The organism is Ochrobactrum vermis, from assembly GCF_002975205.1.
GTDB lineage: Bacteria > Pseudomonadota > Alphaproteobacteria > Rhizobiales > Rhizobiaceae > Brucella > Brucella vermis.
This window is the reverse complement of sequence record NZ_PCOC01000003.1, coordinates 113,515-228,857: the sequence shown is the minus strand read 5'-3', so window position 1 is coordinate 228,857 and position 115,343 is coordinate 113,515. Positions and strand designations below refer to the sequence as shown.

Genomic DNA, 115,343 nt, shown 5'->3' with positions numbered 1-115,343 from the left:
ATCTGAAAATGCCAGTCAAAGACATGTCACGCTGACGCTCTTAGGATGATATGAACGTACACAGAGCATTGTTCTCACCTCAATGCAAGCTCCGGTAGCGCCAAGCCAGTTCGTAGTCATAACGCACTAAAATCCGCCCGCCTTAGCATACCGACAGACAAAGGAATGCCAAATCGACGGCAGTCGGTCCCGCGACATCTGTCGCTCCTGCGGCTACCGTTGTTTCCGATTTCGCATGCGCGAATTCCCGCCGGGTACTGTCGGGGCGCTATGCTCCTGGCTCCGATATGCTCATCAACTCTTTCTGTGGTCTTCAATAGTAGGAAGTGAGGACTTCATGGACACCATGAAATCCCAATGCGATACAAGACGTCGAAAGTTCCCGTATTTCGAGAGATTCGATGTCCAGTGCATTTAAAGAACTGTTTGACCGCTATCGCACCGGCTCCAAGAGCGAACGGGAGAAAGGTACTTATTTTGAGAATCTCGCCAAGGTTTTCTTCGAGAATGATCCGCAGTATGCGCAGCGCTTTGACAAGGTCTGGACCTATGCGGAATTCGCGTCTGAGAGAAGCATAAGCGGTCAGGATAAAGGCATCGATCTGGTGGCCGGGGTGCGCGACGATGGCGGCTTCTGTACTATCCAGTGCCAGCAGACGCGACAGGGGGGGCAATGACGACCGAGAGACTGATCTACATAAACCACGCCTGGATGACCCAATACCGGGGACCGAAGGGAGACAAGGCCGAAGGGAATTTCGGTTTTCTAAAGACGAATGATATCGCCCACGAGTCTTGGAACTTTGATCCGATCAAGGGCAAGGTCTTTGGTTATGTGCCTCGTTCTGCCGAGATCAAGATTTCGAGACTTGGAGCGCAAAGAAGCGAAGCTGCGATCGACGGCGTCACTGTGGTCTGGATTGCCCGCAATCCTCGCACGAAGAAGACAGTCATCATCGGATGGTATCGGAACGCACGCATCCACCGGAACGCCGAGTATCGTCGTCTCGAACGCTCGTCGGGCTTCGAAGTCGGGTATCAGATAGAAGCGCCAGCTGCCGACGCGGTACTGCTGCCAATCGACGCGAGGTCATACGTCATTCCGACGGCGAAAGAGGCTGGTAACTTGGGGCAAAGCCCGGTCTGGTACGGCAAGGGAGAGGCCTTCAACAAGGACGTCGCTGAATATATCGCCCGAGGCGGGCGACGTGCCAAACGACCAGCCAAATCCCCAAGGCAGACAGACCCCGAGTTGCGCCGCAAGGTCGAGCAAGCCGCGATCAACCATGCGATCGCTTACTTCGAGTCAGACGAAGGTGGTGCTCATCGGGTGGATTCCGTCGAAAAAGACGGCGTCGGTTGGGACCTTGAAGCCTTCGCTGAAGGCGGAGGCTGCCTCAAAGTCGAGGTCAAAGGACTTTCTGGGAAAGACCTCATCGTCGAGCTGACGCCGAACGAGTACGCGAAAATGCGCTCGCCTGAACACCGGATGGACTACATTATCTACGTCGTTCCCGAGGCCCTGTCGATGAAGCCGAAGGCCTACATCTTTCGGCACGATGCAGTCCTGTCGAAGGGAAATGATCTGGTCTGGCTGACTGACGACGGGCAACGTCTACGAGTTGAGCCTATAGTCGCGGCCCGTCTTTCTATTGCCTGACAAAGACACACAGTACCGGGTAAAGAACTCGGGAGTGAGAAGGCCTAAATGAAAGACTTCGATTTGAACAAAGGCAAGTTCGGGAACGCCAAAACTGTTGACTCTATAGGTCGTTCGACCTGATCACGGAACCGGGGGGATGCCAAGTGACTGTTTGGGATTATTGGAATGAGACCGCGGCAGCGAAAGACAATCTCCGGCTACTGGTCCCCGGTAGGGGATGGGTTGCCTATAGAAATCACGAGGATAATGATGGAAAGGTCGTTGAACGCGGCAGCAAGGAAGGGATAGACAGCGCACTCATCAATGCCTTGTCTGCGTCAAATTTCTCCACGTTGACCGGAGCAGGTGCTTCTCTGTGCGCGCGCAACGCTGCCGGGCAGCCACAGGCTCCTTCGATGCGAGATTTGTGGAATGCAGTCGAGGCGGCGGTTGGACCGGCGGTGTTCGCCGCCGTCTGTGGGCGATTTCCGAATGCCACCATCGGTCAGAACATCGAGAAGCTCCTGAGCCTTTGCAAGGTGTATCTGGAACTCAATGATGCTGCGGACGAAGACAATCAGGACGTCACCGCAGTCAAGGACTTCGTTGCTCAAGCGGAATCTTGCATTCTCGCGAAAGTCGATTTCGTGAGCCAGAGCACCACGTTGGCAGCGCATGAAGCTTACGTTAGGAAGATCGGGCGTCGTGGCTTCCGCAAGACCCGAGCGAAGCTATTTACAACAAACTACGACCTGACAATTGAGGAGGCGGCGCGCCGGCTGCGCTTCACCGTGATCGACGGTTTCTCGCATTCAATGGACCAGGTCTATGATCGGCAGCACTTTGAACTGGACATTGTCCGGCGCGACGCGACTAAGGATGCCCCAGATTATATCCCCAACGTCTTCCAACTTTACAAGCTGCACGGTTCGACAGACTGGCGTCGCGTCGACGTCGAGGTTTTGCGATCCCGAGACAATACCAAAGGCAAGCCGGTCCTCATTTACCCGCGCTCCAGCAAATACCAAGAGGCATTCGAGCCGCCCTACCTCGACATGATGGGTGCCTTTCAGGCAGCGCTACGCGAACCCGACACCGCGCTCGTGGTCGCAGGCTTTGGTTTCAACGATGACCACATCAGCCGCCCCATTCTTTCCGCCCTCGAATCCAATCTGTCGATGCGACTGATCATTTGCGATCCTAGCTTCATTCTCTCTGAGAACGATCTGCGCGGGGTACCTCCCGAAGGCCCGACTCATGCCATTCCGACTGGTGATCCCCATACCAATTCGTTCTTGTCGAAGATCATGTCGCTTGCCGTCAGCGGCGACCCCCGCGTCCACCTCATCAACGGACGATTTGAAGACCTCGCGGTAGCGATGCCAGACCTGATTGGAGAGACCGATAGAGAGCGGCACGCAGAGCGCGTCAAGGCGCTACGCGATTCGGGGTTATGACAATGGTAACGAGGAGCCCAGTTGATCCTGACAAATACATAGGCACTGTCACTCTGGTAAATGCCAGCCAGCTCCAGGCCAATCTTCCCCTTGCAAGTGCCCAGCCGGAACGACGCGCTCTGTCGCGGGGAGCTGTCGGCGATTTCGTGTTCATCGATTGCGAACGCGTCAAACTAATGGGTCGGATTACGGAAGTAAGAATTCCGGACGCCGAGCGCCTGTCTGTCGAACCCCGCCTCGGGGCTCCAGTCACGCCAAACCCTATCGGACGCATTCAGTTGCTCTCAACTGTGACCGATGGCGATACAAAGCTTGCGCGCGGCATCAACACCTATCCCAAGATTGGAGACGGGGTCTTCCTCGCGAGTGCCGACATTCTCGCACAAATGATCGGTAAGAGCGCCACCAAAGCCGGTGAAATCAACGTTCCTGTCGGCATGATCGAGGCCGGTGGCCAAGGCGTCACAATCGAATTGCCACCGGAAAAACTATTCGGTCGTCACTGTGGCATCTTCGGTGCCACAGGCGGTGGAAAGAGTTGGACGATCGCCGGCCTTATAGAGCAGATTAAGGCACAGAGCGGGAAAGCGTTCATCTTTGATCCGACTGGCGAGTTTTGCGACATGGCGAGCGTAGACACGGTCTTCGCCTTCGAAGCTGATGTCCCGCATACGCAGCATGTTCATTTCCCCTATACCGAAACCACCGAGGACGACCTGTTTTCGTTATTTCGACCGTCAGGACAGAGCCAAGGGCCGAAGCTCCGCGACGCCATCAAGAGTCTGAAACTCGTACGTGCTGTCGAACATGCAATGCCCGCCGGATTGCACGTCCAGAATGGCGTTCTGGAGAAAGCCGGTCGGCAGCGTGGCCCATTCTTCGGCGCACTCCAGGCCAACGCCGCCGCTCTCCACACTACGAAATGCGATTTTGACATCACGAATTTGTCCGAGCAGATCAAGCAGGAGTGCGTGTGGGGCAATGCCACGAACAATCCGGCGAACTTTGGCGGGACAGACAACAACGCCGCCAGCTACTGTGAATCGCTTTCCTCTCGTATAGCGACGCTGATCAATTCTCGCGAGCTTGAATGCCTGTTCCAAACACATGGCACCTCACTTGTCGATGAAGTCGCTAGCTTTCTGGATGACAACGAACGCGATGTCGCCCTGATATCGTTTAAGGAAGTCAGGTTCGAGCACAGTACCCGCGAATTGCTGTTAAACATTATTGGGCGATATCTTCTCGGCCTCGCTCGCGAAGGCCGCTTTAGGGACACCCCGATCATCGTTTTTCTGGACGAAGCGCATCAATTCCTTGGCCGGACGATCGGCGATGAGTACGGGAGCGTCCGTCTCGATTCATTTGGCTTGATCGCCAAAGAGGGGCGTAAATATGGCCTGACAACCGTGCTGGCCACGCAGCGCCCGCGCGACATTCCCCAGGACGTATTGAGCCAGCTCGGCACGCTGATCGTTCATCGCCTGACGAACGAACAGGACCGCAGCACAGTCGAACATGCCTGTGGCGACCTCGACCGTGCCGCCACTCAGTTCATTCCAATGCTAGCTCCCGGCGAAGCGATCATCATCGGCCCGGACTTGCCCACACCTTTGCCATTGCGCATTCTACGCCCCAAATCACCGCCGGATTCGAAGGGACCCCAATTTCAGTCCCATTGGAAAGAGCGTCATCAGCAACGCCTCGCACAAGCGGGACCGGTGAATGCAGGTGATGATTTGTAGGCACCAACAAGCTGTCATGCGGCGTTACGATGTGATCGCTGAAATCTGCGACTATATGCTGGAATTGGGCTGGAAGCCCTATCAAAACGACCACGAAGACGCAATGGCCAGTTCGAAATGAACTGGGAATATGACGATGCATTAAAGACGGCCGACAAGCATTCATTCTGTTAGTGCTATTATATACCTAGGTTCCGTATTCACTCCGCCCCGCACCGCCTGCTTCCGGAAAGCGCATCATTATCATCGATCCTATTACCGGATTCCGGATTGACACTCCAATCAAAAGAGAACGGAATAGGAACATCATCCCATCAGCGGAATATGTTCCTAAGTGCCCGTGCACTTTCGGGCAGGTTTCGCTCGTCCCTTATGCTGGAGTAATCGCATGCGTCTGCTGGAGACGATAGAACGCTTATACCTTGATTTTGTTGGATTTTTCGCCTGCGTTCATCAACAGGTAGATCGCAAATTGCGGGGTCGCCCGATAGGCGTTGTGCCCTTTGCTGGAACTGACAGAACCGCAGTGATTGCCTGTTCGCGCGAGGCGAAAGCACGTGGCGTCAAGAACGTCATGCCGATCAAGGAAGCCAAAAGGCTTTGTCCCGATCTAATTTTGGTGCCGCAAGATCCTGATCTTTATCGCCGCGCCCATAATGCACTCCTTTGCGAGATCGAAACCGTCGTCGCAATCGACACCGCGAAAAGCATCGACGAGCTGACCTGCATTCTCGATGAGACAGGCAGACGTGATCCGGAACTGCTCGCAGCGCGCATCAAATCGACACTGGCCGAAAATATAGGCCCGTTCATTACCTGCTCCATTGGTTTCGCCGCCAATCGCCAGCTCGCGAAGATGGCGTGCAAGGCCGGCAAGGAAGAGAGCAAGCGGTTTGGCAGCTATGGCAACGGACTTGCGATCTGGTGGCCGTTGGCTTTACGGAAATATCGAGGCCTGCAAACAGTGACATGAAACGTTCCTTTCACAAGGGTTTAACGGTACTGCCATCTCACTCCATCCAAGGTGTGAACGCGAGGAGCAATCCGAATACCCCATCTGAGCTCCGCTCGTCCCCGCGCTTGCCTGGATCATGTCACTGAAGATTTGAGTGTGTCCGAGAGACGGGCATGCTGGGTTCCCGGCCAGTATCGTTCCGCTCAGCGCAAGATCTCCAAGACCCCGGATGATAAAGCGGCGTTGACCGCAGACATCAGTGCTCGCTTGTAAGTCAGACCGCTATGGCTATCGTCGTATAACGGCGATGCTGCATCGGACCGGCTGGGTCATGAACGTCAAGCGGGTCGAACGCATCTGGCGACAGAGGGGCTGAGAGTGCCTCAGAAGCAACCGAAGCGCGGTCAGCTGTGGTTGAACGACAGTTAGTGCATTCTATGGTTGCCTGGATGCTTTCGGAAGAAAACTCATACACCACAGCAGCAACGTCTGATCTTAGTGGTGGCCGAACCACCTATTGAGGCATTTCGCGCTCATATAAAACATGGATGGAGACCTCAACAAGATCAGTCCGTCCTATTCGACCGAATTATGTCGGCGTTCTTGACTGGCAATCAGAACCTTTAACGTCCACTTGGTAGCCAACCAGACGAAAGCATGAATTCGGCAGCGGATGGCTCGGACGCCCATTTGCAATTGCAATCAGAACACGGCCCGTACTGACGGTCAAGAATTAGTCCTTTAATGTACCGCTAAAGACCGATGAACGCATATCATGGTGCTCGTCACGCGAAATAGCGCTATTTAGCAGTGAACAGTTGATCACATCGATAGGAGAAGAACCGGAATGGCGGGCGATTATCCAGAATTTGAATAAGGTAAAACACTTCACGCACTACGTGGATCTAGGGAATTGATATCGTGTTCCGATCAATTATTATCTTTTCATGACTTTAGAATGGGCGGAGTACGATGGAAAAACATAAAGACCAAGTTGGCTCCGATCGGCTTTGTTCGACTTACGCTAAACATCGCATTTTGTTGTCGGTAACACCTGCTTCACAATCCCAACTCGGCGAAACCGATCTCGATCCACGGGATTGGCTCGCTGCAATTGTCGACGGTTCAGACGACGCCATCGTTAGCAAGGATCTGAATGGCATTATTAGAAGCTGGAATAGAGGTGCCGAGCGCTTATTCGTTTATCATGCGGAGGAAGTAATCGGAAAGCCGGTCACGATCTTGATACCAGAAGATCGGCTTGACGAAGAACCAGCTATTCTAAGCGAAATACGAAAGGGAAACAGAGTCGATCATTTCGAAACAGTTCGGAAGCGAAAAGATGGTACGCTGATTGATATTTCATTGACAATCTCACCTATTCGAAACGCAAACGGCGTTATTGTTGGTGCGTCAAAAATAGCACGCGACATCAGCGAGCGCTTGCAGGCTCAAAGCCAACAAAAGCTCCATATGGGAGAAATGCGTCACCGCGTAAAAAATTTGTTCGCTCTGGCCAACGGTATCGTTTCATTGAGCGCAAGATCGGCTACGCAGGTTGATGAGCTTCGTGAGGTGGTTCAGGCGAGATTGGCTGCACTTGCCAGGGCGCATGAACTGACGATGCCGACATGGGATGATGCCGATGCAGCAATTTCTCCGGTCCCGTTGCAGAACTTGTTACGTACCATTCTGGAACCTTATAGTGAGAACAATTTTCATATCACTGGCCATGATCCTGCTATCATCGGAAAGTCGCTGACAAATCTCTCGCTACTTTTGCACGAACTGACAACAAATGCTGCCAAGCACGGTGCATTAGCGAGTTCTGAACGCGAGCTTTCCATAGATATTCAAGAGTCGTCTGACACTATTTTCATTAGTTGGCTTGAAACAGGTAATGATCATCATGATGACCAATCGAACGAGGGATTCGGTACGAGGCTGGAAAGGGCACTGGTGTCGGCCTTGAACGCAGATCTTGATCGATTGTGGGTGGAGCAGACCCTCAAAATATCAATTTCACTTCCAAAAGCGTTTCCCGAATAGGGTGCGATATCGTGGCATCCTTGGCGGACAATCAATGCAAATCAACACGTAAGGCGCAACCGGCTTCCATTTCCCTCGGTCCAGATGTGAAAGGCTCGTAGTCTGTATCATCGCTTGATTTATGGATCAGCGATATCGGAAGAGTTCTGTGTCAGGAACTGTCTCGCCTGTTATGGCGGCTGTGATATTTTGAGCTGCAATCATCGCGAAGGTGATGCCGTTGCCACCGAAGCCCAAAGCGGTAAAAATGCGCTCGTAACCGGGAACTCGGTCGATGATCGGCAAACCGTCCTGTGTGACGCCGAATGGAGCCGACCAGACATAGTCCGGCCTATCAATCGTCATCCCGATGAGATCTTCCAGCTTACGAATGATGATTGCCGCCTTATCTCCGAGTTTCTTGGGATCCTCATTGCTATTTTTTGCCTGTTCGTCCTCGCCACCGGCGATAATACGTCCAAATTCATCGGTTCTCAGATAAAGGTAGGGATCTGCTGCCTCCCAGATGAGCATATCACATAGCCAAGATGGCACGTTTCGCGAAGGTTTCGCAGCTAACGCCCAGGTCGATGTGATACTGTGCGATTTCGCCTCCATTTGAGGCAGATATTCGTAGCCGGTGCAAAATACGGCATGTTCAGCAACCAGAACTTCTCCTCGACGAGTTGCCAAGGCGACGCCTGAAGGCAGCTCTGCCACATCCGTAATCTCGACGGGCGAAACGATCCGGGCATTGCGGGTTAGAACCCTGCGCAACAACCCTGCGGTAAGTTGCGCGGGATTGGCTGATGCAGAAATGTTCGACAAAATTGCTGCGGGGCGGTTCAATCCAAAGCGCTCTAAGAGGACTTTGTGACTGAGGTAACTGGCGCTAATACCAATTTTGTTGCGCGCAGCGGCCTCATTGGCAAGCGCTTTCGCTCCCATCTCATCGCCAGCCAGATAAAGCGCTGACTTTGCATGCATTTGGCAATTGAGCTCGAGCGCGCCCGACAAATCAATCAGGTCACGAACGGCCTGCGCTGATCTTAACCAGGCAGCATTAGCTTTGTTCTCACCAATCTTCCGGCATAGTCGGCTCAGGGGGACGTCGATCTCATGTTGGATCATTGCTGTCGAGGCTGATGTCGAGCCGCGTGCCGGAGGACGCCGATCAACAATCAACACGCTTTTTCCCCTGCGCGTCAACGCTTCTGCCGTCAGTGCTCCCGAGATACCTGCTCCGACGACGATTACATCAAAGGCCCTACGAGGAAGATGGGTTTCTGCATGAACGGTTGAATTTGGTGTTTTTATCCAGAATGGAATGCCAGTTCGAAGGTCGTCTTTTCGAGTTGCTGCATCATGATCGGGCATGAACAATTTCCTCCAAATTTATTCTACGATAAATTTTGGCCGAGAGCCTCTAGTATTCAAGGAAGCCCATAATTTTGTTCTGTCCTTAATGCTGTTCATTCAGTCGCTATGCCACACAAACATCTGGCGCAATGCAGAACAACCGGCCGGATGGAATGTCCGTTTTCTTAAAAATGAAAAAGGATTGCTCGATGAGGTGCGGCGATTTGATGCCAAACTTACGTGGCCAGCCTAAATGACGCCGTTCTCTTCCAAGGTCTGGAGGTGAACGAATGAAAGAGATCCGACCGTCCCTAAAATGAGCGTGCGCGCCCCGCTCAAGCTAGAGAGCTCTTCTGCGCGTAGCACGAGCACTAAAAACATTCATCCGCCAGTGAAGCAAGAATTGGACCAATGGTCTGTCCTATACCTTTACGCTTGAATATTAAGATCAGCGGCTTTTTCCCTGCATGCCCGACGTGTTTGCGTTTCGGGTTGTAAAACATTTCAAGGTAGTTGAACACGTCCTGGTGAACTTCATTGCGTGAACGGTAGACCTTTCGGCGTATCCGCTCTCGCGTCAGATGATTTGGGAACAGATGAGAAGAGTTAAGGTTGGGTAGCTTTCACAAGGGCAGCTACTATGAGCTCGAGAAAATGGAAAAATGGTATCCGAAAGGCAAAGGCAGGCACGGAACTCGAACAGGCCGCCGCACTTCCTTATCGTTTTGAAAATGGGCGGTTAGAAATCTTACTTCTTACAACCCGCAATACGAGGCGATTTACCCTGCCGAAGGGTTGGCCAATGAAAAGGAAAAGCCTGGCTGAATCAGCCCGTGTGGAAGCACTGGAAGAAGCGGGGCTTGAAGGTATTCTCGCGCCCGGCATTATAGGTCACTTTTTCTATTGGAAACGACTAAAGAGCGTATTTATCCCGGTCAAAGTAAGCGTCTTTCCTCTCTTTGTTCTCCAGGAATTACCTTGCTGGCGGGAGCAGGATGAGCGTTATCGTAAATGGCTATCTACAGACGAGGCCCAACTACTTGTCGATGAACCAGAACTTGTGAGCCTTATCGGGTTGCTAGATAGCAATCGCGCTCGAACGGGTTCCAGCTGGGAAATATGCGTAAGGACGGACAAATGGGTTGTTGGGGGCTTCTACTAGCGAAAGCTAAAGAGAGGCTGACATGCCGCTTTTCAACGAAGCGAGCCGCATTTACAATCCGCTGGAAGTCAATTTCATGCGTAGCTGCTTTAGCAATGCGGCCATTATGCTTGAGGAAAGTGATCGCAATTACTCTCCGTCGGAATTAGCATCAGGTATCATCATGCTGTACGAGAGTGGGCTGAGAGACCAATGGTATATCTGTGAGCTAGCCGCACGTCTGGCGCACCAGAGATATAACTGACGCCACGCGAACCAGTTGTCTCCAGCCGCAAACAATAACGGATCCGGTCGAGGTGATTCCTCAGCTCCCGCAGAATATGACCCATTTACTTGACGCGGAACAAAACGTCGTCGCGAGCGCAGTTTCTAACCTGGCAATGCACTGCCGCGCCAGCTCAGCTCGACCAGCACGACAGACGTCGCTGACGCTGCTCTGCCTTATATTCCAGAGGCAGGGCATTTTCCGTGACCGACACATCTATGGCTGCTCATTGTCTGTTCGAGAGTTGGCCGCACAAAGGCTGCCGCGAAAAGTACTGGAAAGCGGTCGCATCCTGTCTGGCCGACATCGATGGTAAACCCAGCCACCTTCGCGCCGCATTTCTCGCGACAGCAAAGAAAGCGGGACTACGAGCCCGTCGTCTCTTCACCAATCTATTCGCTCGGGAAGTAGGACACTCGAGTGATAGCGCGAGGCAAAGGCGTGCACCTCATTTGCTAAGCGCAGGCCGGCAGGTTGAGAGACCTGTCGGGCGCTGATATTGAGCACGGAACAAGTTCAGCTGCAATTGGTTCGTGCACAAACAAAATCTGACAGGCTAGGACCATGCCCGAACGAATAGACCTGAAAATTCCCGTTCGACGAGTTGCATCAAGGTTTCATGCGCCACACATGGAACCGTCCGATGCATTTGCAAACACATTGAGAAGGCAACTGAACACAACGTTCAGCAAAGAAAACACCGAGTTGTTCTCTGATCTTCTTGCACGATTGGAGTTTGCCGAGACAGCCGAATAGAAAGCCTATGCTCCTTGGAAATGTCCATCCTTTCAAAACATTTCTGTTGCCCAGAAGCTGGGACGCCCTAATATTTGTATTACACCAAGCCTCGATAACAACAACGGTGGACTGGTGTAAGAGCCTCGGCGTTCGGTTTAGGGAAGAGCGCCGAGGCTCCCTTAGCGGAATCCGGTTTTCTTAAACCAATGCATCGCGGAATTCCACTTCCCGTTGTTTGAGCTACTATTGAAGGCGACGGAGCTCACTTCTTAGTTCGTCTACCGACGTCTGAAGACTTTTTATCTCACCAACAAAGTGAATCAGTAACCTTCCTGTAGCAAGCCGCAGATTTGAATCGCGAATTTTCCCCAAAACCAGATCGACTTCTTTCTCGAGATTGCTCACAGCCATCTTTCTCTCCTTCTGTTGAAATATCGTTCTCAACGACGGTCATTAGCGCTATTACTTGGAATCGAACCATGCCTTATAAGCCCCTTACGCCGGACCAACTCCGTGTACTGAACGCACTATATCTCGCGTCTATTCCCCAACATTGGACGGGCGAGATAGCAGAAATGGCCAATATTCTGGTGAGACGCAACCTTTGCGGTAAAATCTGGCAAGCCGAAAGGGTACACAATTAGCGAGTGCGGAGGCGTTCGGCTTCCGAAACTTCAAAAGTGGCTCGGCAGCTCGTAAACTGCAATTGATTTCGCCCAGAAGACATCGTCAGTTTCAGGTCGTTCGGCCTCAAGTACATGAAAGGGGCTTTTTGCAACGAGGATGTATGCTTCGGTGGCGAAGGACGATTGATTAGCCTGAATGACGTATCAAGCGAAAAGCCCGCCTGATGTCCCAAAATTGCTGATTGGTTTCTCAGTCTCTTCCTCGGGAAGTGGAACAATTGCGGCTACCTGCTTGACAATTTACCATGCGATATCCAACGGCGGGGCTTCATCTGGACCGCCTTGTAATTGCTTTCGAGAAATCTCTTCACACCCGCGGCGCACCCTTGAAGTCAAAGCATGACCGCACGTCCAACCGCCGCAGGCTCAGACTAGCCGTGCTGCTACTATGGAATATGATCCGTTCGCATGATTCGGAACAAAATCTCGCGGACGCAGTTTCCTACGTGGCGATGACATCCGCCAAGCGCCAAAAACTCACTTAACACCGGGATATGGCGCATCCCTGCCTGCTCGTCCCTAGGCAGGGCAACTTTCCAATTATTCGCCGGGTCGTACGAAGCGCCCGGCAAGGACATGCACCTCATCTGTCGAGCGCGGCCCCGACGATTCCGGGAAGGGCGTCGGGGTTTTTTCTTTCCCATTAGAACGGTGTTCGAATGATTCGCTCCAAAGCCGGAACGAATCGGACTGTGATTCGTTCGGACTCGATTGCAAGAATACTAACCGCTGCGGTTGCGTTGGGAGTATGCGAGATGGTTGCGCCAAGGGCGAATTGGAAGGGTTTCATCAAGTTTGGAGAGGTGTCCTGCCCTGTGGCACTCTACACAGCCGCCTCGACATCCGAGCGAATCTCATTTCATACCATCAATCGAAAGACCGGAAACCGCGTGAGACGCGAATTCGTCGACAGCGAAACTGGCAAGCCAGTCGACAGAGACGATCAGGTTAAGGGATATGAGGTAGATGACCATCGCTATGTGGTTCTCGAACCTGAGGAAGTTGCAGCTGCGGTTCCAGATAGCGACAAAACCCTCCGCGTTGAAGCATTCATTCCTTGCGATCAGGTAGACACGGCATATTTCGACAAGCCTTACTATCTAGCTCCAGACAAAATGGGCACTGAGGCCTTTGTGCTTTTGCGCGACGGTATGAAAAAAGCCGAGGTTGCCGCCATAGCTCGCACCGTCCTGTTCCGCCGCATGCGCACCGTACTGATCCGAGCACATGGAAAAGGGCTGACTGCATCCACCCTGAACTTCGATTACGAAGTCCGCTCCGCCAAGAAAGCATTTGACGATGTTCCAGACATCAAGATCGAAGGCGAAATGCTGGAACTCGCCGAACACATCATCAACACCAAGGCGGGCGAATTCGATGCGAGCAAATTCGATGATCGATACGAGGATGCAGTTGCTGAACTGGTGAAAGCGAAGATCGAAGGCCGAAGCCTGCCTAAGAAGAAGGTTCCCGTTGCGTCCAAGCCGAGCGAACTCCTTCAGGCTCTTCGTGAAAGTGCAGGCGTTAGCACCAAGAAAGCGAAGCGTACCGCCGCAAATGCAGATCGTTCACCCGCTCGCCGAAAAACGGCCAAGGCGGGGTCGAAGTCCCCACAATCTGCTACGCCTACGCGGCGCGCAAGCTAACGGAGGCGTGGAATGGCTATTCGTCCTTATTGGAAGGGATACTTGAAACTCTCTCTTGTCACCTGCCCTGTCGAGATGATGCCAGCTACTTCGGATAGCGAGAAAGTGCGTTTTCACACCCTTAACCGGCAAACGCAGAATCGTGTCATCAGTCGTTATGTCGACGCTGTAACGGGAAAGGAAGTCAGGGAAGAAGACGAGGCCAAGGGCTATGAACGCGGAGAAGGCGAATACGTTCTTCTTGATGACGATGAACTTGAAAACGTTGCTCTCGACAGCACCAAGACCATTGATATTGAAATGTTCTCGCCCCGCGAGAGCATCGGCTGGATATGGCTGGACACCCCATATTATCTAACCCCGAGTGATCCAGTTGGGGAGGAAGCTTTCGCGGTCATCCGTGAGGCGATGAAAGCTGAGAACAAGGTGGGAATATCGCGACTGGTTCTTTCCCGTCGCGAACGAGCTGTCATGCTGGAACCGCGAGACAAGGGGATCGTTCTCTGGACTTTGCGTTATGGAGACGAAGTGCGCGATGAGGATTTATATTATGGGAGAATCGGCGACGATAAAGCGGACCCCGATGCCTTGCCGTTGATTGAAAGGCTAATCAAAAAACAAACACGAGACTGGAAGCCGGATCTGGTTACTGACCCGGTTCAGGAACAGTTGCTCGACATCATCGCAGACAAAAAGAAGTCCCTGAAGAAGGCTCCCAAGACTAAACGGAAAGCCAAAGAAGAACCATCCGGTGGGAATGTCATCAACATTATGGATGCGCTGCGGAATTCATTGAAGAAAGAAAACCGCAAGACGAATTAGCGCGTTGGAGGCAGAGGTACGGTACAAAAAAGAAGCCCATGGTCCGATGCGGCGTTGTTGCATGAAACGAATTGGTGGCGGATTCCGATCTTTGATGCTGGCTTATGTGGTTTCAACTTTGACGCGGACGGATTTCGGGCGTGGTGTCTGCAGCATGCGGTTACGGACGCCGCATCCAAGTTTAACTTCAGTCTTCTGGTTGGTGAATTTGCGTGATCTTAGCTTTGGCCCGTTTGTTGATTTATAATTGCCTATGGCGTTTTCTACTCTCGCTCGCTTCCCATACTCGGTAAGATTTTGCCACTCCATCCGACCGCGTTGAGCATTTGTGCGGCTATGCCAGTCACGCTGATCAGGTGGGCCATTTGACGCTTCTTGTAAGTCTCGTATTCGTGGCGGAATGATAATGCTCACACCGGGACTATGACTGCGTAAAGCTTGATAGGTTTGATCACTGTCATAAGCACCATCTGCCATGAAACAAGCGATGGGGCGATCAATCATATCAAGCAAATCAGGAACCTGGCTGAGGTCACTTGTATTTTGATCAGTCAGTGTTTCTGCAATGACCTGATTGCTATCTGCATCAATAGGAAGATGCAGCTTGAGCCATTTTCGGGCAGATTTAGCGCCATGCTTTTCTTCAAGCCATTGGCCAGCTTCATATATCTTCATACCAGTGCTATCGACGATCACATGAAGAGGTTCATCTGTTCCATCCCTCCTGGTGCACCGGGTTAAGCTGGAAACAACAAGATTGGCGCAGCGTCTGCTTAATGTTGTGTGATCTGGCACCGGCAGTTCAACATTGAGTAGCCGCAACAACGAGGCCATTAAGCCTTCTGTCTGACGCAGAGGCTGGTTAAACACTTTGCCACATATCAGCGTCGTCTCAATAGCCAGGTCAGAATAGCGACATTGACCACCGCGCGTCTTGCGCAGTGGTGCAATCCATCCGGCTATAGCTGCTTCACTGATCCAGAAAGTAACACTCCCGCGCTGACGCAAGCCTGCTTCGTACGCCGCCCAGTTCGTGACCTTGAACTTCTGCTTGGGTATCCGGTGACGACGGGCGGAATTGTGCTTGAAAGGCATTGGCTTGATCCAAATTCTCAACGAACCAAAACATTAAAAGCCAATGCTATAAAAACTCTGAAACTCACCGGCGATTGATGCACCAACGCCGAACTTCATATCACGTCTTTCGCAAAGTAGGCGGCGGCCTTTTTTAAGATATCACGCTCCGCCTTCAGCTTGGCAACTTCCTTACGCAGCCTCTCGATTTCAAGCTGCTCGGGCTTCATCTGTCCGTGGCCAGGAAAAGCCTGCGCGGGGTCGGAACCATATTCCCTGACCCATTTGCGCAGGACATTCTCATGAACATCCGGATCACGGGCGGCCTGCGCAACACTGACGCCGCGCTCTCGTATCAATTTCACCGCTTCAAGCTTGTATTCGCGGCTGAACTTCCTTCGTTGCATTCATGCGCTCCAGTTTCATCGGCAGCACCTTAACTCCGTGTCCACGAAACCGGCAGCAGGTCAGTGTTGATTTTCGCATGGACGAATGGGGTGTGGATATGGCAGCAGGCGGGTTGGATGCCGCAATTTCCGTGCTTTGTGGTGATTAATCATAATGGCATGGGCGCGTCTTAACGTTTGAATTGAAAATTGCGACGCTACCATTCAAAAAAATGATAGCGTCGCAGTTTTTATCAGCGCAGCATTGGCAGATTAAGGCTATTAGCGCGGGCATGGTTTTTGGCAATCTCATAGCCCGCATCGGCATGGCGCATCACACCTGTGGCCGGATCATTCCAGAAAACCTGGCGCAATTTGTCAGCAGCCATTGCAGTGCCATCGGCCACAACAGCAATGCCAGAATGCTGTGAATAACCAATACCCACACCGCCGCCATGATGGAAAGAAACCCATGTAGCGCCGCAGGCAGAATTGAGCAAAGCATTGAGGATCGGCCAGTCAGAAACGGCGTCTGAACCATCTTTCATCGCTTCTGTTTCACGATTAGGGGAGGCAACTGAGCCAGAATCCATATGATCGCGCCCGATCACTAAAGGGGCGCTCACCTCGCCATTGGCCACCATCTCATTCAAGGCAAGGGCGATTTTATCCCGTTCCCCAAGCCCCAACCAGCAGATACGGGATGGCAAACCCTGAAATTTTATGTTGTCGCGTGCTTTGTCCAGCCAGTTATGCAGAGCCGGATTATCCGGAATTAGCTCTTTAACTTTTGCATCAGTGCGATAAATATCTTCCGGATCGCCTGACAGAGCCACCCAGCGAAAAGGCCCTTTTCCTTCGCAGAAGAGCGGGCGCACATAGGCTTCAACAAAGCCTGGATAATCAAAGGCATTTTTAACGCCTGCATCTGTAGCCATGGCGCGAATATTATTGCCATAATCAAGGGCAACGGCACCTTTGGCCTGCAAGCGTAAAATGGAATTGACATGTTGCGCCATGGATGCTTTGGCGGCAGCAGCAGTGCCGGTCGGGTCGCTTTGTTGTTGTTCAAGCCATTCTTCTACAGTCCATTTAACGGGAAGATAGCCATGTACCGGATCATGGGCTGAGGTCTGGTCGGTGACGACATCGGGCACCAGCCCGCGTTTTTCCACTTCATGAAATACATCAACCACATTGCCAAGCAGACCAACGGAAACCGGTTTGCCTTCGGCTTTGGCTTTTGCCAGAATTGCCAAAGCTTCATCGAGACTGGTGGCGGATTGGTTAAGATAGCCGGTGCGCTTGCGAAATTCGATCCGGCTTGCTTGACATTCCACGACAATGATAGAGGCACCGGCCATGGTGGCACCCAGCGGCTGTGCGCCGCCCATGCCGCCCAAACCGCCGGTTAAAATCCAACGTCCGCTTAAATCACCGTTGAAATGGCGGCGGCCAATTTCGCTGAATGTTTCATACGTGCCCTGCACAATGCCCTGACTGCCGATATAAAGCCATGAACCTGCGGTCATCTGGCCATACATGGTCAGCCCTAAGCGATCCAACTCATTGAAATGCTCCCATGTTGCCCAGGCAGGCACCAGATTGCCATTGGCAATTAACACGCGCGGTGCATGGGGATTAGTTTTGAAAATACCAACCGGCTTGCCGCTTTGCACCAGCAGCGTTTCATCATCATGCAAGGTTTTGATGGAAGAAACCAGCTGATCATAAGCCTCCCAGTTGCGTGCCGCACGGCCAATGCCGCCATAGACAACCAGATCTTCGGGGCGTTCTGCCACTTCAGGGTCGAGATTGTTCATCAAAAGGCGTAAAGGCGCTTCTGTTTGCCATGAAAAAGCGTTGAGCGTATTACCGCGTGGTGCGCGGATGACGCGATGATTTTTTGCACTTGTCACAGTGACAGTTCCCTCTAAATTATTTTCTTATCGCGGAGCTGGTTAATTTCATTTTCTTGCAGACCTAAAATCTGGCCAAGAATTTGATGGGTATGTTCGCCAAGCATGGGCGAAAACCCTGTTGTTTGCGGTGCCATGCCGGAGAATTTAACCGGTTGCGGAACAAGCGGTATGTCGCCTTGGCGGCCATGGTGCCCGGCAATGCTTAAATTGCGATAATGCGCGTGCGGTGAGGACATCACCTGCTCAAGGTTCCAGATCGGGGCTGCGGGAATGCCTGTTTTAATGAGCTGATCAACCGCATCATCCAGCTTTAAAGTTGATGTCCATGCTTCAATGATCGTGCGTAATTCATCTTCATGCTGATTGCGGGCTTGATTGGTGGCAAAGCGTTCATCCGTGGCGATCTCTGGATGGCCGATCAGCTGGGCAAGGCGGATAAAAAGGTCTTGCGAAAAACAGACCAGCACCAAAGCACCATCAGCCGCGGCAAAACTATCCACCGGATAAGTGACCGGATGGCGGTTGCCGACAGGTTTGGGTGTATCATTAAAAAATAACTGGCGGCTTAAGCCCGTCAACTGCATGGAAACCATAGAATCGAGCATGGCAATATCAACATGTTTGCCTGCGCCGGTTTTCTCACGCGCATAAAGCGCTGCCGCAATACCCCATGCGGCAAAGATGCCTGCACAGACATCGGCCATGGATTCGCCCACCGCAGTAGGTGAGCCGTTTTTCTGTCCCGTCAGGCTCATCAAGCCGCTCATGGCCTGAATGACTAGATCAAAAGCGGGCAGGTTTTTCATCGGCCCTTCCTGACCAAAACCTGAAATACTGGCATAGACCAATCGCGGATTGATGTGGCGCACCGTCTCATAATCAAGCCCCAGCTTTTTCATTACACCGGGGCGAAAATTTTCAACCAGCACATCGCATTGCGCAATCATATCGCGCAAAATCTGTTGACCTTCTGGTGCTTTCAGATCAAGCGTGACGCTGTATTTATTGCGGTTCAGCAGCATAAAATAGGTGCTGTCCTGATCTTTATAGGGGCCGAAAGAACGGCCTTCATCGCCTCTATCCGGTATTTCGATTTTAATGACTTCTGCCCCTAAATCGGACAGCATTGAGGTGCAAAAAGGGCCGGACATAACACGTGTGAGATCAAGCACGCGCACACCATGAAAAATATCACTGTCACTCATTGAACTGGCTCATTTGATGAATTGTCAGAAGAGGTAATGCTGATAATAACTTTGCCCACGGTTTTGCGGGCTGCCATATCGGTTAAGGCCTGGGGCAGCTTTTCAAGCGGATAGGGGCCTGAGATCAGCGGGGTGATTTTGTTTTGTGCCAGCAAATCAAACATACGTTTGGAAACACGCATCAGCATTTCACCATCCTGGTCATGGTTCCAGTAAACGCCTTTTGCGGCACAACGCTTGAGCAATAAATAATTGGCGGGAAGTTTTGGGATTGTACCGCCTGAGAAGCCGACAATCAGCAAGGTCCCGTCGCGGGCAATGCAGCGCAGGCTTTGCAGCGCAATATCACCGCCAACGGAATCAAAAATAATATTAGGGCCCTTATTGCCGGTGATCTCTTTAACCGCAGCCACCCAATCATCTCTATTATAATCAATGGCATGATCGGCGCCTGATTTCAGGGCAAGTTTTACCTTTTCTTCACCCCCTGCGGTGGCAATAACCGTTGCACCATAAGCTTTAGCAACTTGCACGGCGGCAATGCCGACACCGCCTGCGGCGGCATGGACTAAAACCGTGTCACCGGCTTTCACTTGCACACATTCGCTTAAACCGACCAGTGCTGTTGTATAGGATACCGGCAAGGCGGCGGCTTGGGTAAAATCAATATCATCGGGAATAGCAATTGCCATATCAGCCCGCACAAGTGCGTTTTCAGAAAAAGCGCCCCAATTGACTTTGGAGGTGATCCGATCACCTGTTTTAAAGCCGGAATTGGCACCCGCCTTGACAACAATACCGGCCAGTTCTTGTCCTGGTGTAAAGGGGCGTGGCGGGCGTATTTGATATTGATCATCCAGCATTAAAATATCTGAAAAATTTAATGCCGCCGCATGAACCTGCACCAGAATTTCATGATCATCAGGCTCTGGTCTGTCGCCAGTTTCAAAATGAAGGTTTTCAACGCCTTTTTGCTCGCCGCTTATCCAGTGTTTCATTCTTCATCTCCGTAATTGGCATATCCATTTTTAAGGCGTGAAGTGATTTCTTCTGCTGCTGTCTGTAACAGCAAGCCGAATTCGTCCAGTTGCTCATCATCAATGCGATGAAGCGGAACCGCTATTGCAATGCTGCCGACCGGTGTGGTGCCCCAGCCAAAAAATGCACAACCAGCGCCGACAACGCCTGAATAAGTTTCCTCATGGGAAATGGAATAGCCTCTTGCTTTGGCTTGATTTAAATCGGCTTTTAAAATGTCGGGATCGGTGATTGTCATTGGGGTTTTGGCAATCAATGGTGTTTTAAGAACATGAGCCTGATCTTTCTGGCTCATGGCACACAATATTGCTTTGGGGGCGGCACCGGCATGAAGCGCCATAGTGGAGCCGATTTTTTCAAACACACGCAGGCCTTCAGCGCGGCTTACAATCTGGTCGATGCAGGTGGCTGAAGTACCGTTTTCATCCAGCATTGTCAGGATGACAGTTTCACCGGTTGATGCGCTCAATCTTTCTAAAATCGGACGGCACAGATTGCGAATATCCATTGTTCTTGAAGCGCGCCGGCCAAGATCAATCGCTGCTGGCCCCAACAAATATTGGCGGCTTTCCTCATTACGGATGAGATAACCTGTTTCGCAGAAATAGCGGACAAGCCTGCTCGCTGTAGAGCGGGGCAGACCTGCGGCTTCGACGATTTCGGTCTGTGACCATGCCGGTGTATCGTCTTGAAACAAGTCCAGCACCAGAAAAGCTTTTTGCAATAAACTGACACCGGTTTGAACTTCGCTCTTGACAGGAGTTTCCATTTATTCCCACTATATGATCAATAACTCTCAATATATGGGAACAATAAGAGAGCCAAGTCAAGTGGAGAATCCTTATGGATAGACAGGTTAAAATGGGAGGCGCGGTTGCTTTGGTTGTATTGGGAGTTACATTCCCGGTACTGGCTCAGGACAAACCCGCAAAAAAAATTGCAATTGCAACAATTGTTGAGGTGCCGCAATTGCTTGACACTCGTGACGGTGTTTTGGAAGGGCTGGCGGAAAATGGTTATAGTGTCGGGAGAAATCTGACCGTTGATTACCAGAATGCAAACGGCAACATTGCTACCATGCAGCAAATTGCGCGTAAATTTGTTGCTAATGAGCCGGATGCCATTGTGCCAATGACCACGCCTGCAACACAGGCGGCAGTCGCTGCCACCAAAACAATACCGGTTATTTTCGGCAGTGTTGTTGACCCGCTGAAAGCACGGGTTATTTCCAGTTATGAGAAGCCTAGTAAGAACGTCACTGGTGTTTCTGAAATCCCGCCGGTTGCACAGCAGATTGAGTTATTTAAGCAGATTATGCCAGAGATGAAACGGCTCGGATATATTTATAATACCGGTCTGGACAGCTCATTGGCGACCCTTGAATGGGTGGAAGAGGCGGCTAAAAAATATGGCATTACCATTGTGCAGGCAGCCGTACCAACCACCAATGAGGTGATTCCGGCAACCCAGAGCCTGATTGGCAAAGTGGATGCCATTTATCTGCCCAATGACACCACTGTGCTTGCCGCATTAGAAACGATTGTGCGCATTGGCTTCGATACGAAAACGCCGGTTTTTACTGGTGAAACCCGTGGTGTGGAACGTGGTGCTGTTGCTTCATTAGGGCTGAATTATTTTGAACTGGGCAAATTGGTTGGCGGTATGACAGCACAAGTTTTGGACGGCAAAGAGGTTGGTCAGATTGATGCTTTGATTGCTTCAAAAGTGATGACGGAATTTCCGATATTTATTAACAAAAAATCTGCTGACAAAATGCAGCTGACAATACCACAATCTGTTTTGGATAAAGCCAGCGAGATCATTGAATGACGGGCGGACGATCATTATGACATTGTATGAGTTATACGGCATTCTTGAAACCGGCCTTATTTTCAGTCTGGTGGCGCTGGGTGCATTTTTAACATTTCGTGTGTTAGATTTTCCTGATCTGACCGTTGAGGGCAGTTTTCCATTAGGGGCTGCTGTTGCTGCAGTCCTGATGGTCAATGGCCTGAATGCCTGGCTTGCTATTCTGGTCGCATCGGTAGCAGGGTTTATTGCCGGTGTGCTGACAGGCTGGTTTCATGTCCGTTTTAAGATCGTCAATATTCTCTCCGGTATTCTGGTGGCGGTTGCACTCTATTCCATCAATTTGCGCATCATGAACGGCCCCAATGTGCCGCTCATTGCAGTGGATACCGTATTCACTCCATTTGAGGCATTTTTTCCTTCCAGTTCGCTGGCGCAATTGACAATTTTAGCTGTCATTATTGCGGCTATCACAGTGGCATTGAATGTGTTTCTGGCAACCGGTTTTGGTATTTCTATGCGCTCAGCCGGTGCTAATCCGAGTATGGCGGCAGCCTTTGGCATTGACGTTGGACGGATGAAAATTATCGGACTTGGCATTGCCAATGCGATGACCGCGTTGGGTGGCGCATTATTTGCCCAATTATTTGGTGCCGCTGATGCTTATATGGGCATTGGTGTGATTATTGTGGGCTTGGCTGCGGTGATTGTCGGTACAACTCTGTTTCCGGCGCGCTCAATATTGCAATGTTTATTAGCCTGTATTGCGGGTGCCGTTTTATATCGTCTGGTGGTTGCTCTCTCCCTTAATGGCGGTTTTTTAGGGCTGAAAGCTTCTGATATGCAGCTTATTACCTCGGTTTTGGTGCTGGGAGCACTCATCTTGCAACGCAGCGGTGCTTTGAAGAAAGTTACAAAACGAGGTAAAGCATGATCGCGCTTGAGGATATTCATGTTACCTTTAACAAGGGCACACCGCTGGAGGCGCAAGCGCTGCGCGGGGTTAATCTCACGGTTGAAACCGGCCAATTTTTAACAGTCATTGGTTCAAACGGCGCCGGAAAATCCACCTCACTCAATGTGATGGCGGGTACCATACCGGTTGAAAGCGGCAGGGTAAAAGTCAACGATCTGGATATTACAAAATTACCGGTTCATAAGCGAGCCGGTGTTATATCCCGTGTTTTTCAGGATCCACGTCTTGGCACTTGTGAAGATTTAAGCATTTTGGAAAATTTTGCAGTCGCCTGTGGCAGAACGGCGCCCAGAGGTTTGCGTGCAGCGGTTAATGAGCAGATAAGGCTTGAGGCAGCAAAGCGTCTAAGTATTCTTGATCTTGGTCTGGAAAAGCGGCTTGACGATAAAGTCGGGCTTTTATCCGGCGGACAACGGCAGGCGGTGAGCCTGATCATGGCGACCACCGGCCCGACGCAGGTTCTGTTGCTTGATGAACATACCGCAGCCCTTGACCCCAAAACCGCTGATTTTGTGATGCATATTACCAGATCAATTGTCAGTGAGCTTAATCTAACTGCGATTATGGTGACCCATTCGATGGCGCAGGCGCTTGATACGGGAAACCGAACGGTTATGTTCCATCAGGGAAAAATTATCTTTGATGTGTCAGGTGATGAGAGGGCACAAATGCAGGTGCCTGATTTGATGGCATTATTTCGCAAGAACAGTCATTCAGAAATAACGGATGACGCTTTGCTCTTAGCGCATTAGGCGGGGATCAAGATAATATTTTGTGCGTTTAATTCGAGGAGAAAAATATCTCAGATAGAGGAGAATTTGTCTGGGATATTTTTAACTTGGCTTGTAATAATTCTGCTGACCGCAATTTTTCAAATTGAATAGTCCCTAGCAACTGTATCCGTCATGCTTTCGGAAGTACCCATTTTTGACGTTTTTTGCACGGGGCGTTAGCAAGGTTGATAAATTTTCGGGCAACGGCTGTGATGATGACCTTGTGCGGTTTCCGGTCCCAAACGCTGTTCCATATACCGTGCAGCCGAACGGCGTAGCTGAAGTAGTCAGACGAGTGGCTCTCACTGCCGATCTGGGTCACGAAGATGAGGCCGGCGATGAAGGGATGGTCGCGCAGAACCCCAAGGTCGGCGGGGCCGTCGAGGGAATCCCGAGTGTGGGCGACGAAGTGTTCCATGATTGTAGTGCGAGCAGTGTATGGCTGCTATACACCTTAGTGCTCTATGTCTCTCTGGTGACGGGCATTGTGTCCCACGACCAGCAAGGGTAAGTCAGAAAACGTGATGAGATTTCGCCCTGAAACGTTGCTAGATAGCTACCTCTAGTGAATGTCGGTATCGGTAGTTGCGTGCCCCCGCGACCACGCTACAGCACGCTACGATATCCAGAGCTACGATCCTGTGCGCCAGATAATTTGCTGCTTGCGGCTATGATCCAGTTTGAAATAATTATGTTCCGGTTTAAGAAACTGGAACAGCTGGCAGGTCCATTATCTTCAGCGTTCCTAAAACAACGTCAATCTGAACGACGGAACTGGGTGATGCGTTGCCAGCCTGAACGCTGTAGCGCTCTCCCATCTCTGAGTTATAGCTGCCTTTGATCTCCATCTTGTTATATTCGGTATCGTCCGTGTAGTCGGCATCGTCGGGTGCGGTCTGCTGTAACTGGGACGGATCGCCTTTGAACGCATCGATGGTGTGGTGAAGATTGTTACGCAACGTCTCAAGTTGCTTTGGCTCGATGCCGTTTATCCAGTCAACAAAGGCCGCTCTATGGTCGGCATTGTCCATATCGTAGCCCTTGGCTGCTGCATATTCGAGAAGGATCGGCACAGGACTATAGCCTTCTCCGCTCTGATCCACGAGGGCATCGGCTGCCTTCTCGCTCAAGCCTGAATGTTCCAGAAAATGCTGGGACAATTCATTATCGTATTTGTTGCTATCCTGAACCTTCGTCACCACCATGGATGCGAGCGTGCCAACGATAACTACACCGACGCCAATCGGCCCAAGAATAGTGCCCGGTGCAAGCGCCGCAGTCACGCCGCCTGCGGCGGTTAATCCATGGGTAATGCCCAGTTCCGGATTGCCATCGGCGAAAGCTTGATAGGAATTGACGCCGTCGAACACGGCGCCGATGACACCAAGCAGCTGGGTACCGTGCGCAAGGCTGCCGTTAAAATTCCTGACGGCGAAAGAGTCCGGGCCCATCATGCCGAGACCGCTGCGGATTTCGACCGAGCGCTGCCACAGACCGGCAGTATCGTAACTTACCTTCAGAATATTTTCGAGATTGGGTTCGGTACCTGCTGCGCGTGCCGAATTATAAAGGCTCATGGCAGCACCGGTCGCGCCGATCATGCGTAGCACCTGACCGGGGACGGTGGAGGTGGAGAAAGTGCGGATACCGCTTTGTTTGCTGCTGTCGAGTTCGCCAAGTGTCTCGTCAAGCTTGTCCATCTTGATCTTGATGGCAGCCTCGGATTCGCCCGGCGAAGGTATTGCAGCCTCAATGGCATCAATGGCCTTGTTCATATCCTTCTCGGTGACGCCGAGCAAAGCCGCATATTTGCTGTCGCGGAACTGGGCCAGACTATCGCGAATTTCACGCATCTTGTCGGCGTCCGCGCCCTTGATGTCTTCAAACTGGGGCAGCACATCGCGCTGCACGACCTGCGTAAACACTTCCTCGGCGAGCTTGCGTCCACGATCCGTCAACCGCCCTTCCTGACCAAGGAAATTCAGAACTTCCGGTCTGTCGAGAAGTTCGGGGTTGGTGCGCAACGCCGACTGGATCGCCAGATAGGAGCGGTCGTCATTGAGAATGTTTTCGATTTCCTTGTTGATGAGTTCCTTTTGCTCCGCCGGTTCGTCAGGGAAATCGCCAAGCTGCGTGATCTGGTCGAGAAGGCTTTCGCCCTTTTCGTTGACCGCCTTCTCAAGACGCTCGTTTTCAGCGTTCCACTCGTCACCCTTTTCCGTCTTATAATCGGCGATGGCCTGCTCAAGCTGCTCAGGCGTCATGGTGTCGCCGTGATTATCGATCAGCCAGCGCAGTTCTTCCATATGTACGGAATAGTCTTCTACTGCACTGTTGGTCGCGCTCTGGTTCTGGCGAACGCCGGATAGAATGTCCTGTTCGAGCAGATATGTGCTAGAGCCTTGCGTTTGAGAAAGCTCAAGCGGGTATTGCAGGCTGCCGCCATTTCCAATCGATTGCGGTATCTGGTTCTGGGCATAAAAGCCCATTTCCGCCCATCGCTCTATGACCTGATCGCCTTGCGATGTGCCTTCGATGCGTTCGGCAACCTTGAGCATGGATTCCACACCGCCAAAGCCCAGCATCGGGTAACCCGATTGTTCCTGATAAAGGATATTGACGCGTTCGATTTCCGGCATAGCGGCTGAGACGAGGTCGGCGGCCACTTTCTGTGGCGCGTTCTGCGTCATTGCCTCAAGGCGCAGAAAGGTTTGATACGGCTTTTGCTGCTCACTCGTGGCCGGATCGAAATCATGTATCGGTTCGGTAGCGTAATCGGCCATCGACGTCATGAATTCGTCGGCATAACCTTGCCGCAGAAGCGCCTGCTGCACCTCCGGGCTGGCCTTGCCATAACCGTCGATAAAGGCTGTGAACTGTGTTTCGGCTCCACCGAGCGTAGCCGAGGCATTATCGACAACGGCGCGCACTTCGCTTTCGATTTCAGGACCATTATGTCCGGTCGGTAAAAGCGCGATGCCGGACGACCGGGACGCTTCCTCGATGGCGATCTGCGCCGGACCTGCATCGGTCCAGTTGCGATCATAGAGATTTTGCAGCGCTTCTGTGCGTTCGCCTTCCGGCAGAGTGTTCAAAAAGCCTTCGATATCTTTGGAAAGGGCTGTCGTTTCGCGGCTATGATCCACATCTGCCGCAGGCTCGGCGTATTCAAGATCGTTGCCACGCGCGTAAAGATCGTCGGCGAACGCATCGACGGCATCGTCGTGCAAGCCCGCATCCTCGAGCGCATCGTCAATGGCGATACCCGCGGGTCCGGCATCGGTCCAGTCCTTTTCCGAAAGGCGAATGGCTGCATCCTGCCGTGCCTCAGGGGGTAGCGCGTCGAGATAGGTGGCAACGTCTTCCTGCATCGTCTGCGTTTCCGCCGCATGATCGATGCCATCTTCAGGCTTTGCATATTCGATCTGGTTGCCGCGCTCATAAAGCGATTGCACGAAGGCATCTTCGGCCTCAGGTTCGCCTCTAGCGTCGGGCTTTGATGCGGCTACCTGCTCGGGTGCGGGCGCTGGCAAGATGACGACATCGCCAGGATGAATGAGATCGCCGTTATGATTGGATTCATTGGCATTGATTGCCATTGTCTCGCCGAGATCGGCCTGATTTTCTCGTGCGATACCTTCAAGCGTATCGCCAGCCTCGACGACGAAAACGCGCTCGCCGGTATCAGGCTTTCCGTTATTGCCGCTGCCTTCTCTTTCGCGGCTGACGATTTCAATGTCGCGACGAAAGGATTCCGCCTGCGCAGCCGGTATCGGGGTTGCCTTTTCACCTGCTTCGTCAAAACGATTGCGGGCGTTTCCGTCAATCCGATAGGCCATGCTACGCTCTCCTCTGTCTGGTCAGGAAAAATCGTCAACTGCTAATGGGACAAATTAGACTTTAGGAAATTACCTTGGCTTCCCGATGACAGTTTCATGAAATCTGTCGGTTTTGGTCAAAAAACCCGCACCTTGCCGCCAATCCGCGCGCGTCGGTAAAGGTCGATGACATCGCTGTTGGTCATGCGAAAGCAGCCGGACGAGGCTGCCGTCCCGATGGTTTCCGGCTCATTGGAGCCGTGGATGCGGTAAAGCGTCTGGCCGAGATAAAGCGCCCTTGCGCCAAGCGGATTGTCGGGGCCGCCCGCCATATGGGCGGGCAGGTCGGGGCGCCGCGCGCGCATGGATGCGGGCGGGCGCCAGTCCGGCCATTCGCGTTTGGCGCTGATGCGTTCGGTGCCGTACCAGCCAAAACCCTCACGGCCAACGCCGACCGCATAGCTTTGCGCCGTGCCGTCCGCTTCGATGAGATAAAGACGGCGCGCAGTCGTATCAATCAGGATCGTTCCCGGTGCTTCATCGCTCGGGTAGCTGATGCGCTGGCGGGTGCTGATATCTGCCTTTTCCGCACGATGTGGCTGCGGGGGAAACCCGGCGCCGGGACGCGTGGGTGAGAACAGGAAATCCACATAGGAATCGTTGAAGGCCGGTGCGGCACCGGAAGATTGCGCAAAGGCGGGCAGCGCGCAGACGATCGCAAAGAGGAACATGAGGGGATGAAGAAAGTCTCTGAACATGGGGCTGTTCTCGTTGATGGTGGTCAGATGAGCCTTGCTGCGACAAGGAGATCGGCAACGCGCTGGAAACTTGTTTCGGGAACCGGTTCGCCGGTGCGCGCCGTGCGCGCAATCGTGGCGGCAAGGGATTGGTCGCGGATCACCGGAATATCGGTCAGAAGCGCTTCGGTGATCATGGTGCGTGATTGTTCGGGGCTGGCGCGGCAGACGATCATCGGCACCGGCGTTTCACCGCGCACATAGCGGATACCAACGGTCCAGCCATCGGGCACGCCCACCAGAAGTGAAGCATTGAGCAACCCCGTCTTGGTGGCGAAAGTCTGCATTTCACGGCGTTGTTTCTGGCGCTGCTGCAGAATGGCCGGGTCGCCTTCGGAATCTTTTCTTTCGCGCTTCTGTTCGCTTTTGGTCATTTTCATATCGCGCTTGAACAGCCATTGCTGCACCAGCACGTCAACCAGTCCGACCAGAAAGAAGGCAATGACGGCGGTTATGATCAGCGGTTGCAGCATCGCCGAAAAAGTATTGGTGATGCAGGATGCGCCGCAAGCTGACGATTGCAGCAATGACTGAATGCCGCCGCGGAAAACGATGAAAAAGGCGGTTGCCAGTGCGGTAATCTTGACGAGTGATTTCAGGAACTCGACGACGCTGCGCATCGAAAAGAGGCGCTTTGCACCGGAAACCGGATTGATATGTTCGAAATTGGGCGTGATCGGTTCGGTAGAAAACAGAAAGCCGCGCATCACGACAAGATTGGTCAGGACGATCGCCGTTACCGTGACGGCGAGCAGCGGCAGGGCAAGGCCAGTCATGATGCCGCCGGCAAGCGTCAGCACATCGGGCCACACGTCCCTGAATGGCTCGACATGCACCCGGCGGGCGATCACGTCGACCAGAGTTTCAATCTTGCTTTTCTGTTCTGGAAAGACAAAGGCGAGATAGCCGGTCGAGCAGATCATCACCGTCCCGGCGACCAGATCCTGGCTCTTGGCAACCTGCCCTTTGTCGCGTGCGTCGCGGATTTTTTTGTCAGAAGCTGGAAGGCTTTTCTCTTCGCTCGTTTCACTCACGTTTTTTCTCCCGCCACGTCACGGTTACAAAACTGAGATAAAACCAGATTACAGAATGATGACGGCCTTGAGTTGCCGGCTTCCGATTCGGAAGGTAGGGATAAGTGCGTTTTTAGTGAGGTATCATGCGACATCATTCCACCAGTGCCCTGATCGTAACCTGTCTGGCTCTGGCTTCCTGCACGACCGCTTCTGAAAATGCGCAGACCACAGGGCCCAAAGGCGACGAGGCGCGTCTCATTGCCCTTGCACAGGATATCGACCGGCGCGGCGACAAGGCCACGGCTGCTTCGCTCTATGAGCGCGCCGCGAATGTTTCCAGCGATACGATCGGCGCGCATATTCGTCTGGGTGACGCGCAGCTTGCCTCGGGACAACCCGAACAGGCGGCAAAATCGTTCCGCACCGCTTTGGCGAAAGATTCCAATAATGGTCGCGCGCTTCTGGGTTTGGGAACGGCGCAATTGCAGTCGAATGAGGTCGAAAGTGCTGCAAGAACGCTTGCCGTGGCAGCCCCCATCGTCAAATCCTCGACCGCTTATAACCGGCTTGGAACCGCCCTGATCCTGACCGGTGACGGAAATGGCGCCGAGGCAGCCTTTGCCAAGGCGAGAAGTCATGATCCCGCGAGCCTCGACACGCAGTCCAATCTCGCGCTGGCGCAGGCGCTGTCCGGCAAGACCGATGCTGCCGTCGCCACGATGCGTGGCGTCACCCAGTCGCCGCGCGCCGAGGCGCGCCATTTCCGCAATCTGATGCTGGTTCTGGTTCTGGGCGGGCGCGATAAGGAAGCAGGCGATGTGGCGGTGCCGGATTATCCGGCGGCCGAAAAACAGGCATTCCTTGCCGAAGCACGCAAGGTCCGCGCGATCAAATCGCCATCCGCCCGCGCGCGGGCCATCGGCCTGCTTGCTTCGGGCGCGCGATGATCCCACTCCTTCGAATGGCGTTAGTCTCCCGGTCGTCATTGCCTTGCCTTCAATGCATCGAGCCTGTCGTATTGAGGCTTTCCTTCGCCGCTGCGTCATCTCTGGGCGGTTCTCCGTCGATGACGCGTCGTGCCGCCCTGACCACCGGTGCCGCCATGGCCGGGCCGGTCGTGCGCCCGTGAACGAGATCGCTCTGACGCTCCACCATCATCTGCAGATTGAGATTGTTGGCGCAGCCGGGCGGCAGATAAAGCGGATCTTCCACGACATCGGGTGTGACGCAGGCATCCGGAACGAGACGGCCTTGCGTGGCCTGCTGCTTGTCATATCCCTTGCGCACCACATTGCCGGTCTCGGCAGTCGTCATGTGATAATTGGGGGAATAGGGCAGGGGATCGCGTTCGGGCCGGTTCTGGCAGGCTGTAAGGGCGCAAAATGCAATGGCTACAACAAGTGGCCGGGCGAGCGGCTGGAACTTAATCGACATAGAAACCGAACCCCTTGTTGATTTTGGTACGCTTGCTGGCAACGGGGCCGGAGAGGGCGCCTGCCGGGCTGTCGAGCGGCGTCTTGAGGCTGCGTTCGCGCACCGGTTCGACGAGATAGGGCGTGATCAGGATCACAAGCTCGGTTTCATTGCGCTGGAAGCGCTTCGACTTGAAGAGATTGCCAAGCACCGGCATGTCGCCCACAACCGGCACTTTTTCGATGTCCTTGGAAACATTGCGCTGAAAAAGCCCTGCTATGGCAAAAGTCTGGCCGGTTCCCACCTCTACCGTGGTATCGGCGCGACGGACCTGAAGGGCAGGAACCTGAAGATTGGCGATGTTCACCATGCCGCTTGCCGAAAGACTGCTCACTTCGGGGCGCACGCGCATCGATATGCGGCCATTGGGCAGAAGCGTCGGCGTGAAGAGAAGCGACACACCATATTGCTTGTATTCGATGCCCACCTGTTCGTTGGTGACCGGCACCGGCACCGGGATTTCACCGCCAGCAAGGAAGCTCGCCGTTTCACCGGTCACGGCAGTGATATTGGGTTCGGCCAGAACCGTCAGGATGCCGTTTGCCTGCAAGGCTTCGAGAAGCACATCAACCCGGTTACCGTTCCATCCAGCCCCCGCACTGAGCGCATTCGACGCGCCGGAAGCCACATCACCGGCCATGGCGCCACCGGAAACAAAGCCGAAGGAGAAGGAGCCGGCATTGACGAAAGCATCCCACGTCACGCCGTAGCGCAACAACTGGTTGCGCGAGACTTCGGCAAAGCGCACGCGGATATTGACCTGATTGGCGCCGTTGATCGTGGTATTGTTGATGGGCGGACGCGCCGGCGGGGCATAGGCCTGAAGGGTCGCTTCGGTGTCCACCGACTCCTGCATGGAACGGGCATGACCTTTGGCGGCCGGAACATCACCAAAAAGCGTCACGTCGATGGTGCTGTCCGGTTGGGCGGCGCGTTGCGCTTCCTTCATGGGGCGCGGATCGGATACGACCCAGAAATCGACGCTCGCTTTCGCCCCGCCTTCCGGGCTCAAGGCAATCAGATTGGTCCGGCCCGCTTTCAGCGCATAGACATAGACGACGCCGGGGGAGACGACGCGTACATCGGCAATCCGGGCATCGGCCATGAAAACCGATTCCACCGGCTGGTCGAAGCGGATGATCCGCCCCTGACCGAGCGGCAGAGTGAGGGATTCCCCCGACTGCGCATCCACCTTGAAAGACCGTGCATGTCCAGGCGATGCCACGCAGCAGATTGCGAGCAAGAACAGGAGAATGCCCGCTCGCGCTATGGCCCTGTTCGGCCCTGCCATAATTTTATATTCCCTCATGCAGTCACCCTGTTTTAAGTCTTGCGGATTCAATTGCCTTGAACGGCTTGAATCTCTTTGCATTTTTCAGTTGAGATCGGCAGCGCCGCTGCCAGCCAGTTCTTCCATTTTCGGCGGAGCCTTGATTGCCCGCTGACGGTTCTGTGGATTGAGCGTGATCGACATCAGCGATTGTACGGAATATTCCGGCGCGATTTCCTGATAGGAGAGAACCGGAATGTCGATCTCGTTGCGCAGCAGGAAATTGCGTATCACGCGACGGATATCCATGGATGTCAGGATGACGGCATTTGGCCATTCCGTATTATCGTCGAGATCGCGCCGCAGTTGCGACAGGATCGCGCGCGAGGTGTCCTCGGGCAAAGCCAGCATCTTGCCGATACCCGTGGTCTGAATGGCATCGCGCACCATTTCCTCGGTGCTGCGCGCCATGACATAGGCAGGCACCACGCGGTTGAACTGTGCATGACGATGGCAGATCTGGCGGGCCAGCGCGCCGCGCACCCGCTCGCTTAGAACGAGCGGATCGGCTTCACGACCGCCCCATTCCACGAGCGCTTCCAGAACGGCGCGCATATTGGCGACCGGCACGTTTTCCTCGACCAGACGGCGCAGGATATCGGAGAGCTTATTGAGCGGCACCACGCGCGTCGCTTCCTTGACGAGTTCGCCATATTCGCCTTCCATGGCCGTCAGCAATTCGCGCGTTTCCTGAATGCCGATGAAATGCGCCGCATAGCGCCGTAGTAATTGCGAAAGGGCGCGGGCGAGCACGGCTGCGGGATCGAGAAAACCAATGCCCGCCTCTTCAAGCGTGTTGGCGTGTTCTTCACTGATCCACAGGCTGCGCCGTCCACCGGGCAAGGGGGGGCCGTCCTGATAGGTGATCTGGAGCAGATCGAGATGCATCGGATCGTCATCGAGCATCAGGCTCGCCGGTGGCAGTTCATATTCGATGATGGGCACGCCTTCGAGATCGACACGAAAGCGTTCAGGCGCGAGTTCAGGCGCAATGCGCAACTCGACCGCCGGTATTTCAAGACCGAGATCATCTTTCAGCGCATCGCGCAGCCTGTCCGTTTCCAGCCGGAAGCGTTCCGGCCAGATGGCTTGCGCAAGGTTGATGCCGACATGCGCGACCACGCGATAACGCGTCGGACCGCTTGAAATCACTATGCCATTGTCAGCTTCTGCCTCTGGCCCATCGACGGCTTGAAGCGCGGCTGCGTCCGGTTGGATTTCCGGCTTGCGGTTTCTGCGGTGGATCATGAAGGCGATGCCTGCGAAAAGCCCGCCGACTGCCAGAAAGATCAGCGTCGGAAAGCCCGGCACGAACGCCGCCGCAAGAAGAATGACGGCGGCAAGCGCTAGCGCGCGGTCGCTCGATCCAAGCTGGCGAAAAATCTCCGTTCCCAGATCGCTTTCGGTCTCGGAGGCGACGCGGGTGACCACCGTGCCGGCACCGATGGAAATCAGCAGCGCCGGTATCTGCGCAATCAACCCGTCGCCAACGGTCAAAAGTGAATAGGTGTGCGAGGCATCGGTAAAGCTCATGCCGCGGCTCATCATGCCGATCAGAAGTCCGCCGACGAGATTGACGAAAACGATGATCAGCCCGGTTATGGCGTCACCTTTTACGAACTTCATGGCGCCGTCCATGGCGCCGTAAAGCTGGCTTTCGCGCTCCAGCCGCGAACGGCGTGCGCGCGCTTCCGTCTGATCGATATCGCCGTTGCGAAGATCATTGTCGATTGCCATCTGCTTGCCGGGCATGGCGTCAAGCGTAAAGCGGGCTGCCACTTCCGCAACGCGTTCCGCACCCTTGGTGATGACGATGAACTGCGCGGCGGTGATGATCAGAAAGACGACAAGGCCAACCACAACCTCGCCGCCGATCACGAAGCGACCGAACGTCGCCACGATGTTGCCTGCGTCGGCATGGAGCAGAATGAGCCTTGTCGTTGTGATCGACAGCGCCAACCTGAAAAGCGTCGCCAGCAAAATGATCGGTGGCAGCGCGGAAAAATCGCCGGGCCTTCCGATGTAGAAGGCAACGATGAGCACCAGCAGGCTGAGCGCAATATTGATGGCAATCAGCGCATCGACGAGAAGGGTCGGAAGCGGGATCACGATCATCACGACGGCGAGCATCATGAAACTCGCAACCACCACATCGGAGCGATAGGATGCGGCGCGGGCGAGCGTGTTCATCTTGCCAAGAAGGCCACTCATGCCGCCGCCTTCCGTAATTCGATATAGGTGCGGAAACAGCGACGTGCTTCGCTCTTCTCGTTGAGAATCCAGAAGGCGCGGGCGCGCAGGAGATGCGCGGATGGTTCGTCTTCAAGCTCGCTTAACCGGTCGAGTGCGCCAAGCGCCCTTTCGCCTGCGCCATTCTCGATGAGCGCGGCAATCAGCGTGCGCAGGATGCCTGCATCCTCCGGGGCAATGCGATTGGCAATGAGGAGAAAAACCAGTGCCCGGCTCTGCTGACCGCTCCGCATATAGAGATAGCCCAGCGAATGCATCAGTTCGGCCGAATCGGCATCGTCGCGCTTCATGCGGGGTCTCCCTCGGCCATCAGACGCTCTTCGAGGTCGCGCCTGCGGTCGATTTCTTCCTTCAGCATGGCCTTGGCGATGGAGGCGACATCCTCGCTGGTATCGAGCGAGGGAAGAATGGCGTCGATAACGTGATCGAGCAACGCCATAGTCCGCGGCGCGTTGAATATGCCGGGATCGGATATTTCCGGCATGGTCAGTTCGTCGATTTCGCGGCGCAGCGATGCGCCTTGTGCCGAGCTGCCGCGCCGGCGTATCCGTAACGCAGCTTCGAAGGCTTCGATCTGGGCCCGACTGACGGCATCGGCACGCCGACCGGCTTCGGCCAGCGCCCGATCAAGGCGTTGACGCTCACCGGGCCGTTCCACCGGCAATGGGCGTATCACCTCGCTCACGCGGGCCATCCTGAATTCGAATTACACATCATAACGTCAGTTTGAATTCTTCATTGCCGCGAACGACGCGGATGGCACCAGGCTCGATCGCCTTGAGCATCCAGCCATCCTGAAGTGCGGCACCCGGATAGCGGCGTTCGCCTCGCGCATCGATGACATAGGGATTCTTGCCGAACCAGACCGCCTGAAACGTAAAACTCGGCGCATTGGCGATGGCAGCGGCGGTCACCATGCTGGTGAGCACATAGCGCCCGCCATGGGTCCGGTCGAAATTGCGCTGGACCTTGCCCCAGTCAGCCATGCGCTGGGCGGGTATTTCGCCGGAGACTTCGATCCTGCGCCCTTCCGTGTTGAGCTTGAGCATGCCGAGATCGGCCTTTTCAAGCTCCTGCCGAAGCGAAGTTGTTACCCCTCCATCAGAGAGGGCAGGGGGAGCCGGTTCCGCCGGTTTAATATTGGCAGCCATTGCAAGGGTGGAAGCCTGTTCGCCATGCGCCATGGCCTGACGCGGCATGAGTTCGGAAAACCCTGCCTGCATGGCAAGCAACGGGAGGGCAACAAGCGCCAGAAGACCGGCGGCATAGGGAGCCCATTTCGGCAAAGCGCGCGCGGGACCGTTCTCACGCCCGATGCGCAGGCGGGTTTCACCGACGCCAAGTGTCACCGGAAGATTGACCCGGCAACCAAAGCCCTGATCGAGCGCGGCGCGGCCTTCGATGGTCACGGCGCCGCCCACCGCGTCGATTGCTACCAGCCGACCGTAAAAGCGCAGCCGCAGATGTTCGGGCGCAATATTCTTGTCTGCCAGAACTACGTCGCAGCCGGTTGCCGATCCGATTGCCAGTGCCGATCCGTCGATCGACGTGCGAACGCCGCTGTGAATGCCCGAAAGGACCTCAAGCGCCAGTGCACCCGGCGCGGCTGCGTTTGGTAACGCGATCATCGGCAAGCGGGGCTTGACGGAGGGTATGGTCAGCTTTGACAGGGACACGGGCCACCTCTTATCGGATCCGGTTCACGGCGAATACGGCAGCCGGAAAGTGCTGCCGTATTCGTGAAATAATCCGCCATATGGACGAGCTTTTCCGCCCATGACGATGGAATCAGTTTTGCGGACGCTGCTTGGTTGCGTCGAGTTCGGTCTTCTTCTCAGTCGTGATTTCGGTGATCTTGGCCGACTTTTCGATTGCAGCATCGAATGCGGCTTCCATCTTGCTGATTGCGGCGTCAGCGCCGCCGCCGGAGGTTGGTGTAACAGCTGCCATTGATGATCTCCATTTCAATCAAAAATTGTCCAGCGCGAATTGCGCACGTTCGCCGAACGGTTAAATGAGAATTTCCATCAACGAAGGAGAACCATTTATTGACTGCTAAAATAAATCAACGGACAAAATGTGAAACTTTTGTGTCAATGTATAAATGGCGCACGCGACAGTTTTCACTTATACACTGTCATGAAAATTTCATATTGCTGTTCTTCAAGCGCATTGGAGGATAAGTTATAAGCAAGATATGAAATACTCGTTCTTATCTTCTCATCTTGGCATTGTTTTCAGGCTGCAAGAGTTGTCGGATCGGGTGTGATGGCGTGGTTTTGTTCTTCAGCAGGGGCGGTCGGGTCTGCCCGTCGGACGCTGGCGCGAGCGGCTTCTCTTGCTGCGGCGTGCGCGTTGTTCTGTTTTGTGCAGACGGCGCAGGCTGAGCCGGGCTGGTTTGCCGATCCTTACGACTATGTCGTGCTGGATCAGGATCTGCGCGACACGTTGACGGAGTTCGGGCGCAATCTCGGTGTCCCGGTCGTGCTTTCCGATGCCGTGAAGGGCCGGATTCGCGGTCGTGTCGAATCGAAGTTTGCCGGTGAGTTTCTGCAACGTCTGGCGAGCAGCAACGGTCTGACATGGTATTTCGACGGGTCGGTTCTGCACGTCAGCGCCGATACGGAATTTGCAACGCGCGTTTTTGATGCGGGCAAGCTCAATGCCGCGGCGGTGACGGCGCGGATGCGCGAACTTGGTCTGGAAGATGCGCGATTTTCGGTGCGCAGTTCTCGTGACGGGCGTGTCATCACAGCGTCAGGTCCGCCTGCTTATGTAACGGCTGTCGATCAGCTGGTGCAACGCATGCAGCCGGAACCGGTCGTTGCCGGCGATGATCCGCGGGTTCGTGTTTTTCGCGGCGGCATCGCGCCGGAAATCGTTTTTGCCCCCGGTGCTCATTCGGATACATCGGGTGCTGATGAAGAAGTTTCCCGCTCGAACCGGGCGGCAAAACCAAAACCTTGAAAGGCAGGCTTAGCCTGCCGGTAAACCAAAGGAGATACCGATGGCCATACCTCCCGTTTCCGGTGCGGATTCTTCCGCCTTCGTGACGAATTCAAGCGAAGCAGCCTTTGAAGGCGCTGTCGAAAAGGCGCAGCAGGGTGAAATGACGCCTGAACTGGAGCAGATGATGGTCGAGGGTGCTGTGACCGTCGGCGGTCAGATGATCATCATGCCGCGCGCCAATGATATTCTCAATGAGGCCATGTCCGACGAATAATCGCAGCAAGGCTTAATTGTTTTGGAGCAAGGCTCATGACGACAGCAATTGCAACTGCGAGCGTCTCGCCGGTATCGTCCGTTCAGGATGTGGTGCCGCAGGCAACGCAGAACCTGTTCGAGCATGTGGCGGGGCAGGCGAAGGCGCTTCCTGCGGGCGCAAGCCCGGCCCAGCTCGGGGAAGAAGTCCTGCAAAATCTCAAGGGTTTCTTCGGGCGGGTCGGAAATTTTTCCGAACGCGCAAGCAGCCTCACCCAGAGAACGCCGCAGGCGACCGGCGGCGAACTGGTCAGTGTCGGCCCCAACGGTGCGGGTCCCACAGACCTGTCAAAAACGCGCAATTCGGCAACGCCGGTCGATCAGACCCAGATGGACAAGGTCATCCAGTCGCTGGGTATGATGTTCGACCAGTCGATAGAAACCCAGCTTGTGGTGCGCGGCACCACGCAGGTTTCGGGCGCCGCCAATACATTGCTGCGCGGCCAATAGGCCACGCAGATCACCGTTGATTGCTTGTTTTGAGAATGAGGGTGCCCGTATTGCGTAGATGTCTCAATATCGGCGTAATGCTGGTTGCGCTTTTTCTGGCCGGTTGTGAAGTCGATCTTTATACCGATCTCGCCGAACGCGAGGCCAATTCCATGGTAGCTGTGCTGGAGAGAAACGGCGTTCCAGCAGGGCGCGCGCTTCAGGAAGACGGCCGCATGAAGGTGACGGTGGATCGCGACCGTTTCGCAGAAGCGGTGCGGGTTCTGGAGGATGCTGGGCTTCCCAAGCAGAAATTCGCCTCCATGGGCGAGGTGTTCCAGCGCGATGGACTGGTGGCGTCGCCGGTGCAGGAGCGCGCGCAGATGCTTTATGCTCTTTCGGAAGAACTGTCGAAGACCGTTTCGGAAATCGACGGCGTGCTTTCGGCGCGCGTTCATATCGTTTTACCGGATAACGATCCGCTGCGCCGTGAGGCGGCCCCGTCGTCTGCCTCCGTCTTCATCCGTTACGAGGCGGGACTTGCGATCGATCCACTGATCCCGCAGATCAAGACGCTGGTCGCCAATGGCATTGCCGGTCTGTCCTATGACAAGGTGTCGGTGGTGCCGGTGGCAGCGCCAGCACTGCGTGCGCATGCGTCTGAACAGCCGATGACCAGTTTCCTCGGCCTGTGGATGCTGGAAAGCAGCGTATCGCGCGCGAAGTGGATTTTCGGTGGACTGGCATTTCTGGTGGTTGTTCTCGGCGGCGTGCTTGGAATGCTGGTCTGGCGTCAGCGCGGACGGCGGACCTATGAGCTGGAACCCTTGTAATGGGCGGGTTTGCAAATAGCGTTCATCCCCAACGGGTTGCGGCCTGTTTCGGGGCCGGTGGCTCGGGAATCTTCGTAAAAAAGCTGATGCAAGAGTCGCGTTTTACTGGGCGGCTGGAAGCACTTCTGCGCCAGCATTATCACCTTGAGGAAACCGACGGTGCCGGTGATCCGGTGGACCGGGCGCTTGCCGCGTTAAGCTTGAGCGAACTTGAAGCCTTGGCTTTCCGTGCTGGTATTATCTTTCGCGCCCGCGTCTTCATTCAGGAAATCCGCGGTCCCGTGCTGGCTGCTTTCGCCGCGCGTTTCGGCGACGAAGCCTTGGAGGATGCGCGCCTTCATCACGATCTCGCAGGCGAGCGGGCGCTGATCCATGATCTCGATGCTTTGGAAAAGGCCATTCGGGACGAAGGGCGGGCCTGTCTTGCTGCGTGTATCGCTACCTTGCCGGAACCGCTTTCAAAGCAGCTTTGCCTCAAATGGCCCGACGATGCTTCCATACCTTCCACGAGCGATCCCGATATTCTTGAACATGGACCAGCCATAGTGCGTCGCCTCGGTGAAAAGATAGGGCAGGCATCATGACGGTCGATGTCGTGCCAAACCGCCCGCTTGCCCGTATCATCCGGGCGGAAGATGCGCAGAGCTGGATTGACGGCTATGCTTTTCTCGAACGCGCCAAGGCGGAAGCCGCAGCAATCCGCGCCACGGCCCATGAGGAAATAGAGAAGGCGCGTGAAGCCGGGCGCATCGAAGGCCGCAAGGACGGAGAAGCGCAGGCGGCTGAACTGCTGATGCGCACGCAGGCTGATGTCGGGCGCTATCTTGGTGAAGCGGAACCACGCCTCATAGCGCTAGCCATGGAGATTGTGCAGCAGGTACTGGGCACGTTCAGCAATGGTGAACTGGTCGCCCACGCCGCACGTCAGGCGATCCAGACTTTTAGCGATGAAAACAGCATCACCATCAATGTCGCGCCGGAAATCGTTGACGAGGTTAAAGAGCATTTTGCGACACTGGACCTCAAGAACATGGCGATCCGCGTGGTTGCCGACCGACATCTTTCCGCGACTCAGTGCACGGTGACGACGCCGTCGGCAAGTATTGATGTCGGGATCGAAACGCAGCTTGCAGCCATTCGCGCCATGATGCTGGTTTCAAGCCGGGGTGGCGCATGATGAGCGCGACGTATCCCGATATCGACGGCCTGTTTTCGCGCCTGTCGCGCGCGGCGTCTGAGGCCGAACCGCGGCCCGTACGCGGGCGCGTGCGCGAAATTCGGGGCGTCATTGTCCATGCCAGTCTGCCGACGGCGCTCATCGGCGAATTATGCAATCTGCGCGATCCGGTGACCGGGCGTCTGGTGCCTGCCGAAGTGATCGGCTTTCAGGATGAGCGCGCCGTGCTCTCACCTATTGGCGATCTTGAGGGCATGTCACCGCGCGCCGAAGTCATCCCCACGGGGCAGGCCTTGCGGGTTCCGGTCAGCGAAACCCTGCTTGGTCGCGTGATCGATCCGCTGGGCCGCGCGCTGGATCTGGGAACGCCGGTTAAAACATTAGAGACCTATCCGGTTCATGCCGAGCCGCCGCATCCGCTTGAACGTGACATCATCGAATATCCGCTGCGCCTCGGCGTGCGCGCTATTGACGGGTTGATGACGGTGGCACGCGGCCAGCGCGTCGGCATTTTTGGCGAACCGGGCGTCGGCAAGTCGTCGCTGCTTGCCTCCATCGTGGCGGGTACGGAAGCCGACGTCATCGTAATCGGGCTGATCGGCGAACGTGGACGCGAGGTGCGCGAGTTCGTCGAGATGCAGTTGAGTGCCGAGGCACGCCGCAAATCCGTGACCGTGGTCGCGACCTCGGACCGTCCGGCAATCGAGCGCGTCAAGGCGGCACATGTCGCAACGGCAATCGCCGAATATTTCCGCGATGCCGGCCATAATGTGCTGCTTTTGATGGATTCGATGACCCGCTTTGCGCGCGCGCAACGCGAGATCGGTCTTGCGGCGGGCGAACCGCCGACACGGCGCGGTTTTCCGCCGTCGTTTTTTGCAGCACTCCCGCGTCTTCTGGAGAGGGCAGGACCGGGAAAGGGTGGCTCGATCACCGCCCTTTACACGGTTTTGACCGAAGGCGATGGCGCACTTGATCCTGTCGCAGAAGAAGCGAAATCGATCCTCGACGGGCATATCGTGCTCTCGGCCGATCTTGCGGAGCGCAATCATTTCCCGGCCATTGATGTCCTCAAAAGCCGCAGCCGCCTGATGAACACGGTGGTTTCATCCGATCATCGCAAAATGGCGGGTACGATCCGCGAAGACATGGCAGCCTATCGCGATATCGAGCTGCTGCTGCGCGTGGGCGAATACAGGCCCGGCAGCGATGCCCGCGCCGACAGGGCGGTGGCGCGTCGTGATGCGATCGAAGCGTTTTTGCGTCAACCTGCTGATGAAATATCCGATTTGCATACAATGCTGCGACGCATGAAGGAAATCGTTGCATGAAGCAGGCCGATGACATTGCCCGGCTTGTTGCTCTGCGTACATTGCGCGAGGAGCGCGCACGGGCTGCAATCGCTCTTCAAAGCGCGCGCCTGAAGCAAAAGCAGCGTGAACTCAGTGCCGCCGATGCAGCCATTGTGGCTCATGATGCCGAAATGGACGACCGTGAGCGGAAATTTCTCGATGCGATGAATATCACCCCCGTTTCCGAACGCGAACTGGGACGTGCGCGCGACAGGCTTTTCCTGTCCGATCAGCGCCGGGAGGTTTTGGAGGAAGAGCGCAACCTCATCGCAAAATCAGTCGATGAAAGCGAAGTGACCTTGAATGAATTGCATGCCGAATGGCGTCGGCGACTTTTTGCGCGCGACAAGCTTGCCGATATGCACAAGCAACTCGCCGCGGCTGGACGGATCGGTATTGAGGCACGGTCCGAACTGGAAATCGAGGACCTGACCGTGGTTCGGACGGAGGCACCATGCTGAGCGAACCGAAAGGCAATGCGGCAGGTTTTTTGCGCCTTCTTGCACCGGACAGGGCATCGCCGCCATCGGACTTGCTGGAAAGACTGTTGCAGAAGCGGGCACCGATTACGCTGACGCTTGGCGAGCGGCCTGTTGCCTTCATCCTTGAAGAAGCGCCTGCAAAAAGCGATATGCTTTCCTTCTCCGTTCAGATCGGGGATGCAATCTGCGAGCTTCATATCTCGGACGAATTTGCTTTATGGCTGCAACAGCCATTGCATCTTTCCGGCAGACTTGCCGATGAAGAACCATTGCAACGCGCGCTTCTGCTGGAGCTTGCCTGCCTTGATCTTTGTGAGAAGGTCGAGACCCAACTTGGTGAAGCCGTTCGGTTTGGTGAGGGCAAAGCCGGTCAGTTGCCCTTTGCCATCGGTGTTCGCATCCTTGCGGGAGACGAAAGCTTTCTCTGTCGCCTTGCCATACCCAAAGAGCTCGCGGAGATGCTGGCCGAGGCGCTCGATCGCCTTCAGGCACCCGAACCACCTGATCTGTCGGGACATCGCATCGAGGTTGTGGTCATGGCGGGCAGTCAGGAGTTGTTTCTGAACGAAATCGACAGCCTGCGGCCGGGCGATATCGTCATGCTGGAAGGCAATCAGCCAGCAATCGTGATCGATGACAAGCTGGGCGCTACCATAGAGCTCAACAGGAGTGGTGCCGCGCTTATTGCACCACTCGCTCCCTTCCCGGAACGTGCGCCGCTTGAGTCCGCGAAGGGCAGAGGCAGGAAAAAGCAAGCGACACCAATTTGTCTCACGTTTGAGTTCGGTCGTCTCGCAATGGCTTTGGCCGATGTTGAAGCGCTTGCGCCGGGCAGCCGGCTGCCATGCTCGGTGATCGATATTGATTGCGTCGATATCATCCGTGACGGCAAGCGGGTCGGTCGGGGTGAAATTATCAAGATCGGCGAGGGCACCGGCATTCGCATCACCCATCTTCCCAATGCCGCAAGCGCTACGCACGAACAGGTATCATGAACGAATTTCAGCCCAACCTCATCGCCATTATCATTGTCGTTTCGACCATCGGTCTTTTGCCTCTGGCCATCGTCACGATGACGGGCTTCCTTAAAATCTCGGTGGTGCTGTTCCTGATCCGCAATGCGCTCGGCATCCAGCAATCCCCGCCCAATCTGGTGCTTTACGGCATTGCGCTGATACTGACCGTGTATGTCACCACGCCGCTCGTCGGCAATATGTATCGGGCACTGGAAAACCGGCCCATCGATATTGAAAGCGTCGAAGGTCTGCGTTCGGCAGGTGAGGCGCTGAGCGTGCCCTTGCGCGATTATCTGGAGCGCTTTGCCAATGAGCGCGAACGCGCCTTCTTCATCGAGGCCACCGAAAGCGTCTGGTCGCCCGAGGCGCGCGCCAATCTTAACGAAAAAGACCTCGTCGTTCTGATTCCAGCCTTTGTTTCTTCTGAATTGACGCGGGCTTTTGAAATCGGCTTTCTCCTTTATATCCCGTTTCTGGTCATCGATCTGATCGTGGCCAATGTGCTGATGGCCATGGGCATGATGATGGTGTCGCCGACACTGATCTCCATTCCCTTGAAGATTTTTTTGTTCGTTGCCGTTGAAGGCTGGTCGCGGCTGATGCACGGGCTGATCCTGAGCTATGGTGGCGGATAGCGATGAGGCAGGAGGTCTTTCTCAACCAGATGAATCAGGCGCTGGTGACGGTACTTCTTGTCTCTGCGCCCGCACTTGGTATCGCGATCATCATCGGTGTCAGTGTCGGTCTTATACAGGCGCTGACGCAGATTCAGGACCAGACGCTGCCGCAGGCGGTCAAGCTCGTCGCCGTGATGCTGGTACTCATCTTCGCAGGCCCGCTTCTTGCAGCGCAGGTCGGTACGCTTGCCAGCCATTCGCTCGACACCTTCCCGTCGCTGACGCGATAGGTGTGTGATGAATCTCGCGGCGATCACAGCGGCAATTACCGAATTCGCCTATCCGTTGCTGGCCGCATCCGCCGTTGCGGTTGCGCGCGCGCTCGGCATGATCATGCTGACGCCCGCCTTCATGCGACTTGGCCTCACCGGCATGATACGAGCCGCCGTCGCCTTTGCGATTTCCCTGCCGATGATCCCGCAGGTCTTCACCATGCTGTCCATGACCGGCCAGCCGACGAGTTTTGACCTCACCGGCCTCATCATAAAGGAAATGGTGGTCGGAGCACTCATCGGCCTTGCCTTCGGCATTCCCTTCTGGGCGGCGGAAGTCGCGGGCGATCTCATCGATCTGCAACGTGGTTCCACCATGTCGCAATTGCTCGATCCGCTGGCCGCAGGCGAGTCTTCGGTCACGGCCACGCTTCTCACCGTCTGTCTGATCGCGCTGTTCTTCATGTCGGGCGGGTTCATGTTTCTGCTCGACGGCTTTTATCGCAGCTATGAATTATGGCCGGCGGCAAGTTTCACACCCGTTCTTGATCCGGGCGCCTTTGTCTCGATCCTGCACGTGCTGGATCGTATCATGCAGATCGGCGTTATCCTGATTGCGCCGCTGGTCATTGCCATCCTGATTGCCGATATCATGCTGGCCTTTCTGTCACGCATGGCACCGCAGCTGCATGTTTTCGATCTTTCATTGGCGGTTAAAAATCTTCTCTTTTCATTGCTGATCGTACTCTACCTCGTTTTCCTGATGCCGTTGCTCTTTGGCCAGATCGCTGATCTCGGCGGCACGTTTGAAACCTTGCGCGCTTTCGTGACAAAGGGAGGCCATGCGCCATGAGTGATTTCGTTCCGCGCATATTCGATGGGTTGACAGCGCTAACCCGCGAACTCCTCGATAATGCCACGCAGCAGAACTGGCTGCAGATCGAAAATCCCGATAATGGGCGCGAGCCGCCGGAGGCACGTCCGAGAACAGACCGGCCCTCGCCCCACAATACGCAACCGCAAACGGGTGGCGCTTCGAAACGGCCGTCCGCCTCGCCCTCCGGGTCGCATAATGACAAGGCATCCGTGCTGACGGATAGAGGTGGGGCAGGTGCCTTGCGCCAGACAGGCAATGTTGCGGTCTCGGTTCAACCCTATCCCGTATCTGCGTCGCCGGTTGCCGATGCGCTCAGGGAAACCCGGAAATCGGAGCAGCCTCGTAACGCTCAGTCTCCGTTAAATGCGCCCGCAAATCGCCCGACGCAACCCATGGAAGGATACGGCAAAACGGCTCCGGTGGCAGCGAAGACCATCGCTTTGGCACCCTCCAATGCACGAGAGCCATTGGCGAAGACGCAAGTGCCGCCTGCACAGAATGCCGCTATCGATGCGGCCCAGCCGTCCGGGGCGAGACTTGCCGGAAGCGATCCGACGATAACGCGGATCGAGCGTATTATGGTCTCGGCGGGGTCGCAGATGGCGTCGCAGGAATTGCATGCCGCCGTCCGTCCGCTTTCTGCCAGCGAGGTGTCTGCGTTTCTCGACCGGTCCAGCGCACTGATTGCCACGGTTTTCGAAAAGGCCTGCGCCGATCCGTCAATGGCCAAGACGGAGGACAAGCAGCGCGCCGTGCGCACCGCACTTGCGCTTGCGCATCTTGCCGCTGCCATCGACAAGGACCCGCGTAGTCCTTCAACAATGCGTCTCATGCAGGACATCAGTGCGGTCGTTCTCAACTCTGCGACGGCAAACGACAATACGGTCTTTACCGGGCTCGCGCAGGCAATCGGCGTTGGAGCGGGTATCAAACTGGCATTGATGGTCGCCGCAGCACTGGCGCATGAGGAAGAAGACCGGCGTTCCCGCGCACCGTCGTTACGCACTCTGATGGTCGCCGGATTCGTGAGGCTTGGAGAACGCATCGATGGCGCGCATCGCTCCTTATTGCAATCTCTCGGGCCTTTGCTGATGGATTGGGCGACGTGGCGAACCGGACCGGCGGACGCAGCGCTGCTTGGGCTTGCCGATTTTGTCGGATCGCAGCCTGTTCTGCTTGAAAACCTCGCACCACGGCTTGACCGGATCGAGCAAGTTGGTGTGGAGGCGTTCAGGGCGCTGCGCGATCTGACGTCTCCGTCGCTCGATAACGAACTGCGTCGTGTGCAGCATCGGTTTATTGCCAGTGACAGCGTTTTAGGCTCCATCGCCGGTAGCCGTGCAGCATTGCGCGAGATCAATCAAATGGCCGCACAGCGTACGCCGGTTGAAAACGGCCTCGTAGAGCTTGAAGCAATAAAGCTTGTCCTCACAGAAATCGGTTTCGATGCGCCGCGTGCGGCCTTTCTCGCTGAACGCAGTCGAATCGATCAGGGGGGAATGCTTGGCCATAACTGGACATTACTTGAAAGCTTTGCCCACATGGAGGCACAGGGGCGGGTGTTTCAACAGCTCCTGGCTTTTCTAAACGGACAATATATCGTTGAACAAATACCAACTATCATTGGATTTGAAGATTTGAATAAGGAAACCAAATTATCGGAAGTTTAATTGCCGCTTAAAATGGTAAGTATATATTTATTTCAAATTTTGAATTAAATATATACATTGTTTTATATCAATAAAATTAGTTTTAATCGTATATATTTAATAATATGAAATATTAATAAGTAGAAGTGCCAAATTTGTGGCAAGGTTGTATTAATATTTTCATTGAAACGTCACTTAAGTTTTTAAGAATGTATTTATATATTGCATGTGCCGGAGACTTCTTGAGGCTCTGCGGTTTAGAGCGCGCTTGCGCGATATTTTAACCTTTGCTCAACAATGGAGACACAACGATGTCGAGCGTTACTCCTGCATCCGGTGGCGGTGCTGATGCCGCGATCTCGAAGATGGAAGCTGCTTTCGATGCTGCTATCGAAAAGTCGGCCAAGATCACCGAGATCACGACTGAAAAGAAGACCGAACTCGACGCTACCAAGCAGCGTCCGCAGAACTAATTGAGTTGGCTCGGACGCTTTGTCGTCCGAGCCGCTTCCTTGCGCTCATTGGAGCCCTTTTGCTCGATATCGGTGATTTTGTGATCTTGGATTGCCGATGCGCATCGCAGGCATTCGTATCCTTATGAAGGAGTGCGCAATGAAAGTGGGATCGCAGCTTTCAGGCTGGGAAGGATTTTACGCAGACCGGGCGGAGCGGCGCGATGCCGCCACCGATCCGGCTTTGCGCGAGCATTTTGAAAATGAGCTTCAGCAGGCCCGCATAACCTTGCAGGCAATGGGTATTGAGGTGCCGCAGGATAGTGCAGCGGGAAAAACCGGAACACCCGGCGATACAAAGGCTCATACTGAGACGGAACCCGGTCTGGAGCCGGACAATAATGTGAAATTTGTCGATAAAGACGGCGCGCCGGTATCCCGTGCGCCCGACAAGACAACTCAGTCGGGATCGCTCAGCGCCGGGCTGAATGAAAGTCTTCAGCCCTATCGCCAGGATATTCTGGACGCTTCGCAAGCAACGGGTGTACCCGCCAATCTGCTGGCCGCCGTGATCTGGGATGAATCCAAGGGCGTGGCTTCGGCTGGAACCATCAATGGCGAGAACGGGCAGACCGATACCGGTCTTATGCAGATCAATCCTGAAACCTTCGCTGCCTTGAAGGCCCAGCATCCTGATCTGGTGACGGGTGACGCTTCCGACCCGAAGAACAACATCATGGCCGGTGCGCTCTATCTGAAAGAGCAATACGACCAGTTCGGCGACTGGGATCTGGCGCTGCGCGCCTATAATTCGGGGCCGCTCTCGGTCGATCCATCCGATCACACCATATCGACGACCGGCTTCGGCACCAAGAACTACGTTGAGAAAGTCAATTTCTATGAGGACCTTCTCAATCAGGGGAGTTCCATGCCCGACGGTTACCCGGGCGGCAATGAACTTTACTGAGCTTTCGCAAGGGGTTCAGACGCATTTAAAGCATCATTTCAGTCAACGGAAATGGAAGGAAGGGGTCCAATGTCCATCACCTTGTCGCCTACAAATCTCAGCCTGGTTAACCAGAATACATCAGCGCTGACCTTCGACGAGAAGCTCAATATTTCAAAATCGAGCCAGATCATGGTCGATTACATGAAGGAAAAGGGCAAATCCGCCATCAATGCGGATGAGCTTGCAGCACTTGCCAGCAATTCTTCCGGTGATGTGCCTGCGGAGGTTTCCGCGGCTGCCGCCTATATGCAGCGTCATCCCGATGTGTTTACGGCAATCGAAACCCATGATGTGGCCGGTGCGGATGGCTTGTCGGGTTCATGGAATTTCGAATGGGCGGCGCAAGGGGGACTTTCCGGCACCGCCATCGAAGCCATTGCCAACATGGAGGACAGCTTCAACCGCGCAATCGAGAAGTCGGCCAAGATCACCGAGCTGACCACCGAGAGCAAGACCGAGCTCGACGCCACCAAGCAGCGCGCCCAGAACTGATTTTTCTGAATGGCTTCCGCCGGTGATGGCGGGAGCCCTTCGCCCGGTTGCCCGCGAAGCGCACCAGAACGTCATCATCCTGATTGAAATTAAAAAATTGCGAGGAGAGTTTCCATGGCCAAGGTCAGTTCATCGCCTTCAAGTCCCGTTGATCCGAAGTCGGTTGATCCGAATAATGCCGAGGCATGGAAACAGGCTGAAAAAGACGCCAAGGATGCGGGCATTCGCTGGGAACGTCCAGCCGATGACAAGCGCTCCGCGCAGGAGATCATCGATGATACACCGCTTCTGAAAAACCTTGGCAATCAGAGCGGCGTGAAGGATTCGCTGGAGCAGCGGGTGGGTGGCGATATCGAAAAAGATGCCGATGCTGCCTATCGTGCGGCACAGGTTCTCGAACATGTCGAAAAATATGACGCCGATGGAAATCGTCTTGCCGGCAACGAAATTAACAATGGCGAAATCAACGGTTTTACCAAAGGTAAGGAAGCCAAGCCGAATACGGAAGCCGGTCGCCTTCAGGATTTTGGCAAACACGGTTTTTCCAATCTCAAGGGTAAGCTGAACAACGTTTCGGCTGCCGATGACCCGAAAGCCCGTCAACAGGCCGAGGATCTGGGCATTAAATGGGAGCGCCCGAAAGGCGATGATCGCTCCGCCAAGGACATTATAGATGACAATCCTCTGCTCAAGGGCCTTGGCAACCAGAGCGACGTCAAGCAAATGCTTAAAGAACAGGTCGGCGATTTCGAGAAGGACGCCGATGCCGCCTATCGCGCGACACAGGTCCTCGATCATATCGAGAAGTTCGACAAGAACGGCGAGCGTCAGGTGGGTGGGGATGTTGGCGATCAAAAGATCAACGGTTTCACCAACAGCAACCAGGCAAAGCCCAATACGGAAGCCGGTCGTCTTCAGGATTTTGGTAAGGATGGTTTCTCTTCATTGAAGGGCAAGCTCAACGATTATAAAGACGCCGGCAATGACAAGGAAGAGCGCAAGAAGGCCGAAGCGCTCGGTATTGAATGGGAGCGTCCGAAAGACGACAAGCGCTCTGCCAAAGAAATCGTTGAAGAGGACCCGTTGTTGCAGGACCTTGGCAACCACAGCGGCGTCGGCGATATGCTGAAGGAGCGCGTGGGAGATTATACCACTGACGCGGACGCGGCATATCGCGCTGCACAGGTTCTCAGGCACGTCGAACAGTTTGATAGTAAGGGTAAGGAAATCAAGACCGAAACCGTAGAACTGGAAAATGGTGCTTCTATCGAGGTAAAGCCAGAGACTGTTGGCGACGGTAAGATTAATGGTTTCACCTCGTCACGTGAGGCAAAGCCTAATACCGAAGCTGGTCGCCTTCAGGATTTTGGCAAGCAAGGTTTTGATGCGCTGAAGGGCGATCTTGGCAAAGTCTCTACCGTCAAGGGCAAGGGCGAAGATACCAAGAGCTATAAAGACTATATAAAGGCGAACAAAGACGCGGATGAAGGGTCGAAGCAGGTTGTAAAATATGCGGCCCTCCTTGAAGAAAACTACGACCTGATCCGTCAGAAAGCCGGCGCGGGCGGCAATCTTGATGCCGACGCCTTGAAGCGCTACAAGGATACCGCCAAAGGGCTAAGCGACGAGACCAAGGAAGCACTCGACTTCTGGTCGCAGCCCGGTGCTTTCAATATCATCGATAACGCCAAGCATTCACTGGCGCAACGGCCGGATGGTGATCTCAGCAAGGGCGATCTACAGTCCTGGTTGAGCAAATCTGCTCCTAAGGATGCTTCTTCATTGATGACATTCCTTTCGGATGCAGCGCAACGCAGCGCGCTTTCCGATATCGACACCAGCAAGCTTGGCAAGGATGTCTTTGAAAACCCCGGTAAATACTCGAATGAGGAAAAAGCTGCCGTTCTTCAGGACTTGCAACAAGCCCAGCAATTGATGGTGGATGGCGCTTCCGCAGGCATGTGGAAGGATGATTATTCCAAAGTTTCCATCGCCAACCGTGCGCATGTCCATCCGGACAAGGAAAAGGTTTTCGACGACCTTAACAAACACATCAAGATTCTCCAGGACGACAAGGCAGTTACCAAAACCCTGAGCGAGAAGACCGCAGGCGCGCTGAAAGACCTTGTGGCGGATAACAAGGGCCTCAAGGACGCCGTTCAGAAAACCTACGATGATGACGTCAAGAGCGGGAAGGCTCTTAACAAGTCGTGGGACACCAATATGAAGGATGGCAAGGTCGGGCAGCAGGCCGTGCTTGCCGAATTCCTCGGGACGGCACAGTCCTATCAGGGTGCTCTTGATATCAAAAAGCCTGAAGATATCAGGGAAGCGATCAAGAAATCCGACCATGAAGGCGACTTCAACGACTTTTATGAAAACAAGCTCGTTTCCGGTGACCGCTTGAAGGACCTGCTGAAGGATAATTCCTTCGAGGCAGCGGCAAGCGTCTACAACATGGAAGTTGGCCTCTACAACTCGGCTCTTGATCCTGAATTTACCGGAAAACTTGACGATAAGCTGGAAGAGAACTTCTCCAAGATCGGCAATGAGCATGTTCTCAAGGACGCATCCTTCGATGATATGAAGAAGGCTTTCGGCGTCAATGGCGGCGATGAACTCGATGAAAAGAAGGTAAAGGAATATATCGCGGAAGTTGCCAAGGAAAATCCGGAACTTTTCGTCAACGAGAACGGAAAGGCTGCGACGCCAGACCAGATTCTTGGCGGCTTCCGGGCAACCTGGGATGTCTATCGCCAAGGCACGAAAACGCTGGACAAAACAGGGTCACTTGCAGACCTCGATCCGAACAAGAACGCCAAAGGCGCCTATGATAGGGGCGTTCTGCACGGCGTGAGCGGTCTTTTCCTGGCGGGCATGACCATTGCCAGAGGCGTCGGAACCAATGGAAACCTGCAAAAGAAGGATTATGTGAACATAATCGCCGGTTCTGTCCAGACGGCGACGGTGCTGACCGAAGGAGGAATGAAGGGATACACGCAATATCTGAAAGGCTTGAAGGACAAGCTTGACGATGATCTTATGAATAGTGTGGGATCCCTATTGGATGATGTTTCCCCTGAAAATCTTTCCGCACAGGATGCCAAGGCGACCAAGCCCGCTTTGTATGACAAGAGGGCAAGTCTTGCGAAGAAGTTCGAGGAAGGCGCCAAGGGCCTTGGCGGTGCCGCAGGGGCAGCCATGGGAGCCTACGGCATATTTGATGGCGTCCAGGCGATCAGAAATGGCGATACGGTTACCGGCGCATTGAGCATCACCTCCGGTTCGATTGGTGCGATGGCTGGTCTGGCTTCCATGGTCGAGGGGGTATGGGGGCTGGGCAACGCCCTGCTGCCTAATCTGATCAGCAAGGTTCCGAACATCGTTCCGGTCTTCGCCGGTGCTTTGGGCTGGGCTGCGGCCGGCGTCGGGGTAATCGTTTCCTTCCTTCCAAGTCTTATCGAAGAAGGCAAACACCAGAAGCGTTCCGACGATTTCGGCCACACGCTTGGCAGTTTCCTGACCAAGTATGAAATCGACGGTGTGGAAGGCGGCAGCTACAGGGATATTCCGGATAATGAGTGGCCGGGTTACGATGATGGACCAACAATAGGTTCGTGATTTTTATGGGAATCGCTGAGCCGCTGTTCGGCTCTGTCATCGAGATGGCACCTAAGGCGCATCCGCCGATCCATTCCGATGGGGACATCAACGATTACTGGCGCGAGCAGCGTCTTGTCGAACAGTGCCTCTTCTTGGCCGTAAGAACCTTCGCTGTACTCTGCATGAAGAATGCATACGCCGTCATGAAACTTTCATGCGATCGAAACAGATGCACTCGCTTCTGTTGATAGGAAACATCGCAGTAACAACTCAGAAAGGCCCCGGCGATGAATGTGAAGATCAAGGATTTGAAAGGCGGAATTGCGGATGTCGCAGGAACTTTATCTTCTTTGAACTTCAATTCCCTAATCGACGCTGCCAAGAAGACCGAAACAAACAAGCGAGAGCAGGCTGAAAAACTTGGGATCATCTGGGAACGTCCCGACGGCGATAACCGTTCGGCGCAATATATCATCGACAATAATCCCGTATTGCGCGATCTTGGCAATCAGGAAAATCATCCGCGATGATCTGAAGAAGCAGGTCGGCGATTTTGAGAACGACCCTGATGCCGCCTTCCGCGCGGTTCAGGTTCTCGAGCATATCGAGAAGTTCGACGGCAATGGCGAGTTGATCGTCGGCAACAGTGTCGGTGACGGGCGCATCAACGGTGTCACTTCTGGTGGCGACGTACGCCATGGTACGGCGTTGTTGCATGAAACGAATTGGTGGCGGATTCCGATCTTTGATGCTGGCTTATGTGGTTTCAACTTTGACGCGGACGGATTTCGGGCGTGGTGTCTGCAGCATGCGGTTACGGACGCCGCATCCAAGTTTAACTTCAGTCTTCTGGTTGGTGAATTTGCGTGATCTTAGCTTTGGCCCGTTTGTTGATTTATAATTGCCTATGGCGTTTTCTACTCTCGCTCGCTTCCCATACTCGGTAAGATTTTGCCACTCCATCCGACCGCGTTGAGCATTTGTGCGGCTATGCCAGTCACGCTGATCAGGTGGGCCATTTGACGCTTCTTGTAAGTCTCGTATTCGTGGCGGAATGATAATGCTCACACCGGGACTATGACTGCGTAAAGCTTGATAGGTTTGATCACTGTCATAAGCACCATCTGCCATGAAACAAGCGATGGGGCGATCAATCATATCAAGCAAATCAGGAACCTGGCTGAGGTCACTTGTATTTTGATCAGTCAGTGTTTCTGCAATGACCTGATTGCTATCTGCATCAATAGGAAGATGCAGCTTGAGCCATTTTCGGGCAGATTTAGCGCCATGCTTTTCTTCAAGCCATTGGCCAGCTTCATATATCTTCATACCAGTGCTATCGACGATCACATGAAGAGGTTCATCTGTTCCATCCCTCCTGGTGCACCGGGTTAAGCTGGAAACAACAAGATTGGCGCAGCGTCTGCTTAATGTTGTGTGATCTGGCACCGGCAGTTCAACATTGAGTAGCCGCAACAACGAGGCCATTAAGCCTTCTGTCTGACGCAGAGGCTGGTTAAACACTTTGCCACATATCAGCGTCGTCTCAATAGCCAGGTCAGAATAGCGACATTGACCACCGCGCGTCTTGCGCAGTGGTGCAATCCATCCGGCTATAGCTGCTTCACTGATCCAGAAAGTAACACTCCCGCGCTGACGCAAGCCTGCTTCGTACGCCGCCCAGTTCGTGACCTTGAACTTCTGCTTGGGTATCCGGTGACGACGGGCGGAATTGTGCTTGAAAGGCATTGGCTTGATCCAAATTCTCAACGAACCAAAACATTAAAAGCCAATGCTATAAAAACTCTGAAACTCACCGGCGATTGATGCACCAACGCCGCGTTAAGCGCGATGGCTTTGAGGGGGAAGGGGAAGCTACTACGCTCATTATTTGCCTGCCTTTCTCTTCGCGTGTTTGGGTTCACTCAGCGCATCGGAAAGATTGTGACAGTCCGGATCGGCCCGGCGGCATCGCGTTTCTTTGCGGGATCGTCGTCAGCAGGTTCGTAACCACGAGGCCGGTTTCCCGGCGGGCCTTCCCATTTCGGCTTCTGGTCTGTCGTACCGGTTTTGGGGTCGTGTTTCATGGAAGCCTCCGTTTATTGGAACCAATACCCAATTTTTCAAACCTTGAATTGTTTCTTCCCTGTTGCGCAGATCGGGAAATGCAAGGTTGGAGCAGTGAAATTTTGCGGAGCCATTAGTCGTCCTCATGGATGGAACCGGCAGGCCTAAAATGGTAAAAACAGTTTTACCGGGTTAAAGCACTGGCGCTTGCGCAAGAGGGCAATCCAACCGGGGGAAACTGGGAACAAGATTCCCAAGTTTGATGCTGCGACAGGGCGGAGGCATCTCGCACGCCCAGCGCATTGGGGTGGAGTAGCCATAGCATTCTCCATGGATCTTGTTACGCCAGTCGATAAGCGCATCGAAGATAATCGGTCCCTCTGCCAATCTTGCTCTTCGGCGGTGCCACGCTCCTCCGAGCCAACCTCTGAAGGGTAATTTAAACAGCACGCAGTCGCTTTGTGCGTTTAATAACTTGTTTTTAGCCTGCTTCGTTCGGTTTTGGTGACGAAGTTCAGTTGGTCCTACAAGGGAGCGGGCTTTCGCCCGCTCAAGACTTAAAGGTAACGGCTACGTTCCCGTTCGATTTCGTCTTCGGTGTAAGGGTCGGCATTGGCGTCAAACCTTTGCCAGCCCTCCTCGACATAAAGTTTGCGCCGAGCATTGATATCCACCGGGCTGGCACCGGCTAAAATAGCGTCTGCTTCAGCGACGCGTTCGTCCGCAACACGGACGGTCACAAGAGAGCCACCGCGACGAATGCCTTCAGCGTATAAGTGCGCGTCTTCTTCCGACACCCCGCTCTCCGTGAGCGCTCCGATGATACCACCGGCGACCCCGCCGACAACTGCGCCACCGACCGCACCGGTCAACGTTGCCGCAAGCCAGCCTGCGGCGACCACCGGTCCAACGCCTGGAATCGCCATCAACCCGAGCCCTGTCAAAAGACCGCCGGCACCGCCCACAGCCGCACCTAATCCTGCACCGACCCCCGCGCCAGAGCCGGCATTACTCTCGTCGTCATCGTCGCGACGGTGGGAAACAATGGAAATATCGTCTGACGGGAACCCAGCGTTTTCGAGCCGTGCCACAGCATCCTTGGCTGCTTCGTAACTGTCAAATAATCCGGTAACGGTTTTCATAGAAAACTCCCATGTTCAAATGGCGGATGGAAGCCAAACCTTCACATTGGCTTCTTTGAGACATTGCCCTGGTAGTCAAGCTGGACGTCCAACTTCTCATTGCCTTTCATGGCAGAGGCTTCCCAGATGCCGTTTTCTTCGTTCAATTTGAGGCCGCTTACGCCAGTGTATCCTGCCTCCTCAATCCTTGATTTGGCTTGATCTTCTGTAAAGCTGTTGGCACCCTTAACCGGCGCGTCTGGATTGTTGCTATCAGGCGTTGCTACCGCTGGAGTTTCCGGTGAGGTTTTGCCGGTGTCCTGAGCGAACACAGCCGAAGGCGCGATGATACAAGCGCTCAAGAACGCTAACGTTCTGATTTTCATTGTATTTCTCCAGTGAAATATGTAACAGACATGAAACTCCCGCGTGCGGCATAAGTTCCAAAAAAGTTTTTCAAAGAGGAATTACCTAAGCTTCGCGTGACGATAAGTCATGAAGGCTACGGAGCGATAGCGCGTGTCGCTTGTTTAAGACCTGCGTCTTTCAAACAATCCAGATGCGTTTGCATCAACGAACTCTTATTCCAAAATGAACGCTTTTCGATCGCGCCGGTATCCCAACGAAACATTGGGCCGCTTTTTGGGTTCAGTTAGCCAACTGACGCTGGAGTATCCCAGATGGACAAAAACTTTCGACTGGATACCGGAGACGATGATCGAGCCACAATATCATTTCCTTTTGATCGAATGACAGTTCAGCGCTTTCGCAAGGAATTTCCCCGTGCACGATGGAGCGACTGGAACAAGGCCTGGATCGTTCCTGGGAAAACGGCGTCTCGGCGCATTGATCGCTGGCTGGCTCGGGAGGCCTCACGCGCAAACCCCTTTGCCGAGGAAAAGGGGAGAGACGCCTATGAATTCGAGCCGATTCTCAGTTCGTATCTGTCGGTCGACGGTGACGGGTTACGAATTAAAACGCCATATTCGCGACGCCTGGTTGAAGAAATCCGTCAGATATCCTTCGCCCGATGGGACCATAATGCGAAAGTTTGGTGGGTGCCCTTTGCATCCTATGATGAGCTTGTCCAACATTGGGAGACCATCGAAAACGAGGCTAGACGCAGCGAACCGGAAGAACGGCGTAAGCGCGCCGAAGCCCGTAAGGGAAGCGATGAAGAAAAAAGGGCGCGTCGGCGTGCGAATGAGCGCAGACGACGAAGAATTCCGTTATCTGCCGAAGCGTTGCCACCGCTAAATCGTCCAATTGCAACCGAGACCTATGGTATCATCATTGTTAGGGAGATAACAGGCGAATTGGTGCACTGTGATATGATCGACGACATTTATCCCGGTCTGGACGGCGATTATGTTTGGGGGATCTGGCGCTTGCCCTCACTCGACGAACTCATTCGAACTTGGCCCAGGAAGAATGAACTGACAAACAAAGATCGAGAACGGGGGTGGTGGCATCCCGATATCGAACAATTACGCGAAGCGCGGCGATCGGCGCGGTCTCGTGAGCGCCGGGCGGCGACGGTTGTCTCAGATTAGCTGGCACCAAGCGGTAACTCAATCTCGATCATCACAGGCGCATGATCGCCCGTGTGAGCCCAGCTGCGCGGATTGCGTCGCACACTTGCCGATTTCAGGGCTGGTGCCAGAGCGGGACTAAGAAGGAAATGATCGATGCGCAAGCCAGCATCGCGCGCGAAGGAATTGCGCCAATATTTCCAGAACGTGTAAATACGCTCTTTTGGATGAAGAGACCGGACCGCATCCGTCCAACCTTGTGCAACCAGCTGAGCATATGCTTTTCTAACTTCGGGCCGAAACAAAGCGTCGTCGCGCCAGCGCTCCGGCGCGTAGACATCGAGATCGGTCGGCATAACATTGAAATCGCCAGCGAGCGCTATGGGTATGTCGAGTGTCAGCAACTCAGCCGCATAATCGTGCAGCCGTTGAAACCAGCGGAGCTTGTACTCGAATTTGGGCCCAGGAACGGGATTGCCGTTCGGAAGATAGAGAGAGCCGACTAGTACGCCTCCAATCGCTGCTTCGATATAGCGGCTCTGCGCGTCATTGAGTTCGCCTGGAAGTCCGCATCGCGTGACAACCGGGGTCCTTCCTCTCGCCAGAATTGCCACCCCATTCCAGCTTTTCTGGCCTTGCCAAACCGCGTCATATCCAATTTTTTCCAGCGCTTTGATCGGGAATTTTTCGTCCGGCGTTTTCAGTTCCTGCAGACAGACAATGTCCGGCGTGTCTTCTTCAAGCCAGCGCAACAATACCGCCAACCTTCCATTCACGCCGTTAACATTGTAAGTAGCAATCTTCACGAGGGTTCCTCTCTGGCCAAGCCTACGCAATTTTCACTCATGACGACGCCCGCTCCATTCGTGGCAGTGATATCCGTAAATCTGCAACGTCAGAATCGCACCTGTGCAGCAGATACAATGGTCGACCGATCTCTCTGCGCCAAGCAGCTTAAGCTGTACTAAAACCGGACAGACAAAGACAGATAATATTGGTAAGGATAATCGGCCACTCTCCTCTTAGTATGCCGAAGGTGGTCCAAAGTGCGAAGCCTATGACGGTAAATGTATACATACGCACTGAAATCGTCGCGGTATCACGAGTTTTTGCTATCTTGATGACTTGTGCGAGGAAACTTGAAACAGAGCAGGCAGAGGCTATATAGCCTACATTAAGTGTGCTATCCAATTTAGTTTCCATTTAGCTTGTAAAGAAGCAGACACGCAATATCACGCGCCATCTTCTTCAGAGGTCGTGCCACCGGTTTTCTTCAGGTAATGTGCCTATGCGAAACCGCATACTAACAGAACAGGCAAGCCAGCGAGGACAATCCAGAATAATAATTCAGCCATCTGATAATTCCTATGATCGAGGCAGCCCGATAGGATTAAAGCTAGCGCAATAAGTCTGACAATCGCAGATGTTATCGGGCCGCTTAATAGTGCTTCTTTGAAAACCAACACGAATTAATTTGGTTCCTTGTATGTGGAACCAGATATCGCATGTCAAAACTCTCCCGCGATTTCAGAACCGTTTAAACTTTCGAACAGCAACGTAATTTATCGATTTCCAGGTTCTATTTGATGTTCTGGGTTATCTAAAATAATATTTTATTCGGTTCATTATTCGTCTTTAATAACTACATCTGGTATGGTGGTTATTGCGCGGCTCCCACGGTCCGAATGGTGTAAAAGCGCATTCGGCTTGCTTCTGCGCCATGTGACGAGCTGGGCTATCATGTTGAAATTCAACGCCCAGCCAACGTCACGGTGCGAGAGCCAGCCTTCAGCCGTCCATAGACATCGTGTACTGCGCAATCGGCCGGATGGGTTTTTTTATGTAAGTTCGACTATCGTTACGATCAGGAAAACCAGAGAAGGGGTAACATGCCTTTTAAAACCGGGCTTACACGGGGTGATTTGGGAGACTGCTGCATACATCTTTGTATAGATACGCAAAATCTTTTCGGGCCCTCGTCGCCTTGGCACGTGCCTTGGACCGAGACCATATTGCCCAACATCGTGGAAATTTGCTCTCGCCAGCCTGCAAGAACGGTTTTTACCCGTTTTATTCCGCCTAAAACGCCGGAGGCCACCTTCGGAATGTGGAAACGTTATTATCGAAAATGGGAAATGCTGACGTTGGATCGCATCGATCCAGTTCTTATCCGAGTTATAGAACCGTTGCAGCAATTTTCGCCGCCGGCCGTTGTGCTCGACAAGAGGGTTTATTCACCGTGGACTGAGGGCTTGCTGCAGCGCCACTTGAATACTAGGAATATTCATACTGTGATAATTAGTGGCGCAGAGACCGACCTCTGCGTTCTTGCAGCTCTACTTGGAGCCGTCGATCTGGGTTATCGAACAATACTGGTTTCCGATGCCGTATGCAGTGTCTCTGATCAGGCTCACGATGCCGTCATTGCGCTATGCCACGAGCGGTTTAGTGAACAGCGGGAATTGGTCCGAACGGATGAGTTGATCGGCTCTTGGCGATGACGTCGAGAAAAAGTGGAACTTTCGGCACGATGAGCGGTTCTTTCGTGAACGAGGAGACCGTTATGGAGCAAGTTCACTGGGATGAGGTGATCGTTATCGAAATAGCCGATGGAATAACGAGGACAGTCATGACGGTCGCCGACGCTGAGAATATTTTATTATCTCAATGGAATAAGTTCGAACTGCATAGTTTAGGATCAGCTCTCAAGGCCTGCCTTTTATGTAGTCATGATATCGCCAGCACACAAAGCGCAAAATATGCATTCAAAACCGCTGCTTCAAAAGCGGGAATTTTGTGTGATTTCTGAGGCAATTACGATGTTAATTTAGTCCTGTCACCGAATATTTTTACAAGTATAGAACCAACATATCTGCATGCTCTCGTAATATTGCGGCTGCTTCGTGCGGCGTTTCGGTATCTAACAATGCCGCTATTGCAGCTTCTAAAATCAAAAGATTCCGGGCTTTCAGATGCCTGAGACGCGCTTTTTCGGCGATCAAATCAAGTTTTTCCTGACCCATTTGATGCAGCCTCCTTCGTAGGTTTGGAGCGGCTCGAAAGCCGCTCCATTCATTATTGTATTTATTAGCGACGACGGCGATCATCGTAATCACTATCGCGGCGCTCGTCCCAGCCGCGACGCGAGGCTTCGGAATGTCCTTGCGGATCTCCGAACCAGCCACCATGGCTGCGTCCGCCGGAACTGCGGTCGTCATCACGACTGGAGTAACGGCGCTCGTCATCCCGATTTGAATAACGGTCATCGTCACGGCTGGAATAGCGACCTTCGTCATCGCGGGATGAACTGCGGTAAGTGCGATCATCGTCACGGCGTTCATCCCAACCGCGCCGCGCGGCTTCGGCATGGCCACGGGAATCCCCGTACCATCCCCGACCGCGGTCGTTATCATCATGCCGACCCGATCGACGGTCGTCGTCGTCGCTGCGGGAAGAATAACGACGCCGGTCATCACTATCCCTGTCATCACGACGCTCATCCCAACCGCGTCGCGCGGCTTCGGCATGTCCGCGGGAGTCGCCAAACCATCCGCCATGACCGCGGTCATCGTCATCGTAACGACCTGACCTACGATTATCGTCGTCGCGTCGGCTTTCTGCATAACGGCGACCGCTGCTTCTGCTGCGGTCATCATCACTTACAAAGCGGCCTTGCTCGTCGCGCTCTGGTGTATTGCGTGGCATTGTATCCTCCTTGTTGAAAATGGTACGCGCTTGCGCGTTGAGCTCCATGAGCTCTCTTCTCCGGCCACATTGTTGCAGCCGCGAGTCTCGGGTTTGTAAATCAAGCTGACTTCCCGGACGGAGCTGTCGCCGACCGGATTCTGATATTGTTTTGGACATCGGTGACGCCGGCACACGCCTCCACACAGTCTTCTGCCCGTCGCTTTTCCTGACGGTTCGACACTTGTCCTTGTAAGGTCACTTCGCCTTTTTTCACGGAAACCTCTATGTCGGACGCATCGAGCTCAGAGTCTTCCATCAATGCGTCAGACACATCCTCTTTGATGCGATCATCGCTTCGTGTGTATCCCTTTGGTCCCTTGCCGCGATGGATACCTGTCGTGCTCCTGGTTCTCGATGAATCATTTTGCGACCCATAGCCGGCAAATCGGCTATCCCGCGAAAAGGTTTCCCTTCGGGGGGAACTATATTCAGAACGATCATCGTTTTCGCGATAACCACGAGAGCGATAATCGCTTGAATATCGGTCGTCCTGATCGCGGTCACCGCTTCCACGCCCCTCATAGTCGCGGTCACGATCACGATCACGATCGCGATAAGATTCGTTGTAATAGTCGTCTCTATCTTCGTTTTGATACCGACCTGGCATAACACAAGCTCCTCTGGTCAAAATCCGAATGACGAGCATCCAAACCGCCGCGGTGCGTCATTGTTCCTCGTCGAACCAGAAATCTTCAAAGCTCCACTTCGATGCAGGAAGCTTTTTGAAAAATGAAACAAAAAGCTATCTACGAAGTTACCTATCCCCCCTGCCGTATGGCGAGGAAATTTTGGAAATCAGGGAGAGTTGGAAATGGCCACCACGAAGCAAAAAACGCTTGAAGATCTTTTCTACGACACGCTCAAGGATATCTATTATGCTGAGCGCAAGATTTTGAAGGCCTTGCCGAAAATGGCGCGGGCAGCCTCTGATGAGAATCTGAAAGATGCATTCAACAAACATCTTGAGCAGACTGAAGGCCATGTTGAACGTTTGCAGCAATGTTTCGAGATCCTTGGTAAGAGAGCCCAAGGCAAAACATGTGAAGCTATCGAAGGCATTATTGCTGAAGGCGAAGAAATAATTCAGGAATTTTCGGGCACCCCGGCTCTGGACGCTGGTTTGATTTCGTCTGCTCAGGCTGTGGAGCATTATGAGATCACTCGCTATGGGACGCTCAAGCGGTGGGCCGAGACGCTTGGTTATAGTGAAGTGGCCCGATTGCTTGATCAGACGTTGCAGGAAGAAGGCCAGACTGACAAGGATTTGACCAAGCTTGCCGAAACTTTGGTTAATCTCCACGCGGAACAACCCTGATATATAAATTGACAATGTGCTGATGCTTCCGAATGGAACATCATCCGCGTGACACAGTTTGTAAGGGACGGCGTTAGTCCGTCCCTTTTTGTTTTCTATGCTTTGGAACGGTTCAGTGATGCAACACTCACGTCCCACGAACTATGTTCTACAACCCGAGGAACTTGTTGAGCTGATTCCAGCCTTGCGCGCTTTTGCGCGGACTTTTTTCCGTCAAAAGAAAGACGCGGAAGATCTCGTCCAGGAAACGCTTTTGAAAGCTCTCGCTAACCGAGAAAAATACATTCCATATTCACCTTTGAAATCTTGGCTGTTCACCATCATGCGCAATAGTTTTTACACGCGAATCCGGGTGCAAAATAGAGAAGCACCCGGAATTACCGAGTGCATTTCGTCCATGGCAACCGTAGGCCCCTGCCAGGAAACCGAGATAGAAGCAAAAGATGTACAAATGGCGCTCAAAACGCTGCCTATTCACTATCGCCGCGTGGTTCTCCTTGTGGTATTGGAAGGCAACAGTTATCAGCGCGCAGCAGAACTCTGCGGTTGTTCCGTTGGAACCGTCAAAAGTCGCCTGAATCGAGCGCGCCATAAGCTCCATGACATGATGGAAGGGCGTTGAATGTGCGCGAGTTGAACGGCTTTATTTATGTTAGGGAACGACGTCCAAGGATGCATTCATTTCACAGCAAGCATATTCTGATTTTTGAAGACGGTTTTTTCCTGTCTGATGAGGTCTCACAAAAGCTTCAATCTCTCGGCGCTGTCATCATCGGTCCTGTTCATTCGACAGCGGATGCGCTCTACCATCTCGAAAGCGGTGTGATCGATGCAGCCATACTGGACGTGGCTATTGAACCGGCTGCGGTGCTGTCGCTTGTAGAAGCGCTTGAAAAGAGCAGAACTCCTTTTGTTTTCGCGTTGGCCGCTAATCCTTCCATGAGCAATTCAGGCTGTGCCGGGTTTGTACTGAGCCAACACGACGACGATCTTGTTGTCATTGCGGAAGCTCTTTTTCGTCAACGCCCCATGCTGCATTAGGCCATAGGAACTTAGTCAAGTTGATCCTCAGCAAGTACCGCTAAGGAAGGAAACCGTCATGAATAAAAAATACCCCGCGTCGCCATTTGACACGCCTCATCAATCCATGCCTGGCTTGACCGAACGTATGAATCCGAAGCCCGATCATGGCGAGAAATCTTATAAGGGATCCGGCAAGCCTGAAGGCCGCAAAGCGATTATAACGGGTGGCGATAGCGGTATCGGAAGAGCGGTTGCAATAGCGTTCGCGCGCGAAGGCGCAGATGTGCTTATTGCATATCTCCAGGAAGAGGCTGATGCACTCGAAACCCGTTCATTGATTGAGGCTGAGGGTCGCAAGGTCGTCTTGATGAAATGCGATATCCAGCGCCCCGAGAATTGCCAGAAAATCGCGCAGCGCGCCGCAGATGAATTTGGTCAGATCGACATTCTGGTCAATAACGCGGCACATCAGGCCAGTTTTTCTGAGCTGGATGATATCACCGATGAAGAATGGGACATGACTTTTAGGGTAAATATCCATGCAATGTTTTATTTGACGAAGGCCGCTTTGCCGCACATGAAGCGAGGTGCATCCATTATAAATACGGCTTCGATCAATTCGGACATGCCGAATCCGACTTTGCTCTCCTATGCGACAACCAAGGGCGCCGTTCAAAATTTTACGGCAGGTCTTGCACAATTATTGGCTGAGAAAGGCATTCGTGCCAATGCAGTTGTGCCGGGGCCGGTGTGGACGCCTTTGATCCCCTCCACGTTGCCGGAAGAGCCTTTGACATCATTTGGCAAGCAAACCCCAATGAAACGTCCAGCCCAACCAGCTGAGCTGGCATCCGCTTATGTTATGCTGGCCGATCCTCTCTCAAGTTATACTTCCGGTGCGACCATCGCGGTCACCGGCGGCAAACTCATTCTTTAACGTTCGATCGTGGAAATATAAAAAGTGCCCTGCCTCGAGGTGCAGAGGCAGGGCTAGCATCAGCTTGTCCGCTTGGCTTAGAGAGTAGCTGATGCAATCTTTTAAACGCCATTCTGAGCAAAGAGTTCCTGAACGCTTTTTGGCGATGGACTATGATGGATGTCCATCTCCTCTTTCATTCGGTGCTTTTGATGAGCTAGCCTTGCAGCCAGTTCCATCAATTGCGACCGCTCTCGCAAACCGCACTGATAGAGTTTAATAACACAAGCCGCGAGTTCGCTCGGTGAATAAGGACGGCCGCTTTCTTTGAGAATAATGGCAGCAGTGGTAAAACAGCTGCGCAAGAAATCTACCTCCTTAGGAGTATAAATGCAGCTCGCTTCGTTAAAAAACGGCATTTCCACCTCCCATTGTTGGACAGAAAATGCTACTTCAAACTCAGCCATATAAAAGACCGAGTTTTTCACAAAATATAACGACAACAACGCATCTATATGCCCCGTCAGCGATGAAGCTGACGAGGCATGCGCCTGCTAAAGCGAGCCCTGCCAACAGGCGCATGTTTGTCTAAAATGGGTCAGTTCTTATTTAAAGTATACAACTCATCGTCGTTCAAAAGTCGATATTTTCCCCTAGCCACCTTAACAAAAAAGGCTTCTGCTGATTTGCCTACGGTGTGGTCTGAAAGGAATGAATTATATTGGCCATAACGCCAGCCGTGCGCGTAAAGTCGAATGTCCCTCGCACCGAACGGTTCGTTCAAGCTTTTTTCAATTAATACGACGTAACGAATTCGCGTAATCACCGTTAGCGCATTATCTTTGCGCAGCTTCTGCGGCACTTCCCCTCTTTTGTTCCAATGCATGCTCCCCTCCCAGAGAAAACTTCGTCGACTTTTTTAACGCATGTCCCCTTAAGGTGTCTTGCACGCCCCGGGCAGACAGTTCGCCCGGAGCCTACAAATGTGGTTGATTAGTCTTGATGTTCCGGCATTTCTTCAAGCTGGGCTTTATTCCAGCTTGTTACCGCATGCACGTCGCCATTTTCATCTCGCATAAATTCGAGTTCGCTGATAGGAACGGCAACAGGTTTCGCTCCTATTCCAAGAAATCCGCCAACATCAACAATGACAGTGCTTCCAAGCCCCGCACCATGAACGTGATCGACTGTGCCAACTTTCTCATCGTCAATACCGTACACCGTCGCCCCTTCAATATTTTCAGCAACGAGTTCTTCATTCGCCAAGCGGATATGATTGGTGTGATCCATCTTCTTTCCTCCTTGTTAGGAAAGCGAAACATTTGCGAATGGGCATTTGTTCCCTGACCAGCACGTAACCAATTCCGTATGCTAATACTTTTTGCTTTTCGGGGGAACATTTGATCCGGCGAGAAGTTGGACCACGGAGGATCTTAGTGATGAAAACTAATTCACCAAAGAAAAGCGCTGGCGCTCGTATAAGGGGGATCTATCCCAAAAGGCGAGACCGGGGATAAAGTTCCTGGCTTTGATCCGGCAGCGGCACCGATGGAAACCGACGCAGAAGCTGGAGGATCCTCATTTCCTGATAACGATGCAATACCGCGATCAGGCGGAGATCCAACAAAGACCACTGAAAGTAACGCCTCCAGTCACGCGTCCGGCCTCCGGGGATGGGATTCCGATGAATCTACTCATTCCTCCGAGCGAACCGGAAGCATGCGAAAACGCCCAGCCTTTTTGTTCTGCTAGTTTATCCTAGCACTAATTGTTGTTGGATATTTCGTATTCGGATCGGTGAGGCAGTGAAAATTGAAATCAGGACATTGCATTGATCTTTTGGGGAGACAGAAATAGTGACCACTTATGAGATGCTACACAAAGGCGACGGCACCTGGTCTATCGTAGACAAGGCAACGAGACAGCCCTTAACATTTAAAGGTCGGCTTCAAGTTTCGCTTACAGAAGATGTGGCTAAAGAGGCTCTTGCGATCCTGGAGCGCATTGAACAAGAGCATTCGCAACAGTTACACGAAGGGCGACAGACGTAAAAACTGACTTCTGTGCGAGCCGCACCGGACGCAATCAACTCTCGAAGTCGCTTTCTTTCATATCGATCAAGCCTCTCGGCACATTGATCGGTTCGTCGCTGACACGGTGGACCTGATAGGACTTTACGTCGCGAAAGGCACTTGATTCGTTGGTTGTAAGGTCAACGTCTCCAATGGTTCTGTCGCAAATTTTTCAGCTGGGTATAAGCGTGCTTATGTCTGGGCGCAATTATGCTGCGAGGTCGGCAAAGACCCTGAATGGCGAACGGTTGTCATTTGTAAATTGCTTCTTGCGGATCATGTGAGCCACTTCAATGCCTGCAATGGTCGCTGAAGCTGAATGAAATGCCTTGAAACCTAGCATTTCTTTAGTGATCCGCTTGATGAAGCGATGATCCTGTTCAAGGATATTGTTGAGATATTTAATCTGCAGGATTTCAATCAGCTTACCTGTGCCAGTGATCTTCAGGATTGTGTTCATGGCCTGTGCACCAGCCAGATTGGCTCCACTTTTGTCAATGACGACCTTGTCCGGAGTGCCATTGCTTGCAATTGCTTTCTTAAAGAAACGCCTTGCTGCACCGAGATTTCGCCGCTCCGAAAGCATGAAGTCAAGGGTTTGTCCGTCGCGGTCAACAGCTCGATACAGATAGGTCCATTTCCCTTTGACCTTCACATAGGTTTCATCCACTCGCCAGGAGCCACGTGTCGGGCGTTTACGTTTCTGTGCCTGATCAGCAATTTGCGGTGAGTATCGAACGATCCAGCGGTTCAGTGTGGCATGGTCAACATCAACACCACGTTCAGCCATTATTTCTTGAAGGTCACGATAGGAAACTGGATAGCGCACATAGAAGAAAACAGCATAAAGGATGACACTGTTGGGAAAGTGGGCTCCTTTGAAATCGATCGCCATACTCAGTTACCTCACCCAATTATGCACACTGAAGTGACAATAACGCAGAAGAAGTAAAAAAATCGCGACAGAACCCTCGGGCTCGGCAGCAAAAATTCTGGTGGTAGGCTGCAGGTGGGACAGTGTCAGGCAGGTCCCCGACACCATGCCGCCTCCACCGATCGGGGCGACGACTGCGTCGAGCTCGGGAATTTGGTCCAACAGCTCCTTCGAGCAGTTGGCCTGTCCCGCGATCACGCGTGGGTCGTTGTAGGGGTGAACGAACTCAGCACCCGATTTGGCCACGACCTCGGCGAAAACCGCTTCGCGCGATGACGTCGACGGTTCGCACTCAACCACTGTTGCTCCATATCCCCGCACGGCATCCTTTTTCGCCTGCGGTGCCGTGCGCGGCATCACTACAGTGCACGGAATGCCGCGGCGCGATGCAGCGTAGGCGAGGCAGATTCCATGGTTGCCGGAGGAGTGTGTCGCTACACCCTTGCGTGCCGGTTGCTCGTCTAGCCCGAACACGGCGTTGGTTGCTCCGCGAGCCTTGAAAGCGCCGGCTTTCTGGAGGTTCTCGCATTTGAAGAACAGGTTTGCACCGGTAATCTCGTCGATAATCCGCGACGTCAATACCGGTGTCTTGTGGATATAGGGCTCGATGCGCTCGTGTGCCGCAAGCACGTCGGCATAGGTGGGAATGTCCATCGATACGGTCTCCATCATGCCGCGATCTTGCTAGCCGCAGGGCCGTCGTTTCGGTATAAGTCCTGGGCCGCGGCAACACCCGATCCCAGCTTGATTGGTAGTCCGAGATCAACCATGCACATCTCAGCCGTGGCGATACCGGAGAGCATCACGACGTCGGAGAGGCAGCCAAGATGGCCAATTCGGAAGACTTGGCCGGTGAGATCCCCGATGCCTACACCAAAAGCCACACCGTATTTGCTGGCAGCGTGGGAGACGATCCGTCCAGCATCAAATCCGGTCGGCGTTTGGATGACTGTTACTGTGTCCGAATAAAGTTCGGGCCTGCGGGCGCATATTTTAAGACCCCAAGCCTGGACGGCCGCCCTGACCCCAGAGGCCAGCCAGTCGGTTGTGACGCTCGTATACCTGCGGCATGCCCTCGTCCAAAAGGATCTCGGTCGCAACCTTGAGACCGTTAATCAGACTCACGGGAGGAGTGTAGGGATATGTGTCGGCGTTGTAGCTGCCGAGCATGTCGCGAATATCGAAGTAACAACGCGGAAGTTTTGCGCTGGATACACATGCCATCGCCTTTGGCGAAAAGGCGGCAATCGCCAACCCGGCGGCTAACATGAAGCCCTTCTGCGATCCGACTATAGCGACGTCGACACCCCACTCGTCCATTCGAAAATCCATGGATGCGATTGAGCTGACCCCATCCACCAGAAGGAGTGCTGGATGATTTAGATCGTTGAGCACCGAGCGGACTGCGGCGACATCTGATGCAACTCCTGTCGCAGTCTCGTTATGCGTGACGAGGACAGCCTTGATCTCGAATGCGGTGTCTTTTTCGAGAATATCACGGAAGCGATCTGCAGGAGCGCCTTCACCCCATTGCGTTTCTACTGCGTCGACGGTCAGACCGTGGCGACGACACATATCGATCCATCGTTGGCTGAACACACCATACCGCCCTGCTAGGACGCGGTCGCCCGGAGAGAGGAGGTTGGTGATGGATGATTCCCATGCACCGGTCGCGGTGGAGGGAAAGAGTATTACCTCTGCGGTAATCGTGGCGAGAACAGCTTTGACGCCTTTCAAAGCCGGCCGCAATATCTCCCCGAACGCCGGGGACCTATGGTCCACAGTCGCTATGTCCACCGCCTTCCGAAGCGTCTCCGGAAGGTTCGTTGGTCCAGGAATGAAGGTCGGGTTCTGAGCTTTCATGGAAAGTCCTCCGTGCTGATGAAGGACTAACACAGGCGTGCTATCGTTGATATTTTTCTGAAAAAGTTTTTTAAAAAGACAATAAAATAGATATTGTTCAGCAGAAACATGCGCTTGTTTTTTTTTCAAAAAAAACGGTGACTTCAAATAGGCAAAGGAAGACTTGGCAATGGCAGAACACATACGACGAAGAGGGCGGCCGAAAGGCTTCGCTGCACCTCAATCACCCGTCACGAGCCAAGCCCTGACAAAGGCGCTCGACCTCCTGGCTTTTATTTCCGAGCGACCGGGTCTGACCTTGACTGAAATATCCGAGGGCCTTGGCGCATCGATAGCAACGGTTCATCGCTTACTTGCGACGCTCGAAGACAGAAGTTTCGTGGAAATCGAGCCGGCGCAACAAACCTGGTCAATCGGAGCAGAGGCGTTTCGGCTGGGGGCAGCTTTTCTTCGGCGCACCAACGTGGTGGAACGAAGCAGGCCGTTGATGCGAGACTTGATGCAGGCGACTGGTGAGACTTCGAATCTCGGAGTTCTCAGCACCGGGCAAGTGCTTTTCCTAAGCCAAGTGGAAACGCACGAGTCGATCCGCGCGTTTTTTCCGCCCGGAACGCTGTCGCCGTTGCATGCCTCGGGTATAGGAAAGGCCCTATTGAGCTGCCAAGACTCCAACGGCGTCGAAGCAATGTTGCAGAAAAAGCCACTGCAAAGGTTCACGAAAAACACCATCACGACAAAACACGCACTTCTCGATGAATTGAAGCGTATTCGGGACCAGGGTTTTTCGTTCGACGACGAAGAGCGGACTGTTGGAATGCGCTGTGTCGCAGCGCCTATCTTGAATGCTTATGGCGAAGCGATCGCCGGGGGTCTCGGTGTCTGGGCCGAGCCACAGGCTGCAGGGTAAAACGATTAGAAATTTCGGAGAGCTCGTGTTGCAAACCGCTTCGAAAATATCTTGTCAATTGGGCGCAAATACATAGCGAAATGTTTGCTGCGTTGCAAAAAGTATGCTAGCGAAAATGTACAAGAAGGAGGCGTGATCACGCCTGCGGCTGAGGAGATCGAACAACAGTTCCAACAAGCTATTCGGGAGAGATCCCATACGGACGCCGACGGAGCAATTCCCCAAGAAACTCTCAGGCAAAAGGACCGGGTAGCTGGAAAATCTGGAGAGTGGCAGTTTGCCCACCGAAGGGGATACCGCAACGCGGGAAGCTCTCAGGTACCGAGGACAGATGGGGAGAACGGATCGCAAGATCTTAATCGTTTGTCCACGGAGAAACTATGTCACATGTAGCTGTAATTGGAGCCGGTATCACTGGCATCACAACCGCGTATGCTCTAATCCGTCGCGGTTTCCGCGTTACGGTTTTCGACCGGCAGTCGTATCCGGCAATGGAAACTTCATATGCGAATGGCGGTCAGCTTTCCGCCAGCAATGCCGAGGTCTGGAACCATCCTTCCACACTTCTGAAGGGCATCAAGTGGATGCTTTCCAGCGACGCGCCGCTCCTCCTAAACCCCAAACCAACATGGGCGAAATACTCATGGCTCGCTGAGTTCGTGGCCGCGATACCCAAATATCGCGAGAACACGATCGAGACGGCGAAACTCGCGATACTTGCTCGCGAACACATGTATCGAATAGCCGAGGAAGAGGGTATAGCTTTCGACCTTGAGAAGCGCGGAATCCTGCACTTTTACAACGATCGTGCAAGCTTCAACCATGCAAGCGAGGTCAATAAGCTTCTCAACTCCGCGGGACTTGAGCGAAAGGCCGTAACGCCTGAAGAAATCAAGGCGATCGAACCTTCGCTGAAGGGCAATTTCTTCGGCGGCTTCTTCACCCCATCGGACGCGTCCGGCGATATACACAAGTTCACGAGAGGGCTGGCCGACGCTTGCATAAAACATGGCGCGGTCTTTCAACTCGCATCGGAAGTCGAGGGATTTCAACCGATCGGTAATCAGTGGATGGTGAGCTGGAACTCGTTCGAAGGCCCTGGTGTCGGATTAATGCAAGAACAGTGCTTCGATGCTGTCGTGGTCTGTGCGGGAAGCGCCAGTCGCCGCTTCGCAAAGATGCTTGGCGATCGGGTAAACGTCTACCCGGTCAAAGGCTACTCGATCACCGTTCATCTGGACGACGAAGAAAGTCAGGCGGCTGCGCCATGGGTCAGCCTCCTAGACGACGCGGCAAAAATCGTTACGAGCCGGCTGGGAACTGATCGCTTTAGGGTGGCAGGAACGGCTGAGATTAATGGGCATAACTTCGACATCCGCGCAGATCGAATTGCGCCGCTGGTTCGCTGGACGCGTCAGCATTTTCCCAAAATGGGTACCAGCCGCTCAGTGCCATGGAGCGGACTTCGTCCAATGATGCCGAATATGTTGCCGCGCGTGGGTCGCGGGCGTCGTGGCAATGTGTTTTACAATACTGGTCACGGTCACTTGGGATGGACTCTATCCTGCGCGACAGCGGAAATCGTCACTTCGAACATCGCTGAAAACTTGCCGGCTTGATTGCTAGGGGACTAAAAGGAAGAGGCGGGTCTCTGACCCGCCTCCCTCAGTATGAAATGTTTTGTTTCGTCGACCTAGTCGCCGCGCGCCTGAGCGTTCAGTCGACGGGTTGAGCCTGACACAGCGTAGTAGATCGCCATGCTGGCGACGACACCGATTGGCCATGAGAATGCGGCCCAAGCGCTGAACGCGGGAACCACTGAGACGCAGATCGTGATGAACCCTGATACGACCAACGACATGATCGCCTTCGAGTTATAACCGCCGCTGTAATAGTATTCGCCGGTCGAACGATCATCAAACAGAGCGTCAGTGTTGATGCGTTCCCGCTTGATCAGATAGTAATCGGTCATGATGATCCCGTACAACGGACCGGCGTTGGTGCATCAATCGCCGGTGAGTTTCAGAGTTTTTATAGCATTGGCTTTTAATGTTTTGGTTCGTTGAGAATTTGGATCAAGCCAATGCCTTTCAAGCACAATTCCGCCCGTCGTCACCGGATACCCAAGCAGAAGTTCAAGGTCACGAACTGGGCGGAGTACGAAGCAGGCTTGCGTCAGCGCGGGAGTGTTACTTTCTGGATCAGTGAAGCAGCTATAGCCGGATGGATTGCACCACTGCGCAAGACGCGCGGTGGTCAATGTCGCTATTCTGACCTGGCTATTGAGACGACGCTGATATGTGGCAAAGTGTTTAACCAGCCTCTGCGTCAGACAGAAGGCTTAATGGCCTCGTTGTAGCGGCTACTCAATGTTGAACTGCCGGTGCCAGATCACACAACATTAAGCAGACGCTGCGCCAATCTTGTTGTTTCCAGCTTAACCCGGTGCACCAGGAGGGATGGAACAGATGAACCTCTTCATGTGATCGTCGATAGCACTGGTATGAAGATATATGAAGCTGGCCAATGGCTTGAAGAAAAGCATGGCGCTAAATCTGCACGAAAATGGCTCAAGCTGCATCTTGCTATTGATGCAGATAGCAATCAGGTCATTGCAGAAACACTGACTGATCAAAATACAAGTGACCTCAGCCAGGTTCCTGATTTGCTTGATATGATTGATCGCCCCATCGCTTGTTTCATGGCAGATGGTGCTTATGACAGTGATCAAACCTATCAAGCTTTACGCAGTCATAGTCCCGGTGTGAGCATTATCATTCCGCCACGAATACGAGACTTACAAGAAGCGTCATATGGCCCACCTGATCAGCGTGACTGGCATAGCCGCACAAATGCTCAACGCGGTCGGATGGAGTGGCAAAATCTTACCGAGTATGGGAAGCGAGCGAGAGTAGAAAACGCCATAGGCAATTATAAATCAACAAACGGGCCAAAGCTAAGATCACGCAAATTCACCAACCAGAAGACTGAAGTTAAACTTGGATGCGGCGTCCGTAACCGCATGCTGCAGACACCACGCCCGAAATCCGTCCGCGTCAAAGTTGAAACCACATAAGCCAGCATCAAAGATCGGAATCCGCCACCAATTCGTTTCATGCAACAACGCCAAGGGTAAGTCAGAAAACGTGATGAATTTTCGCCCTGAAACGTTGCTAGATAGCTACCTCTAGTGAATGTCGGTATCGGTAGTTGCGTGCCCCCGCAACCAAAAATAAAAACCCGTCGCACAAGCGGCGGGTTTTGCCGTTTGAAGGGGCAGACATGCGCTTGCAACTGACGCTTCACTTCACTGCATCCGCAAAACTGAAGGGGTGAGGGGACGGAATTGTTCCACTGATCCAAATCCCGCCCGACCAATATCCTTGAGAAGCACGATCACCGGCAGGCATTACTGCGTGAGCCGGGTCTCGTCGAACCGACGGCGAACGGGACGGCTGTTTGGTGATGCGTCATCTGGGCGGCATTGAGCCTTCCGATCAGGCGACCTGCTTGCGGTAGATTGCGCGCAGGTCCGGACAGCTGTCGCATGGTGTTCGTCGGAGCGATATAAACAGATAGCCGTTGCCTCGCGTGCCTTTCAGGTTCAAATAGGCGCCACGTCTGTCATGCGTGGAACGGGTATCGGCTTCCCCCGCATGATCGATCATTTCATTGATGGAGATGCGTGATGCATTATTCTGCAGCTGCCGACCGTTATCAGTCGGATATGATCTATCGCCGCACTGGTCGAAGCGGTATCGATCTGCCAGCTATTTCGCTTGGTCTCTGGCACAATTTCGGCGGTCGGGATGTCTATGAAAACGGCCGCGCGATCCTGCGCCGGGCGTTCGATCTCGGCGTGACCCACTTCGACCTCGCAAACAATTATGGACCGCCTCCCGGCTCAGCTGAAGAAAACTTCGGCCGAATGATGGCCAGTGATTTTCGGCCCTATCGTGATGAAATGATCATCTCTTCAAAAGCCGGTTGGGACATGTGGCCGGGGCCGTACGGAGGCATCGGCGGCAGTCGCAAATACCTGATCGCCAGCCTCGACCAGTCGCTGAAGCGGATGGGGCTCGACTATGTCGACATCTTCTATTCGCACCGTGTGGACGCCACGACGCCGCTGGAAGAGACGATGGGGGCACTCGCGCATCTGCACCGTCAGGGCAAGGCGCTTTATGTGGGGATTTCCAGCTATTCACCGGAACTGACGCAGAAGGCTGCCGCGATCCTTCAGGAAGAGCGGGTTCCGCTTTTCATTCATCAGCCCAATTACAACATGTTCAATCGCTGGATCGAAAATGGCCTGCTCGATACGCTTGGCGAGATCGGAACCGGCTGCATTGTCTTTTCGCCGTTGGCTCAGGGATTGCTGACCTCCCGCTATTTGAACGGAATCCCCGAAGGCGCGCGGGCGAATCAGGGCGGCTCCCTGAAGGCCAGTGCACAGAACGAAGAGCTGCTGGCCCGTATCCGGGCGCTGAACGCCATTGCGGAACGTCGCGGTCAGACATTGGCTCAAATGGCTATCGCCTGGACACTGCGCGACCCGCGTGTCACCTCTTCGCTGATCGGGGCAAGTTCGGTAGCACAGCTTGAAAATTCACTGGGAGCCCTGAAGGGGTTGGAATTCAGCGGCGAAGAGCTGGCAGAGATTGACCAGTATGCGCATGACGGTGGAACCGACTGGTGGAAGAGTTCGACTTCGCTTTGATGTGTTAACGAAGAGCATGGTAAGGCCGTACGCTCAGCGTGCGGCCTTTCGCGTGAATGGATGAATGCAATTCACGCGGGGCGACGTAATTGCTATAGGCCAACGGGGCAAGGCAGTTCCCGTAGGAGCCTTTGGGGGAAAAGAATCAGGCCATGTCGCTGCGGTCGATAAAGGGCAGTTGAAATATCCGCTGATCCGGGCCGGGCTGGAGGCTATCGCCTTTTCTGGTGCTGAGGCGCTCTTCCCTTCTGCCGGTGGACGTGGAGTCGTCTTCACGATGCATCCCGTCAAACCGGAAGAGGCGACAGATCGGCTAGACCCGAACGCTATTCTCTCGATTACGCCGCAGACGCTCGAAATGGCCATAGAAGCATCGTTGGAAGCGGGCCTTGTGCCCGTCCACCTGCATGATTTGCCGAAGCTGCTTTCCGAGCCCGATAATAGACAGAAGTATGTCGCCTTCACTCTGGATGACGGCTATCGCAACAATGCGGAATTCGCAGCTCCCGTGTTTGGACGGCACAATGTTCCTTACACGATCTTCATCACGACCGGCTTTGTGGAACGTACTCGATCCATGTGGTGGAGAACCAGTGCGGCTCTGGTAACGGAAGCCGACGGTTTCCGGTTCGACTTCGGCGGCGGTACCATTGATGTCCGCGTGCAAAACCAAGGCCAGAAATCAGCTGCCTTCGCAAGGCTCGTCCAGTTCATCCAACATTTCGACGAAGACGAGGCGGTAGCCCGCATCGATGCAGCAGCGAGGATGGCCGGGATCGATCCGATTTCTCTCGTCGACGAATCGGTGATGAGCGCATCCGAACTGCATGACCTGGCCCGCGATCCGCTTGTGCATCTTGGGGCGCACACAGTCACTCACGTCAACCTGCGGCGCGTCGATGACGAGAGGCTGGCAAGGGAGGTTGCCGATTCGACCTCCTCGGTTGAACACTATACCGGCTACAGGCCGCGATCCTTTGCCTATCCTTATGGCTGGAAGGCGGCGGTCGGTGAGCGTGAAATCGAAGCCGTTTCAAAAGCAGGCTTCGATGTGGGCGTAACCACGCAGCCCGGCGTGCTGCAGCGGCCCGGCGTGATGCCGGTCGCGGCCATACCGCGTATTTCCCTCAACGGATATTTTCAGAAGAAGCGCTATATCAAGGCGCTTCTTACGGGGCTGCCGTTCAAGCTGATCTAGAGTGGTTCCCTGTTCTGACCGAATCGCCGGAACCGCCCTAACTATTTGTTTTATCGCATTATCCAATGCATCGAAGCGGGATAAGAAATCAGTCCAGTGAACTGAATTTCCCCGCGTAGACACTTCGCACTTTTGCTGGAAATGCTCTAGCTGAAATCAAATGACGAGATGTCCTGAAACACGAAAGGCCGCCTGTCGGCAGCCTTCGTAAAACCTGATTTGAGAAACTGGAGCGGGCGAAGGGATTCGAACCCTCGACCCCAACCTTGGCAAGGTTGCATACCACCTACGCTACAGTATCCAGAAATGCGAAAACATCCGCTACTTCAATATGTTATCTTGACATTTCCGCCGTGTCAACGCTAGGCTAATCCAGCAATTTCCCTTCTCCGTGGTATCCTTGTGGTATCTCGGCAGCGTGTGTAAGGTGGGTGAAATGGCAAAGCGAAGTGGGGTGACGCTGACCAAGAGAGTCGTCGACGCTGCCCAAAAGCAAGATAAGCGCTTTCACATCTGGGACGATGAGCTGTCGGGCTTCGCCCTTCGCGTCGAGCCCTCGGGCGTGAAGACATTCGTGATCAAGTACCGGGCAAATGGCGGCGGCCGTTCCGCCAAGCAGCATTGGCTCACTATCGGGCGATATGGTCCTCTTACCCCTGACCAGGCCCGCAAGATTGCAAAGGCCAAGCTCGGCAGCGTTGCTGCCGGTGCTGATCCTGCAAGCGAGCTTCAGGCAAAACGGCGCGAGTTGACCATGGCCGCGCTTATAGATCTGTACGAGAAGGAGGGCTGCGTCATTCAGCGAGGCAAACGTCAGGGTGAACCCATGAAGGCCAAAACCAAGGCTTACACCCTCGCACGCCTTCGCCACCATGTCGTCCCGCTACTTGGAACGCTCCGCGCGCCTGACATCACGCCAGGCGACATCGAGCGCTTCGTCGCTGATGTCAGCGCCGGCAAGACCGCGAAGGACGAGAAGATCGGTCCGCGCAAGCGGATCATTGTCCGCGGCGGAGCGGGTGCAGCGCGAAAGGTCGTGCGTGATCTATCGGCGGTCTTTAGCTTTGCTCTTCGCAGCGAGATTGTGAAGCGGAACCCCTGCGAAACAGCAGCGGTTCGGAAGACCGACAATCGAAGAGAACGCTTCCTGACACTTGAGGAAGTTACCCGCCTCGGGGCAGCTCTTGACGAGCTGGAATACGAAGGCGTCAACGCCAAAGCCGTCAACGTTGCTCGTCTTTGGGCGCTGACTGGCTGTCGGCGCGATGAGATCGCTGGCTTTCGCTGGTCGGAGATGGAGCTCGATCAGGGGCTGCTCCTCCTTGATGACAGCAAGACCGGAAAGTCACTCCGGCCGGTAGGGGCTGCCGCGATTGCGCTGCTCAAGGGCATCGAGAAAACCGAAGGTTCGGATTTCGTATTCCCCGCCGAGCGGGGCGACGGCCATTACCAGGGCACGAAGGGCATCTGGACCAAGGCAATCAAGAAGGCAAAGCTCCCGGGAGTGACGCCCCACACGCTTCGTCATACCATCGGATCGACCGCGACCTCGACTGGCGAAGCGTTGGCTTTGACCGGAGCGATTCTGGGGCACGCGAACCCACGTTCCACCGCGATTTATGCCCATGTACAAATCGATCCATCACGGCAGGCCGCCGAGCGCGTAAGCGCCCATATCGCGGCCGCTCTGGCAGGGAAGTCGGAGGGCGCAAAGGGTACGCAACAAGCCTCAGTGGAGATTGAGGCTCTCGTGCGCTCTCTGGTGGAACGGCTCTCCCAGCAGGGTGTCAGCGCGACGCAGATCAGCGCCCTCGTTGGCCAGTTAACGGAAGAAGCAGCCTCCGTTCCAAGCAAGGCAGCCGCATGAGCAAGCGGCCTTCCACCTCCAGTTCTGGCGGAAGGAGCGCCACCCCGGCGACGGAAATTGACGCGCAAGGCTATTCGGCGTTTGTCAGCGACCTCAAGAGAAAGATTGCCGAAGCGCGGCATCGCGCTCCTTCCGCCAGGAGCGCGGAGGCACCAAGATCATCGATCGCCTGGCCGGTGACCTCGTCAGAGCTTTTCCCAAATGACCGGCCTAGGCTGTCATTTTCAGTAGTGATCGGAATGGTCAACCCCCGAGGCCCAAAATTCCCGCTTAGGGAGTTCAGAGATTACGGCAGCGCGCAGAGGAATACCGGCGCAGTTCGATAAGATCACGAGCGATTTGCGTCCATTCCAGCCGTTGCCGATTCATTAAAAGTGCGGCTGGCTAGTTAGATTTCCGGGTCGGCATTGTGAAAATACGAAGCCTTTTCGGCGCAACTGTCTCGCACGTATGGTGAAAGCAACGTGGCAAAGATCGCATCGACGTGGAATAGTATCATACTCAGTTGTTAGGAGTGCTAGAATGTTCATCCGTGCATGGTCGGCAGTAGCCTTGCTCATCTTCAGCGCAGTGACCGTCGTTGCGGCGGAGTGCGATTGCGAAACTGAGGTCCACAATGCCTCGGCGAAGACTTCGGATTCCTGCGGCAATATCTGGAAAGAAGTCGCGTCACATCTCAATCGATTCATCCATGCCCGGACGTGCTCTAGATCGGTTCATCGCAACTGATCGCGGCTTTATGAAAGCCCGACGGTCACTCCAATCGACGAAAACTGCTCTTTAACGACGACCGTTTCATCGAGCAGCCACTTCGGGATTGCGGCAAGGCTCGCCCCTCATTCTCTCGTCGCCGCAGCGCAGTGATCGGGCGACACGAACCATGGGATAGGATGTGGGTTTCGGCACAGAGCGGCAACCAGATCGCCTTGCTCAGCTTGCGTCCGAATTTTGAAGCAAGACTGGCCCAGCCATCTTGGCTGAACCGGCCCTTCTTACGTTAATGAATTTGCATACGTTCGTCATGGAATGAAAAACGCACGCCCGACGGTGTGTTGGTTTCGACCTCTCTACGAGCCCTTCATGTATTGCTGGCCGAAGTCACGCTGACCGAATGGGCGACTCCACAACCAGGCCGATCATGAACTTTTCCGGGCTTTCCTTACGCGACCTTGAGTATGCCGTGGCGCTCGCCGACCAACGGAGTTTCGTCAGGGCCGCGGCCCACTGCGGGGTTTCACAACCCGCATTGTCGACACAAATCCGTAAGCTCGAAGCGTTCCTACGGATCACGCTGTTTGAAAGGACCACCCGGCGCGTTCTCGTTACTCCAGCCGGCGATGCCGTGGTCCAACAGGCAACGCGGGTGCTCGAAGAAGCGGCTAAACTGACAAGAATGAGCCATGGACCCATCTTGCCATTCGGGGGGCAGCTTAAGATTGCCGCGATCTCGACGCTCGGTCCATATTTGTTTCCAAGGATATTCGGCCCCTTGCGAACACTCTATCCAGCTATCGCGATAATCCCCAGCGAGGGCCTCACCCACGAGCTTGTCGCATCCCTCGCCAAGGGCACAGTCGACGCTGTTTTGCTCTCGTTGCCAGTCTCGGATTCCTCGCTTGATATCGCAGAGATTTTCGAAGAGCCATTCGTCCTTGCCTGCCCGCAAGGGCACGTCGCCGGTCTCGCGGATGGACCGGACTGGAGCCAATTGCACGATAGCGACCGGCTATTATTGGAAGAAGGCCACTGCCTGCGTGATCAAGCACTCGCCACGTGCCAGTTGGTCGCGCCGCCTCAACGCTTCGCTACTAGCCTCCAGACGCTGAAATACATGGTCGCGGCTGGTGAAGGATGCACGCTTCTACCCGTCACCGCTCTCTCCGAACTGGAGATGATCAGCTACAGACCCATGCCCGATCCGGGTTATTCACGGCGCGTTGCATTGGCATGGCGCGCAACCGACCCAAGAAAGGACGAACTCTTGGCCCTTTCAGCTCACCTCACCGCCATTGTTGAAGAACTGGACTTGGCGACAATCCCCTCGCTAAGAAAGTAGCAGCGCCCACTGCGGAGGCGTTGCCGGGGACCGTTCAGGGGGACCCTGGACTCGGTCCCCCGAACTCCATCACTCCGCCGCTTACTCTGAAACCACTTCGCAGCGTCTCTTCTCCGCAAGCGCGGCAAGCGCATCCGCCACCCCTCGTCCATAATCCGGATCCGCTTTCGTGCAATTGTCGATATGCCGATCTATTACGAGGCTCGACGCGCCGTAGATCGCTCTCGCTGTGTTCTCAAACAGGATCCTTTGCTGGGCTGGGGTCATTTTCCTGAACAGATTGCCCGGCTGCGAATGGTAGTCTTCATCGACACGATGATTCCAGCGCTGCATCGCTCCGTCGATATTCAGTGGCGGTTCGCTGAATTCCGGCTGGGATGACCACTCGCCGACACTGTTGGGGGCATAGGGCGTGCGGCCGCCGCCATTGCCGTCAACCCGCATCGCGCCGTCGCGATGATAGCTATGGAACGGGCATCTCGGCGCGTTGACCGGAATTTGAGAATAGTTGACGCCGAGCCGATATCGCTGGGTGTCGCCGTAGGAGAAAAGGCGTCCCTGCAAGAGGCGGTCCGGCGAAAATCCGATTCCGGGAACGATCGTACTTGGACTGAAGGCTGCCTGCTCGATTTCCGCAAAAAAATTGTCAGGGTTGCGGTTCAATTCCATCACACCGACTTCGATCAGCGGATAATCGGCCTTGGGCCACACCTTGGTGACGTCGAATGGATTGAGGTGATAGGTGTTCGCCTCAGCCTCCGGCATTATCTGCACAAAGAGTTTCCATCGTGGAAAATTCCCAGCTTCGATGTTCTCGAACAGATCTCTTTGGCTGCTCTCCCGATCATGGCCGATAAGCAGGGTGGCTTCTTCATCCGTCAGGTTCTCGATGCCCTGCTGTGTGCGGAAGTGGAATTTGACCCAGAACCGCTCATTCTGCGCATTGATGAAACTGAAGGTGTGCGTGCCAAAGCCATGCATGTGGCGCCAGCTCCTGGGTATACCCCGGTCGCTCATGATGATCGTGACCTGATGCAGCGCCTCGGGGAGGCTCGTCCAATAGTCCCAGGTGTTTTCAACGCTGCGGAGGCCGGTTCTTGGGTCTCGTTTCACCGCATGATTCAAATCCGGAAATTTCAGGGGATCGCGCATGAAGAAGACCGGCGTGTTATTGCCGACCAGGTCCCAATTGCCTTCTTCTGTGTAAAATTTGAGAGCGAAGCCGCGGATGTCGCGCTCGGCATCCGCCGCGCCGCGTTCACCCGCCACCGTCGAGAAACGTGCGAGCATCTCGGTCTTCTTGCCGACCTCGGAGAAAATCTTGGCGCGCGTGTATTGTGTGATGTCATGCGTGACCGTGAATGTTCCGAAGGCGCCCGCGCCTTTGGCGTGCATCCGCCGCTCCGGAATCACCTCACGGTCGAAGTGCGCCATTTTTTCGAGAAACCAGACATCCTGCAAAAGCTGGGGACCGCGAGCGCCAGCTGTAACGACATTGTTGTCGTCGGCAACCGGCGCGCCGAATGAAGTAGTTAGTTTGGACACTCATTTTCTCCAATACGATCTGTTGCGCCAACTGGCTGGCGAAGGTCTATTGGCAATCGATAAATAGTTTAAGTACATTTGCTTTATTGGATTGATAGCCTCCGGGAATAAGTCAGGGATCTACCGCGGCTTTGCGGAGCGCCAATGGCTGGGATAAGCCAACGCTGACCACCAGTTTGGCTGGTCCAGACTCCGCAGCAGCACCGCATTCGTTCCGCACCGTGAAGCCGTTGGCTCGGTGGCCCCCGAGGGCCGCCATTGCATTGGCGCGGTCTCGGAGCCGGCTTAAAGCTGGATTGTGGTTTCGCGGGCACCAGACGGCGTTGAAGGGCAGGACCTCCCGGCGATGGGCCGGTATGAGACTCCAGGGTATACGGCGGCGGTCATCGCCTCACTTACGACCGTCAGACCTCGGTCAATGGCGACCATCGGAAGAAGGCTCCCCAACCAACTCGTTGAACTTGGATATTGACGTGATAACGAGCAAGACAAGGCGTTACTGCGGAGCGACAAACAACGTGAGAGTTCAGCGTCAATCAGGATGAGAATGCCGACGGATTGGAACGCAGGGAGGGCGTAGCCCTACCGGAGTTTCAATCCGTCGGCGGCGCGCTCTTTTCGGGTGCGTTTGTCTGGTGGTCGCGGTTGGCCGGGTATTCCGGTGGTTTTTCCGATTGGGGGAATCGCCTTGTTCTTAAAGCTGGTCGGGTCGACGACGCGGTGCAAATCGAAATTGCAGACCAGGGAAACGGACCGCCCGCCAATCAAGAAGATGCCGTGTTTGAGCGCTTCCGCAAACTTTCGCCCGATACGCGTGGAGCTGGGCTTGGCTTGTCGATTGCGCGCGAAATTGCGATACAGCATGGTGGTCGAATCGCATTTCAGCGAAACTCGGGATCAGTGCTGGAGATTGCGTTACCTATCGATAGCCCACCACGTTCGACATAAGAAAGTGGCGCCGTGCTTAACGCAGCTTGGTTCGTGACGGTTGGCCCAGAAAATAATGCGCGGCGATCGCTGCAACGCTTTCGCGTGGCCTAGCTCTGACAGGGTTGGCACCGCCCTTGCCGCGCTGGCATGCGCCGTCAAGAGAGTATCGCCTCAGATGCCAAGTCGGGCTCCAGCGGCTTCCGCGGCAAGTCGCGCCTGATTGTCCATCCATGTGCGCCCCTTGCGTATTTGAACGACGCGCTCTGCACCGGCCTGCTGCGAGGTTCCATTCGCAAACGGAGGTTCGGGTGCATACTCGATGATTAGCTGAACCCGACGTGCAGCCTCTTGACCTTTCATCTCCGCGACGAGCGCGAGCGCGAAGTCGATGCCGGCAGTAACCCCACCTCCGGTCATACGGTTGCGGTCACGCACCACGCGCTTGTCAACGTGGCGCGCGCCCATGAGCGGAAGAAGATCAGCCACGGCCCAATGAGCAGTCGTGTCAACGCCTTTAAGTAGCCCTGACGCCGCCAGCAGAAGACCGCCTGTACAGACACTTGTCACCCACTGGGCACGCGTACCTCGATCGGCCAGAAACGAACCCACATCGCGATCGTTCATGCAATCAATGGTGCCCATGATTCCGCCCGGTACGAAGAGGACATCTATATCCTTCGGACATTCATCGAACGTCTGGGTCGCTGTGAACGGGAGGCCCACGTCAGTCGAGACTGGCCCCTTGTCCTTCCAGACAAGTTGCACGTCAAAGCGCATGACCTTGAAGACCGTCATGGGGCCAATGAGGTCGAGCGCCACCATCTTGGGATAGGCCAGCATAGCGACCTTCGGCGCACCGGGTGGAACCTCCATCATGGAACGCAGATGTTCGCTGCTGGTTTTTTCCTGCGCAGGCTGGCAGCGCTGCGGCTGCAGCAAGCAGGGCTGCAGTGGTGAGAAGCGTCCGGCGCTCTATGGGGTCGGTCATGACGGGTCCTTTCATCCGGCAAAAATTGGAAGAGGCTGAGGCGAGGAAAGTGCATGGCCCCGCGAGAAATGCCTGACACCTGACTAGAAGAAGCTGATTGATGTCCGACGGTAGGGTATGTCAAACCCACCGGTTATCAATAGTGATCGGCTTCACTCCCATCGTGTCGAGCGTCTGATCGAAGGCATTAGCGAACTGGAACAAATGAGCGATCCGCAAGGCCCGATCCATGAACCGCGCCGCAAGTACAGCCGAACAAATATCTTCGATCGTCTTCTTGAAGAGAGACAGCCATCGCCAGGGTCGGGGATGGTCAGGTCGCCGGGAGTGATAAACCTGCATATCGCGCAATGTGCGGCGGAACGCCTGACCGGAATTCGCATATAGCTTTGGGATCGTCTGGCCATGGACCCTGCGCAATGGTCCGATCGAATATCGGCACCAGCAATTCATCGCTCAGGACGCGATCATAGAAGGTATGAATCACTGCGTATATCATCTCTTCCTCGAAAACCTTCTGCAGGGCCTGTCCATCGAAAAAATTGGTATGTTCTAGAGCCGGAGTGCCTCGCATTGTTCAGATCCTCGAATCCACCACGTGTGCCGCCTCGCTTGCTTTTACCTTGTGCGAAAGGACCGTGGGGATATCCTTGTCGCCCCGACCCGACAGGCTTACGAGCACAACGTGATCCTTCGGCCGTGATCCTGCGACGTCTTGCAATCGTGCTAGTGCATGGGCCGCCTCTAGCGCCGGGATGATACCCTCGATGCGCGAACAAAGACCAAAAGCCTCGACCGCTTCCTCGTCGGTCGCCGACAGGAAGGTGATACGACCCACGTCGTGAAGCCAGGCGTGCTCGGGGCCGATACCGGGATAATCAAGTCCGGCCGAGATCGAATGCGCTTCTTGGATCTGTGCATCTCCATCCATGAGGAGATAGGTGCGGTTGCCGTGAAGCACGCCGGCGCGGCCCCCAGCGATCGCGGCCGCATGCGCACGGTTTAGTCCAAGACCGGCAGCCTCGACGCCAAATATCTCGACATCCGCATTATCGAGAAATGGATGAAAAAGCCCCATTGCGTTCGAACCGCCGCCAATGCAGGCAAGCAGCGCGTTCGGCAAACGTCCTTCGACATCGAAGATCTGCTGGTGGGCTTCCTCGCCGATAACAGACTGAAAGTTGCGAACCATCATTGGGTAGGGGTGGGGGCCAGCAACAGTTCCGATGCAGTAAAAGGTGTCAGCCACATTCGTCACCCAGTCGCGAAGGGCTTCGTTCATGGCATCCTTAAGCGTTGCCGAACCCGTATGTACCGGCCGGATTTCGGCGTCTAGCATACGCATGCGCGCCACGTTAGCATCCTGACGCGCAACGTCGACCGCGCCCATGTAGATGACGCAGTCGAGCCCGAAACGGGCACAGAGGGTCGCTGCGGCGACGCCGTGCATACCGGCACCGGTTTCGGCGATGATGCGCCGTTTTCCCATGCGCCGGGCGAGCATGACCTGCCCCAACACATTGTTCACCTTGTGGGCGCCTGTGTGATTAAGATCTTCACGCTTGAGATAGATCTTCGCTCCACCGAAATGTTTGGTAAGGCCCTCTGCAAAGTAGAGCGGCGACGGTCGGCCGACAAAGGTTTTGAGATGGCCTTGCATCTCCGCCAGAAACTCCGAGTCATGGCGGGCCTCGTCGTAAGCCCGCTGCAAGTCGTGGATCAGCGTCATCAACGTCTCGGAAACGAACTGACCGCCATATCTTCCGAAACGTCCATTCTCGTCGGGCCCGTTGCGGAATGAGTTCACCCCGGCGTTCATGGCAGCAGTATCCGCTGAGCTGTTCCGAGTGCGTCAATCAACGCGTCGATCTCGCCCTTGGTGCTGTAAAGCCCAAGGGAAGCCCGGCAGGAGGAGGTTTTCCCGATCTTCGCAAGCAAGGGAGAGGCGCAGTGCGTTCCCGCGCGAACTGCGACGCCCGCTCGATCAAGAATAGTAGCGACGTCGTGCGCATGAGCGCCCTTCAGATTGAATGCGATGATCGAACCTTTGTGGGCTGCCCGGCCGTAAACCTCGATCCCGCCGAATTCTTCAAGGCGAGCATGGGCATAGTGTGTGAGCGCTGTTTCATGCGCGAGAACAGCTTCACGTCCGATGCCCGATAGATAATCCAAGGCCGCACCCAGGCCTGCCGCCTCGATGATCGGTGGAGTACCGGCTTCGAACCGATGCGGTGCGCTGTTATAGGACACAGTGTCCTTCGTGACCGTCTCAATCATTTCACCCCCACCCTCAAATGGTGGCAGCTTGTCCAGCAATTCCAGTCGTCCGTATAGGACGCCGATGCCGGTCGGCCCGTAGACCTTGTGACCAGTGAAGCAATAAAAATCGGTCCCGAGATCTTGCACGTCGAGTGGAAGATGCACTGCCCCTTGAGCGCCATCCACGACGAGCGGGATTCCGCGCGCACGGCAAAGCGCTGCAATGTGCTTAATCGGTGTCACCATGCCCACCACATTCGACATATGCGTGATGGACACAATTTTGGTGCGCGAAGACAGTAGCTCTTCCAGAGCGTCCACAATCAGATTGCCGTCGTTGTCGACAGGTGCCCAGCGGATCACGGCACCATGCCGCTCACGCCAGAAATGCCAAGGCACGATGTTGGAGTGGTGTTCCAATTCGGATAGAATGATCTCGTCCCCTTCGACGATCCGCTGATGTCTGCCAAGCGAGGAGGCGAGAAGATTCAGCGCGCCCGTGACCGAGCGAGTAAAGACGACCTCCCGCGGCGTCGACGCATTGAGGAACCGGCACACCGTTTCGCGCACTCCTTCGTAGACGTCAGTCGACCGATTGGCGAGAAAATGCAATCCGCGATGGACATTGGCGTAGTCATTCTCAATCAAATCGACCATCGCCTGTGTGACGGCCCGAGGTTTCTGTGCGGAAGCGGCGGTATCGAGATAGACCAACGGTCGACCATTGATCTCACGCTTTAGAATCGGAAAATCGGCTCGGATGGACCCGATGTCATATGGTGCAGCGGCATGCTTCATCGGTATCCTTCAGCTTGGTGTCTATCTGCCTAGTGAGTAGAGAGATAGCGCGCGGCGTCTCGAGAATTAAATCCTTGTCGGCAGACCATTAGGCAATGTTAAGCTCCTATTGGAGTACCGGATTCGTTAGGCGTCCTGGGCCGCTTAGGATCGGACCGGTCATGCCCGCTGACGTGTCTTAATCACACAGCTGCAACGACTGTTGACGCAACCGTCTCGGCTTCGGCCAGGCTCATATAAGGGTTCATCGGTAGCGATAGCACTTGGCCACATAAGGCTGTGCTGACCGGCAACGCTGGAGGCCCCCCTCGGATCGATCCCTCATGTGTTGTGGTATAGGCTGGCTGCACGTGAAGCGGCTTAGGATAATAGACCCCATAGCCAATCCCACGCGCCGTTAGTGCTTCCTGGACTCGCGTCCGTACCGAAGTATGTGGCAGCCGGATGGTGTATAGGCCATAGGCGTTCACCGCGCCTGGTTGCGCCGTTTGCAAGCCGACAAATCCATTCAGGGCGGCATCGTAAGTCGCGGCGATTTGTCGTCGTTGAACCAGCTCCTGCTCAAGTATTTCCATCTTGGCAGAGAGGATCGTCGCCTGGATCGTGTCGATGCGCCCGTTGACACCGGTCCGTTCAACGTCATAGCGGGTTCGGCCTTCGCCATGTGATCGGATCTTCCGGTAGACCTCGACGCGCGCCGCGTCGTCTGTAAGAATCGCGCCAGCATCTCCGAACGCACCTAATGTTTTTGTCGGGAAAAAGGACAAGGTTGTCGCATGACCGTGGCGGCCAATTCTTCGGCCGTGGAGTTCAGCCCCGAAGGCCTGCGCAGCGTCATCCAGCGCAAGCATATTCTCGCGTTCACAGATCGCTTCGACCGCCGGCCAATCTACCGGTAATCCGAACAGATCGGCTCCAATCACCGCCCGAGGTCGAAGTCGCCCATCCGCTTTGACCAGAGCAACGCGGCGTTCGAGGTCGGCGACGCAGAGATTGAACGTTTCCCGCTCCACATCGACAAAGATCGGTGTCGCTCCCAGCACTAGTGGCACTTCAGCAGTGGCCGTATAGGTAAACGCCGGAAGAAATACCGCGTCGCCCGGTCCGATCCCCTCCGCCATCAGTGCGATCTGGAGCGCGTGGGTACCGGAAGAAACGCCTACAGCGTGAGCGCAGCCGGCGAATCGCGCCAGCTTGTATTCGAGTTCGCCGACTTCTGGGCCATTAATGAAAAGACCTGAATCGATAACCGCGGCGATGCGGCGATCAAGGTCTGAGCGCAAGAGCAACAACTGTCTTTTCACATCGAACAGCGGAATGGCGGACATTGGATACAGTCTCCTTTAATAGAACACCGACGAGCGGCAATGAGCCTGCGTCGATCCAAAAATGCTTCATAGCTACGCGAAATCGCGGTGGCTAAATTACCCCATAAGCTGCAACACTTGCGTTAGGGGGCACGATGCGGAGGGCTCCAAAGAGCCCGCGAATCGACGTAGATCCGCCGGTAGTGCGATCCGAGGTTTGTCAGGATCCTGTAATTGATCGCTCCAACATCTTTAGCGGACGCTTCAGCCGACCGGTGGGGCGATTATCTCCACGTATGAGCCCCATTTGATATTCTCCAGCGGCACATCCGCCAGGCCGCCGGCAGGTATTGGATCACTGTTTTGAAAGCCGAGAGCTGCTGCGCATTTCCGGAGTACTTGAGCTCGTCTTCCATCGCGCGGGGCTCATGATGAGCTCGACGCCAAACTTATCTATCAGATCAGATTCATTCACTAGCGCTTGCAATTCGTCGACCGGTAGCCCCTGCCGGGACATTCCCGCGTCGATGTGCTGAACCGAGACGGCGATGGTGCGAACTGCGGCTAGACAGATTCGGATCAGGCAGTCACCTGCGCTTTCCAGGCGAGGTACGGTAATCCGCTGCGTCGCATCGTCGGTGGGGGTCTTTGATTGGACAGAACACACGACGGACATCGGTCAAGCGGGGCCCCGGAACCGGGCCTCCTCTCCAAGATTCCATGCCAAGCGCGTCACTTCAAATGCCCAATCGAGCCAGGGAAGAACCGCTTCCATATCGGCGTTCTCTACTGTGGCGCCACCCCAGAGACGCAAGCCCACCGGCGCGGCGTGATAGGAACCGATGTCATAGGCGACTCCCTCCAGATCCAATAACCACACCATTTCCGCGACAAACCGCTTCAGATCAGTTACATCAAGCATTTCGATTTCGGGCGCGATGATTCGGAGGCACAATGCTGTGCATGAGCGTGTCTCAGGCCGCTCTGCTAAAAAAGCTGCCCATCGGCTGCGAGACACCCAATCCGTGACAGTCGCGAGATTGGCCTCGCATCGCCGGGTCAGTTCGGGCAGACCTCCGATTTTCTCCGCCCAGTCAAGCCCAACGATCGCATCCTCTACCGCCAGCAATGACGGAGTGTTGATTGTCTCACCGGTAAACAGTCTATCGATCAACTTGCCGTTCTTGGTCATGCGGAAAAGCTTGGGGATCGGCCAAGCAGGCGCTTGCGCTTCCAGACGCTTGACCGCGCGCGGACCGAGCACTAGCATGCCGTGCGCACCCTCCCCACCCAGCACCTTTTGCCAGGACCAGGTCACGACATCCAACTTCGACCAAGGCAGCGCCATAGCGAAGGCGGCTGAAGTCGCGTCGCATATGGTAAGGCCTGTACGATCGTCAGAAATCCAGTCGCCATTGGGCACACGCACGCCAGAGGTAGTGCCGTTCCACGTGAAGACGATATCGCGTGACGCGTCGCATTGTCCGAGGTCCGGCAACTTCCCATAATCTGCAACAAAAGTACGGGTGTCAGTGATGCTGAGCTGTGATGTGATGTCGGTCACCCACTCCTTTCCGAAGCTTTCCCAAGCAAGGACATCGATCCCGCGCGAGCCGAGAAGAGACCACATCGCCATCTCCATGGCGCCGGTATCCGAGCCTGGCACGATTGCGATGCGATAATCGTCCGGCACGCCGAGGATGGCGCGGGTGCGTTCAATCACTTCAGCAAGCTTTGCTTTACCGAGCTGGGACCTGTGCGAACGACCAATCAAAGCATCGTCGAGGACAGACAGGTGCCAGCCAATACGCTTCGCCGACGGTCCGGACGAGAAGTGAGGATTGCGCGGGCGCACTTTGGGCTTGCTCACGTGACTGGATACTTGATTACTTTTACTCACGTGTTTGGTCGTTAAAGCGATCATTCAAACCTCTCCGCTTGCGGCGTGGCTTCCGATTTGGCGCAGGCCACCGTCGCATCGAGACAAACACTGGGTCTTCGCTGCCAAGACTTAAAGCGCCGGATACGTCGACGTCGGGGGGCCGGATTAATCAGCCGTACTCGCCGAGTAGCAACCGGCACATTCTCCTTCTGCAATCCGGACCTATGGGGTGGGCCGCTTGATCGTTAGCAATCGTTTGATCGATTCAGTTTCCGGAGGCAGTTGAAGTTGGAAAAGAGCCGTTCGTTTCGCGACGGGTGCTCGTCGCGCATACCGTTGATGTACATAACCCCACTGTATGAAAAGCCGTTGACGCGAACAGTAGCTACGATTCGGCTCAGAACTCTTCCAGTCGCGATTTTCACAGCAATCTGTGGCTCCACCTTCATTTCCAAGGTGGCGTCATGAACGCAGCTGAAATACTGGATCAGTGCATTCGTGAGCTGAAAGACAGCGGTTTTGTCCGAATCTGCGCGTCAGATATGCAGGAGTTGGTTGGGCTGTCTTCCATGGAAGAGTGGTCACTCTTCCATGACAACTGGAATTCCTTGGGGCTCGATGAATATATGGCTGACGGTGGGACCTATCGTCGCCGCAGCTTCGCGGTTTTCCTGGTTGGTCCGAACTTCATCTGGCGACGTGCGCACCGCCCACACTATCAGGATCGTGAGCATAACCCGTTAAACGGTGGCATCGCGCGTTGGTTCGAGCCGGTGGATGAGTCGCTGACCAATGGCGAACTCGTCAATGCGCTCCTGCGGACGACGAGAATGATTATCGATGTCGATGCTCATCGCCTATGGTATGTCGAAATGCATCAATTCCGCATCGAAGCGCGCCCCGATGGACCAGGTTTGCCGACGCCGGAGGGTTTGCATCGCGACGGTGTCGATTGGGTCTTCATGCTCGCCGTGGAGCGTTCGGGCATCACCGGCGGCGTCTCACAGATTCACGCTCCAGACGGTCGGGAAATCAGCTCCTTCACGCTCGAGGATCCCTTCGAGGCTATGGTGCTCGATGACCACCGCGTGCTTCATGGGGTCACACCGATACATCCTCGGGACAGCGCCGTCGCAGGACACCGCGATATACTGGTCGTGACGTTCAAACAAACCACAGATTGGAATCCATAATGTCGATCGGCCTTTCGTCAATGCAGCACAGAGATACGCGGCTTATCGCACCGAAGGGATTGCTGGACCTCAATCGGACGCCGCTAATGAGACTCTGCTCATGAGCGTCGTCTCGTCGGTCCGCAACAGCCTCGTTCCGATCCATCCGGCGGGCTATCCTTTTATCGCAGTCGGCCTTTTCGCGACGCTCGTGCTCGGGTTCGTCTGGAGCCCGCTCGCTTGGATGGGTGGTATTCTGACGGCGTGGGTGGTCTATTTTTTCCGCGATCCAGCCCGCTCGACGTTACAGTCCCCAGAACTTATCATTTCTCCAGCCGATGGTCGGGTCAGTATGATTACTGAAGTGCTGCCGCCACCGGAACTGCAGCTTCCCGCGAAGCCGATGCTCAGGATATCCGTGTTCATGAGCATATTCGACTGTCACGTGAACCGCATGCCTATCGCGGGAACCGTCAGCCGCATCGTCTATACGCCTGGCCGTTTCGTGAATGCCGATCTCGACAAAGCCAGCGAACACAACGAGCGCAACGGCCTGGCCATCTCCACGGTTTACGGGCCTGTCGCGGTAGTCCAGATCGCTGGCCTCATTGCGCGCCGCATCGTGCATTGGGTCGAGGAGGGTGAGGAACTCGGCGCTGGACAGCGCTTCGGACTTATCCGTTTTGGCTCGCGTCTTGACGTTTATATACCGACGGAGAGCGATGTGCTGGTCGCGGTCGAGCAAAGGGCAATTGCGGGTGAGACGCCGCTTGCCGATTTAGCGCGGGGGCATTCACAACGATCATTTCGGAGGAGCTGAGGTGCCCCCATCTTTCTGTGTTCAGAAACACGCGAACTGAGGCGATCGTATAACCGGCCCAGTGCGGTTGAAAGACCCGGCACGTCCTTCGGCTGCAACGAAACTCTAGTACTAGATTATATACAGCGGTCATCTCAATGATCCAGTAGCGAGTTGTTACAAGAGGGGTTCCTGTTATGCTTAAAACCGCCGTTGTCATCCGGCATCTCGATTTCGAGGACCTCGGCACGTTCGAGGCAGTGCTGACGGCCGCCGGTTACCGCATCCACTATTACGACCTAGGTTTGAACAAGCTCTGGACGCTCGATCCACTGCTCCCCAGTCTGCTCATTGTGCTGGGAGGGCCGGTGGGCGTTTACGAAACCGAGACCTATCCCTTTCTCGAGGAAGAGCGGCGGATTCTCCAAGTGCGCCTTGCGTCCAACATGCCGACGCTTGGCATATGTCTCGGGGCGCAACAGATCGCGACTACGCTCGGCGCCAAGGTCGCGCCCAGCGGCGTCAAGGAGATCGGCTTTTCCGGAATAACCCTGACGGATGCAGGTCGCGCCGGGCCCCTTCGTCATCTCGAAGGGGTCTCTGTGCTTCACTGGCACGGTGACGCCTTCGAGACGCCCGAGGGCGCTGATAACCTGGCCAACACGCCGCTTTGTGCAACTCAAGGCTTCGCCCTCGGGCGCAATATTCTCGGGCTTCAGTTCCACCCTGAAGTCAACGCCTGCGCGGGCATGGAACGCTGGCTCGTCGGCCATGCTGTCGAGCTCGCCGCTGCGCAGATCGATTCCCAAACGCTCCGCGCGGACGCGGAACGCTTGGGGCCGCCTTTGCGCGACGCCTCGCGCAAAATGCTCGCGGAATGGCTGCAAGGACTGACGCAATGACTGACATACTCGACGCCGAACTTGCTGCGGCTTTGACAGAAGAGCGAGAGCGTCAAAACCAGCATATCGAGCTGATCGCCTCTGAAAACATCGTCAGCCGGGCCGTTCGACAGGCTCAGGGCTCGATTCTCACCAACAAATATGCCGAGGGCTATCCCGGCCGCCGGTACTACGGCGGATGCGAAGCCGTGGATAAAGTCGAGCAGCTCGCAATCGATCGTGTCTGTGAATTGTTCGGCGCCAGCCATGCGAACGTTCAGCCCCATTCAGGCGCGAACGCAAACATCGCGGTCCTCTTCGCGTTGCTTAATCCGGGGGATAGGATCATGGGCCTTGATTTGTCCTGCGGCGGCCACCTTACTCATGGCTCTTCGGTCAGTGTGTCCGGACACTGGTTCGAAGTGTCCGCCTATGGTGTCCGCCGGGATGACGAACTCATCGATTATGATGAGCTCGAGCGCAGCGCCCGAAGCGTTCGGCCGCGCCTTATCTTTGCTGGTGGGTCCGCCTATCCGCGCAGTATCGATTTCGCTCGCATGCGTGCGATCGCCAATGATGTCGGGGCCTATTTGGTCGCGGATGTCGCCCACTATGCCGGCCTGATCGCGATGGGGCTTTATCCCGATCCGGTATCGCACGCCCATGTTGTCACCTCCACCACGCACAAGACACTACGTGGGCCGCGAGGTGGAATCATTCTGACAAATGACGCGGAGATCGCCAAAAAAATCGACAAGGCTGTTTTCCCCGGCACACAGGGCGGCCCGCTGATGCACGTAATCGCAGGGAAGGCCGCTGCATTCCACGAAGCGCTCCAGCCCTCCTTTTTGGGCTATTCACAGGCCGTCATCGCGAACGCCCAAACGCTCGCCGAGACGCTCACGGCCGGCGGCCTGCGCCTCGTTACCGGGGGGACTGATTGCCATCTGCTTCTGGTCGACCTCGAACCATTCGGCATCACCGGCAGGGTCGCCGTCGAGGAGTTGGAGCGCTTCGGCCTCACCGCGAACAAGAACGCTGTTCCCTACGATCCCAAGCCGCCGACGATCACCTCCGGCATTCGATTCGGCACCCCTGCGGGGACGTCGCGTGGCTTCGGGACTGAAGAATTCCGCGCTGTGGGTGAGCTGATCCTCACTGTGCTTCGCGGCGCGCGCGGCGATCATTTCGATGAAGGCGCGGTTCGCGACAAAGTCCGACGGTTGGTCGACGGCTATCCGGTTACAGCCTGATCATTCGGATCGACGGCTCATGCGCTAGGCATGCCAAGTCGTCCGCCACGGTATTGAATTATCTGAGATCTTCACTGCCGATATTGTATGAACACGAGCGACAGTGCGGACGGAAACTCGCGGAGCACGCTGGCACATTCCGAGCTTCGCCGAACGAAACGGCAGGACGGATGGACTTCAATTATTGGCGATTTTTCAACTCGGCGCTGGACAACCTTAAACGCGAGGAACGTTATCGCGTCTTCGCCAATCTCGAGCGTACGCCCGGCAACCCGATCCGCGCCTATGATCATCGTGTTGGCCGGCCTGTGACGATCTGGTGTTCTAATGACTATCTCGGCATGAGCGTTCATCCAAGTGTGCTTGAGGCAGCCCGTGAAGCGCTTTTCAGCTACGGGGCAGGCGCTGGCGGCACGCGCAACATCTCTGGCACGAGCCATGAGCATGTCAGGCTCGAACAGGACCTTGCCGATCTGCACTGCAAGCAGTCTGCTCTCGTCTTCACATCCGGCTATGCAGCAAATGACGCCGCGCTATCTACGTTGCGCCGACTATTGCCGGATTGCGTGGTGATCTCGGACACATTGAATCATGCGTCGATGATTGAAGGCATCCGTCGAGGCGGCGTGACCAAGATGTTGTTTCGGCACAATGACGTCGCCGACCTGGAACGCAAGCTTCAGGCGGTCGAACCAAACCGCCCCAAAATCATCTGCTTCGAGAGTTGCTATTCGATGGACGGCGACTTTTCGCCTATGCAGACGATCTGCGACCTAGCCGAGCGCTACAATGCGTTAACCTATCTCGACGAGGTACACAGCGTTGGTCTCTACGGGCCACGTGGCGGCGGTGTAGCCGAGGCCGAGAATCTGATTCACCGCATCGATATTGTTCAGGGCACGCTCAGCAAGGGATTCGGCGCTGTCGGCGGATATGTGGCCGGCCGCGCCGAGATTGTCGACTTCATCCGCAGCCATGCCCCTGGGTTCATTTTCTCGACGGCGCTCCCTCCCGCAACAGTTGCCGGAGTTCGCGCAGCGATTGCTCACCTGAAGACGAGCTACGTCGAGCGCGAACAGCTTCACTGCCGGGTAGCTTCAGTTAAGGCGGGTCTGCAGGCGGCCGACCTGCCGGTCTTCCCGAGCCCCAGCCATATCCTCCCAGTCATGATCGGCGACGCCGGCATCGCCAAGCGGCTGACTGACGATCTCATGACCGACCATGGCATATATGTGCAGCCGATCAACTATCCCACTGTGCCGCGCGGGACCGAACGTCTCCGAGTAACACCCAACCCGTTCCATTCCGATGAAGACGAGGCGGACCTGTTCGAAGCGTTGTCGGAAGTCTGGGCGCGCCATGCGGTCCCGCGTTGGACTCACTCAGATATGACCCAATTGACGGGGATCGGCGTGGCGTGATCTGGCATGTGCATTGCCGATGTCCAACCATTGATCGTAGGAGGTCAGTGTGTCGCGATCGCCAACAGATCTTTCGTCTTCGATCCATGCAAGGCCTATCGTGGCCCACCGCGCCGGAATTAACCGGCCATTTTCCAAGGCCCTTGTTCCAGCTGGGGTCTCTCCCCAATGATTGAGAGGTTGTCTATAGTGTCAACACAGCTTCGCCTTGGCGTGAATATCGACCACATTGCAACAGTTCGAAACGCCCGCGGCGAGGACTATCCATCATTGCTGCGCGCGGCACGGATTGTGGGTGCAACTGGCGCGAACAGCATCACCGTCCATGTACGGGAAGACCGTCGCCACGTTACTGAGATGGATCTTGCGGAGCTTCTTGCAGAACAGTCGCTGCCGTTGAACCTCGAGATGGCGCCGACCGCCGAAATGCTTGAGATCGCGCTGCGCCATCGCCCTCATGCTGTCTGCCTAGTTCCAGAAAAACGCGAGGAACGTACAACCGAGGGTGGGCTGGATGTCTCTTCTTTGCGCGAGACGCTCTCCCCTCTGGTGGCACGTCTCCAGGAGGCCGCGATCCGCGTCTCCGTTTTCATCGAGCCGGATGAGCGACAGGTCGACGCTGCCTTTCAGCTCGGTGTTCCCGCCATAGAGCTGCACACTGGCCGTTATGCTAATCTCGATGCGGAAGCTCGATCGATTGAACTGGCGCGCTTGCGTCAGAGCACGAGTCTCGCTCATGATGCCGGGATGGAAGCCCACGCGGGTCACGGCCTGACGTTTGACAACGTGGCAGCCGTCGCAGCGATTGGCGAGTTGCAGGAACTCAATATCGGTCATTTCATCATTAGTGAGGCCATTTTCACCGGCATCGGACCGGTCGTGAAACGCATGGGTCGCATCATCGCTGAAGCGCGGAACACCCTCGCGGCCAATTCATAGAGGGTGTCGTGTCGCTAGGCTTGCACCGCATCCCGCTACGCATACGATCGTCAGGGATAGAGCAGCCTTTCGGACCAGCCCGCTTTATGGCGGGTGGATAGACGCCGTTCGTGCAGGCGATAAGCCCTGTCCTGCCAAAACTCGATCGCGTACGGAGTGATACGAAAACCGCCCCAGAACGGCGGTCGCGGAACGTCTCTACCTGCAAAGCTTGCTCTGGCTTTGTCGAACCTCGTCTCAAGCGATGTTCTAGTGTCCAACAGCATTGATTGTTCGGATGCCCAAGCTCCGAGTTGTGAATCTCTTGGACGTGAGGCGAAATAGCGATCTGATTCTTCAGCCGATGTCTCGCTCACCGCCCCTTCAATGCGCACAGCCCGGCGAAGCGACTTCCAATGGAACATCAGCGCTGCGTTCGAATTCGCCCCTATCTCCTGAGCCTTGCGGCTCTCCCAATTGGTAAAGAACAAGAAGCTGTCGGCGTGGTGGCCGTGCAAAAGCACCATACGTACAGACGGACACCCCCGGCTGTTAGCTGTTGCGAGGGCCATCGCATTGGGATCGTTCAGCTCGGAACGCTCGGCATCACGTAGCCACGTGTCGAAGAATGTCATCGGATCATTCATGGTATAAACTCTTCGTCAGGGCACCGGGCGACCCCAGCTAAAGCATTCAGTATCGCCTTTTTTAGGTCACTGCGATGTGCCGATTCAGCGAAGTTTGATGATCCGGTCCCTACGTCACAGCCCCTGATCGCTCGGGGAGGTTATGTTTGCCGCAATATGTCGATACCTATCGGCTACCTAGCCGACCGGGCGACTGGGTGGATTCTCTAACCTTGAAAACTTACGTACGTCGCCCGTTTGCTTCGCGGCGCCGCGCTGGTTATGTGGCGTGGTTGCTTTTGGCGCTCTGGATCCAGATGCGATTCCGTCATGGGCGGATTTTCCTGCAGGCGGTGGCGATACGGTAACATGCGTTGAGTATCTGCTTACCTGTAACTACGAGGGGAGGAGCGAAACGGACAACGTTCTCGCGCGCAGCGAGGGCAATCAGCCCCTCGTTACGAAGCGCAGTGACGAAATCTCCGACGGGTATGCTGGTCTGGAAACCCTGAAGCAACCCGCTTCCCCGCACCTCTCCTATCAGGTCTGGAAACTCGTGTTGAAGCTGCTCGAAGTTCTTTCTCATTTGACGAGCCTTCCGTTCGATTTGGGCAAGAAAACCATCTGCCAGCAGAATATCGAGAACGGCATCGCCTGCGGCCATCGCGAGGGGATTTCCGCCGAAAGTCGTCCCATGAGATCCAGCAGTCATGCCGGTCGCCGCGCTCCAAGTGGCGAGGCACGCGCCCATCGGGAAGCCACCGCCAATCCCTTTGGCAACGGTGACGATGTTGGGCTTGATTCCGCTCCATTCATAGGCGAAAAATTTCCCTGTGCGCCCGACGCCAGATTGAATTTCATCCAGAATGAGCAGTAGGCCGTTCTCACGGCAGACGTGTTGGAGGCGCTGAAGACCCTCTCGAGAGATGGTATGCAGCCCTCCTTCGCCTTGGATCGGCTCGATCATTATTGCAGCGGTCTGCGGTGTTATTGTCGCGTCAAGGGCGTCCCAGTCACCGAAGGCCACCTGATCGAAGCCGTCAACCTTAGTGCCAAAGCCGTCAAGATAAGCTGGATATCCCGTGGCGGCGATCATGGCTAGAGAACGTCCATGGAACGCGCCTTCGAAGGTAATCACCCTGTAGCGGTCTGGTCGCCCCACAGCTGTATGGTAGCGGCGCGCGATTTTGACGGCGGCTTCGTTGGCTTCGCCACCAGAATTCGCGAAAAAGACGACGTCGGCGACGCTGTTATCGACCAAGCGCTGTGCAAGGCGTTCGCCTTCGGGGATCCTGACAGTGTTGGATGTATGCCACAGTCGTCCCACCTGGGCCATGAGGGCACGAACGAGATGGGGTGACTGTGCCCAAGCGAGTTGACTGCAATACCGGATGCGAAGTCCAGGTAGGGATGCCTGTCAGTGCTGTAAAGCCAGCAGCCCTTGCCGTAAACGAAAGCGAGATCAATCCGTGAGGTAACCGGGAGGACAACTTGGTTCATAGCTAGCTCGATAATTTGGAGTTAAGGACACCGACGGTCTCGACCGCACAACCTACAAGTGGAGCCAACGCCGCAGATAAGCAGTGATTAAGCAATAATCCATGCTTAGATGAGGGGCGGTTTTGGAATACGGCTTGGGCCGGAATACTGATTCAGCCGGTTGATCAAATGCCGCCCTTCGGGTGTTGCCGCTACCCTCCTTAGCTAATTCAACCTGTCTATTGTCAGAACGCAACGCGGGCTGTCGGCGACGCTACCACTGTGTCCTACAAGCAGAACCTCATTGCGATAGGAGAAGACTCAGCGGCGGCGCCGTCGACCTTCGACTACATAACAGCAATTCCAGCTGAAGAAACGACTGTGACATATCTCGGACCAGCTAGGGCGACAAACAGTATAGCGCTGAGGCGGTGGTGACGACACACATTGTATCCAAGCGAGATAGTGCCATTTCGCCTCTGCAAAGCGTGAGCAAGGTTGAAGGTACCCAAGGCTCGCGCCTCCCATCAGCTCACGCCGGAAGTTCATCACCGCGATGCTCGCGCCACATCATCGAAGGCTTCGACAAAGCGAGGAATAGTCGCCTCGGTTAAGCCAGCTATGTTGATCCTTCCTGAGCTAGCCATGTAGATTGCGTGTTTGCAGCGCATCGTCTCTACCTGCTCTGGTGACAGTGGGATTACCGCAAACAGACCATTCTTGCATGCGAGATAAGACAGTCGTGGATCAGCGTCCGCCAGTGCGTAGCGCACGCGATTCAGCCGGCTGCGCACCTCTGCGAGCTCGTCGCGCCAGTCTGTTTCAAGTTCAGGCGTTTCTAAAACCAGGCGGGCGGTCGCAGCGCCATGATCTGGCGGCATGGACCACATCTGACGCGCTAGAGCTTGAAGATTGGATCGTACCGGCTCGCGGGCCCCTCCTGCTTTCACCAACACCGCGCCAGTGCGATCGCGATAGAGGGAGAAGTTTTTGTCGCAACTGTAGGCGACTATTGCCTCGTCGACGGCTGCCAGCACGTATCGGGCACCACTAGCGTCGAGATCAAACCCTCGGCCCAGACCCTGATACGCCAAATCGATAAGTGGTAACACGCCCTTGGCCGCGATATGGCGGGACAGCTCTTGCCATTGAGTAAACTCGAGATCCGCGCCAGAGGGATTATGGCAACACCCGTGCAAGAGAAAAATGTCTGAGCGTTCAGCCGCGTCGACCGCGTCAAGCAGATTGGGCAACTCGAACGTGCCGGAGGTTGGGTCGTAGTAACGATAGGTGCGCACCGTCAGCCCCTCGGCAGCGAAAATCGGTGCGTGCGCAGGCCAGCTGGGAGTGCCCAACCAGACTGTGCTTGCCGGTCGCGTCCTGGCGATGAGGCCAGCCGCCAATCTAAGAGCACCGGCGCCGCCGGGCGCTTGTAGACCGATAAGATTCTTTGCCTCATCTCCTGCCGCCAGCTTGGCGATCAGTTTGACAAACGTAGGGTCTCCTGCCGGGCCGAGATAGGCTTTGGTGGATTGGCATTCCAGTAGCCGACGTTCAGCATTCTTGACGGCTCGATAGATGGGGGTGTCGCCTTCCTCGGTACGATAGACGCCAACACCGAGATCAACCTTCGAAGCACGTGGGTCGTTATTGTAGAGCCCGATCAATGAGAGAATCTGGTCAGGTGGCTCGGACCGCAGATCATTGAAAAAGCGGGCTGTCGGGTGATCATCCATCATGATGAGACCTCCAAGGGAATATGAGCGCGGCAACTGCGTGGTTCGATCTGATTGCTAACCCTTGAACTCGCAATTCCGACGGGCCGAGAGCCACGAGGACGCTGTCAGTTCTGCAAGATCCGGATTCGAGCCGGATCACCAAGACCGTGGCCGCTCGCATTCGGCAACTGGATGAGGTGTCAGGTCGCACCGCCGCTCGCTCAGCATTTTTGCAAGCAGGGACCGTACTTCCAACACTCCAGGCAAGGTGTAACGTGCCGCACTCGGACCCTGGGGATTCACCCTGATCGAGATTCCACCCATTTCGTTGACGACGCCGAAGCCGCTTTCGTCCGGCGCGTCGTCCCCAATGAAGATGGGAAGCCGCCCCTGGAAAGGCGGATTTCTCATGATCGCTCCGATCGCGATGCTTTTAAGAGCCCACTCCGGCGCCAATTCCACGACACGATGGCCCACGACCATGACGTAGTGATCGCCCGCGATGGGGAGAACCTCGGCGAGTGCCTGTTCGACTTGGGGTTTGGCTTCCGGTGCGAAGCGCGTGTCTACGACGAGCACCGCGCCGTTCGACCGAAAGATCAGATCAGGAATATCGTGTAACCGCGTCTTCACCCGGTCCGCAGCCACCAAAAGAGAACGTGGTGTGGTGGAGATTTCCTTGGGTCCTCGGATCCGGATTCTGCGCTCTAATCCATAGAAACCGAAAGTGGGCAGTTCGACGTCGCCGAAGATCTCATCCACCTTCGCCAAGGACCGCCCTGTTACAAGACACAACGCTCCGCCCAACATCTCGTGTAAATCCACCAAGAGAGTTCGCAGACCATCATCAACGGAAAGCAGCTCTGGACCCGTTATGCTGTTGACAAGAGTACCGTCGATGTCGAGCAAGAGCGCGACGCGGTCGCCATGAAGATGCGCTGAAAACAAGCCCTGTATTCCTGCTGAGTTGGGGCGACTTCTGGAAGAATCGCCAGTGGTCTCGGTACAGGTGTAGATTATGGGGATACGTTGAGAGCCACGAGGACCGGTTTCGAGAACTAACCTAGGCCACTGGATCGCGTGATGAGACGCTTCGGTTGTTCTCAGAGGAAGCCCTCGACAAGAATCGCGCTGAAAAGAGCGAAGAACCACAAGACCGAGTAAAGGAACAGCACTTTGGCCGGAGCGCCGGTGGTCTGCTCAAACTGGCTTTCGGTAAAATTATTCCCGCCTGCGCTGAGGAATACGCGGCAGGCATAGAAGAGGAGCAGGACGTCTCGGATTGTAGCGATGACGGCATAAGGTGCGCCACCCATGTCGCTGACCAGGGGCGCGATGAATGTAGGAAAGGGCGCCAGACTGTAGAGCCGGATTTGCTGTCGGGTGTCCCGTGAACCCTTTGCGACCGGAAGTATCGGAATTCCTGCGCGCGCGTAGTCGCACCGGAGATATAGGGCGAGCACACCGCTATGCGGCGGCGTTCAAAGAGCGATGATGAGAAAGAGCAACCACACTTCCACGGACAGGCTGCGGGAAGCCGCCACCCGGCCTATGAGAGGCGAAAGCGCGCTGGCTGCGCCGCCGATCACGATATTCTGCAACGTCCGACGTTTCAGGATTAGGGTGTTGAAGACTGCGTAGTAGAATGATGGCGAATGCGAGAAGCGCTGCTGCCAGTACGGTTGCTATAAGAAACAGGCCGAACACACCCACTGCGGTGATTGCGGCAGTAATAACAATCGCGGCCGCTGGCGTGATCTTGCCTGTCGCAGTCCGGCGAGCGCTCGTCCGACGCATAACGGCCCCCGACCGACGTGCGAACGCCCTGTTGAAGGCGCCCGTGCCGCCGGTTCCAACGGCGATGAACAGGAGGGCCCCACGCAGGTGCGTGATGTCTATCGAGGATGACGAAGCAACATAACCGGTGAGCGCGGTAAAAACCGCCAGCGCCATGATGCGCGGCTTGGTGAGCTCGAAGAAATCAGCAACCCGCATCCGCCTCGTCGCGCATGGCCGCGAAAAAGTGTTGCCGTCTCCCCCCTGAGCCATGGATTAGGTGCAGTTCGGGTTCCTCGCACAAGGACGTCAAAGGCGGCCGGCGCTACAGGTCCAGTTGCTCTCGATCGCCTGAGTCAACCCTAGGAAACACACTGGTACCGGCCCAAAGGAATTCAACGATCCGGCTGGTATCAGCAGGCGGATCAAATGCTAAGTACTGCATCGCGATGACGAAGGCCGGATGGCGGAGTGGCGACGCAGCGGAGTGCATATCCGCGCACCCTGGTTCGAATCCAGGTCCGGCCTCCATTGTGCACCCCGAACGCCCAAAGGACGATGGGGCTCGTCGCCCCAGTGCAGCAGTGTAGGATCAAAATGGTTGTCGTCGCAAATGTTCTCGCCGGTCCTGTTACGCCTTTGGGGCCGCGTGCTGCTCCCAGTGGAATCAATAAGCGACCGGTCGTCGGCCGTGTTTATGTTGACGTCGAGGGACTGGCCTGTGACGCGCAGGGTGATCGAAAGCATCACGGCGGGCCGGAAAAGGCCTTGCATCACTACGCCCGTGAACACTACGCAATCTGGCGCCAGGCGATTGGACCTCGGCCGGTGCTAGACGCTCCTGGCGCCTTCGGCGAAAACCTCACGACCACAGGCTTAACCGAAGACACGGTGGCGGTAGGGGACACCTTTCGGCTCGGGGAGGCCTTGATTCAGGTCAGCCAGGGACGGCAGCCGTGCTGGAAGCTCAATATACGATTCGACGTTTCGGACATGGCGTTGCGCGTCCAGCGAACAGGATTGACCGGCTGGTATTATCGCGTGATCGAGACCGGATACATCGAGGAGGGAAACGAGCTGTGTATCGTAGACCGCCTGTCGCCGGAATGGACGCTCAGGAGACTGTGGCGCACACTCTATGTCGACACGATGAACCTAGACGAGCTCGCCGCCATGGCCAGCCTTTCACACTTGCCGGAGAACTGGCGCCGTTACGCAGAAAAAAGGTTGGCAACACGCCAGGTCGAAGATTGGTCGCGCAGGCTATCAGGAGCGTCCTAAGGCATACCGACTTCAGCTGTGAAACTACAAATAGTCAATACATACCTCAGATGCGCTGCAAGTAATCTCGGACGATTATTGCGTTAAATTGTGTCTCCAGCGTCATATTTTATAAGCAATGGCCCTGAGACAATAGAGCACAAGCATAACAGTTGTTTCTGCGCGCACCTATTGTTAAGACTATCTGGTCTATCCTGATGGGATAGATGATAACCAAAAGGTGGGCCGGATGGGTAAAGGTGTGTCACTAGCCGTTGAGGTAAAGCCGGAAGGGCGCGAGCCGATCTTCCTGGCGTTGGCGCGCGCTATTACCGAAGAGATCGAGCGTGGCCGTCTGAAACCTGGAGATCCCATCCCAGGCACCCGGGCGCTGGCAAAAAGCCTGCAGCTCAACCGCAACACGGTCGACTCGGCCTACCACGAACTGACCATGCAAGGCTGGCTTGCAACTGAACCATCGCGAGGAACGTTTGTTGCGACCGATCTCCCGGAGGACATCAAGCCGGCTATGCGTCCAAGTCGGGCTTCGATTACGAGTATTCAGCAGAGCGGGCGGGTTGCCCGCTCGATGCTGAAGCTGTCCGATGGATATCCGGACGTTCGGCTGGTTCCCGCGACCGCCTTCGCGCAGGCATTCCGGCGTGCGCTCGTGATCAATTCGTTCGCATCGGGTGGAGCCTATGGGGATCCGCGTGGAAGTCGACTATTGCGCGAAGCTTTATCGCTTTATCTGCGCGACGAGCGCGGACTAACGGCGTCGGCCGATGACATCCTGATCACGCGGGGAAGTCAGATGGCGCTGTTTCTTGCTGCGTCGGTGGTTGCTGAGCCTGGAAGTGTGATCGCGGTTGAGCGTCCAGGCTATCCATTGGCCTGGTCGGCCTTTCGCGCCGCCGGGGTTGCGGTTGCTGGCGTGCCGGTCGATAGCCGAGGTATCGATGTCGATGCGCTGGAGCGTCTGGCGGAGACGAACCCCAATCTGCGTGCGGTTTATGTGACCCCGCATCATCAATATCCAACTACCGTCACTCTAGGCGCGGCGCGAAGGTTGCGTCTGCTGGAAATCGCGCGTCGGCATTCTCTGGTGGTTATCGAAGACGACTATGATAACGAGTATCGTTTCGACGGTCGCCCGATCCTCCCGCTCGCGGCGCGGAGCGATGAAGAGCTTCCTATAATCTATCTCGGCTCGCTCTCGAAGCTCTTGGCACCTGGCATCCGCATTGGCTATGCTGCAGCACCTCTCAAACTGCTTATCCAGATGAGTGATCGCAGGGAGGCTCTAGACCGCCAAGGCGACCTGCCACTGGAGCATGCGTTGGCGGACCTCATCGCCGATGGCACGATCAAGCGGCATGCGCGCAAGGCTCGGCGCATTTACCACGCCCGCCGCGATCATCTCGCCGCACTCCTGACGGAGCGCTTTTCTGGCATTGCGGAGTTCTCGTTGCCAGCCGGTGGTCTTGCGATTTGGCTGCGGTTAAAGAGCGGTATCAGCGCCGAAACATGGGCAGCGAATGCCGCACGTCTCGGGTTGGCGGTGTTACCTGGACTCAGTTTCGAGCTCGATGTCGCCAGCGCGCCAGAAGCGTTCAGGCTTGGATTTGCCAGCTTGGACGAACGCGAACAAACGAGAGCGATTGAAATTCTGGCCAGGGCCGCTCCGTAGGCGCTCGACGATTTAGACTGAAGCCTAGATGATTCTGAGCGCGATCAGCAGCGATGCGATGAGAAGCACACCAAGCATCGTCAATGCAAATGGAAGCATCGCGCGATAGGCGTCGCGTTCCTTTCCCGGGGTCCCGGCGAGGCCACACACGATCGACATGCGAACGGGAGATATCATGTTGAGCGACAACGCTGCGACGTGTTGTAGGGCGATGACAGCGGCGATGTTCAGCGCCGCTTCAGTCGCGAGACTGACTTGTGAGGTCATGAAGAGACCGTTAGCCGCATTGCCGCTGTTGGCGAGCGCACCGAATATTGCCGAGATCTGCGGCGAGAACACTACGGCCCAGCGTCCGAACGCGTGAAACATTCCCTCCGCCAAACCTGCTGCAATTTGCGACCCGGACAGAATCTCAGCCATCATGGAGAAGGTGATGACGGTCAGGACAGCCAATCGGCCGGTTTTCCAGGCAGCGTGGACTTCTTTGCCGAAGGCACGGACATGCCCTCGCAAAATGCCGGTCAGAACGGCGGCGGCGAATAGCCATGTACCCGCGTGAAACAGCGGGGACCATGATGGTGCACCGACAAAGGGCGAGAGCTTGCCCGTCTCCTCGAGGAAGCGCTGAAGTGGGGGCGCCAACCGTGTAACAACCAACCAGCCGATGAGGATCGCAAAGGGCAGCATCTTGTTGAGCGCCTCCACCAGTTTCGGCTTGGCTGGGCGTTCATCGGCGAGGTAGCGAAGGACGATCACCGGACCATAGGCAGCCAGCATAGCGGTCTTAGGCCCGATGAGTGCCGTGGCGTCAATTACTAAAACCAGGCTGCCTACGAGCCAGAATGTCTCACTGACCCGTTCTCCATATCCGGCCCCAATTCCCGCCCGTTCGGCAAGCCGCCAGTAGAGCGGAAGCCAAAGAGCGTTGAAAGCGACCAGGAAGAAGCTCGAATAGATGGCCAGGCTCGTCGGATCGGTCCGGGCGAACGCTGCGGCGACTATCGCGCCGCTTCCCATTCCGCCCCACAGGATCATGGTCTGACTAAGGAGCGAGAAGGCCAGGAGGTGGATTGGTTCGACGTCGAGCCGGCGAACCAGCATAAGCGTTCCGATAATGCCTATGCCGAAGCCGGTTGCAGACTCGGCGAAAGGACCGATGAGAAAGCAGGCCGTGAAGAGCAATCTGCGTCGGGCGCGTTCATCGTGCGCAGCGATTCCACGGGCACCGCTGCATTACCCGGCCGGATAGCCATCTGCCAGAACAGCAGGCCGCCTAGAATATAGGGCACGACGATCCAGCCGATCCAGACTCCACGAAGCATCGCAATACCGGCATCTTGTGGTGCAAAGCTGATTGGTGCACAAGTGAGCGCCACCACCAGCGCAATCGCCAAGCCGATGACCGAAGCGAAAAGCGTGCCGGCGCGACCGGTTGCAATAAGCCCGATAACGGCGAGTGCAGGAAGTGTCCAGAGGAGGTAAATCAACTCGCCGCCTCGAGGCATCCCGTCGGCAAGCTCATTCGACGAGTTCCAGGCGATGACCGGCGTTGAACGGAAAATCGACGATGCTCATTTCAGGGGAGCCGGCTTTCTGTGTGCGTTCAAGGACAGCCAGGATCTCGGAGGTGGCGAGTTCACTCGCGCGCCGGAGAGCTTCGCCCGTGCAAAGGCGAGAAAGCAACAAGGCCGTGAAGAGATCGCCGGTTCCGCAAGGGCGGATAGGCAAACGTGGCGTGGCTATGCGCGTGAGGCGTTCCGGTGTCCAGACGACCGTCTCGACCGATCCAGTCAGCGTATCATCGAGCACGCATCCGGTCACCACACCGGCTCCAGTACCGCGTTGCGAAAGGAGTTGCATGGCTTGATCAATGCCTTCCGCCGAACGCGCCTTTATTCGCGCGAGTAGTTCGATTTCGTACTGGTTGGGGGTGATCACTGAGGCGAGGGAGGCCAGTCGATCGCAGAAGAGATTAGTAAGGCCTTCCTCAACGAACAGCCCGAGATCGTCATCACCCATGACGGGATCGCACACATAGATCAGCGCCGGATTCCTTGCTTGAGCGCATGAGACAAAATTGGCGACCACCTCGCCGTTCTCGACAGAACCAAGAAAGCCCGTAACGATTGCCGTTGTCCGTTCTACCAAGCCGCGCTCTTCAATCCCATGCAGGAGGCCCTCAACAAACTCAGCGCCAAGAACATGCCCATACATTGTCGGGTAATGGGGGATGGTTAGAAAAGGCCGTTGGTACGGCCATAACTTCAATCCCCTTGGCCTGCATCGGCAAGACGGCGGCGCTGTTGCCAACATGACCGTGGACGACTTGGCTTTGGATCGAGATCACCCGCATTAATGACCTCCTGCTAATACTGACCGCTCGAAATCGTTCACCTTCTGGCGCTCGCCGAATAATGCGCGTCCAACCCGTACGACGTTAGCGCCTTCTTCTATTGCGACTTCGAAATCACCTGACATACCCATGCAAAGCTCGGTGATACCGCTGTTGATTTTCACAGCATCATCCCGCAGATCGCGTAACTGACGGAAGCACTGACGCACTTTGCGCATATCGGAACTGAACAGCGCCAGTGTCATGAGCCCGCGGGGCCGAAGCTGAGGAAAATTCTCAAGACTTTCAATGAACGGAAGTAATTTATTTGGTGAGAAACCGAACTTGCTCTTTTCATCGGAGGTATTAACTTGGATATAAACATCCAGAAACCGCTGCTCATGCAGGAGCCGAGTATTGATGAGATCGGCGATGTTGAAACTATCCAATGAGTGAAATTCGCGGGCGATGCGGGTCAAAAACTTGACCTTATTGCTTTGGAGATGTCCGACAATGCTCCATTCAATTGCAAGGTCTTCAAGTGAGCTTTGCTTGTGCAATCCTTCTTGGATTTTGTTCTCACCAAAAGAGTGCATGCCTGCCGTGTAAGCGTAGCGTAGTACATTGGCGGGTACCGTCTTGGTTATAGGAAGGAGGCGAACCGTATTGCGACGACGGCCGGCGCGCTGACAAGCCTGTACGATACGTTCCTCTACCCTGCCTAGATTATCTCGGAAGGTCACTAACGGATTCTCGCCAAAGCGGGCAATTTCGTCAGCCGTTAGTGGAGCAGTATCTGGAGTGGTAAAAGACAAGATAATGATCTTTCGTAACGTAAAATCCTCTAGAGCTCTAATTACTCAAAAGGATAGCTCCGTGGCCAGCCATTGACTTTGAACAGACGGAATCGACACAGCATTCTGCGAATAATTGCGAATAAGGCCACACTGATGAAGTGCCGGATACGATAAACATGTATGGGCCGGTTAGGCTTTACGTCATGATTAAACTCATGGCAAACGACGACTCTCTGCTGGTGACCAAGCAGCGTCCCCCCCAGTCGGTTGGGGTGGTCGTTGGCGTTCGGGCGTCACGACACGAAAGTGCTCGATCTGTCCGACATTTGAGAAAATAGGGTGACCGTGTGGGCCGGACTGGCTGTTTAGATTCGGATGTCCGGCAACTTGGGTTATGATACCGGTTGAAATAGACTCGACCTTGGCTGTGCCGCCTTCGAGCGCTCGCTCATGGGCATCGTGGCCGCTCCCACTGTCAGCGGGCTGTTAAAGGCGGGGCGTTAAGGCGCACTGCGTCGTATGAAGATGTTGTTAGTACGGGCGATTAGACAATTGTGAACCGCACCAATCGCGCGCAGCTGCTTCGGTCAGCTTTCTTAGCCGCAACGGTCCTTGTGAGGACAGCGACCACGACCATGAGAGCCGCCAACGCTCCGAAACACAGAGGAAGCGTGATTGTCGAGGCGACCTAACTGATAACCTCGGGGGCGAGGGACACCCCGAGGTAACCTAGTGTACTGACCGTAGAAATCGCATATCCCGATGGCATAACCTTCTGCGTCGCGGCTAGAGTAAACAAGACAGGCACGATATTGGCGACCCCAACTCCCGAAATTGTAATGCCGGTCATGCAGATCAAGCCGTTCCCGCTCTACGCGGTCAGCGCAACATCAGCGGCTGTCAATCGCTCCCCTGAGTGTCTTGGTTTTGGATCCTCGCCCCGAACCCGTCACCGACAAGCCGCAACAATGTCATTACCTTTGCAAAGACCGAATAGCTCACTCCAGCATTCCCTACATCAATGTTATTGAACTCCGCCAGAAGAATCGCGCCCCAGTCGAGCACAGCCCCCCCTAAACAAGGAATGTGAACAGAGCCATTACCCCAATTAACACTACACACGACCACACGATGTGGGATAGTTATCACGCGATCGGACTGAACTTTTTTCAATGTTATAATCTACTGAAGAACCACTCTCTATCTCGAATCGGCCTTCGCAGAGCTCTATCGGGAAGGAATCGCAACGCTGCCGGCGGAGCAAACATATCACCCCGCTTAACTGGCAGCAAATCAGCCTACCCACGGCTCCTATCTCAGGTCGTTACGGTGAGAAACCTCCAGTCTCGCAGCGTGATCACCGTATGTTCTTAAATGTCGGACAATTTCCTCGGTTCGTGTCAGGATGCCGCTCGGTTTAGCAAAAGATCACCAGGATGAGCTTGACATATAATAAGGACTCCTAATAATAGGCGTATGGAACACTCAGATATCCCAGAATCACTATTAGAGCGCCTACGGGACGGGTTTGACCGCATCGCACTTGTGTTGCGATCGGACCTCTGGTCAGCTGCAAGTGCTGCCGGGCTCAATGCAGCGCAGGCGCAGGTTCTTGGGCTTCTTGCCAACAGACCGTTCGGTCTGCGACCGAAAGAGATAGCCGCGCATCTAGCCGTCACGCCGGCAAGCATCGCCGACACCGTGAGCGCCTTGAAGCGTAAAGGTCTCGTCAAGCGCGAAAGCGATCCGGTCGACGCTCGCGCGGCAATCGTCACGGCCACACCGAATGGCTTGCGTTTGGGCGTTGATATCGCGACGTCAGAGTCAAAACTCGCGGATGCTATCGCGGGGCTGTCGCCGACGATGCAGGAAGAATTGCTGCTGACTCAGATCGCGCTCATTCGTCAATTGCAAAACGCCGGCGCGATTCCGCTGCAGCGCATGTGTGTCTCGTGCCGCCATTTTCGCCCGCATGCCCATCCTGACAGGGCAAAACCTCACCATTGCGCCTTTGTGGATGCCGCGATCGATGGCCGGGAACTCCGGTTGGATTGCAGCGAACACGAAGCGGCTGCGCCCGACGTTCAAGCTGCCACCTGGACGTCCTTTGCTAAGGGTTCGCCGTCCCCCCAAGCCCAACCATCAAATTGAGAAGGATCTGTTAACATGAGAGCAAGGAGCGCTTGGGATGCCGGTTTCGCGGCGGCGGCCCTGTGCTGGGCCTCGGTCGGCGCTTCCGCCCAAAGCATCGAGGCGAAGTCGGACGCCACCGGGCGCTTCGAAGGGTCCAGCGTTTACGCCTATGTATGGCCCACGACGCTCGATAGCAGCGAAATCGGGTCGACGCGGCGCAGGAGATCGTGGCGCTCGCCGTCACGTTCCATCCGGATTTCAACGACGCAGCTTACAGCGGCACGAATCGGCATATCTGGCATCCGCACTGGGTCGTTTTGGCCAAAGATACCGCGTGCGCCACTGGCCTCAAGGTCGGCGACATTCCCGAGGGCTCGAAACCGAAAGTGCCTCCGAGCTGGCCGAATGTGCCGCTATTGATTGACAGCCCCGAGTATCCGACGGGCGTCGTTTGACGGCGTAACCAGTGGCCTTAACGTCAATGGAGAACTCCATGCCCCGTTTGCTTTGCGTCAGCGACGTCTTCGAGGTCGCTTCGGGCGACTTGTCGCTACCCAGACAAAGTTGTTCTCGGCCAATAACGCCGGAAACATAAACGGCCCGACGACTGCCATCGCCGGACCGCTCAATAATCCCCCTCCAAACACTAGAGCAGGAAATCTACTATGGCACATGTCAACCTTGTCGATCCAGCCTCGTCCACTGCCGCAGTCAAGCCCACACTAGATAAGATCAACGGCGCCTTCGGCGTGGTGCCGAACATGTTCAAAGCAGTTGCGAACTCGCCTGCGGCGCTCGCCAGCATGTGGGGCTCGTTTGGCGCTCTCGGGGGCGGCAAGCTTGGCGCACGGTTGGGTGAGGAGATCGCGGTGGCAGTCGCCAATGCCAACAACTGCGAATACTGCTTGGCGGCACACACAGCGCTTGGCCGAAAGGCAGGATCCTCGTCCGACGAAATGGCGGCGGCGCAGGTCGGCAACTCCTCCGATCCTCGTACACAGGCGGCGCTGACCTTTGCCTTGAAGCTTGTGCGCGACCGAGCGGCTGTCACCGACGTAGATGTGGCTGCCCTCAAGGCGGCGGGTTTCGATGACGAAGGTGTGGTTGAGATCATCGCGCACGTCGCGCTCAATCTCTTCACCAACTACGTGAATGTCGCGCTGAACGTCCCGGTAGATTTTCCAGCCGTTCAGCTGAAGCGTGTGGCTTGAGTCACCTGGATCGGGCCCTGTAATGGGGCTCGATCATCCTTTGTCTAGCAAGGAGACCATTGTCATGACCACCCGCATTGCACCGCCGCTGCTAACGAGCGGTTGGCTTAACACTTCCGAGCCGCTTGACGTATCAGACTTCAGGGGGCGAATCCTCGTCATTGAAGCATTTCAGATGCTTTGCCCGGGCTGCGTTTCCCACGGCATTCCGCAAGCGCAGCGCGTAACACAAACCTTTCCTAACGATCAGGTAACCGTCGTGGGTCTTCATACAGTTTTCGAACACCATGAAATCCAGGGCACTCGTGAGGCGCTTGCTGCATTCGCGCATGAGTATCGTCTCAGGTTTCCGATTGGCATCGATCGGCAAAACGGTCGTTTTCCGGCAACGATGACCGCCTACGAGATGGAGGGTACGCCGACACTAGTTGTGATCGACCGCAACGGTGTTCGTCGATTTCAGAAGTTTGGCCATATCGACGATCTTAGCTTGGGCAGCATCATTGGGACGTTACTTCGAGAGCCCTTAGGAAAGGTAGAAATGCCCCTCGAGGTTGGCGCGGCCTGAACCGAATTAGGACGTCCGCTGCCATCTAGGCAGGAAGATCGAAAGATGCGGATGGTCAGGCTTGCAGGTTGCGGCGCGCTGACTCCTTCCCTAGGCTGTTCTCGGCTCGCGACTGCAGCCGCTGATGGTACCGTGGTTATTCCGAAAAAAGCATTACGGCTCGCAGTTTCGTCAATTCAGGTCAGATCGATCATGTTGTGTTGTCGCTATGGAAGCTTGTGCGACTTCGCATTATTGGGTTCGTGAGTTCGCGAAAATGGGCCATGAAGTCCGGCTCATTGCACCAATTTACGTGAAGCCATTTGTAGAACGCCAGAAAAACGATGCCGCCGATGCGGAAGCCGTCGTCGAGGCGACGCAGCGTCCAAGTTTACGGTTCGTTCTACCAAAAGCTGCACAGACACATGCGATGCTGTTTCGGACGCGGGAGCAACTGATCCGGCAAAGAATTGAAACGGTCAATGCGTTGCGTGGACATTCGGCAGAGTTCGGTCTCATTGTACTCCAAGGAATCGGCAACCTTCCAAGCCTGCCAGATATCATCAACGCTCCGCGCAACGACTTGCCTGAGCTTGCACGAGAGTTGGCCCACCTGCATCTGAACCGCATCGATGCACTTACCATTCTGATCGAGCAAATGATGCAGAGATTAGGCAAGTCAACCGGGAAATCGGGACGGCGAGGAGCCATCAAACGATGCCCAGCGTGGAGCCGATCTGTGCCAAGGCAGTCGAAGTTTCGCTCCTGCTATGGATACCTTCAATAAAGGTCGAGGCTTCTCGGCCTGGCTGGGACTGATTCTACGGCAATACTCATCGGGTGGGAAAGAGAAAATAGGACGAATATCGAAGATGGGGCAGCGCGACATGCGTCAGTTACTGACTATCGGAGCTACGAGTGTGATCGTCAGCATGCACCGCTAAGTGGAAACCGGACGGCTGGCTGTAGGACAAGCTGAACAGAAAACTACGGATTGCTGCGGCGATTGCCGTTACCAATGAGATGCCGCGTCGAATTTGGGCTGGCGACAAAAGGAGAAGCTTACGGTCTGACGCCTGCTATCTAAATCTCCCATATGCCGTCGAAAGTGAACGGCTTCTGAATGCGACAAGTGCAAAGAAGGATACGGAAATTAATCGACCAGAACACAAACAGGAAAACCTGCTAGGGGTCGGGTATTACGAACTCTTGCAACCGATTTGGACCTGATCTGCGAACGAACGATACTGGTCCGTAGCGTGTGAAAGCCGCAGTACAGAAACCTGACACACGACACCATTGTGTTAGAATAAATGAATTCCATAATACATATTATCTGATTTGCATTTATAACAGCAATATACAGATGCGACAGATGGGCAAGATAGAGATGCGACATTTTTAGGTCGCGTGCCCTGTTCAGATCGAACGAGGAAAGGAAGACTGGCGGCTCTTCACACGTATCCGTTTAGAGAGTTGCCATGTCTTGTTTGATTACGATGTCGCAGAAAGAACTCAATAGATTGGAAGTCATTCAGAAGATTCGAGATCGTCGTCTGACGGTTATCCAGGCGACTGCATTGCTGGATCTCAGCCGCAGCCAGATCCATCGTCTTTTACAGGCTTACGACAAGCTTGGGCATTCGGGCCTGATTTCGGGACGACGCGGACGCCCGAGCAATCGTCGTTACAGCGAGGATTTCCGGAATGCGGTGCTTGATTTGATACGGGCTTATTATCGGGATTTTGGGCCGACACTGGCCTGTGAGAAACTTGTCGAACGCCACCAGCTTTCGGTCAGCAAGGAGACGCTGCGGCAATGGATGACGGTGGCGGGTTTGTGGACGTCACGGCGCGAACGCAAGCGACAACTGCATCAGCCGCGCGGTCGGCGTGATTGCTTTGGTGAACTGGTACAGATCGATGGTTCGCATCATTGGTGGTTTGAGGAGCGGGGTCCCAAATGCGCCCTCCTCGTTTATATTGACGATGCCACGGGCAAGCTCCTGCATTTGCGCTTCGCTGGATCAGAGAACACGTTTGATTATTTTCATGCGACGAAGGCCTACCTGCGGCAATGGGGCAAGCCGCTGGCCTTTTACAGTGACAAGCATGGTGTGTTTCGCACGACCCATGGTTCGCAGAAAGATCGCACGAGCGGTCTGACCCAGTTTGGCCGGGCGCTTTATGAACTCAACATCGACATTATCTGTGCCAATACCCCGCAGGTCAAAGGCCGTGTCGAGCGGGCAAACAGAACTTTGCAGGATCGTTTGGTCAAGGAATTGCGACTGCGCGGCATTGATACGATCGAAGCAGCCAATGCATATGCGCCGGAATATATTGCAGACTTCAATGCCCGTTTTGGCAAGGAGCCGCGCAATCCGAAGGATATGCATCGACCGCTGGCCGCGCATGAGAACATCGATGGTGCGATGTGCCGGAAGGAAGTACGGACACTGTCGCAAACACTGACGCTGCGTTACGACAAGGTGCTGTTCATCCTGGAGCCGACGGAGCTTGCAAAGCGGCTGGCTCGACAAAAGGTGATTGTCTGCGACTATCCGGATGGCCGTCTGGAGATCATGCATGGTACGGACACCCTGCCCTACAGAACATTCGACAAGCTTCGTTCTGTTCATCGCTCGCCTGTTGTCGAGAACAAGCGACTGGATGACATGCTTTCGATTGTGGCCGAGATGCAGGCAGGCCGGGAATTGCAACGCAGCAAGAGCGGTCCCCGTCGCACAGGTCAGACGAACCATCTGTTTGGCGTGCCTGATGGCAGTGTCGGGAACGGGTATCAGAAGCGTGAGCGCAAATCGCGCACCGCTTACATGAACGATCCTGAAGTTATCGCGCGTCGGGAAAAAGCGTTGGCTCGGTTGGCTGCGACCGAGTGAAATGGCCAGATCAATGACATTTGGCAATCTCAAAGCTAAAGCCGAAGGGCACCTATCGACCCGCCCCCATTCCTCGTTTGCAACCCCGACCAGCCTCTCGGAATGGGGGCTGAACGCCAGCACCTGTCGCATCTGTAATTTGCTGGGAACGTCGCAACTTTAACTTGCTAAAACAGCATTTATAACAGGGTGGGTTCTAGCTTGAAGTGCGACTTGCAAGCGATAACAATGAGTTATCCCAAGCAAGGAACCTGTCATGCAAAGGACCTACTCGCATATTGACTTGGATGAGCGGCGCAAGATCGCGCGCTGGCGTATGGAAAATATTTCTGTCGAAACTATCGCCGAGAAACTTGGCCGTCACCGTTCAACCATTTTCCGTGAGCTCAAGCGCAATCGGTTTAACGATGATGAGATCAAGGATCTGACCGGTTATTACTGCACGGTTGCGGATCAGAAAGCGCGTGAGCGGCGATCGCGGCAACGCAAGCTCATTCGTTTTGCTCATTTGCGTCAATCGGTTGTCGACCGCATAAGCCATGGGTGGTCACCACAACAGATTGCCGGCAGAATGCGGTTGGAACGTCACCCCATTTCTGTCAGCCATGAAACGATCTATCAGTTTGTCTATTCTGCCGAGGGTCGGAAAGATGGGCTTTGGAAGCATCTGCCCGAGCGCCGTACCAAACGACGGCCACGACATGCAAGACGACGTCATGGACGCCGTTTTTCGCCGGAACTGAGCATCCTGCACCGTCCAGACGTAGTGGCCAAACGCAAACAGTTTGGGCATTGGGAATGTGATTTGATCCAGTTTCGCAAGAAGTTCGGCAAGGCCAATGTAACGTCTCTGGTCGAACGGGTCAGCCGCTTTACCGTCCTGTTGCGCAACAATGATCGTCAGTCCCGTGCTGTCATGAATGGACTGATTACCGTGCTGCAACCCCTTCCCCGTATTGCACGCCGGTCGATCACCTTTGATCGGGGCACCGAGTTCACGGAATGGGCCTATCTGCAGGCCGGTATCGGATCGCAAACATGGTTTTGCGACCCACAATCACCCTGGCAAAAAGGCACTGTCGAAAACACCAACAGACGCACCAGACGCTGGCTTCCAAGAGACATCGATCCGCTGGCAATAACTGACCGGGATCTGACATTCATTTGCAGTCGCCTCAACAATACGCCGCGCAAATGTCTGGGTTACAAAACACCGGCAGAGATCTTCCGTCAGAAACTTGTCGCAAACAGACATTGATATGAATAAACTCTAACTCTAAAAGTCGCGGTTCAGCATGAACTCACACAGCAATATACAGATGCGACAGATGGGCAAGATAGAGATGCGACATTTTTAGGTCGCGTGCCCTGTTCAGATCGAACGAGGAAAGGAAGACTGGCGGCTCTTCACACGTATCCGTTTAGAGAGTTGCCATGTCTTGTTTGATTACGATGTCGCAGAAAGAACTCAATAGATTGGAAGTCAT

110 protein-coding genes, 1 tRNA gene, 9 pseudogenes and 1 riboswitch (1 of these 121 running past the window's edge) are annotated in these 115,343 nt (G+C 54.9%); of the genes and pseudogenes, 68 read left to right on the top strand and 52 right to left on the bottom strand.

Translation table 11 applies throughout. The features are described from left to right. Positions 1-401: 401 nt before the first annotated feature. From CQZ93_RS26065 to CQZ93_RS26025, 9 genes and pseudogenes are all read left to right on the top strand, one after another. On the top strand, positions 402-677 hold the full coding sequence (locus CQZ93_RS26065) for a restriction endonuclease (RefSeq protein WP_105545480.1): 276 nt from the start codon (positions 402-404) through the stop codon (positions 675-677). Then, a complete protein-coding gene (locus tag CQZ93_RS26060; RefSeq protein WP_061348110.1) occupies positions 674-1,660 on the top strand; it encodes a protein NO VEIN domain-containing protein in 987 nt (328 codons plus the stop codon). Before CQZ93_RS26065 ends, CQZ93_RS26060 begins: the two co-directional genes overlap by 4 nt. A gap of 146 nt (positions 1,661-1,806) precedes the next feature. Continuing rightward, on the top strand, positions 1,807-3,099 hold the full coding sequence (locus tag CQZ93_RS26055; protein ID WP_105545479.1) for an SIR2 family protein: 1,293 nt from the start codon (positions 1,807-1,809) through the stop codon (positions 3,097-3,099). A 146-nt stretch (positions 3,100-3,245) separates the two neighbouring features. After that, a complete protein-coding gene (locus tag CQZ93_RS26050; RefSeq protein ID WP_286154317.1) occupies positions 3,246-4,844 on the top strand; it encodes an ATP-binding protein in 1,599 nt (532 codons plus the stop codon). Then, positions 4,840-5,012 (top strand): annotated as a pseudogene (locus tag CQZ93_RS26045) (type III glutamate--ammonia ligase); the annotation flags it as partial. The gene CQZ93_RS26050 and the pseudogene CQZ93_RS26045, both read left to right, overlap by 5 nt. Before the next feature lie 220 nt (positions 5,013-5,232). Continuing rightward, positions 5,233-5,817, top strand: coding sequence for a Y-family DNA polymerase (locus tag CQZ93_RS26040; protein ID WP_286154316.1), 585 nt, complete (start codon positions 5,233-5,235; stop codon positions 5,815-5,817). Positions 5,818-5,901: 84 nt separating this feature from the next. Then, a pseudogene (locus CQZ93_RS27200) lies at positions 5,902-6,222 on the top strand (IS3 family transposase); the annotation flags it as partial. A gap of 8 nt (positions 6,223-6,230) precedes the next feature. Next, positions 6,231-6,320: pseudogene (locus tag CQZ93_RS27360) on the top strand (3-oxoacyl-ACP reductase); the annotation flags it as partial. 451 nt (positions 6,321-6,771) lie between these two features. Further along, positions 6,772-7,848 (top strand): PAS domain S-box protein, encoded by a 1,077-nt coding sequence (locus CQZ93_RS26025; protein WP_105545477.1) that lies wholly within the window; start codon positions 6,772-6,774, stop codon positions 7,846-7,848. Positions 7,849-7,974: 126 nt separating this feature from the next. Here CQZ93_RS26025 and CQZ93_RS26020 read toward each other — a convergent pair whose 3' ends face one another. Beyond that, positions 7,975-9,204 (bottom strand): NAD(P)/FAD-dependent oxidoreductase, encoded by a 1,230-nt coding sequence (locus CQZ93_RS26020; RefSeq protein ID WP_105545476.1) that lies wholly within the window; start codon positions 9,202-9,204, stop codon positions 7,975-7,977. Between the two features lie 353 nt (positions 9,205-9,557). Continuing rightward, positions 9,558-9,767, bottom strand: a pseudogene (locus CQZ93_RS27195) (hypothetical protein); the annotation flags it as partial. 59 nt (positions 9,768-9,826) lie between these two features. Between CQZ93_RS27195 and CQZ93_RS26010 the strand changes: the two are divergent. The 5 genes from CQZ93_RS26010 to ku (CQZ93_RS25985) all read left to right on the top strand — a co-directional run bounded on the left by CQZ93_RS26010 (position 9,827) and on the right by ku (CQZ93_RS25985) (position 14,505). Next, positions 9,827-10,348 (top strand): NUDIX hydrolase, encoded by a 522-nt coding sequence (locus tag CQZ93_RS26010; RefSeq protein WP_181153542.1) that lies wholly within the window; start codon positions 9,827-9,829, stop codon positions 10,346-10,348. Positions 10,349-10,370: 22 nt separating this feature from the next. Next, the gene (locus tag CQZ93_RS26005; RefSeq protein WP_105545475.1) at positions 10,371-10,592 is read left to right on the top strand and encodes a hypothetical protein; all 222 of its coding nucleotides are present in this window, start codon (positions 10,371-10,373) and stop codon (positions 10,590-10,592) included. 224 nt (positions 10,593-10,816) lie between these two features. Next, a complete protein-coding gene (locus CQZ93_RS27355) occupies positions 10,817-11,110 on the top strand; it encodes a DUF982 domain-containing protein (RefSeq protein ID WP_146114505.1) in 294 nt (97 codons plus the stop codon). Positions 11,111-12,792: 1,682 nt separating this feature from the next. Further along, positions 12,793-13,683: a non-homologous end joining protein Ku gene (gene ku / locus CQZ93_RS25990; RefSeq protein ID WP_105545472.1), complete on the top strand. Its 891-nt coding sequence runs from the start codon at positions 12,793-12,795 to the stop codon at positions 13,681-13,683. Between the two features lie 12 nt (positions 13,684-13,695). Further along, positions 13,696-14,505 (top strand): non-homologous end joining protein Ku, encoded by an 810-nt coding sequence (gene ku, locus CQZ93_RS25985; RefSeq protein ID WP_105545471.1) that lies wholly within the window; start codon positions 13,696-13,698, stop codon positions 14,503-14,505. Between the two features lie 102 nt (positions 14,506-14,607). Here ku (CQZ93_RS25985) and CQZ93_RS25980 read toward each other — a convergent pair whose 3' ends face one another. The 6 genes and pseudogenes from CQZ93_RS25980 to CQZ93_RS25955 form a co-directional block, all read right to left on the bottom strand. Further along, complete coding sequence (locus tag CQZ93_RS25980; protein ID WP_105545437.1) at positions 14,608-15,600, bottom strand: IS5-like element ISOcan1 family transposase; 993 nt, start codon at positions 15,598-15,600, stop codon at positions 14,608-14,610. 90 nt (positions 15,601-15,690) lie between these two features. Then, positions 15,691-15,986, bottom strand: a pseudogene (locus CQZ93_RS25975) (transposase); the annotation flags it as partial. A 233-nt stretch (positions 15,987-16,219) separates the two neighbouring features. Beyond that, on the bottom strand, positions 16,220-17,884 hold the full coding sequence (gene hutU / locus CQZ93_RS25970) for a urocanate hydratase (RefSeq protein ID WP_105545470.1): 1,665 nt from the start codon (positions 17,882-17,884) through the stop codon (positions 16,220-16,222). A 14-nt stretch (positions 17,885-17,898) separates the two neighbouring features. Next, positions 17,899-19,092 carry a CaiB/BaiF CoA transferase family protein gene (locus CQZ93_RS25965; protein WP_105545469.1) on the bottom strand — a complete coding sequence of 398 codons (1,194 nt, stop codon included), beginning with the start codon at positions 19,090-19,092 and terminating at the stop codon, positions 17,899-17,901. After that, positions 19,089-20,090 carry an NADPH:quinone oxidoreductase family protein gene (locus CQZ93_RS25960; RefSeq protein ID WP_105545468.1) on the bottom strand — a complete coding sequence of 334 codons (1,002 nt, stop codon included), beginning with the start codon at positions 20,088-20,090 and terminating at the stop codon, positions 19,089-19,091. Before CQZ93_RS25960 ends, CQZ93_RS25965 begins: the two co-directional genes overlap by 4 nt. Then, the gene (locus tag CQZ93_RS25955; RefSeq protein ID WP_105545467.1) at positions 20,087-20,899 is read right to left on the bottom strand and encodes an IclR family transcriptional regulator; all 813 of its coding nucleotides are present in this window, start codon (positions 20,897-20,899) and stop codon (positions 20,087-20,089) included. The genes CQZ93_RS25960 and CQZ93_RS25955 overlap by 4 nt, the downstream gene beginning before the upstream one ends. A gap of 74 nt (positions 20,900-20,973) precedes the next feature. Here CQZ93_RS25955 and CQZ93_RS25950 point away from each other — a divergent pair, with 74 nt between their 5' ends. Genes CQZ93_RS25950 through CQZ93_RS25940 form a run of 3 tightly spaced genes read left to right on the top strand, consistent with a single transcriptional unit; the run spans position 20,974 to position 23,667 of the window. After that, positions 20,974-21,960, top strand: coding sequence for an ABC transporter substrate-binding protein (locus CQZ93_RS25950; RefSeq protein WP_105545466.1), 987 nt, complete (start codon positions 20,974-20,976; stop codon positions 21,958-21,960). 16 nt (positions 21,961-21,976) lie between these two features. Then, positions 21,977-22,873, top strand: a complete 897-nt coding sequence (locus CQZ93_RS25945; RefSeq protein ID WP_105545465.1) for an ABC transporter permease — start codon at positions 21,977-21,979, stop codon at positions 22,871-22,873. Further along, positions 22,870-23,667 carry an ABC transporter ATP-binding protein gene (locus CQZ93_RS25940; RefSeq protein WP_105545464.1) on the top strand — a complete coding sequence of 266 codons (798 nt, stop codon included), beginning with the start codon at positions 22,870-22,872 and terminating at the stop codon, positions 23,665-23,667. Before CQZ93_RS25945 ends, CQZ93_RS25940 begins: the two co-directional genes overlap by 4 nt. Before the next feature lie 151 nt (positions 23,668-23,818). Here the strand turns inward: CQZ93_RS25940 and CQZ93_RS26515 are convergent, their stop codons facing one another. From CQZ93_RS26515 to CQZ93_RS25920, 4 genes are all read right to left on the bottom strand, one after another. Further along, positions 23,819-24,106, bottom strand: coding sequence for a hypothetical protein (locus tag CQZ93_RS26515; RefSeq protein WP_146114504.1), 288 nt, complete (start codon positions 24,104-24,106; stop codon positions 23,819-23,821). 283 nt (positions 24,107-24,389) lie between these two features. Further along, on the bottom strand, positions 24,390-27,527 hold the full coding sequence (locus tag CQZ93_RS25930; protein ID WP_105545462.1) for a LysM peptidoglycan-binding domain-containing protein: 3,138 nt from the start codon (positions 27,525-27,527) through the stop codon (positions 24,390-24,392). 116 nt (positions 27,528-27,643) lie between these two features. Continuing rightward, the gene (locus CQZ93_RS25925) at positions 27,644-28,264 is read right to left on the bottom strand and encodes a L,D-transpeptidase (RefSeq protein ID WP_286154315.1); all 621 of its coding nucleotides are present in this window, start codon (positions 28,262-28,264) and stop codon (positions 27,644-27,646) included. 23 nt (positions 28,265-28,287) lie between these two features. Then, entirely contained in the window at positions 28,288-29,337 is a 1,050-nt protein-coding gene (locus CQZ93_RS25920; RefSeq protein WP_105545461.1) for an EscU/YscU/HrcU family type III secretion system export apparatus switch protein, read from the bottom strand. Positions 29,338-29,462: 125 nt separating this feature from the next. On the opposite strand from CQZ93_RS25920, the gene CQZ93_RS25915 reads away from it, so the two are divergent. Further along, positions 29,463-30,266: a tetratricopeptide repeat protein gene (locus CQZ93_RS25915; protein ID WP_105545460.1), complete on the top strand. Its 804-nt coding sequence runs from the start codon at positions 29,463-29,465 to the stop codon at positions 30,264-30,266. 49 nt (positions 30,267-30,315) lie between these two features. Here the strand turns inward: CQZ93_RS25915 and CQZ93_RS25910 are convergent, their stop codons facing one another. From CQZ93_RS25910 to CQZ93_RS26770, 7 genes are all read right to left on the bottom strand, one after another. Next, positions 30,316-30,753, bottom strand: coding sequence for a hypothetical protein (locus tag CQZ93_RS25910; RefSeq protein ID WP_105545459.1), 438 nt, complete (start codon positions 30,751-30,753; stop codon positions 30,316-30,318). Continuing rightward, on the bottom strand, positions 30,743-32,083 hold the full coding sequence (locus CQZ93_RS25905; protein ID WP_105545458.1) for a type II and III secretion system protein family protein: 1,341 nt from the start codon (positions 32,081-32,083) through the stop codon (positions 30,743-30,745). Before CQZ93_RS25905 ends, CQZ93_RS25910 begins: the two co-directional genes overlap by 11 nt. 84 nt (positions 32,084-32,167) lie before the next feature. Then, positions 32,168-34,333 carry a type III secretion system export apparatus subunit SctV gene (gene sctV, locus CQZ93_RS25900; RefSeq protein WP_105545457.1) on the bottom strand — a complete coding sequence of 722 codons (2,166 nt, stop codon included), beginning with the start codon at positions 34,331-34,333 and terminating at the stop codon, positions 32,168-32,170. After that, positions 34,330-34,662 carry a type III secretion apparatus assembly chaperone SctY gene (gene sctY, locus CQZ93_RS25895; RefSeq protein WP_105545456.1) on the bottom strand — a complete coding sequence of 111 codons (333 nt, stop codon included), beginning with the start codon at positions 34,660-34,662 and terminating at the stop codon, positions 34,330-34,332. Before sctY ends, sctV begins: the two co-directional genes overlap by 4 nt. Beyond that, positions 34,659-35,057: a hypothetical protein gene (locus CQZ93_RS25890; RefSeq protein ID WP_146114503.1), complete on the bottom strand. Its 399-nt coding sequence runs from the start codon at positions 35,055-35,057 to the stop codon at positions 34,659-34,661. The genes sctY and CQZ93_RS25890 overlap by 4 nt, the downstream gene beginning before the upstream one ends. A gap of 28 nt (positions 35,058-35,085) precedes the next feature. Next, positions 35,086-36,048 (bottom strand): SctD/MshK family protein, encoded by a 963-nt coding sequence (locus CQZ93_RS25885; RefSeq protein ID WP_146114502.1) that lies wholly within the window; start codon positions 36,046-36,048, stop codon positions 35,086-35,088. 112 nt (positions 36,049-36,160) lie between these two features. Then, complete coding sequence (locus CQZ93_RS26770) at positions 36,161-36,322, bottom strand: hypothetical protein (protein WP_162995411.1); 162 nt, start codon at positions 36,320-36,322, stop codon at positions 36,161-36,163. A 405-nt stretch (positions 36,323-36,727) separates the two neighbouring features. On the opposite strand from CQZ93_RS26770, the gene CQZ93_RS25880 reads away from it, so the two are divergent. The 17 genes from CQZ93_RS25880 (at position 36,728) to CQZ93_RS25805 (ending at position 51,911) form a co-directional block, all read left to right on the top strand. Next, on the top strand, positions 36,728-37,339 hold the full coding sequence (locus CQZ93_RS25880) for a type III secretion protein (protein ID WP_105545453.1): 612 nt from the start codon (positions 36,728-36,730) through the stop codon (positions 37,337-37,339). Positions 37,340-37,379: 40 nt separating this feature from the next. Further along, positions 37,380-37,595, top strand: a complete 216-nt coding sequence (locus CQZ93_RS25875) for a hypothetical protein (protein WP_105545452.1) — start codon at positions 37,380-37,382, stop codon at positions 37,593-37,595. 35 nt (positions 37,596-37,630) lie between these two features. After that, positions 37,631-38,083 carry a hypothetical protein gene (locus CQZ93_RS25870; protein ID WP_210201142.1) on the top strand — a complete coding sequence of 151 codons (453 nt, stop codon included), beginning with the start codon at positions 37,631-37,633 and terminating at the stop codon, positions 38,081-38,083. A gap of 41 nt (positions 38,084-38,124) precedes the next feature. Beyond that, positions 38,125-38,895 (top strand): type III secretion system inner membrane ring lipoprotein SctJ, encoded by a 771-nt coding sequence (gene sctJ, locus CQZ93_RS25865; protein ID WP_181153541.1) that lies wholly within the window; start codon positions 38,125-38,127, stop codon positions 38,893-38,895. Beyond that, the gene (locus CQZ93_RS25860; protein ID WP_105545450.1) at positions 38,895-39,479 is read left to right on the top strand and encodes a hypothetical protein; all 585 of its coding nucleotides are present in this window, start codon (positions 38,895-38,897) and stop codon (positions 39,477-39,479) included. The genes sctJ and CQZ93_RS25860 overlap by 1 nt, the downstream gene beginning before the upstream one ends. Continuing rightward, the gene (gene sctL / locus CQZ93_RS25855; RefSeq protein ID WP_105545449.1) at positions 39,476-40,072 is read left to right on the top strand and encodes a type III secretion system stator protein SctL; all 597 of its coding nucleotides are present in this window, start codon (positions 39,476-39,478) and stop codon (positions 40,070-40,072) included. Before CQZ93_RS25860 ends, sctL begins: the two co-directional genes overlap by 4 nt. Beyond that, the gene (gene sctN, locus CQZ93_RS25850; protein ID WP_105545448.1) at positions 40,069-41,403 is read left to right on the top strand and encodes a type III secretion system ATPase SctN; all 1,335 of its coding nucleotides are present in this window, start codon (positions 40,069-40,071) and stop codon (positions 41,401-41,403) included. The genes sctL and sctN overlap by 4 nt, the downstream gene beginning before the upstream one ends. Continuing rightward, the gene (locus tag CQZ93_RS25845; RefSeq protein WP_105545447.1) at positions 41,400-41,885 is read left to right on the top strand and encodes a hypothetical protein; all 486 of its coding nucleotides are present in this window, start codon (positions 41,400-41,402) and stop codon (positions 41,883-41,885) included. Before sctN ends, CQZ93_RS25845 begins: the two co-directional genes overlap by 4 nt. Further along, positions 41,879-42,901, top strand: a complete 1,023-nt coding sequence (locus CQZ93_RS25840; protein WP_105545446.1) for a FliM/FliN family flagellar motor switch protein — start codon at positions 41,879-41,881, stop codon at positions 42,899-42,901. Before CQZ93_RS25845 ends, CQZ93_RS25840 begins: the two co-directional genes overlap by 7 nt. Next, positions 42,898-43,557: a type III secretion system export apparatus subunit SctR gene (gene sctR / locus CQZ93_RS25835; protein WP_105545445.1), complete on the top strand. Its 660-nt coding sequence runs from the start codon at positions 42,898-42,900 to the stop codon at positions 43,555-43,557. Before CQZ93_RS25840 ends, sctR begins: the two co-directional genes overlap by 4 nt. 2 nt (positions 43,558-43,559) lie before the next feature. Then, positions 43,560-43,829: an EscS/YscS/HrcS family type III secretion system export apparatus protein gene (locus tag CQZ93_RS25830; RefSeq protein WP_105545444.1), complete on the top strand. Its 270-nt coding sequence runs from the start codon at positions 43,560-43,562 to the stop codon at positions 43,827-43,829. Positions 43,830-43,836: 7 nt separating this feature from the next. Further along, entirely contained in the window at positions 43,837-44,664 is an 828-nt protein-coding gene (gene sctT, locus CQZ93_RS25825; RefSeq protein WP_105545443.1) for a type III secretion system export apparatus subunit SctT, read from the top strand. After that, entirely contained in the window at positions 44,661-46,358 is a 1,698-nt protein-coding gene (locus CQZ93_RS25820) for a ribosomal eL19 family protein (protein WP_105545442.1), read from the top strand. The genes sctT and CQZ93_RS25820 overlap by 4 nt, the downstream gene beginning before the upstream one ends. A gap of 290 nt (positions 46,359-46,648) precedes the next feature. Continuing rightward, complete coding sequence (locus CQZ93_RS26765) at positions 46,649-46,810, top strand: hypothetical protein (protein ID WP_167873995.1); 162 nt, start codon at positions 46,649-46,651, stop codon at positions 46,808-46,810. A gap of 139 nt (positions 46,811-46,949) precedes the next feature. After that, complete coding sequence (locus tag CQZ93_RS25815) at positions 46,950-47,756, top strand: transglycosylase SLT domain-containing protein (protein WP_181153539.1); 807 nt, start codon at positions 46,950-46,952, stop codon at positions 47,754-47,756. A gap of 69 nt (positions 47,757-47,825) precedes the next feature. Continuing rightward, positions 47,826-48,290 (top strand): hypothetical protein, encoded by a 465-nt coding sequence (locus tag CQZ93_RS25810; RefSeq protein ID WP_210201147.1) that lies wholly within the window; start codon positions 47,826-47,828, stop codon positions 48,288-48,290. 114 nt (positions 48,291-48,404) lie between these two features. Continuing rightward, on the top strand, positions 48,405-51,911 hold the full coding sequence (locus CQZ93_RS25805) for a type III effector HrpK domain-containing protein (protein WP_105545440.1): 3,507 nt from the start codon (positions 48,405-48,407) through the stop codon (positions 51,909-51,911). Between the two features lie 453 nt (positions 51,912-52,364). On the opposite strand, the gene CQZ93_RS26510 is transcribed toward CQZ93_RS25805, so the two are convergent. From CQZ93_RS26510 to CQZ93_RS25775, 5 genes are all read right to left on the bottom strand, one after another. Next, entirely contained in the window at positions 52,365-52,610 is a 246-nt protein-coding gene (locus CQZ93_RS26510) for a hypothetical protein (RefSeq protein WP_146114501.1), read from the bottom strand. 39 nt (positions 52,611-52,649) lie between these two features. Further along, positions 52,650-53,642: an IS5-like element ISOcan1 family transposase gene (locus tag CQZ93_RS25790; RefSeq protein ID WP_105545437.1), complete on the bottom strand. Its 993-nt coding sequence runs from the start codon at positions 53,640-53,642 to the stop codon at positions 52,650-52,652. A gap of 176 nt (positions 53,643-53,818) precedes the next feature. Further along, on the bottom strand, positions 53,819-53,980 hold the full coding sequence (locus CQZ93_RS26760) for a hypothetical protein (RefSeq protein ID WP_181153538.1): 162 nt from the start codon (positions 53,978-53,980) through the stop codon (positions 53,819-53,821). A 537-nt stretch (positions 53,981-54,517) separates the two neighbouring features. After that, complete coding sequence (locus CQZ93_RS25780) at positions 54,518-55,102, bottom strand: general stress protein (RefSeq protein WP_105545435.1); 585 nt, start codon at positions 55,100-55,102, stop codon at positions 54,518-54,520. Between the two features lie 41 nt (positions 55,103-55,143). Beyond that, positions 55,144-55,467 (bottom strand): PepSY domain-containing protein, encoded by a 324-nt coding sequence (locus CQZ93_RS25775; protein WP_105545434.1) that lies wholly within the window; start codon positions 55,465-55,467, stop codon positions 55,144-55,146. Between the two features lie 294 nt (positions 55,468-55,761). On the opposite strand from CQZ93_RS25775, the gene CQZ93_RS25770 reads away from it, so the two are divergent. After that, positions 55,762-56,634: a hypothetical protein gene (locus CQZ93_RS25770; RefSeq protein ID WP_105545433.1), complete on the top strand. Its 873-nt coding sequence runs from the start codon at positions 55,762-55,764 to the stop codon at positions 56,632-56,634. Here the strand turns inward: CQZ93_RS25770 and xth are convergent. The 3 genes and pseudogenes from xth to CQZ93_RS27455 all read right to left on the bottom strand — a co-directional run. Then, positions 56,631-57,419: an exodeoxyribonuclease III gene (gene xth, locus CQZ93_RS25765; RefSeq protein WP_105545432.1), complete on the bottom strand. Its 789-nt coding sequence runs from the start codon at positions 57,417-57,419 to the stop codon at positions 56,631-56,633. The genes CQZ93_RS25770 and xth overlap by 4 nt on opposite strands. Positions 57,420-57,567: 148 nt before the next feature. Next, positions 57,568-57,816, bottom strand: coding sequence for a SemiSWEET family sugar transporter (locus CQZ93_RS25760; protein WP_286154314.1), 249 nt, complete (start codon positions 57,814-57,816; stop codon positions 57,568-57,570). Positions 57,817-58,280: 464 nt separating this feature from the next. Then, positions 58,281-58,415: pseudogene (locus CQZ93_RS27455) on the bottom strand (IS3 family transposase); the annotation flags it as partial. 87 nt (positions 58,416-58,502) lie between these two features. Between CQZ93_RS27455 and CQZ93_RS25750 the strand changes: the two are divergent. Both CQZ93_RS25750 and CQZ93_RS25745 read left to right on the top strand, forming a co-directional pair. After that, the gene (locus CQZ93_RS25750; RefSeq protein WP_105545430.1) at positions 58,503-59,114 is read left to right on the top strand and encodes a cysteine hydrolase family protein; all 612 of its coding nucleotides are present in this window, start codon (positions 58,503-58,505) and stop codon (positions 59,112-59,114) included. Positions 59,115-59,176: 62 nt separating this feature from the next. After that, positions 59,177-59,422 carry a DUF982 domain-containing protein gene (locus CQZ93_RS25745; protein WP_105545530.1) on the top strand — a complete coding sequence of 82 codons (246 nt, stop codon included), beginning with the start codon at positions 59,177-59,179 and terminating at the stop codon, positions 59,420-59,422. A 40-nt stretch (positions 59,423-59,462) separates the two neighbouring features. On the opposite strand, the gene CQZ93_RS25740 is transcribed toward CQZ93_RS25745, so the two are convergent. Together CQZ93_RS25740 and CQZ93_RS27190 are read right to left on the bottom strand one after the other, a co-directional pair. After that, the gene (locus CQZ93_RS25740) at positions 59,463-60,269 is read right to left on the bottom strand and encodes a hypothetical protein (protein WP_105545429.1); all 807 of its coding nucleotides are present in this window, start codon (positions 60,267-60,269) and stop codon (positions 59,463-59,465) included. 149 nt (positions 60,270-60,418) lie between these two features. Continuing rightward, positions 60,419-60,967 carry a BON domain-containing protein gene (locus tag CQZ93_RS27190; RefSeq protein ID WP_286154313.1) on the bottom strand — a complete coding sequence of 183 codons (549 nt, stop codon included), beginning with the start codon at positions 60,965-60,967 and terminating at the stop codon, positions 60,419-60,421. Positions 60,968-61,171: 204 nt separating this feature from the next. Here CQZ93_RS27190 and CQZ93_RS25730 point away from each other — a divergent pair, with 204 nt between their 5' ends. The 4 genes from CQZ93_RS25730 (at position 61,172) to CQZ93_RS25715 (ending at position 63,635) form a co-directional block, all read left to right on the top strand. Next, positions 61,172-61,675: a YciE/YciF ferroxidase family protein gene (locus tag CQZ93_RS25730; protein WP_105545427.1), complete on the top strand. Its 504-nt coding sequence runs from the start codon at positions 61,172-61,174 to the stop codon at positions 61,673-61,675. Between the two features lie 118 nt (positions 61,676-61,793). Beyond that, positions 61,794-62,297, top strand: a complete 504-nt coding sequence (locus tag CQZ93_RS25725) for a sigma-70 family RNA polymerase sigma factor (protein ID WP_105545426.1) — start codon at positions 61,794-61,796, stop codon at positions 62,295-62,297. A gap of 2 nt (positions 62,298-62,299) precedes the next feature. Next, entirely contained in the window at positions 62,300-62,716 is a 417-nt protein-coding gene (locus CQZ93_RS25720; protein WP_286154325.1) for a response regulator, read from the top strand. 58 nt (positions 62,717-62,774) lie between these two features. Beyond that, the gene (locus CQZ93_RS25715; protein ID WP_105545424.1) at positions 62,775-63,635 is read left to right on the top strand and encodes an SDR family oxidoreductase; all 861 of its coding nucleotides are present in this window, start codon (positions 62,775-62,777) and stop codon (positions 63,633-63,635) included. 101 nt (positions 63,636-63,736) lie between these two features. Here CQZ93_RS25715 and CQZ93_RS26755 read toward each other — a convergent pair whose 3' ends face one another. From CQZ93_RS26755 to bhcA, 6 genes and pseudogenes are all read right to left on the bottom strand, one after another. Beyond that, positions 63,737-64,081, bottom strand: a complete 345-nt coding sequence (locus tag CQZ93_RS26755; RefSeq protein ID WP_181153537.1) for a hypothetical protein — start codon at positions 64,079-64,081, stop codon at positions 63,737-63,739. A 131-nt stretch (positions 64,082-64,212) separates the two neighbouring features. After that, positions 64,213-64,500: a hypothetical protein gene (locus CQZ93_RS25705; RefSeq protein ID WP_105545423.1), complete on the bottom strand. Its 288-nt coding sequence runs from the start codon at positions 64,498-64,500 to the stop codon at positions 64,213-64,215. Between the two features lie 107 nt (positions 64,501-64,607). Continuing rightward, positions 64,608-64,904 carry a PRC-barrel domain-containing protein gene (locus CQZ93_RS25700; RefSeq protein ID WP_105545422.1) on the bottom strand — a complete coding sequence of 99 codons (297 nt, stop codon included), beginning with the start codon at positions 64,902-64,904 and terminating at the stop codon, positions 64,608-64,610. A 990-nt stretch (positions 64,905-65,894) separates the two neighbouring features. Next, a complete protein-coding gene (locus CQZ93_RS25685) occupies positions 65,895-66,581 on the bottom strand; it encodes an IS6 family transposase (RefSeq protein ID WP_105545420.1) in 687 nt (228 codons plus the stop codon). Between the two features lie 6 nt (positions 66,582-66,587). After that, complete coding sequence (locus CQZ93_RS25680; protein WP_210201144.1) at positions 66,588-67,274, bottom strand: pyridoxal-phosphate dependent enzyme; 687 nt, start codon at positions 67,272-67,274, stop codon at positions 66,588-66,590. Between the two features lie 14 nt (positions 67,275-67,288). Beyond that, positions 67,289-68,483: pseudogene (gene bhcA / locus CQZ93_RS25675) on the bottom strand (L-aspartate--glyoxylate aminotransferase BhcA). Positions 68,484-68,652: 169 nt separating this feature from the next. Here bhcA and CQZ93_RS25670 point away from each other — a divergent pair. Then, on the top strand, positions 68,653-69,390 hold the full coding sequence (locus CQZ93_RS25670) for an IclR family transcriptional regulator (protein ID WP_339561777.1): 738 nt from the start codon (positions 68,653-68,655) through the stop codon (positions 69,388-69,390). A 173-nt stretch (positions 69,391-69,563) separates the two neighbouring features. Beyond that, positions 69,564-69,648, top strand: a riboswitch (glycine riboswitch). A gap of 122 nt (positions 69,649-69,770) precedes the next feature. Further along, positions 69,771-71,009 (top strand): D-amino acid dehydrogenase, encoded by a 1,239-nt coding sequence (locus CQZ93_RS25665; RefSeq protein ID WP_105545419.1) that lies wholly within the window; start codon positions 69,771-69,773, stop codon positions 71,007-71,009. 74 nt (positions 71,010-71,083) lie between these two features. Here the strand turns inward: CQZ93_RS25665 and CQZ93_RS25660 are convergent, their stop codons facing one another. Next, the gene (locus tag CQZ93_RS25660) at positions 71,084-71,377 is read right to left on the bottom strand and encodes a cytosine permease (protein ID WP_105545418.1); all 294 of its coding nucleotides are present in this window, start codon (positions 71,375-71,377) and stop codon (positions 71,084-71,086) included. Positions 71,378-71,473: 96 nt separating this feature from the next. Here CQZ93_RS25660 and CQZ93_RS25655 point away from each other — a divergent pair. The 5 genes and pseudogenes from CQZ93_RS25655 to CQZ93_RS25620 all read left to right on the top strand — a co-directional run bounded on the left by CQZ93_RS25655 (position 71,474) and on the right by CQZ93_RS25620 (position 79,231). Further along, positions 71,474-72,466, top strand: a pseudogene (locus CQZ93_RS25655) (IS5-like element ISOcan1 family transposase). 612 nt (positions 72,467-73,078) lie between these two features. Then, complete coding sequence (gene mgrA, locus CQZ93_RS25650; RefSeq protein ID WP_105545417.1) at positions 73,079-74,110, top strand: L-glyceraldehyde 3-phosphate reductase; 1,032 nt, start codon at positions 73,079-73,081, stop codon at positions 74,108-74,110. A gap of 64 nt (positions 74,111-74,174) precedes the next feature. Beyond that, positions 74,175-75,308, top strand: coding sequence for a polysaccharide deacetylase family protein (locus CQZ93_RS25645; RefSeq protein WP_105545416.1), 1,134 nt, complete (start codon positions 74,175-74,177; stop codon positions 75,306-75,308). A 436-nt stretch (positions 75,309-75,744) separates the two neighbouring features. Beyond that, complete coding sequence (locus CQZ93_RS25635) at positions 75,745-77,175, top strand: tyrosine-type recombinase/integrase (protein WP_105545415.1); 1,431 nt, start codon at positions 75,745-75,747, stop codon at positions 77,173-77,175. A 1,111-nt stretch (positions 77,176-78,286) separates the two neighbouring features. Beyond that, positions 78,287-79,231: a LysR substrate-binding domain-containing protein gene (locus tag CQZ93_RS25620; protein ID WP_210201141.1), complete on the top strand. Its 945-nt coding sequence runs from the start codon at positions 78,287-78,289 to the stop codon at positions 79,229-79,231. A gap of 81 nt (positions 79,232-79,312) precedes the next feature. On the opposite strand, the gene CQZ93_RS25615 is transcribed toward CQZ93_RS25620, so the two are convergent. After that, on the bottom strand, positions 79,313-80,776 hold the full coding sequence (locus CQZ93_RS25615) for a catalase (protein WP_105545413.1): 1,464 nt from the start codon (positions 80,774-80,776) through the stop codon (positions 79,313-79,315). Positions 80,777-81,496: 720 nt separating this feature from the next. Here CQZ93_RS25615 and CQZ93_RS27350 point away from each other — a divergent pair. Beyond that, positions 81,497-81,724, top strand: coding sequence for an ATP-binding protein (locus CQZ93_RS27350; RefSeq protein WP_350308601.1), 228 nt, complete (start codon positions 81,497-81,499; stop codon positions 81,722-81,724). 153 nt (positions 81,725-81,877) lie between these two features. Here CQZ93_RS27350 and CQZ93_RS25605 read toward each other — a convergent pair whose 3' ends face one another. The 5 genes from CQZ93_RS25605 to CQZ93_RS25575 form a co-directional block, all read right to left on the bottom strand. Beyond that, on the bottom strand, positions 81,878-82,645 hold the full coding sequence (locus CQZ93_RS25605; protein ID WP_286154311.1) for a DJ-1/PfpI family protein: 768 nt from the start codon (positions 82,643-82,645) through the stop codon (positions 81,878-81,880). A 626-nt stretch (positions 82,646-83,271) separates the two neighbouring features. Beyond that, the gene (trpB, locus tag CQZ93_RS25595) at positions 83,272-84,513 is read right to left on the bottom strand and encodes a tryptophan synthase subunit beta (RefSeq protein WP_105545410.1); all 1,242 of its coding nucleotides are present in this window, start codon (positions 84,511-84,513) and stop codon (positions 83,272-83,274) included. Then, positions 84,510-85,751: a SufS family cysteine desulfurase gene (locus CQZ93_RS25590; protein WP_105545409.1), complete on the bottom strand. Its 1,242-nt coding sequence runs from the start codon at positions 85,749-85,751 to the stop codon at positions 84,510-84,512. The genes trpB and CQZ93_RS25590 overlap by 4 nt, the downstream gene beginning before the upstream one ends. Before the next feature lie 182 nt (positions 85,752-85,933). Further along, positions 85,934-87,079: a DegT/DnrJ/EryC1/StrS family aminotransferase gene (locus tag CQZ93_RS25585; RefSeq protein WP_105545408.1), complete on the bottom strand. Its 1,146-nt coding sequence runs from the start codon at positions 87,077-87,079 to the stop codon at positions 85,934-85,936. 658 nt (positions 87,080-87,737) lie between these two features. Then, complete coding sequence (locus tag CQZ93_RS25575; RefSeq protein WP_105545406.1) at positions 87,738-88,982, bottom strand: phosphoserine transaminase; 1,245 nt, start codon at positions 88,980-88,982, stop codon at positions 87,738-87,740. A gap of 422 nt (positions 88,983-89,404) precedes the next feature. Here CQZ93_RS25575 and CQZ93_RS25570 point away from each other — a divergent pair, with 422 nt between their 5' ends. The 6 genes from CQZ93_RS25570 (at position 89,405) to CQZ93_RS25545 (ending at position 95,405) form a co-directional block, all read left to right on the top strand. Continuing rightward, positions 89,405-90,133, top strand: coding sequence for a 2OG-Fe dioxygenase family protein (locus CQZ93_RS25570; protein WP_105545405.1), 729 nt, complete (start codon positions 89,405-89,407; stop codon positions 90,131-90,133). Between the two features lie 100 nt (positions 90,134-90,233). Next, on the top strand, positions 90,234-90,932 hold the full coding sequence (locus tag CQZ93_RS25565; protein ID WP_105545404.1) for a phosphatidylserine decarboxylase: 699 nt from the start codon (positions 90,234-90,236) through the stop codon (positions 90,930-90,932). 176 nt (positions 90,933-91,108) lie between these two features. After that, complete coding sequence (locus CQZ93_RS25560) at positions 91,109-91,813, top strand: glutamine amidotransferase (RefSeq protein WP_105545403.1); 705 nt, start codon at positions 91,109-91,111, stop codon at positions 91,811-91,813. Further along, positions 91,810-93,045: a serine hydroxymethyltransferase gene (gene glyA / locus CQZ93_RS25555; RefSeq protein ID WP_146114499.1), complete on the top strand. Its 1,236-nt coding sequence runs from the start codon at positions 91,810-91,812 to the stop codon at positions 93,043-93,045. Before CQZ93_RS25560 ends, glyA begins: the two co-directional genes overlap by 4 nt. Positions 93,046-93,215: 170 nt before the next feature. Continuing rightward, positions 93,216-94,466 (top strand): 5-aminolevulinate synthase, encoded by a 1,251-nt coding sequence (gene hemA / locus CQZ93_RS25550; RefSeq protein ID WP_105545401.1) that lies wholly within the window; start codon positions 93,216-93,218, stop codon positions 94,464-94,466. Between the two features lie 189 nt (positions 94,467-94,655). Further along, positions 94,656-95,405: a pyridoxine 5'-phosphate synthase gene (locus tag CQZ93_RS25545; RefSeq protein ID WP_105545400.1), complete on the top strand. Its 750-nt coding sequence runs from the start codon at positions 94,656-94,658 to the stop codon at positions 95,403-95,405. Positions 95,406-95,455: 50 nt separating this feature from the next. On the opposite strand, the gene pdxH is transcribed toward CQZ93_RS25545, so the two are convergent. From pdxH to CQZ93_RS27450, 6 genes and pseudogenes are all read right to left on the bottom strand, one after another. Further along, a complete protein-coding gene (gene pdxH, locus CQZ93_RS25540) occupies positions 95,456-96,031 on the bottom strand; it encodes a pyridoxamine 5'-phosphate oxidase (RefSeq protein WP_105545399.1) in 576 nt (191 codons plus the stop codon). A 307-nt stretch (positions 96,032-96,338) separates the two neighbouring features. Beyond that, positions 96,339-97,510: pseudogene (locus CQZ93_RS25535) on the bottom strand (aspartate aminotransferase family protein). A 527-nt stretch (positions 97,511-98,037) separates the two neighbouring features. Then, positions 98,038-99,228 (bottom strand): aromatic amino acid transaminase, encoded by a 1,191-nt coding sequence (locus tag CQZ93_RS25530; protein ID WP_286154310.1) that lies wholly within the window; start codon positions 99,226-99,228, stop codon positions 98,038-98,040. Positions 99,229-99,363: 135 nt separating this feature from the next. Beyond that, positions 99,364-100,155 carry a trehalose-phosphatase gene (gene otsB, locus CQZ93_RS25525; RefSeq protein ID WP_181153535.1) on the bottom strand — a complete coding sequence of 264 codons (792 nt, stop codon included), beginning with the start codon at positions 100,153-100,155 and terminating at the stop codon, positions 99,364-99,366. Between the two features lie 155 nt (positions 100,156-100,310). Next, positions 100,311-100,523: a hypothetical protein gene (locus CQZ93_RS26505; RefSeq protein ID WP_146114498.1), complete on the bottom strand. Its 213-nt coding sequence runs from the start codon at positions 100,521-100,523 to the stop codon at positions 100,311-100,313. A gap of 151 nt (positions 100,524-100,674) precedes the next feature. After that, positions 100,675-101,202 carry a UbiA family prenyltransferase gene (locus CQZ93_RS27450; protein WP_181153534.1) on the bottom strand — a complete coding sequence of 176 codons (528 nt, stop codon included), beginning with the start codon at positions 101,200-101,202 and terminating at the stop codon, positions 100,675-100,677. A gap of 238 nt (positions 101,203-101,440) precedes the next feature. Between CQZ93_RS27450 and CQZ93_RS25510 the strand changes: the two genes are divergently transcribed. The 3 genes from CQZ93_RS25510 (at position 101,441) to pdxR (ending at position 103,933) form a co-directional block, all read left to right on the top strand. Continuing rightward, positions 101,441-101,514 (top strand) — tRNA-Cys (locus CQZ93_RS25510). 66 nt (positions 101,515-101,580) lie between these two features. Beyond that, on the top strand, positions 101,581-102,264 hold the full coding sequence (locus CQZ93_RS25505; protein WP_105545526.1) for an MOSC domain-containing protein: 684 nt from the start codon (positions 101,581-101,583) through the stop codon (positions 102,262-102,264). A 229-nt stretch (positions 102,265-102,493) separates the two neighbouring features. Continuing rightward, positions 102,494-103,933, top strand: coding sequence for a MocR-like pyridoxine biosynthesis transcription factor PdxR (gene pdxR, locus CQZ93_RS25500; RefSeq protein WP_105545395.1), 1,440 nt, complete (start codon positions 102,494-102,496; stop codon positions 103,931-103,933). 24 nt (positions 103,934-103,957) lie between these two features. Here the strand turns inward: pdxR and CQZ93_RS25495 are convergent, their stop codons facing one another. The 4 genes from CQZ93_RS25495 to CQZ93_RS25485 form a co-directional block, all read right to left on the bottom strand. After that, positions 103,958-105,034, bottom strand: coding sequence for an L-lactate permease (locus CQZ93_RS25495; protein ID WP_210201137.1), 1,077 nt, complete (start codon positions 105,032-105,034; stop codon positions 103,958-103,960). 17 nt (positions 105,035-105,051) lie between these two features. Continuing rightward, complete coding sequence (locus CQZ93_RS26815) at positions 105,052-105,420, bottom strand: hypothetical protein (RefSeq protein ID WP_210201136.1); 369 nt, start codon at positions 105,418-105,420, stop codon at positions 105,052-105,054. A 31-nt stretch (positions 105,421-105,451) separates the two neighbouring features. After that, entirely contained in the window at positions 105,452-106,147 is a 696-nt protein-coding gene (locus tag CQZ93_RS25490; protein ID WP_339561773.1) for a bifunctional hydroxymethylpyrimidine kinase/phosphomethylpyrimidine kinase, read from the bottom strand. Positions 106,148-106,285: 138 nt separating this feature from the next. Beyond that, positions 106,286-107,080, bottom strand: a complete 795-nt coding sequence (locus CQZ93_RS25485; RefSeq protein WP_105545394.1) for a YggS family pyridoxal phosphate-dependent enzyme — start codon at positions 107,078-107,080, stop codon at positions 106,286-106,288. A 1,458-nt stretch (positions 107,081-108,538) separates the two neighbouring features. Between CQZ93_RS25485 and CQZ93_RS25475 the strand changes: the two genes are divergently transcribed. The 9 genes from CQZ93_RS25475 to CQZ93_RS25435 all read left to right on the top strand — a co-directional run. Further along, a complete protein-coding gene (locus tag CQZ93_RS25475) occupies positions 108,539-109,213 on the top strand; it encodes a MarR family winged helix-turn-helix transcriptional regulator (protein ID WP_105545392.1) in 675 nt (224 codons plus the stop codon). A 209-nt stretch (positions 109,214-109,422) separates the two neighbouring features. Beyond that, positions 109,423-109,650 carry a hypothetical protein gene (locus CQZ93_RS27175; RefSeq protein WP_286154309.1) on the top strand — a complete coding sequence of 76 codons (228 nt, stop codon included), beginning with the start codon at positions 109,423-109,425 and terminating at the stop codon, positions 109,648-109,650. A 210-nt stretch (positions 109,651-109,860) separates the two neighbouring features. Next, the gene (locus CQZ93_RS25465; protein WP_105545391.1) at positions 109,861-110,406 is read left to right on the top strand and encodes a carboxymuconolactone decarboxylase family protein; all 546 of its coding nucleotides are present in this window, start codon (positions 109,861-109,863) and stop codon (positions 110,404-110,406) included. Positions 110,407-110,470: 64 nt separating this feature from the next. Further along, the gene (locus CQZ93_RS25460; protein ID WP_105545525.1) at positions 110,471-110,974 is read left to right on the top strand and encodes a peroxiredoxin family protein; all 504 of its coding nucleotides are present in this window, start codon (positions 110,471-110,473) and stop codon (positions 110,972-110,974) included. Between the two features lie 124 nt (positions 110,975-111,098). Beyond that, entirely contained in the window at positions 111,099-111,740 is a 642-nt protein-coding gene (locus CQZ93_RS27445) for an IS110 family transposase (RefSeq protein ID WP_105545390.1), read from the top strand. Further along, positions 111,724-111,897: a transposase gene (locus tag CQZ93_RS25450; RefSeq protein ID WP_105545389.1), complete on the top strand. Its 174-nt coding sequence runs from the start codon at positions 111,724-111,726 to the stop codon at positions 111,895-111,897. The genes CQZ93_RS27445 and CQZ93_RS25450 overlap by 17 nt, the downstream gene beginning before the upstream one ends. A gap of 537 nt (positions 111,898-112,434) precedes the next feature. Continuing rightward, a complete protein-coding gene (locus CQZ93_RS25445; RefSeq protein ID WP_105545388.1) occupies positions 112,435-113,856 on the top strand; it encodes an ISNCY family transposase in 1,422 nt (473 codons plus the stop codon). 256 nt (positions 113,857-114,112) lie between these two features. Then, a complete protein-coding gene (locus CQZ93_RS25440) occupies positions 114,113-115,114 on the top strand; it encodes an IS30 family transposase (protein ID WP_105545321.1) in 1,002 nt (333 codons plus the stop codon). Positions 115,115-115,290: 176 nt separating this feature from the next. Continuing rightward, positions 115,291-115,343: the 5' end (the start) of an ISNCY family transposase gene (locus CQZ93_RS25435; protein ID WP_105545387.1), read on the top strand. It continues 1,369 nt past the right edge of the window; the window shows 53 of its 1,422 coding nt (coding positions 1-53); the start codon lies at positions 115,291-115,293; the stop codon falls past the right edge of the window.

Coding starts and splice junctions, on each gene's coding strand:
- CQZ93_RS25775 (WP_105545434.1), bottom strand. CDS start 55,467: ATGAAAATCAGAACGTTAGCGTTCTTGAGCGCTTGTATCATCGCGCCT.
- CQZ93_RS25810 (WP_210201147.1), top strand. CDS start 47,826: ATGTCCATCACCTTGTCGCCTACAAATCTCAGCCTGGTTAACCAGAAT.
- pdxH (WP_105545399.1), bottom strand. CDS start 96,031: ATGAATGATCCGATGACATTCTTCGACACGTGGCTACGTGATGCCGAG.
- CQZ93_RS27190 (WP_286154313.1), bottom strand. CDS start 60,967: ATGCCAGGTCGGTATCAAAACGAAGATAGAGACGACTATTACAACGAA.
- trpB (WP_105545410.1), bottom strand. CDS start 84,513: ATGAACGCCGGGGTGAACTCATTCCGCAACGGGCCCGACGAGAATGGA.
- CQZ93_RS25910 (WP_105545459.1), bottom strand. CDS start 30,753: ATGTCGATTAAGTTCCAGCCGCTCGCCCGGCCACTTGTTGTAGCCATT.
- CQZ93_RS25845 (WP_105545447.1), top strand. CDS start 41,400: ATGAAGCAGGCCGATGACATTGCCCGGCTTGTTGCTCTGCGTACATTG.
- CQZ93_RS25620 (WP_210201141.1), top strand. CDS start 78,287: ATGGGCGACTCCACAACCAGGCCGATCATGAACTTTTCCGGGCTTTCC.
- CQZ93_RS26770 (WP_162995411.1), bottom strand. CDS start 36,322: ATGGCAGCTGTTACACCAACCTCCGGCGGCGGCGCTGACGCCGCAATC.
- CQZ93_RS25830 (WP_105545444.1), top strand. CDS start 43,560: ATGAGGCAGGAGGTCTTTCTCAACCAGATGAATCAGGCGCTGGTGACG.
- CQZ93_RS25750 (WP_105545430.1), top strand. CDS start 58,503: ATGCCTTTTAAAACCGGGCTTACACGGGGTGATTTGGGAGACTGCTGC.
- CQZ93_RS25495 (WP_210201137.1), bottom strand. CDS start 105,034: ATGCTGGTTCGCCGGCTCGACGTCGAACCAATCCACCTCCTGGCCTTC.
- CQZ93_RS25665 (WP_105545419.1), top strand. CDS start 69,771: ATGTCACATGTAGCTGTAATTGGAGCCGGTATCACTGGCATCACAACC.
- CQZ93_RS25725 (WP_105545426.1), top strand. CDS start 61,794: ATGCAACACTCACGTCCCACGAACTATGTTCTACAACCCGAGGAACTT.
- CQZ93_RS25575 (WP_105545406.1), bottom strand. CDS start 88,982: ATGATCGCTTTAACGACCAAACACGTGAGTAAAAGTAATCAAGTATCC.
- CQZ93_RS25905 (WP_105545458.1), bottom strand. CDS start 32,083: ATGGCAGGGCCGAACAGGGCCATAGCGCGAGCGGGCATTCTCCTGTTC.
- CQZ93_RS25505 (WP_105545526.1), top strand. CDS start 101,581: ATGGTTGTCGTCGCAAATGTTCTCGCCGGTCCTGTTACGCCTTTGGGG.
- sctR (WP_105545445.1), top strand. CDS start 42,898: ATGAACGAATTTCAGCCCAACCTCATCGCCATTATCATTGTCGTTTCG.
- hemA (WP_105545401.1), top strand. CDS start 93,216: ATGGACTTCAATTATTGGCGATTTTTCAACTCGGCGCTGGACAACCTT.
- CQZ93_RS25465 (WP_105545391.1), top strand. CDS start 109,861: ATGGCACATGTCAACCTTGTCGATCCAGCCTCGTCCACTGCCGCAGTC.
- CQZ93_RS25875 (WP_105545452.1), top strand. CDS start 37,380: ATGGCCATACCTCCCGTTTCCGGTGCGGATTCTTCCGCCTTCGTGACG.
- CQZ93_RS25560 (WP_105545403.1), top strand. CDS start 91,109: ATGCTTAAAACCGCCGTTGTCATCCGGCATCTCGATTTCGAGGACCTC.
- CQZ93_RS25730 (WP_105545427.1), top strand. CDS start 61,172: ATGGCCACCACGAAGCAAAAAACGCTTGAAGATCTTTTCTACGACACG.
- CQZ93_RS26510 (WP_146114501.1), bottom strand. CDS start 52,610: ATGCAACAACGCCGTACCATGGCGTACGTCGCCACCAGAAGTGACACC.
- CQZ93_RS26760 (WP_181153538.1), bottom strand. CDS start 53,980: ATGAAACACGACCCCAAAACCGGTACGACAGACCAGAAGCCGAAATGG.
- CQZ93_RS25960 (WP_105545468.1), bottom strand. CDS start 20,090: ATGAAACACTGGATAAGCGGCGAGCAAAAAGGCGTTGAAAACCTTCAT.
- CQZ93_RS25705 (WP_105545423.1), bottom strand. CDS start 64,500: ATGCATTGGAACAAAAGAGGGGAAGTGCCGCAGAAGCTGCGCAAAGAT.
- CQZ93_RS25490 (WP_339561773.1), bottom strand. CDS start 106,147: ATGTATGGGCATGTTCTTGGCGCTGAGTTTGTTGAGGGCCTCCTGCAT.
- CQZ93_RS26020 (WP_105545476.1), bottom strand. CDS start 9,204: ATGCCCGATCATGATGCAGCAACTCGAAAAGACGACCTTCGAACTGGC.
- CQZ93_RS25715 (WP_105545424.1), top strand. CDS start 62,775: ATGAATAAAAAATACCCCGCGTCGCCATTTGACACGCCTCATCAATCC.
- CQZ93_RS25840 (WP_105545446.1), top strand. CDS start 41,879: ATGCTGAGCGAACCGAAAGGCAATGCGGCAGGTTTTTTGCGCCTTCTT.
- CQZ93_RS25870 (WP_210201142.1), top strand. CDS start 37,631: ATGACGACAGCAATTGCAACTGCGAGCGTCTCGCCGGTATCGTCCGTT.
- CQZ93_RS25955 (WP_105545467.1), bottom strand. CDS start 20,899: ATGGAAACTCCTGTCAAGAGCGAAGTTCAAACCGGTGTCAGTTTATTG.
- CQZ93_RS26505 (WP_146114498.1), bottom strand. CDS start 100,523: ATGGGTGGCGCACCTTATGCCGTCATCGCTACAATCCGAGACGTCCTG.
- CQZ93_RS25965 (WP_105545469.1), bottom strand. CDS start 19,092: ATGAGTGACAGTGATATTTTTCATGGTGTGCGCGTGCTTGATCTCACA.
- CQZ93_RS25645 (WP_105545416.1), top strand. CDS start 74,175: ATGCAATTCACGCGGGGCGACGTAATTGCTATAGGCCAACGGGGCAAG.
- CQZ93_RS25585 (WP_105545408.1), bottom strand. CDS start 87,079: ATGTCCGCCATTCCGCTGTTCGATGTGAAAAGACAGTTGTTGCTCTTG.
- CQZ93_RS25460 (WP_105545525.1), top strand. CDS start 110,471: ATGACCACCCGCATTGCACCGCCGCTGCTAACGAGCGGTTGGCTTAAC.
- CQZ93_RS25565 (WP_105545404.1), top strand. CDS start 90,234: ATGAGCGTCGTCTCGTCGGTCCGCAACAGCCTCGTTCCGATCCATCCG.
- CQZ93_RS26515 (WP_146114504.1), bottom strand. CDS start 24,106: ATGGAACACTTCGTCGCCCACACTCGGGATTCCCTCGACGGCCCCGCC.
- CQZ93_RS25680 (WP_210201144.1), bottom strand. CDS start 67,274: ATGGACATTCCCACCTATGCCGACGTGCTTGCGGCACACGAGCGCATC.
- CQZ93_RS25950 (WP_105545466.1), top strand. CDS start 20,974: ATGGATAGACAGGTTAAAATGGGAGGCGCGGTTGCTTTGGTTGTATTG.
- CQZ93_RS25770 (WP_105545433.1), top strand. CDS start 55,762: ATGGACAAAAACTTTCGACTGGATACCGGAGACGATGATCGAGCCACA.
- CQZ93_RS27450 (WP_181153534.1), bottom strand. CDS start 101,202: ATGCGGGTTGCTGATTTCTTCGAGCTCACCAAGCCGCGCATCATGGCG.
- CQZ93_RS25940 (WP_105545464.1), top strand. CDS start 22,870: ATGATCGCGCTTGAGGATATTCATGTTACCTTTAACAAGGGCACACCG.
- CQZ93_RS25980 (WP_105545437.1), bottom strand. CDS start 15,600: ATGCCTTTCAAGCACAATTCCGCCCGTCGTCACCGGATACCCAAGCAG.
- CQZ93_RS25530 (WP_286154310.1), bottom strand. CDS start 99,228: ATGATGGATGATCACCCGACAGCCCGCTTTTTCAATGATCTGCGGTCC.
- CQZ93_RS26765 (WP_167873995.1), top strand. CDS start 46,649: ATGTCGAGCGTTACTCCTGCATCCGGTGGCGGTGCTGATGCCGCGATC.
- CQZ93_RS25440 (WP_105545321.1), top strand. CDS start 114,113: ATGCAAAGGACCTACTCGCATATTGACTTGGATGAGCGGCGCAAGATC.
- CQZ93_RS27445 (WP_105545390.1), top strand. CDS start 111,099: ATGGTACCGTGGTTATTCCGAAAAAAGCATTACGGCTCGCAGTTTCGT.
- sctT (WP_105545443.1), top strand. CDS start 43,837: ATGAATCTCGCGGCGATCACAGCGGCAATTACCGAATTCGCCTATCCG.
- CQZ93_RS25945 (WP_105545465.1), top strand. CDS start 21,977: ATGACATTGTATGAGTTATACGGCATTCTTGAAACCGGCCTTATTTTC.
- CQZ93_RS25760 (WP_286154314.1), bottom strand. CDS start 57,816: ATGGAAACTAAATTGGATAGCACACTTAATGTAGGCTATATAGCCTCT.
- CQZ93_RS25915 (WP_105545460.1), top strand. CDS start 29,463: ATGCGACATCATTCCACCAGTGCCCTGATCGTAACCTGTCTGGCTCTG.
- ku (WP_105545472.1), top strand. CDS start 12,793: ATGGTTGCGCCAAGGGCGAATTGGAAGGGTTTCATCAAGTTTGGAGAG.
- CQZ93_RS25700 (WP_105545422.1), bottom strand. CDS start 64,904: ATGGATCACACCAATCATATCCGCTTGGCGAATGAAGAACTCGTTGCT.
- CQZ93_RS26005 (WP_105545475.1), top strand. CDS start 10,371: ATGCCGCTTTTCAACGAAGCGAGCCGCATTTACAATCCGCTGGAAGTC.
- CQZ93_RS25745 (WP_105545530.1), top strand. CDS start 59,177: ATGGAGCAAGTTCACTGGGATGAGGTGATCGTTATCGAAATAGCCGAT.
- CQZ93_RS26755 (WP_181153537.1), bottom strand. CDS start 64,081: ATGGCTGAGTTTGAAGTAGCATTTTCTGTCCAACAATGGGAGGTGGAA.
- CQZ93_RS25860 (WP_105545450.1), top strand. CDS start 38,895: ATGGGCGGGTTTGCAAATAGCGTTCATCCCCAACGGGTTGCGGCCTGT.
- CQZ93_RS25450 (WP_105545389.1), top strand. CDS start 111,724: ATGGATACCTTCAATAAAGGTCGAGGCTTCTCGGCCTGGCTGGGACTG.
- glyA (WP_146114499.1), top strand. CDS start 91,810: ATGACTGACATACTCGACGCCGAACTTGCTGCGGCTTTGACAGAAGAG.
- pdxR (WP_105545395.1), top strand. CDS start 102,494: ATGGGTAAAGGTGTGTCACTAGCCGTTGAGGTAAAGCCGGAAGGGCGC.
- sctV (WP_105545457.1), bottom strand. CDS start 34,333: ATGAGTGGCCTTCTTGGCAAGATGAACACGCTCGCCCGCGCCGCATCC.
- mgrA (WP_105545417.1), top strand. CDS start 73,079: ATGCATTATTCTGCAGCTGCCGACCGTTATCAGTCGGATATGATCTAT.
- CQZ93_RS25685 (WP_105545420.1), bottom strand. CDS start 66,581: ATGGCGATCGATTTCAAAGGAGCCCACTTTCCCAACAGTGTCATCCTT.
- CQZ93_RS26040 (WP_286154316.1), top strand. CDS start 5,233: ATGCGTCTGCTGGAGACGATAGAACGCTTATACCTTGATTTTGTTGGA.
- CQZ93_RS26010 (WP_181153542.1), top strand. CDS start 9,827: ATGAGCTCGAGAAAATGGAAAAATGGTATCCGAAAGGCAAAGGCAGGC.
- CQZ93_RS25570 (WP_105545405.1), top strand. CDS start 89,405: ATGAACGCAGCTGAAATACTGGATCAGTGCATTCGTGAGCTGAAAGAC.
- CQZ93_RS26065 (WP_105545480.1), top strand. CDS start 402: ATGTCCAGTGCATTTAAAGAACTGTTTGACCGCTATCGCACCGGCTCC.
- sctN (WP_105545448.1), top strand. CDS start 40,069: ATGATGAGCGCGACGTATCCCGATATCGACGGCCTGTTTTCGCGCCTG.
- CQZ93_RS25445 (WP_105545388.1), top strand. CDS start 112,435: ATGTCTTGTTTGATTACGATGTCGCAGAAAGAACTCAATAGATTGGAA.
- sctL (WP_105545449.1), top strand. CDS start 39,476: ATGACGGTCGATGTCGTGCCAAACCGCCCGCTTGCCCGTATCATCCGG.
- CQZ93_RS25740 (WP_105545429.1), bottom strand. CDS start 60,269: ATGATGACCGCAGCAGAAGCAGCGGTCGCCGTTATGCAGAAAGCCGAC.
- CQZ93_RS25805 (WP_105545440.1), top strand. CDS start 48,405: ATGGCCAAGGTCAGTTCATCGCCTTCAAGTCCCGTTGATCCGAAGTCG.
- CQZ93_RS26060 (WP_061348110.1), top strand. CDS start 674: ATGACGACCGAGAGACTGATCTACATAAACCACGCCTGGATGACCCAA.
- CQZ93_RS25925 (WP_286154315.1), bottom strand. CDS start 28,264: ATGTTCAGAGACTTTCTTCATCCCCTCATGTTCCTCTTTGCGATCGTC.
- CQZ93_RS25780 (WP_105545435.1), bottom strand. CDS start 55,102: ATGAAAACCGTTACCGGATTATTTGACAGTTACGAAGCAGCCAAGGAT.
- sctY (WP_105545456.1), bottom strand. CDS start 34,662: ATGAAGCGCGACGATGCCGATTCGGCCGAACTGATGCATTCGCTGGGC.
- CQZ93_RS25635 (WP_105545415.1), top strand. CDS start 75,745: ATGGCAAAGCGAAGTGGGGTGACGCTGACCAAGAGAGTCGTCGACGCT.
- CQZ93_RS25815 (WP_181153539.1), top strand. CDS start 46,950: ATGAAAGTGGGATCGCAGCTTTCAGGCTGGGAAGGATTTTACGCAGAC.
- ku (WP_105545471.1), top strand. CDS start 13,696: ATGGCTATTCGTCCTTATTGGAAGGGATACTTGAAACTCTCTCTTGTC.
- CQZ93_RS25790 (WP_105545437.1), bottom strand. CDS start 53,642: ATGCCTTTCAAGCACAATTCCGCCCGTCGTCACCGGATACCCAAGCAG.
- CQZ93_RS25820 (WP_105545442.1), top strand. CDS start 44,661: ATGAGTGATTTCGTTCCGCGCATATTCGATGGGTTGACAGCGCTAACC.
- CQZ93_RS25670 (WP_339561777.1), top strand. CDS start 68,653: ATGGCAGAACACATACGACGAAGAGGGCGGCCGAAAGGCTTCGCTGCA.
- CQZ93_RS26025 (WP_105545477.1), top strand. CDS start 6,772: ATGGAAAAACATAAAGACCAAGTTGGCTCCGATCGGCTTTGTTCGACT.
- CQZ93_RS25475 (WP_105545392.1), top strand. CDS start 108,539: ATGGAACACTCAGATATCCCAGAATCACTATTAGAGCGCCTACGGGAC.
- CQZ93_RS25590 (WP_105545409.1), bottom strand. CDS start 85,751: ATGAAGCATGCCGCTGCACCATATGACATCGGGTCCATCCGAGCCGAT.
- CQZ93_RS25930 (WP_105545462.1), bottom strand. CDS start 27,527: ATGGCCTATCGGATTGACGGAAACGCCCGCAATCGTTTTGACGAAGCA.